Annotated in this window: 110 protein-coding genes, 2 tRNA genes and 20 pseudogenes (2 of these 132 only partly in view); 65 read left to right on the top strand and 67 right to left on the bottom strand. The window is 72.3% G+C overall.

Going from position 1 to position 111601, the window contains the following annotated elements:
* From QQK45_RS18925 to QQK45_RS18735, 40 genes are all read right to left on the bottom strand, one after another.
* Positions 1–132 carry the 5' portion of a terminase gene (locus QQK45_RS18925; protein WP_284294544.1) on the bottom strand. It extends 522 nt beyond the left edge of the window, so only the first 132 of its 654 coding nucleotides appear in the window; its start codon is at positions 130–132; its stop codon lies beyond the left edge, outside the window.
* Positions 119–1225: a terminase gene (locus QQK45_RS18920; RefSeq protein WP_284294543.1), complete on the bottom strand. Its 1107-nt coding sequence runs from the start codon at positions 1223–1225 to the stop codon at positions 119–121. Before QQK45_RS18920 ends, QQK45_RS18925 begins: the two co-directional genes overlap by 14 nt.
* A gap of 1 nt (position 1226) precedes the next feature.
* On the bottom strand, positions 1227–1601 hold the full coding sequence (locus QQK45_RS18915) for a hypothetical protein (protein WP_284294542.1): 375 nt from the start codon (positions 1599–1601) through the stop codon (positions 1227–1229).
* 328 nt (positions 1602–1929) lie between these two features.
* Positions 1930–2094, bottom strand: a complete 165-nt coding sequence (locus QQK45_RS18910; protein WP_284294541.1) for a hypothetical protein — start codon at positions 2092–2094, stop codon at positions 1930–1932.
* 160 nt (positions 2095–2254) lie between these two features.
* Entirely contained in the window at positions 2255–2884 is a 630-nt protein-coding gene (locus tag QQK45_RS18905; protein WP_284294540.1) for a hypothetical protein, read from the bottom strand.
* Positions 2881–3078, bottom strand: coding sequence for a hypothetical protein (locus QQK45_RS18900; protein WP_284294539.1), 198 nt, complete (start codon positions 3076–3078; stop codon positions 2881–2883). Before QQK45_RS18900 ends, QQK45_RS18905 begins: the two co-directional genes overlap by 4 nt.
* On the bottom strand, positions 3075–4940 hold the full coding sequence (locus QQK45_RS18895) for a glycosyltransferase (RefSeq protein WP_284294538.1): 1866 nt from the start codon (positions 4938–4940) through the stop codon (positions 3075–3077). Before QQK45_RS18895 ends, QQK45_RS18900 begins: the two co-directional genes overlap by 4 nt.
* Positions 4941–4961: 21 nt before the next feature.
* Positions 4962–5032 (bottom strand) — tRNA-Gln (locus QQK45_RS18890).
* Positions 5033–5206: 174 nt separating this feature from the next.
* Positions 5207–5845 (bottom strand): hypothetical protein, encoded by a 639-nt coding sequence (locus QQK45_RS18885; RefSeq protein ID WP_284294537.1) that lies wholly within the window; start codon positions 5843–5845, stop codon positions 5207–5209.
* A gap of 151 nt (positions 5846–5996) precedes the next feature.
* Positions 5997–6182 carry a hypothetical protein gene (locus QQK45_RS18880; RefSeq protein ID WP_284294536.1) on the bottom strand — a complete coding sequence of 62 codons (186 nt, stop codon included), beginning with the start codon at positions 6180–6182 and terminating at the stop codon, positions 5997–5999.
* Positions 6179–6478 carry a hypothetical protein gene (locus QQK45_RS18875; RefSeq protein WP_284294535.1) on the bottom strand — a complete coding sequence of 100 codons (300 nt, stop codon included), beginning with the start codon at positions 6476–6478 and terminating at the stop codon, positions 6179–6181. The genes QQK45_RS18880 and QQK45_RS18875 overlap by 4 nt, the downstream gene beginning before the upstream one ends.
* Complete coding sequence (locus tag QQK45_RS18870; RefSeq protein ID WP_284294534.1) at positions 6475–6789, bottom strand: hypothetical protein; 315 nt, start codon at positions 6787–6789, stop codon at positions 6475–6477. The genes QQK45_RS18875 and QQK45_RS18870 overlap by 4 nt, the downstream gene beginning before the upstream one ends.
* A 13-nt stretch (positions 6790–6802) precedes the next feature.
* Positions 6803–7537, bottom strand: a complete 735-nt coding sequence (locus tag QQK45_RS18865) for a hypothetical protein (protein WP_284294533.1) — start codon at positions 7535–7537, stop codon at positions 6803–6805.
* Positions 7534–7692, bottom strand: coding sequence for a hypothetical protein (locus QQK45_RS18860; protein ID WP_284294532.1), 159 nt, complete (start codon positions 7690–7692; stop codon positions 7534–7536). Before QQK45_RS18860 ends, QQK45_RS18865 begins: the two co-directional genes overlap by 4 nt.
* Positions 7689–7814 carry a helix-turn-helix domain-containing protein gene (locus tag QQK45_RS23460; RefSeq protein ID WP_431310352.1) on the bottom strand — a complete coding sequence of 42 codons (126 nt, stop codon included), beginning with the start codon at positions 7812–7814 and terminating at the stop codon, positions 7689–7691. The genes QQK45_RS18860 and QQK45_RS23460 overlap by 4 nt, the downstream gene beginning before the upstream one ends.
* 49 nt (positions 7815–7863) lie before the next feature.
* Positions 7864–8070, bottom strand: coding sequence for a hypothetical protein (locus QQK45_RS18855; RefSeq protein ID WP_284294531.1), 207 nt, complete (start codon positions 8068–8070; stop codon positions 7864–7866).
* Positions 8071–8478: 408 nt separating this feature from the next.
* A complete protein-coding gene (locus tag QQK45_RS18850; protein ID WP_284294530.1) occupies positions 8479–8637 on the bottom strand; it encodes a hypothetical protein in 159 nt (52 codons plus the stop codon).
* A 441-nt stretch (positions 8638–9078) separates the two neighbouring features.
* The gene (locus QQK45_RS18845) at positions 9079–9780 is read right to left on the bottom strand and encodes a DNA cytosine methyltransferase (protein WP_284294529.1); all 702 of its coding nucleotides are present in this window, start codon (positions 9778–9780) and stop codon (positions 9079–9081) included.
* Between the two features lie 124 nt (positions 9781–9904).
* Positions 9905–10222, bottom strand: a complete 318-nt coding sequence (locus tag QQK45_RS18840) for a hypothetical protein (protein ID WP_284294528.1) — start codon at positions 10220–10222, stop codon at positions 9905–9907.
* Positions 10219–10686 (bottom strand): hypothetical protein, encoded by a 468-nt coding sequence (locus QQK45_RS18835; RefSeq protein WP_284294527.1) that lies wholly within the window; start codon positions 10684–10686, stop codon positions 10219–10221. Before QQK45_RS18835 ends, QQK45_RS18840 begins: the two co-directional genes overlap by 4 nt.
* A gap of 181 nt (positions 10687–10867) precedes the next feature.
* A complete protein-coding gene (locus QQK45_RS18830) occupies positions 10868–11128 on the bottom strand; it encodes a hypothetical protein (protein ID WP_284294526.1) in 261 nt (86 codons plus the stop codon).
* Positions 11129–11219: 91 nt separating this feature from the next.
* Positions 11220–11618 carry a hypothetical protein gene (locus QQK45_RS18825; protein ID WP_284294525.1) on the bottom strand — a complete coding sequence of 133 codons (399 nt, stop codon included), beginning with the start codon at positions 11616–11618 and terminating at the stop codon, positions 11220–11222.
* Positions 11619–11628: 10 nt separating this feature from the next.
* Complete coding sequence (locus QQK45_RS18820; protein WP_284294524.1) at positions 11629–11844, bottom strand: hypothetical protein; 216 nt, start codon at positions 11842–11844, stop codon at positions 11629–11631.
* Positions 11841–12116: a WhiB family transcriptional regulator gene (locus QQK45_RS18815; RefSeq protein WP_284294523.1), complete on the bottom strand. Its 276-nt coding sequence runs from the start codon at positions 12114–12116 to the stop codon at positions 11841–11843. The genes QQK45_RS18820 and QQK45_RS18815 overlap by 4 nt, the downstream gene beginning before the upstream one ends.
* On the bottom strand, positions 12113–12622 hold the full coding sequence (locus QQK45_RS18810) for a hypothetical protein (protein WP_284294522.1): 510 nt from the start codon (positions 12620–12622) through the stop codon (positions 12113–12115). Before QQK45_RS18810 ends, QQK45_RS18815 begins: the two co-directional genes overlap by 4 nt.
* A gap of 60 nt (positions 12623–12682) precedes the next feature.
* Positions 12683–13027, bottom strand: a complete 345-nt coding sequence (locus QQK45_RS18805) for a hypothetical protein (protein ID WP_284294521.1) — start codon at positions 13025–13027, stop codon at positions 12683–12685.
* Positions 13024–13260: a hypothetical protein gene (locus QQK45_RS18800; protein ID WP_284294520.1), complete on the bottom strand. Its 237-nt coding sequence runs from the start codon at positions 13258–13260 to the stop codon at positions 13024–13026. Before QQK45_RS18800 ends, QQK45_RS18805 begins: the two co-directional genes overlap by 4 nt.
* 1 nt (position 13261) lies before the next feature.
* The gene (locus tag QQK45_RS18795; RefSeq protein ID WP_284294519.1) at positions 13262–13936 is read right to left on the bottom strand and encodes a lambda exonuclease family protein; all 675 of its coding nucleotides are present in this window, start codon (positions 13934–13936) and stop codon (positions 13262–13264) included.
* Positions 13933–14079 (bottom strand): hypothetical protein, encoded by a 147-nt coding sequence (locus tag QQK45_RS18790; protein WP_284294518.1) that lies wholly within the window; start codon positions 14077–14079, stop codon positions 13933–13935. Before QQK45_RS18790 ends, QQK45_RS18795 begins: the two co-directional genes overlap by 4 nt.
* A complete protein-coding gene (locus tag QQK45_RS18785) occupies positions 14076–14234 on the bottom strand; it encodes a hypothetical protein (protein ID WP_284294517.1) in 159 nt (52 codons plus the stop codon). Before QQK45_RS18785 ends, QQK45_RS18790 begins: the two co-directional genes overlap by 4 nt.
* A 55-nt stretch (positions 14235–14289) precedes the next feature.
* The gene (locus tag QQK45_RS18780; RefSeq protein ID WP_284294516.1) at positions 14290–14652 is read right to left on the bottom strand and encodes a hypothetical protein; all 363 of its coding nucleotides are present in this window, start codon (positions 14650–14652) and stop codon (positions 14290–14292) included.
* Complete coding sequence (locus QQK45_RS18775) at positions 14649–14828, bottom strand: hypothetical protein (RefSeq protein ID WP_284294515.1); 180 nt, start codon at positions 14826–14828, stop codon at positions 14649–14651. Before QQK45_RS18775 ends, QQK45_RS18780 begins: the two co-directional genes overlap by 4 nt.
* 195 nt (positions 14829–15023) lie before the next feature.
* Positions 15024–15173 (bottom strand): hypothetical protein, encoded by a 150-nt coding sequence (locus tag QQK45_RS18770; RefSeq protein ID WP_284294514.1) that lies wholly within the window; start codon positions 15171–15173, stop codon positions 15024–15026.
* Entirely contained in the window at positions 15170–15445 is a 276-nt protein-coding gene (locus QQK45_RS18765; RefSeq protein ID WP_284294513.1) for a hypothetical protein, read from the bottom strand. Before QQK45_RS18765 ends, QQK45_RS18770 begins: the two co-directional genes overlap by 4 nt.
* Positions 15442–15858: a hypothetical protein gene (locus tag QQK45_RS18760; RefSeq protein WP_284294512.1), complete on the bottom strand. Its 417-nt coding sequence runs from the start codon at positions 15856–15858 to the stop codon at positions 15442–15444. Before QQK45_RS18760 ends, QQK45_RS18765 begins: the two co-directional genes overlap by 4 nt.
* The gene (locus QQK45_RS18755) at positions 15858–16706 is read right to left on the bottom strand and encodes a DUF7666 domain-containing protein (RefSeq protein ID WP_284294511.1); all 849 of its coding nucleotides are present in this window, start codon (positions 16704–16706) and stop codon (positions 15858–15860) included. The genes QQK45_RS18760 and QQK45_RS18755 overlap by 1 nt, the downstream gene beginning before the upstream one ends.
* Position 16707: 1 nt before the next feature.
* Positions 16708–17100 carry a hypothetical protein gene (locus tag QQK45_RS18750; protein ID WP_284294510.1) on the bottom strand — a complete coding sequence of 131 codons (393 nt, stop codon included), beginning with the start codon at positions 17098–17100 and terminating at the stop codon, positions 16708–16710.
* Complete coding sequence (locus tag QQK45_RS18745) at positions 17097–17321, bottom strand: hypothetical protein (protein WP_284294508.1); 225 nt, start codon at positions 17319–17321, stop codon at positions 17097–17099. Before QQK45_RS18745 ends, QQK45_RS18750 begins: the two co-directional genes overlap by 4 nt.
* Positions 17318–18040, bottom strand: coding sequence for a phage antirepressor (locus QQK45_RS18740; RefSeq protein WP_284294507.1), 723 nt, complete (start codon positions 18038–18040; stop codon positions 17318–17320). The genes QQK45_RS18745 and QQK45_RS18740 overlap by 4 nt, the downstream gene beginning before the upstream one ends.
* A gap of 417 nt (positions 18041–18457) precedes the next feature.
* Positions 18458–18688 carry a helix-turn-helix domain-containing protein gene (locus QQK45_RS18735; protein WP_284294506.1) on the bottom strand — a complete coding sequence of 77 codons (231 nt, stop codon included), beginning with the start codon at positions 18686–18688 and terminating at the stop codon, positions 18458–18460.
* 140 nt (positions 18689–18828) lie between these two features.
* Between QQK45_RS18735 and QQK45_RS18730 the strand changes: the two genes are divergently transcribed.
* Positions 18829–19203: a helix-turn-helix domain-containing protein gene (locus QQK45_RS18730; RefSeq protein WP_284294505.1), complete on the top strand. Its 375-nt coding sequence runs from the start codon at positions 18829–18831 to the stop codon at positions 19201–19203.
* A gap of 81 nt (positions 19204–19284) precedes the next feature.
* On the opposite strand, the gene QQK45_RS18725 is transcribed toward QQK45_RS18730, so the two are convergent.
* Positions 19285–20502, bottom strand: coding sequence for a tyrosine-type recombinase/integrase (locus tag QQK45_RS18725; protein ID WP_284294504.1), 1218 nt, complete (start codon positions 20500–20502; stop codon positions 19285–19287).
* 406 nt (positions 20503–20908) lie between these two features.
* Here QQK45_RS18725 and QQK45_RS22635 point away from each other — a divergent pair, with 406 nt between their 5' ends.
* The 5 genes from QQK45_RS22635 to QQK45_RS18710 all read left to right on the top strand — a co-directional run bounded on the left by QQK45_RS22635 (position 20909) and on the right by QQK45_RS18710 (position 25657).
* Positions 20909–21223 (top strand): hypothetical protein, encoded by a 315-nt coding sequence (locus QQK45_RS22635; protein ID WP_348525295.1) that lies wholly within the window; start codon positions 20909–20911, stop codon positions 21221–21223.
* On the top strand, positions 21160–21759 hold the full coding sequence (locus tag QQK45_RS22630) for an AI-2E family transporter (protein ID WP_348525294.1): 600 nt from the start codon (positions 21160–21162) through the stop codon (positions 21757–21759). The genes QQK45_RS22635 and QQK45_RS22630 overlap by 64 nt, the downstream gene beginning before the upstream one ends.
* Positions 21699–21971: an AI-2E family transporter gene (locus tag QQK45_RS22625; RefSeq protein ID WP_348525293.1), complete on the top strand. Its 273-nt coding sequence runs from the start codon at positions 21699–21701 to the stop codon at positions 21969–21971. The genes QQK45_RS22630 and QQK45_RS22625 overlap by 61 nt, the downstream gene beginning before the upstream one ends.
* Before the next feature lie 132 nt (positions 21972–22103).
* Positions 22104–24221, top strand: coding sequence for a M3 family metallopeptidase (locus tag QQK45_RS18715; RefSeq protein ID WP_284294503.1), 2118 nt, complete (start codon positions 22104–22106; stop codon positions 24219–24221).
* 86 nt (positions 24222–24307) lie between these two features.
* Entirely contained in the window at positions 24308–25657 is a 1350-nt protein-coding gene (locus tag QQK45_RS18710) for a M20/M25/M40 family metallo-hydrolase (protein WP_284294502.1), read from the top strand.
* Between the two features lie 39 nt (positions 25658–25696).
* On the opposite strand, the gene QQK45_RS18705 is transcribed toward QQK45_RS18710, so the two are convergent.
* Together QQK45_RS18705 and QQK45_RS18700 are read right to left on the bottom strand one after the other, a co-directional pair.
* Positions 25697–26512, bottom strand: coding sequence for a fructosamine kinase family protein (locus QQK45_RS18705; RefSeq protein WP_284294501.1), 816 nt, complete (start codon positions 26510–26512; stop codon positions 25697–25699).
* A gap of 11 nt (positions 26513–26523) precedes the next feature.
* Complete coding sequence (locus QQK45_RS18700; RefSeq protein ID WP_036950390.1) at positions 26524–26736, bottom strand: DUF5703 family protein; 213 nt, start codon at positions 26734–26736, stop codon at positions 26524–26526.
* Positions 26737–26802: 66 nt separating this feature from the next.
* On the opposite strand from QQK45_RS18700, the gene QQK45_RS18695 reads away from it, so the two are divergent.
* A complete protein-coding gene (locus QQK45_RS18695; protein ID WP_284294500.1) occupies positions 26803–27108 on the top strand; it encodes a primosomal protein in 306 nt (101 codons plus the stop codon).
* 50 nt (positions 27109–27158) lie between these two features.
* On the opposite strand, the pseudogene QQK45_RS18690 reads toward QQK45_RS18695, so the two are convergent.
* Positions 27159–28141: pseudogene (locus tag QQK45_RS18690) on the bottom strand (aldo/keto reductase).
* 25 nt (positions 28142–28166) lie between these two features.
* Here QQK45_RS18690 and QQK45_RS18685 point away from each other — a divergent pair.
* The 3 genes and pseudogenes from QQK45_RS18685 (at position 28167) to QQK45_RS18675 (ending at position 30937) form a co-directional block, all read left to right on the top strand.
* Entirely contained in the window at positions 28167–29045 is an 879-nt protein-coding gene (locus QQK45_RS18685; protein ID WP_284294499.1) for an undecaprenyl-diphosphate phosphatase, read from the top strand.
* Between the two features lie 74 nt (positions 29046–29119).
* Positions 29120–30482: pseudogene (mshC, locus tag QQK45_RS18680) on the top strand (cysteine--1-D-myo-inosityl 2-amino-2-deoxy-alpha-D-glucopyranoside ligase).
* Positions 30479–30937, top strand: coding sequence for a GNAT family N-acetyltransferase (locus QQK45_RS18675; protein WP_284294498.1), 459 nt, complete (start codon positions 30479–30481; stop codon positions 30935–30937). The pseudogene mshC and the gene QQK45_RS18675 overlap by 4 nt, the downstream one beginning before the upstream one ends.
* A 129-nt stretch (positions 30938–31066) precedes the next feature.
* On the opposite strand, the gene QQK45_RS18670 is transcribed toward QQK45_RS18675, so the two are convergent.
* The 4 genes from QQK45_RS18670 to QQK45_RS18655 all read right to left on the bottom strand — a co-directional run bounded on the left by QQK45_RS18670 (position 31067) and on the right by QQK45_RS18655 (position 34911).
* Positions 31067–32587: an HNH endonuclease signature motif containing protein gene (locus QQK45_RS18670; protein ID WP_284294497.1), complete on the bottom strand. Its 1521-nt coding sequence runs from the start codon at positions 32585–32587 to the stop codon at positions 31067–31069.
* A 63-nt stretch (positions 32588–32650) separates the two neighbouring features.
* Positions 32651–33256 carry a class I SAM-dependent methyltransferase gene (locus QQK45_RS18665; protein ID WP_284294496.1) on the bottom strand — a complete coding sequence of 202 codons (606 nt, stop codon included), beginning with the start codon at positions 33254–33256 and terminating at the stop codon, positions 32651–32653.
* 232 nt (positions 33257–33488) lie between these two features.
* Positions 33489–33983 carry a GNAT family N-acetyltransferase gene (locus QQK45_RS18660; protein ID WP_284294495.1) on the bottom strand — a complete coding sequence of 165 codons (495 nt, stop codon included), beginning with the start codon at positions 33981–33983 and terminating at the stop codon, positions 33489–33491.
* A 64-nt stretch (positions 33984–34047) separates the two neighbouring features.
* The gene (locus tag QQK45_RS18655) at positions 34048–34911 is read right to left on the bottom strand and encodes a PAC2 family protein (RefSeq protein WP_284294494.1); all 864 of its coding nucleotides are present in this window, start codon (positions 34909–34911) and stop codon (positions 34048–34050) included.
* Between the two features lie 104 nt (positions 34912–35015).
* Here QQK45_RS18655 and QQK45_RS18650 point away from each other — a divergent pair, with 104 nt between their 5' ends.
* Positions 35016–35735, top strand: a complete 720-nt coding sequence (locus QQK45_RS18650; protein WP_284294493.1) for an HAD family hydrolase — start codon at positions 35016–35018, stop codon at positions 35733–35735.
* Positions 35736–35882: 147 nt separating this feature from the next.
* Here QQK45_RS18650 and QQK45_RS18645 read toward each other — a convergent pair.
* Positions 35883–36530, bottom strand: a pseudogene (locus tag QQK45_RS18645) (RecB family exonuclease); the annotation flags it as partial.
* A gap of 303 nt (positions 36531–36833) precedes the next feature.
* Between QQK45_RS18645 and QQK45_RS18640 the strand changes: the two are divergent.
* From QQK45_RS18640 to hisF, 12 genes and pseudogenes are all read left to right on the top strand, one after another.
* Positions 36834–37538 (top strand): site-2 protease family protein, encoded by a 705-nt coding sequence (locus tag QQK45_RS18640; protein ID WP_284294492.1) that lies wholly within the window; start codon positions 36834–36836, stop codon positions 37536–37538.
* Complete coding sequence (locus tag QQK45_RS18635) at positions 37484–37906, top strand: hypothetical protein (protein ID WP_284294491.1); 423 nt, start codon at positions 37484–37486, stop codon at positions 37904–37906. The genes QQK45_RS18640 and QQK45_RS18635 overlap by 55 nt, the downstream gene beginning before the upstream one ends.
* 24 nt (positions 37907–37930) lie before the next feature.
* Positions 37931–39015: pseudogene (locus tag QQK45_RS18630) on the top strand (tRNA (adenine-N1)-methyltransferase).
* Between the two features lie 132 nt (positions 39016–39147).
* Positions 39148–40797 (top strand): proteasome ATPase, encoded by a 1650-nt coding sequence (gene arc, locus QQK45_RS18625; RefSeq protein ID WP_284294490.1) that lies wholly within the window; start codon positions 39148–39150, stop codon positions 40795–40797.
* A gap of 74 nt (positions 40798–40871) precedes the next feature.
* A pseudogene (gene dop / locus QQK45_RS18620) lies at positions 40872–42483 on the top strand (depupylase/deamidase Dop).
* A 111-nt stretch (positions 42484–42594) separates the two neighbouring features.
* A complete protein-coding gene (locus tag QQK45_RS18615) occupies positions 42595–42792 on the top strand; it encodes a ubiquitin-like protein Pup (RefSeq protein ID WP_284294489.1) in 198 nt (65 codons plus the stop codon).
* Positions 42793–42799: 7 nt separating this feature from the next.
* Positions 42800–43735 (top strand): proteasome subunit beta, encoded by a 936-nt coding sequence (gene prcB / locus QQK45_RS18610; protein WP_284294488.1) that lies wholly within the window; start codon positions 42800–42802, stop codon positions 43733–43735.
* Complete coding sequence (prcA, locus tag QQK45_RS18605) at positions 43732–44442, top strand: proteasome subunit alpha (RefSeq protein ID WP_284294487.1); 711 nt, start codon at positions 43732–43734, stop codon at positions 44440–44442. Before prcB ends, prcA begins: the two co-directional genes overlap by 4 nt.
* Before the next feature lie 36 nt (positions 44443–44478).
* Complete coding sequence (pafA, locus tag QQK45_RS18600; RefSeq protein WP_284294486.1) at positions 44479–45840, top strand: Pup--protein ligase; 1362 nt, start codon at positions 44479–44481, stop codon at positions 45838–45840.
* 79 nt (positions 45841–45919) lie between these two features.
* Positions 45920–46432 carry a hypothetical protein gene (locus tag QQK45_RS18595; RefSeq protein WP_284294485.1) on the top strand — a complete coding sequence of 171 codons (513 nt, stop codon included), beginning with the start codon at positions 45920–45922 and terminating at the stop codon, positions 46430–46432.
* Positions 46369–46962: an FKBP-type peptidyl-prolyl cis-trans isomerase gene (locus tag QQK45_RS18590; RefSeq protein ID WP_284294484.1), complete on the top strand. Its 594-nt coding sequence runs from the start codon at positions 46369–46371 to the stop codon at positions 46960–46962. The genes QQK45_RS18595 and QQK45_RS18590 overlap by 64 nt, the downstream gene beginning before the upstream one ends.
* 58 nt (positions 46963–47020) lie before the next feature.
* Positions 47021–47791: an imidazole glycerol phosphate synthase subunit HisF gene (gene hisF / locus QQK45_RS18585; RefSeq protein WP_284294483.1), complete on the top strand. Its 771-nt coding sequence runs from the start codon at positions 47021–47023 to the stop codon at positions 47789–47791.
* A gap of 11 nt (positions 47792–47802) precedes the next feature.
* Here hisF and QQK45_RS18580 read toward each other — a convergent pair whose 3' ends face one another.
* Positions 47803–48438, bottom strand: coding sequence for a TIGR03085 family metal-binding protein (locus QQK45_RS18580; RefSeq protein ID WP_284294482.1), 636 nt, complete (start codon positions 48436–48438; stop codon positions 47803–47805).
* 81 nt (positions 48439–48519) lie between these two features.
* Here QQK45_RS18580 and QQK45_RS18575 point away from each other — a divergent pair, with 81 nt between their 5' ends.
* From QQK45_RS18575 to pyk, 15 genes and pseudogenes are all read left to right on the top strand, one after another.
* The gene (locus QQK45_RS18575) at positions 48520–49143 is read left to right on the top strand and encodes a site-specific integrase (protein WP_284294481.1); all 624 of its coding nucleotides are present in this window, start codon (positions 48520–48522) and stop codon (positions 49141–49143) included.
* Between the two features lie 30 nt (positions 49144–49173).
* Positions 49174–50063: pseudogene (locus tag QQK45_RS23455) on the top strand (alpha/beta fold hydrolase).
* On the top strand, positions 50060–51619 hold the full coding sequence (locus QQK45_RS18560; RefSeq protein WP_284294478.1) for a carboxylesterase/lipase family protein: 1560 nt from the start codon (positions 50060–50062) through the stop codon (positions 51617–51619). The pseudogene QQK45_RS23455 and the gene QQK45_RS18560 overlap by 4 nt, the downstream one beginning before the upstream one ends.
* A 77-nt stretch (positions 51620–51696) precedes the next feature.
* Positions 51697–52098, top strand: a complete 402-nt coding sequence (hisI, locus tag QQK45_RS18555) for a phosphoribosyl-AMP cyclohydrolase (RefSeq protein ID WP_284295110.1) — start codon at positions 51697–51699, stop codon at positions 52096–52098.
* A gap of 5 nt (positions 52099–52103) precedes the next feature.
* Entirely contained in the window at positions 52104–53687 is a 1584-nt protein-coding gene (locus QQK45_RS18550; protein WP_284294477.1) for an anthranilate synthase component I, read from the top strand.
* Positions 53684–54337: a Trp biosynthesis-associated membrane protein gene (locus tag QQK45_RS18545; protein WP_284294476.1), complete on the top strand. Its 654-nt coding sequence runs from the start codon at positions 53684–53686 to the stop codon at positions 54335–54337. The genes QQK45_RS18550 and QQK45_RS18545 overlap by 4 nt, the downstream gene beginning before the upstream one ends.
* An 82-nt stretch (positions 54338–54419) precedes the next feature.
* Positions 54420–54677 carry an HGxxPAAW family protein gene (locus QQK45_RS18540; protein ID WP_284294475.1) on the top strand — a complete coding sequence of 86 codons (258 nt, stop codon included), beginning with the start codon at positions 54420–54422 and terminating at the stop codon, positions 54675–54677.
* A gap of 109 nt (positions 54678–54786) precedes the next feature.
* Positions 54787–55137 (top strand): DUF2752 domain-containing protein, encoded by a 351-nt coding sequence (locus QQK45_RS18535; RefSeq protein WP_284294474.1) that lies wholly within the window; start codon positions 54787–54789, stop codon positions 55135–55137.
* A 115-nt stretch (positions 55138–55252) separates the two neighbouring features.
* A pseudogene (gene trpC / locus QQK45_RS18530) lies at positions 55253–56067 on the top strand (indole-3-glycerol phosphate synthase TrpC).
* Between the two features lie 68 nt (positions 56068–56135).
* Positions 56136–57416, top strand: coding sequence for a tryptophan synthase subunit beta (gene trpB, locus QQK45_RS18525; protein WP_284295109.1), 1281 nt, complete (start codon positions 56136–56138; stop codon positions 57414–57416).
* Between the two features lie 58 nt (positions 57417–57474).
* Positions 57475–58287: pseudogene (trpA, locus tag QQK45_RS18520) on the top strand (tryptophan synthase subunit alpha); the annotation flags it as partial.
* On the top strand, positions 58284–59174 hold the full coding sequence (gene lgt / locus QQK45_RS18515) for a prolipoprotein diacylglyceryl transferase (RefSeq protein WP_284294472.1): 891 nt from the start codon (positions 58284–58286) through the stop codon (positions 59172–59174). The pseudogene trpA and the gene lgt, both read left to right, overlap by 4 nt.
* A 129-nt stretch (positions 59175–59303) precedes the next feature.
* Positions 59304–63899, top strand: coding sequence for a glutamate synthase large subunit (gltB, locus tag QQK45_RS18510; protein ID WP_284295108.1), 4596 nt, complete (start codon positions 59304–59306; stop codon positions 63897–63899).
* A pseudogene (locus QQK45_RS18505) lies at positions 63892–65357 on the top strand (glutamate synthase subunit beta). Before gltB ends, QQK45_RS18505 begins: the two are co-directional and overlap by 8 nt.
* 118 nt (positions 65358–65475) lie before the next feature.
* Positions 65476–66912 carry a pyruvate kinase gene (gene pyk / locus QQK45_RS18500; protein WP_284294471.1) on the top strand — a complete coding sequence of 479 codons (1437 nt, stop codon included), beginning with the start codon at positions 65476–65478 and terminating at the stop codon, positions 66910–66912.
* 82 nt (positions 66913–66994) lie between these two features.
* Here the strand turns inward: pyk and QQK45_RS18495 are convergent, their stop codons facing one another.
* From QQK45_RS18495 to QQK45_RS18485, 3 genes are all read right to left on the bottom strand, one after another.
* The gene (locus QQK45_RS18495) at positions 66995–67201 is read right to left on the bottom strand and encodes a DUF6186 family protein (RefSeq protein WP_284294470.1); all 207 of its coding nucleotides are present in this window, start codon (positions 67199–67201) and stop codon (positions 66995–66997) included.
* Positions 67201–67602, bottom strand: a complete 402-nt coding sequence (locus QQK45_RS18490; protein ID WP_284294469.1) for a hypothetical protein — start codon at positions 67600–67602, stop codon at positions 67201–67203. The genes QQK45_RS18495 and QQK45_RS18490 overlap by 1 nt, the downstream gene beginning before the upstream one ends.
* A gap of 83 nt (positions 67603–67685) precedes the next feature.
* Positions 67686–67759: transfer RNA gene (locus QQK45_RS18485), tRNA-Leu, on the bottom strand.
* 104 nt (positions 67760–67863) lie between these two features.
* On the opposite strand from QQK45_RS18485, the gene QQK45_RS18480 reads away from it, so the two are divergent.
* Complete coding sequence (locus QQK45_RS18480; RefSeq protein ID WP_431310299.1) at positions 67864–68538, top strand: ANTAR domain-containing response regulator; 675 nt, start codon at positions 67864–67866, stop codon at positions 68536–68538.
* Between the two features lie 186 nt (positions 68539–68724).
* Entirely contained in the window at positions 68725–69375 is a 651-nt protein-coding gene (locus QQK45_RS18475; protein WP_284294468.1) for a GNAT family N-acetyltransferase, read from the top strand.
* Here the strand turns inward: QQK45_RS18475 and QQK45_RS18470 are convergent, their stop codons facing one another.
* On the bottom strand, positions 69376–69786 hold the full coding sequence (locus QQK45_RS18470) for a hotdog fold thioesterase (protein WP_284294467.1): 411 nt from the start codon (positions 69784–69786) through the stop codon (positions 69376–69378). It lies immediately after the preceding gene.
* On the opposite strand from QQK45_RS18470, the pseudogene polA reads away from it, so the two are divergent.
* A pseudogene (gene polA / locus QQK45_RS18465) lies at positions 69785–72518 on the top strand (DNA polymerase I). The gene QQK45_RS18470 and the pseudogene polA overlap by 2 nt on opposite strands.
* Positions 72519–72545: 27 nt before the next feature.
* On the opposite strand, the gene QQK45_RS18460 reads toward polA, so the two are convergent.
* A complete protein-coding gene (locus QQK45_RS18460) occupies positions 72546–73349 on the bottom strand; it encodes a class I SAM-dependent methyltransferase (protein WP_284294466.1) in 804 nt (267 codons plus the stop codon).
* A 142-nt stretch (positions 73350–73491) separates the two neighbouring features.
* Here QQK45_RS18460 and QQK45_RS18455 point away from each other — a divergent pair, with 142 nt between their 5' ends.
* Both QQK45_RS18455 and rpsA read left to right on the top strand, forming a co-directional pair.
* A complete protein-coding gene (locus tag QQK45_RS18455; protein WP_284294465.1) occupies positions 73492–74517 on the top strand; it encodes a 6-phosphofructokinase in 1026 nt (341 codons plus the stop codon).
* A 196-nt stretch (positions 74518–74713) separates the two neighbouring features.
* Positions 74714–76192: a 30S ribosomal protein S1 gene (rpsA, locus tag QQK45_RS18450; protein WP_284294464.1), complete on the top strand. Its 1479-nt coding sequence runs from the start codon at positions 74714–74716 to the stop codon at positions 76190–76192.
* A gap of 246 nt (positions 76193–76438) precedes the next feature.
* Here rpsA and QQK45_RS18445 read toward each other — a convergent pair whose 3' ends face one another.
* The gene (locus QQK45_RS18445) at positions 76439–78358 is read right to left on the bottom strand and encodes an ABC transporter ATP-binding protein (RefSeq protein ID WP_284294463.1); all 1920 of its coding nucleotides are present in this window, start codon (positions 78356–78358) and stop codon (positions 76439–76441) included.
* Positions 78359–78446: 88 nt separating this feature from the next.
* Between QQK45_RS18445 and QQK45_RS18440 the strand changes: the two genes are divergently transcribed.
* Genes QQK45_RS18440 through pcp form a run of 5 tightly spaced genes read left to right on the top strand, consistent with a single transcriptional unit; the run spans position 78447 to position 80230 of the window.
* Positions 78447–78692 (top strand): hypothetical protein, encoded by a 246-nt coding sequence (locus QQK45_RS18440; protein WP_284294462.1) that lies wholly within the window; start codon positions 78447–78449, stop codon positions 78690–78692.
* Positions 78689–78937 carry a MarR family winged helix-turn-helix transcriptional regulator gene (locus QQK45_RS18435; RefSeq protein ID WP_284294461.1) on the top strand — a complete coding sequence of 83 codons (249 nt, stop codon included), beginning with the start codon at positions 78689–78691 and terminating at the stop codon, positions 78935–78937. The genes QQK45_RS18440 and QQK45_RS18435 overlap by 4 nt, the downstream gene beginning before the upstream one ends.
* Before the next feature lie 23 nt (positions 78938–78960).
* The gene (coaE, locus tag QQK45_RS18430; protein ID WP_348525292.1) at positions 78961–79410 is read left to right on the top strand and encodes a dephospho-CoA kinase; all 450 of its coding nucleotides are present in this window, start codon (positions 78961–78963) and stop codon (positions 79408–79410) included.
* Positions 79407–79586, top strand: a complete 180-nt coding sequence (locus QQK45_RS22620; protein ID WP_348525291.1) for a dephospho-CoA kinase — start codon at positions 79407–79409, stop codon at positions 79584–79586. Before coaE ends, QQK45_RS22620 begins: the two co-directional genes overlap by 4 nt.
* Complete coding sequence (gene pcp / locus QQK45_RS18425) at positions 79583–80230, top strand: pyroglutamyl-peptidase I (RefSeq protein WP_284294460.1); 648 nt, start codon at positions 79583–79585, stop codon at positions 80228–80230. The genes QQK45_RS22620 and pcp overlap by 4 nt, the downstream gene beginning before the upstream one ends.
* A gap of 47 nt (positions 80231–80277) precedes the next feature.
* Here pcp and QQK45_RS18420 read toward each other — a convergent pair whose 3' ends face one another.
* The gene (locus tag QQK45_RS18420) at positions 80278–81846 is read right to left on the bottom strand and encodes a DUF5979 domain-containing protein (RefSeq protein ID WP_284294459.1); all 1569 of its coding nucleotides are present in this window, start codon (positions 81844–81846) and stop codon (positions 80278–80280) included.
* On the bottom strand, positions 81780–83687 hold the full coding sequence (locus tag QQK45_RS18415) for a DUF5979 domain-containing protein (RefSeq protein WP_284294458.1): 1908 nt from the start codon (positions 83685–83687) through the stop codon (positions 81780–81782). The genes QQK45_RS18420 and QQK45_RS18415 overlap by 67 nt, the downstream gene beginning before the upstream one ends.
* Before the next feature lie 168 nt (positions 83688–83855).
* Between QQK45_RS18415 and uvrB the strand changes: the two genes are divergently transcribed.
* The 6 genes and pseudogenes from uvrB (at position 83856) to QQK45_RS18380 (ending at position 90194) form a co-directional block, all read left to right on the top strand.
* The gene (uvrB, locus tag QQK45_RS18410; protein WP_284294457.1) at positions 83856–85961 is read left to right on the top strand and encodes an excinuclease ABC subunit UvrB; all 2106 of its coding nucleotides are present in this window, start codon (positions 83856–83858) and stop codon (positions 85959–85961) included.
* Between the two features lie 33 nt (positions 85962–85994).
* Complete coding sequence (locus QQK45_RS18405) at positions 85995–86429, top strand: VOC family protein (protein WP_284294456.1); 435 nt, start codon at positions 85995–85997, stop codon at positions 86427–86429.
* A gap of 16 nt (positions 86430–86445) precedes the next feature.
* Positions 86446–86667, top strand: a pseudogene (locus QQK45_RS18400) (PfkB family carbohydrate kinase); the annotation flags it as partial.
* 209 nt (positions 86668–86876) lie between these two features.
* On the top strand, positions 86877–88034 hold the full coding sequence (locus QQK45_RS22615) for a nucleoside/nucleotide kinase family protein (protein ID WP_348525290.1): 1158 nt from the start codon (positions 86877–86879) through the stop codon (positions 88032–88034).
* 155 nt (positions 88035–88189) lie between these two features.
* Positions 88190–89189, top strand: a pseudogene (locus QQK45_RS18385) (TerC family protein).
* A gap of 3 nt (positions 89190–89192) precedes the next feature.
* Positions 89193–90194: a TerC family protein gene (locus QQK45_RS18380; protein ID WP_284294455.1), complete on the top strand. Its 1002-nt coding sequence runs from the start codon at positions 89193–89195 to the stop codon at positions 90192–90194.
* Here QQK45_RS18380 and QQK45_RS18375 read toward each other — a convergent pair.
* A pseudogene (locus QQK45_RS18375) lies at positions 90166–90488 on the bottom strand (YciI family protein). The gene QQK45_RS18380 and the pseudogene QQK45_RS18375 overlap by 29 nt on opposite strands.
* Positions 90489–90505: 17 nt before the next feature.
* Positions 90506–91171 (bottom strand): MBL fold metallo-hydrolase, encoded by a 666-nt coding sequence (locus QQK45_RS18370; protein WP_431310298.1) that lies wholly within the window; start codon positions 91169–91171, stop codon positions 90506–90508.
* Between the two features lie 47 nt (positions 91172–91218).
* Between QQK45_RS18370 and uvrA the strand changes: the two genes are divergently transcribed.
* Positions 91219–94128 (top strand): excinuclease ABC subunit UvrA, encoded by a 2910-nt coding sequence (uvrA, locus tag QQK45_RS18365; protein WP_431310297.1) that lies wholly within the window; start codon positions 91219–91221, stop codon positions 94126–94128.
* Between the two features lie 10 nt (positions 94129–94138).
* Here the strand turns inward: uvrA and QQK45_RS18360 are convergent, their stop codons facing one another.
* Positions 94139–94624 carry an OsmC family protein gene (locus QQK45_RS18360; RefSeq protein ID WP_284294453.1) on the bottom strand — a complete coding sequence of 162 codons (486 nt, stop codon included), beginning with the start codon at positions 94622–94624 and terminating at the stop codon, positions 94139–94141.
* A gap of 100 nt (positions 94625–94724) precedes the next feature.
* Between QQK45_RS18360 and uvrC the strand changes: the two are divergent.
* The 9 genes and pseudogenes from uvrC to QQK45_RS18315 all read left to right on the top strand — a co-directional run bounded on the left by uvrC (position 94725) and on the right by QQK45_RS18315 (position 104007).
* A pseudogene (gene uvrC, locus QQK45_RS18355) lies at positions 94725–96831 on the top strand (excinuclease ABC subunit UvrC).
* Positions 96828–97765 (top strand): annotated as a pseudogene (gene rapZ / locus QQK45_RS18350) (RNase adapter RapZ). The pseudogenes uvrC and rapZ overlap by 4 nt, the downstream one beginning before the upstream one ends.
* 1 nt (position 97766) lies before the next feature.
* Positions 97767–98733, top strand: a pseudogene (locus tag QQK45_RS18345) (gluconeogenesis factor YvcK family protein).
* Positions 98734–98757: 24 nt separating this feature from the next.
* A pseudogene (gene whiA, locus QQK45_RS18340) lies at positions 98758–99737 on the top strand (DNA-binding protein WhiA).
* Between the two features lie 249 nt (positions 99738–99986).
* The gene (gap, locus tag QQK45_RS18335; protein ID WP_284294452.1) at positions 99987–100994 is read left to right on the top strand and encodes a type I glyceraldehyde-3-phosphate dehydrogenase; all 1008 of its coding nucleotides are present in this window, start codon (positions 99987–99989) and stop codon (positions 100992–100994) included.
* 147 nt (positions 100995–101141) lie between these two features.
* Positions 101142–102347 carry a phosphoglycerate kinase gene (locus tag QQK45_RS18330; RefSeq protein WP_284294451.1) on the top strand — a complete coding sequence of 402 codons (1206 nt, stop codon included), beginning with the start codon at positions 101142–101144 and terminating at the stop codon, positions 102345–102347.
* Between the two features lie 51 nt (positions 102348–102398).
* The gene (gene tpiA / locus QQK45_RS18325) at positions 102399–103190 is read left to right on the top strand and encodes a triose-phosphate isomerase (protein WP_284294450.1); all 792 of its coding nucleotides are present in this window, start codon (positions 102399–102401) and stop codon (positions 103188–103190) included.
* 116 nt (positions 103191–103306) lie between these two features.
* Positions 103307–103549 carry a preprotein translocase subunit SecG gene (secG, locus tag QQK45_RS18320; RefSeq protein ID WP_036950301.1) on the top strand — a complete coding sequence of 81 codons (243 nt, stop codon included), beginning with the start codon at positions 103307–103309 and terminating at the stop codon, positions 103547–103549.
* Between the two features lie 159 nt (positions 103550–103708).
* Positions 103709–104007 (top strand): annotated as a pseudogene (locus tag QQK45_RS18315) (RNA polymerase-binding protein RbpA).
* A 93-nt stretch (positions 104008–104100) separates the two neighbouring features.
* On the opposite strand, the pseudogene pgl reads toward QQK45_RS18315, so the two are convergent.
* The 6 genes and pseudogenes from pgl to tkt form a co-directional block, all read right to left on the bottom strand.
* Positions 104101–104861, bottom strand: a pseudogene (gene pgl / locus QQK45_RS18310) (6-phosphogluconolactonase).
* Positions 104858–105541 carry a glucose-6-phosphate dehydrogenase assembly protein OpcA gene (locus tag QQK45_RS18305; RefSeq protein WP_348525374.1) on the bottom strand — a complete coding sequence of 228 codons (684 nt, stop codon included), beginning with the start codon at positions 105539–105541 and terminating at the stop codon, positions 104858–104860. Before QQK45_RS18305 ends, pgl begins: the two are co-directional and overlap by 4 nt.
* Positions 105454–105780: a hypothetical protein gene (locus QQK45_RS22610; RefSeq protein ID WP_348525289.1), complete on the bottom strand. Its 327-nt coding sequence runs from the start codon at positions 105778–105780 to the stop codon at positions 105454–105456. Before QQK45_RS22610 ends, QQK45_RS18305 begins: the two co-directional genes overlap by 88 nt.
* Positions 105777–107215 (bottom strand): annotated as a pseudogene (gene zwf / locus QQK45_RS18300) (glucose-6-phosphate dehydrogenase). Before zwf ends, QQK45_RS22610 begins: the two are co-directional and overlap by 4 nt.
* A gap of 156 nt (positions 107216–107371) precedes the next feature.
* The gene (tal, locus tag QQK45_RS18295; RefSeq protein ID WP_284294449.1) at positions 107372–108505 is read right to left on the bottom strand and encodes a transaldolase; all 1134 of its coding nucleotides are present in this window, start codon (positions 108503–108505) and stop codon (positions 107372–107374) included.
* 111 nt (positions 108506–108616) lie between these two features.
* Positions 108617–110731, bottom strand: coding sequence for a transketolase (gene tkt, locus QQK45_RS18290; RefSeq protein WP_284294448.1), 2115 nt, complete (start codon positions 110729–110731; stop codon positions 108617–108619).
* A gap of 382 nt (positions 110732–111113) precedes the next feature.
* On the opposite strand from tkt, the gene QQK45_RS18285 reads away from it, so the two are divergent.
* Positions 111114–111601 carry the 5' portion of a heme o synthase gene (locus QQK45_RS18285; protein WP_284295104.1) on the top strand. The gene runs 487 nt beyond the window's last position, so the window shows 488 of its 975 coding nt (coding positions 1–488); it begins with the start codon at positions 111114–111116; its stop codon lies beyond the right edge, outside the window.

The raw sequence follows: 111601 nt of genomic DNA, 5'->3' as shown, positions 1-111601 counted from the left end.
CGGGGTGAACAGCAGCCCGTCTACGGTCTCGAGGCGGATCGCCGTCCAGTCATCGTTCTCCGAGCCGTCGAAGCCGCCACAGACGAGGGTCCCGTCAGGCGGGTTCGGCAGCCAGATGTCATCGCCTGGCATATGCGTTCGCCCACAGTCCGTCGGTCAGCCAGGCGCCCATTCCCTGTACGAGGCGGTTGCCGAAGAAGCGCTCGGCCTGGGCGGGGTCGCGGTGCAACAGCTCGCTCGCCTCCGCCTCGATCGCGTCGAGGTCAACCCAGGGCGAGCCGGCGTAGGCGTAGGCGTGGATCTTGCGCCGGTGCTCCTTGCGCAGATAAGACAGGCGGTTGCCGTCTGCGTCTCGCATGGAGGGCTCGAGGTCGGGGTTGCGGTAGAAGCGGAAGATGTCGCGCGCAGGCGAATCCCACGTCTGCTGAGCGACGCTGTCCATCGTCGGGTCCCACGCGTTCGTCGTCTCGATCGCTCGCCCCGACATGCCCGCGAGACCGCGGCGCTGGTCGTTGGCCGGCTTCTCGAGCTTGTTCGACTTCGTGTAGGTGCCGGTCTCGTCCTGGACGGCGAACGTGATCGGCTGGCCGAGGCGCGACAGGCCGGATGACGTGACCGGCGTGATTCGGTTCATCCCGGCACCGTCAGGGGCGCCGGGGATCGGGTCGATCTTGATCGACGACTCGTGCACGTGCATGAGTTCGCCGATCGGCCCCATCGCGACCATGTTCTTGAGCGGCCCGTAGGTGTTCTCCACCTGGTCCTCAGACGCGGCCATGAGCTGGATCTTGGGTGTCGGCCAGCGCATGCCCATGGGCTCGCCGGGCAGGTACTCGTACTCCCAGCCGCACGGGCATCCGTGGTCGTCGCATCGGTAGGTGTCGCCCGAGGCGGCCCACCCGGCGAACAGTGCAGGGCCGGCGCCCTCGAAGGCGGTGATGGCGGCCGCGAGGGGCCCTTTGCCGGTCTTCTGTGGCGCGACCATCTGCGAGCGGCGGTACACGAACGCCTGCGAGCGCAGGATCCGCATCGGGTCGTCGATGAACTTGATCCCCTCGCGCACCCGGTAGTGGTTCGCGACGAAGAAGAACTGCCAGTCGGAGAGCTTGAACGGCGCCCCGAGGGCCATGCCGTCCGGGACCCGGCAGTGCTGAGAGATCCATCCGTCGGCCAGGTCGCCCAAGGTGGGGAAGTCGATCGACGCCACCTCGGTGGCGTGCGTCATGTCAGGCCCTCAGTCGACGCACCGGTGCCGGGCGCTCGGTCACCCCGTCCTCGACGGCCGTGACGGGCTCGATCTGCGCGGCGGCGATCGCCCAGCCGTTCTCCTTGAGGCCGGCCGGTGTGAGTCCAATTTGGTCGGCGAAGCGATGCACAGAGCCCTTGTCGGCAGCGGTCGCCTCGTCGCCTTCGCAGACGACGAAGGTCCGAACCCACATGGCCACCGTCTGCCAGCGCCACGGCTCGCGAGCCCACGCGGCAGCCTGGGGAGTGCGCCACGCCCATTCCCACAGCTCGGCCTCGCGATCAGCGACGATCATGCTCTGCTCGTCATCCACGACCTGGAATCGGCGCTTGTCCTCGAACTCCCAGCGGTGCACGACGCGCTTGGAGAGGGGAAGTTGGGGATCTCGCCCCGGTATCCCTCGTTCGGAAGGGCCGAGAAGTTGAGTCCACGCCTTGCCGAGCGGCCAGATGTCGGATCGGGCGCCGGGCCGGACCTGTTGCGAGCTCCACCCTTGGGCATGATTGGTCACCTCGTGTCGGCCGCCTTGCGCGGCATCATGTCGGCCCGCCTTGCGCGGGTCAACTCAAGGTCAAGTAGGCCAAGGTTTGGAGAGTGTGAACCCTCCGGACCAGGCGGAGCCCTCACCGGCGGTGCTGGCGCCGAGCCCCCAGAGGGGGTCCCCCGGCCCGGCCTGCCGAAAGTCAAGCCTTCGCAAAGCCGCCGGGCATCGTGCGCGCCGTCTTCTTGTCGTGACATGGCTTGCACAGCCCTCGTCCGCGAGCGGGGTCGTCCGGATCGAGGCCCATGTCGACGAGATCCCGGCGCTCGGTGGGGTAGTGGTCGGCGACCGTGGCCCTGGCGCTCATGCACAGCACGCAGATGGGATCGCGAGCGAGGACGGCCTCACGGAAGCGCCGATGGCCGCTCGTGCTGTACGGGTTTCCGTTCGGCCTGCGCGCCTTGTCTGCCTCGGCGGTGCACTTCGGACAGCGACCGCGACCTTCGTGCAACTCGCCGCATCCTGGTCTAGAGCAGACTCGCCACGTCATCAGCGAACCTCCATGCACGACGCGGCCCAACGGCTACGTCAGCCTGGTGTCCCACAGCAGCACGCTCGTCCCTGTGATCCACGAACGACGGATGCGCGTACGTGACGCTGACACCGTGCCGCTTGCACCACATGCTGACGGCCTGGTCGGTGGGTGCGTGGGTGCGCGTGATGCCCTGGTGCAGGCTGCGTGCATGGTGCAGCGGGACAGCGACAGCGACCGCGTGCCACAGCGCGTCGCTCGTGATGCGGTCGGCGTGTGCAGCATCAGCCTCGGCGACCAGGCGTGAGACCACTGGCTCGTGCAGGCGGGGCACGGTTGCAGCCCATCGCCCGGTGCCGAGGTACAGGCTCGCGATGCCATCCACGCCCTCGAGCCACGTACTCACCCGTGCCCGGAAGTCGATGCACGGGATGGCGTCGTCCTCGAGGAGCAGTAGCCAGTCGGCATCCGTGAAGAGCAGCCGATCCAGAGCGGCCTGGTGGTTAGCCTGCTCGCCTCGCAGGTCGTGGTCGAACTGAAGGAGTTCGGCGTCAACAGCCTTGGCGAGACCCCAGGCCATCTCAAGGCGGTCGGGGTGCGCCACGATGCCGATCGCGAGGCTCATGCGGCTCTCGTGGCGAGGTAGCGCTTGAACCGTGCGTCGTCGACGAACTTGGTGCGCTTGTACTTGGCGTTGAACTTCTCGACCATGCCCCACGTCATCGCGTCCCCGACGGCCGTGTCTTTGCCGGTGCGCGAGACGAGGTGCTTGACCTGGGATGCGGGCACGAGCATCGGCTTCACGCCCGCTGCGGTCACCTGCTCGATGACTGAGTCGTCGGCGCACCAATACGAGAAGTCCTCGTCGAGGCCGCCGATCTTGTCGAACAGCGGGCGGGCGAGCATGAAGCACCAGCCGGCGAAGTGCTTGCCGTTGGTGGTGCCGATCTCGTTGCGCGTGATGCCGGACTGCCGCGAGTCGCCGGGGTTGGCGGGGAGACCACCTGATGCTTCGCGTCGAGCAGCGGCTTGAGCCAGCCGTCCGTGAACTCCAGGTCGTTGTTCGCGACCATGACCCACGGCGCCGTCCCGCACCTGGCACCGCGGTTGGCGAAGGCGTTGTACGAGAACGGTTCGGTCGCGTAGATCGTGGTGGCGCTCTTGTAGCGCACGCCCTCGACCTGCTCGACGACGATCACGTTGACTGGGATCTCGCCGGCGCCGTCGATCGCGGAGTCGATCGCGTTCTGCGTCATGGCCCGCAGGTCATCGTCCGCGGCCTTGGACAGGAACACGATGTCGACGAGCGGCTTCTTCGTGCGCTGGACCGTCAGGTGCTGGTAGCGCGCGGCGAGCTGGGCCTCGGTCGTGGTGCGGTCCCAGTCGTAGTGGTACAGCACCTTGTCGATGGCGTGCTCGGTGTGCAGCAGCGGCAGGAGGTCCTCGGCGTACCGGGTGTCCTCGCCGTAGCGCTGAGGCTGAAACGGGGTCCGCAGCGCGATCGACCGCTTCACGCACATGATGTGGTTCGGCCAGCGCTGGTACTCGCTCGCCGTGTCCTTCTCGGCGGCGAACGTGCGCGAGTACCGGCACACCTTGGGAGCCGCGCCGTCCAGGCTCACGGAGAGCTTGAACGTCACGACGTCGGCACCGGAGGCGTCGATGCCGGCCAGGAGCGAGGCGAGGTAGTCGCTCTCGAGCCGGTCGTCATCGTCCACGAACGCGACGTACTCACCGCGAGCCATGGCGACCATGCGGTTGCGTTTGGCGCCGATCGTCATGGTCTTGGTGTCGGTGAGCATGAGGATCTCGACGCGCTCCTGGTCGCAGACGTCGAGGGCTTCGTACTGGTCGAAGATCGCCTTCGTGATCGCAGGGGCGAACGTGTCCCGGCGCGTGTGCACCGAGGGGATCAGCACCGACAGCGCGATGTCCCGGTCCGTCTCGGTCGGCGCCGTGGTCGCGTGGTAGTCGATGTACTCGTCACTGTCGCGCTTGGACCACAGCAGCTCGGGGTTCGCGGCGAGACGGACCCTCTCGGGCACTGAGGACTCCAGGCGCCCGTCACGGTCGCCGGCGTAGAACAGCTTCTCGGACCCGTCGACGTCGCCGTAGCGCACCGTGGTGAGCCCGGCGTTGTGGATCCGGTCTGAGAGGTTCACGTGCTCGTGGCCGTGGAGCCCGAAGCGCAGGTCCATGCCGCCGACACGTTCGACGGCGCGGCGGTCGAGGTAGAGCATGCAGCCCTTGGGCCACGTGTACCCGACCAGGTCGCCCTCGCGGAAGACGCGGTCGCCCCAGGTGAGCATGAGGTGCGGCTCGGGGGAGTCGACGTACGGCTTCCACCAGTCATCCGTGATCGGGTGCGTGTCGTCGTCAGCGAGGAACAGGTGCTGCACGCCGGCGTCCATGAGCGCCCGGATGCCGAGGTTCTTCGCTGCGGCCACCCCGACGTTGGTCCCGGTGCGGATGAGTGTGACACCGTCCGGGACGCTCACGGGCTCGTCTGAGGCGTCGTCCACCACGACGATCACGAGGTCGTCCGGGGAGTGCTCCATCCATGCGTCGAGGGCCTTGGGCAGGAGCGCTGGCCGGTTGTGCGCGGTGATCGCCACGCCGATCCGCGAGCCTGAGCCGGTCACCGGGACGTAGGTCACGCCGTCGATGACTACCTCTGGCACGGATCCTCCTCGATGGGTGCGCTCCAGGTGAAGGATTCGAACCTCCGTAGACGCGTCCAGAGCGCGCCGTCCTGCCGTTAGACGAACCTGGAAGGTGTCGGCCGCGACGCTGGCACGTCCGCCGACACTCGCCCGGAAGCATGGGGCGAGGTGGTCCGCATACACCAAAGGCCCCCGGAGAACCGAGGGCCTTGCGTTGCGGGCATGGTTCACCCGCTCATCTGTGACCGATGATAGCCGACGAATTACACGGCTGTCATTTGGTCCTAAGCGGCGTGTTCCTTGGCTTTGGAGTGCGCGACTGACTCGGATGCATACTCGACCTCGCGCCCCTTGCCGCGCCGTCGCCAGCGCTCTCTACTGGCCCGCTTTCGGACGGCGTCGTACTGGATCGACAACCGCCTCGCCGCCTCCCTCGGCGAGATCCACGGCTCGGACACGATGGGCCACTCTCGCCACGCCTGGTAGCTCACCGTGTGCCCGCACCCGTCGCACACGAGCGGCACGAGCAGGTCGCCGTCTTCGCTTGGCACCGTGTAGTGCCCGTCGCAGCCATAGTCCATGCACTCGCGGCCGGTGTGGATGACCCGGACGTACTTGCGAATGACGGCGCGCAGGGCATTGCGAACGTCGTCGATGTCCTGCCCGATGGCGTAGACGATCTGGCGGCCCTCGCTGTCGTAGGTCATGTCGACGAGCACCTGGGCGCCGGCGATCGAGGACGGTCGCAGGACCTCCCCGCACCTGCTCTCGATCACGCGCGCCACATACTCGCTGAGGTCGTAGGCCATCGTGAGCGCCCGGTCCGTGTCGACCTCGTGCAGTACCTCGGCTACACCGGGCGGTAGGCGAGACCCGGGCACGGATCTGCCCCCGCCGACTGTCTTGATGGCGTCGATCTTCACGGGGTTCTCAACCTGGTCGACGAGCTCGATGACGGCCTGGAACTCGGCGGCCAGGGCTTCGGCGGTCAGTCCTCGATCATGTGCCCTCCCTGGGCATGACAAAGGCCGCCCCGATCTGGGACGGCCTGGGTGTGCGGTGGTGTGTGTGGTGCTAGTCGACGTCGATGCGGACGATCTGCGACCGGGCGATGTAGGTGGTGGCGGTGTCGTCGAGTGAGAAGGCGAGCACCTGGTTGTCGCCGGCGGTCCACTGCTCGACGAGTTCCATCACACCGTCGCCGGACATGCTCTGAATGGCGACCGAGCCGCCGTCAGTGGTGACGATGGTGACCTTCACCCCTCGGCCTCGATCCGGTCGGCGCGGGCACGGAGTACATGCCATGGCCACTTGGACGGCGTGAGAGACAGGGCATCCGCCGCCTCGCGCAGCGCCACCACCGCGCCCTCACGCCGGTACAGGTCAACCGACGCGTCGAAGTCGGCTTGCATGTCCCGGCGCGCCTGCTCGTACGCCTCCGCCCGCACCTGGGCGAGGAAGCGGTCGAACTCAGCAGCGGCCTCGCGCTCGTTCAGACCCCAGCGCTCCACCCAGGTGTCGCGCACCTCGTCCTCGGTGGGGACATAGTCGTTCACGATGCCTCCTCGTCGGGCTTGACCGTCGCGCGACCATCCAGGGCGTTCTCGACAAACTCGCGCAGGCCGTACGCCCAGAGCGCCTGGGGAGAGTCGCCCCCGTAGAGGTTGCACGCCTCGACGTCGAACGCCTTGGCCTGGTCGCGAATCTCCGACAGTGCGGCAACCGCACGGTCGGTCGCGGGCAGCAGCGCGAGCACGGCGTCGGCAATGCTCAGCCACTCCTCGTAAGCGCCTTCCTCCCACAGAGGATCGTCGTCTCGCCAGCCCTCGTCGGACCCTTGGAGCATGGTGTAGATCGTCCGGGCCACGGTCTCTCGCAGGTCACTCATCGGCCTCTCCGTTCAGCAGCGCGAGCACACGCTCCACAGATTCGAGCGCGATCCACACCCGGCAGTCGCACGAGGTGTTGAACTCGCTGTCGGTCAGGCTGATGCAGCGCGGGTCGTGGCTGCGTGCGACCGTCGTCGCCGCACGGACTTCACCGTCCCCTCCACATGTCGAGCAGACGAACGGCGTCGCAGCCTGACCCACGCGAACCTGCTCGTAGATCGCGCCGTCGCCACCGCACGTGGAACACGTCTGCGTCGTCGCCACCGGCTCGTCGGGGGTGAGGGCGGCGTTCCGCGACTGCACTTCCACGAGTTCAGCGTTGAGCTGCGTCACCGAGTCCGCGAGCTCGTCCGTCGCCAGGTCGAGACGCGTGATGGTCTCGCGGAGCTGCTGGTTCTGCCGGATCAGGTCGGGGATCACGGTGACGGCGTCGACGAGCGCGTCCGTGGGCCACTCGCCCTTCCCGGGCTTCGAGTCGAGCGCGGCCGTGTAGAGCGCCTGCGCGCGCGTCACGACGTCGTCGGGCTCGACGGCCGGCGGGACGGGCGCGTCCTGGTTGCAGGCGTCCCGCTTCCCGTGACGCCCGTCGCAACCGTGCTGGTGGATGACGAAGCACGTGTGGCCCAGCCAGTCGTCAGCCTCGGCGATCTGCTCCGGGTGGTCACATCGGCAGCACTTGCACGGACTGTCGGCGGGCTGGGGCTTCCACTTCGCGGGCGTGGTCATGCGATCACGACCAGCCACGCGACGAGGCCGACGAGGACGAGCGAGACCGCAGCGGTCCCGGGAGTCGTGGGCTTCTTCTGCTTCCCGACGGTCGCGACGGTCATGAGCGCGCCGAGCGCGAACCAGGCGAGCAGGACGATCTTGGGCCAGGTCATGCGGGGACTCCTTCGAGGGTCGGGGTGTTGCGCTGGAGGACGCGGGACACGGTGGACTTCGAGACGCCGACCTCGTCGGCGATGAGACGGAACGGGACACCCTGGGCCGCGAGCTGTTCGATCCGCGCGTCCCGTTCCGCGTCGGTGTTGCGGCGGCGCGTTGCGGATCGCTCACGGCGGGTCGCGGGCCGGTCGGGGTCTGGCGGTCGGGCTGGGCCCAGACGTTCTCCCGCCGGCGGGCGTCGAGGTCGACGACGTTCTCGGTCGTCGCGCGCGCAGGTCCGCGAGGGTGGTGCCCGCCGGCGGCACCGGGGGCGGGTCGGGCTGGTGCCGCGCGCACAGCGGGCCGGCCGGGTAGGGCCGGGTGGGGGCGCTCATGCTGCTCGCCTGTTCCGCTTGACGGTGTACCTACACCGTGTATAGGGTGTAGGTACACCACGACGGAGGGAAGCACGATGAACACCACGACGGTCGACCTGACCCGCAGCCGCAAGACCATCGCCTCGCTCGTCGGTCGTACGGCCGTCGTTGAGACCGGCGAGGGCCGCATGGTCGGCACGCTCGAGCGCCACCCCGCGAGGGCGCGCAGATGGCCGTGCGCATGGCCGACGGCCGTTGGGCCGCGACCGGCCCGCGCGTCGAGATCGTGGAGGACTGACGTGCCGAAGGGGACCGCGCTCCGCAACGTCCGGATCCCGGACGAGGTGTGGGAGCCTGCCAAGGTTGCCGCCGCAGAGAACGGGGAGACGGTGTCCGACGTCGTGCGTCGCGCGCTCGTTGAGTACGTCACGCCGCCACCGCCTCGAGAGCGGCAGCCCGCACGCTGAGCAGGTGCCGCAGCGCAGCCTCGGCCTGCTGCGGCACGACCCCGTTCCCGAGCGCCTTCAACTGCTCGTTGCGGGTCGTGCCCGTGTCGGTGACCCACCCGTCGGGCAGGCCCATCATCCACTCGACGAAGCGGGGCGCGAGCCTCGGAGCGCCCCCTTCCAGTCGGTTCCGTCGGTGAGGGCGCAGGTCGTCCGAGGATCGCGTCCCAGCGTGCGACCGCCGCCCCGTACTGCCCGAACGTCTCGGCTCGCCGCACGGTCGCGTCGGTCAGGGTGGTTCCGGCGTGGTGGCTGCCCGTCGCGGCATACGTCGCCCCGGACGCTCGGGAGTCCATCGCGGTGGGCGTCGGGAGCAGGGCGACCGCGCTCGGCAGCATGAGGTCGCCAGACGAGCCCCGCTGGTTGGGGCCGCCCTTGGTGCCGTCCGTGGCACGCGGCGTCGGGAGGAGCTGGCCGTTCCCGTTGCCGTGTGCCGACTTCATACGTTCGGTCCAGGCGTCCCACGCCTCGAGCTCCTTGCCCGCGCCCATGTCGTTGACGGCGGGCGTCGGGAGCAAGGTCAGAGCGTCGCGACGACCGTCCGCAGGTCCAGTCCGCCCGTCCCGTGTGCCCCTGGGCCGTTCGTGTCCGAGGTCCTCGGGCTCGGCAGCAGCGCCACCTCGAGCCCGTCCTTCCCCCGCGCTTCCAGTCCCTCGCTCGAGGTGTCGGAAGCGTCCCAGGCGAGGACGAAGACCCGGAAGCGTCCGTGCGGGGCTCCCACGTCGGCAGCTCGTAGGCCACACCACGCAGCGTCATACCCGAGTTCGGCCAGGTCTCCGAGTACACGACCGAGTGCCCGCAGAGGTGGCTCTCCTGGGTCTCCCACGCAGAACTCGCAGGACTCCACGTCGCCAGCGGTTGCTTCGGCACTGAGTGCTCCTCTCACGTTCTCCCACACGACGAAGCGCGGGCGGATGATCTCGATCGCGTCGCACATCGACGCCCACAGGCCCGAGCGGGTCCCGTCCCTCATACCGGCGCGCTTCCCGGCGTGCGACAGGTCTTGGCACGGGGAGCCGCCGCCGATGACGTCGACGGGCTGCACGGCGAGCCAGTCGACCTTCGTCACGTCCCCGATGTTGGGGGCGAGCGGGAAGCGGCGGGCGAGGATCTTCGACGGCGCGGACTCGAACTCGGAGACCCAAGCCGTCGTCGCGTTGAAGACCTTCTCGATGGCGAGCGCTAGACCCCCGTACCCGGCGAAGAGCTCTCCGGACTTCATGGCGCCTCCTTCCTGGTGTCGTCGTTCTGAGCCCCGTTCCCACCCGCACCCCTCCCCGTAGACCCGGGCGGGGTTTGCGTCGCTCCTGGGGCCGGTTCTGTGGGTGTGGCGGGGGTGTTTGGGGTCACTCGGTGACCTCTGCGACGGCGTAGCTCTTCCACTCGCCAGCCGGGTAGTAGGCGGCAACCTCGCCGCGGTGCGTGATGACGAGATCGCCGCCATCGACGCTCGCCTCACCGCGGTGACTGTTCATGGGCAGCGATCCGCCACGGAAGTCAGTCGCCTCGCCGTAGACCACGACGACCTTGCGGTCCTTGACCTTCTTCTTCGGTCGGAGCGCGGCGATCTCGCGATTGCAGTCGTCGATCTGGCGGTTCAGCTCCTCGCGGGCGTTCGTGATCGCCTGGAGCAGCGCGGCGTTGTCGATCCGGTTGCGCTTCATCGTTCGTTCTCCTGTTCGGGTTGGTCTTCGCCCAGCGCCTCTCGCTGGCGGCGGATCTGCGACCGTGCAAGCTCGGCGCCGGCACGGTTGATCTCGGCCTGCTCCGGTCGGGCGGTGGTGGGCACGGGTTGGTCGTTCTCGAGCTGCTCGGCGCGGCAGGCTGAGCAGTTGTTGGCCGGGAAGGATGCGTGCCCGGGTTCAGGGCATCGGTCGAAGTGGAGTGGGCTGGGGCTGTCGCCCGCACCCGTCGCCGACCACCAGGGGCCGGCCTCGTTCATCCGCTTCGGGGTGACGGTCTTCTCGTCCAGCGCCACCCACACGAGTGCGATCGCCACGTCCCGGACGGCTCCGTTCGCGTGGTGACGCTCGAGGAAGGTGACGAGGCTCTTCTCAGGCCAGCCGGGACGCAGCGCGTGAGCGGCTGCGGCCAGGCGGTGGATCTGGGTTTCGTTGAGCATCTCCAAGTCCAATCGGCTCGGTCTCGCGCGTTACGTAAGTGACGTTCTTGGTCTTGGATGAGTTCTCCCAACAGACCAAGGTGAGACGAAAGATCTGTAGGTCGGGTCGGGTCGGGTAGGGAAGGGGTTGGGAAGGGTTGGGTTGGGGTGCCGTTACTAACGGCGTTAGTAACGCCGTTACGACGCGTTACGCGACAACGTCCAGACCCTTCTTCCGCGCCTCCCTGCGCTTCTCCCGGAACCGCTTCTGGCGCTCCCGATTCATCTCCCGATCGCGCTCGATCTCTTCCTTCGTCATCTGGTAGTGCTCCCAGTCGTGGAACTGCCAGCCGGGCTCGCTCTCACGGCTGGACTGCGACCACAAACCGGCCTTGACCAGCAAAGATGCGAGCCTCTTGCCGTTCGGCCATGCAACGACGAACCACTCCGGGACGAAGCCCTCGGTCACGTACTGCGAGCAGTAGGAGCCAGCGAGAGACCACAAGCCCATCGCGGCCAGGCCAGCCGAACGTGACTTCGGGTGGCTGTGGAGGGTGTCGTCAACCTTGAACCACGGGATCGGAATCACCCCTCTCCGGAGGTCGCTCGCCGGTCAGTAGAGCGACCAGATCTCGGACCGTCATGAGCACGTACTGAGCCCCCGGATCGGCGTTTCGCATGCGTTTGGCGACCACGATTCCGGCGATCGCGTCGTCGTTTCCGCGCTCGATCTCGGCCTCGCGGACCCACTGCGCAGCCACCAAGCTGCCTGCGTAGTCCTTGCACTCGACGACCACACGGCCGCCCATGTGCCTCAGCCCGGCGATGTCTCCGCGGTCCTTCGCGCCCGTCTTGACGCGCCGGTCGATGCGGTCGTCGACATGCTCGGCGAGGTAGTCCGCGATGACGCGCTCAAACCTCGATCCGGCGGCGCGCGCTGATGCTCTGGTGCGGCTCACGACGCCTCCTTCAACGACGAAGCCCCCGGGGTTGCCGGGGCTTGGTGAGTGCTCTGCGGATTCGTTCGGCTTCGAGGTAGCCGTCGATGATGTCGTCGGGTGGGCGTTGGGCGATGCCTGCACGCCCGGCGCCCTGGGCGTTGGTGATGGCGGTCCTCTGATGCCAGTCACGGATGGCCTCGCGCTGCCGGTTGATGGGCAGGTCGTAGATCTCGGCGATCGTCATGCCGCCTCCTTCCGGATGCTCCTGGCGTGCTTGTTGAGGGGGTTAGCTGTCCACTCCTGGCCCGCCCAGATCCCGACGTCGTTGCGCTTCCTGGCGGTGGCGCACCTGGCCCACACGGGGCAGGTGTCACAGATCTCCTTGGCGATCTTGACCAGGCGGGCGCGCTCGTCACCGCGAGCCTCGTCGGGGAAGAACGGGTCACCCCCGGCTGCTGCGTAGATCGCACCCCAGTCCTTGCAGGCGGCCTCGTCGCGCCAGTAGCCGTCGTTCACGAGATCCTCCTCTCGAACTCGCGACGCACGACACCGGCCTCGTGCTGCACCAGGCGCGCGATGTCGCCTCGGCCCCGGCGTTCGGCGACGCGCAGGATCGATCTCGGGTTGGAGCCGAGCCGCTTGGATGCCATATAGACGGACTCGCCCATGCGGACCAGGGAGACGAACTCGTCAAGATCCAGGACATGGCGCTCCTTCCTGCGCACGCCTCGAGGCTCGTCGTCGGCGTCGATGTCGTTCCATGCCAGCGGGGGTGCCCAGCCGCGACCGATTGCCACCTGCCGCGTGCGTTCGGACGGGCCGACACTCCCGGACAGGTGCTCGTAGGCGGCATTGATCCGCTCGTGCTTCTTGACGTCGATGTTGGCGTCGCGGTGGGCGATCATCGCCAGGTTTGTCGTGCTGTAGCCCGTCTCGGCCGCGATGTCGACCAGGCGCCATCCGAGTGCATGGAGTGCTCGGATGCGGCGGACCGCGCCACGTGATCTGATGGTCTGGCGCACCTGGCCGCGAGCCTTGCGCAGACGGTAGGGCCTTGGTGCGCTCGGTGGCGGGGGAGAGCGTCATGACGCCTGCCCCTTGATCTCGGCCACGCGCTCGTTGATGAGCGCCTTGGTCTCGTCGCTCGCCGTCCGGTACATGGACCGCAGCACGTCCAGGTCGTTGCACGCGGCGATCTCTTCGGGGGTGGGGTCGAAGGTGTCAGTGGGCTTGGTCACTGCATGTGCACTGACTTGTGCACTGACGTCTGCACTGAGCGGCTTCACGCGCCACAACTTCTTGCGACCGGCTCCGGATGATCGGATCGACACCGAACGCTCGGAGTCGATGTGAGACAGGTGGCTGATGCGGATGCCGCCGACCTTCTCTTTGCCGAACATGACGTCGGGGTCGTTGTAGAGGGTCACGCTGCGGCCGACCCACTGGGTTCCGTCGGTTCCCCAGCACTTGGCGAGCACGTCGAGCATTCCCTTGCTGGGGCGCCAGACGCGGGGAAGTCACGCAGCCGAATCTCGGCCACCGTCTTACCTTCGCGCGTGCCGAGCTTCGATCCGGTGTCGATGGTGAAGGTGCGCGGGTTGACCAGCTCGATCGCGTCGAGCTGGTCGGACGTTGGGGCGAGGGCATCGGTGATGTCCATGTCAGAACTCGATTCCTGCGTAGTCGGGGGTTCGTTCGGTGAGGGGCAGCCCGTCGGTGGCCACGGTGTACGCGGCGACGATCTCGGCGGACCGTTCCTCGAAGGTGGCGACGGCGGCGAGGATGGCGCCTTGCCATGCGGGGTCAGGCAGCACTCGGCGCACGTACATCGGCATCCCGCCCGCGTAGGAGCAGTAGTCGATCCACTTGCGCCCAGACACGAGCAGCCCGCACTGGAGCTGGGCCATGTTCGCGGCAGGCACCTCGTCGACCAGGAACGTGCTCACCTGGGTCTTCTGGCGCCGGGACTTGATCTCGATGAGCCCGTCAGTGCCCACCAGGCCGTCGGGGGAGTAGCCGATCGGGAAGCCGAAGTCGTCGTTCACCATGAAGCCGATCTCCTCGACCGGCGCATAGTGCTCGGCGTAGTGCTCCCGGGCGAGCGGCTCTTCCTCGCTGCCGCGCTCCATGTCAGCCGACACCCAGGTCGGGTCGACGTAGCCGGTGATGCGCTCGGCGGTCAGGGTGAGCGTCAGGCCGCGTGAGGTCTCGTTGTCCGCGACCTTGAGGCCGGCCGTCAGCAGCTTCCCGACGGCCGACGCGGTGACGATCCCGCAGCGCGCCGAGAGCCACTCGTCGCTGCCCTGTTCGAGCTCGGGGTAGAGGTGGATGCTCATCCGTCCTCCCCAAACTCCCAAGGCTCCGGCGGCAACTCCGACAGGCCGACGGGCGGCAGGGTCCAGTCGGCGTCGTACGCGGCGTCACGGGCTTCCTCGCGCTCGTCGTGCAGGGCGTCGTCGAGGGGGTAGTGGTGCTTCATGCGATCACCACCAGCCACACAACGACGCCCAGGATGACGATCGAGCCGGTGGCGACTCCCGGCGTTGTGGGCTTCCTCGGCTTGCCGATGGTCGCGATGGTGACGAGCGCGCTGAACGCGAACCAGGCGAGCAGGACGATCTTGGGCCAGGTCATGACTTCCCCTTCTGTGCAGCGTTCTGGTTGCAGTCGTCGAGGGGGCAGTGGTGCTTCACGACGCACTCCCCTCGGGCTTCGGGGTGATGTCGAATAGGTAGTAGTCGCCCTGCCAGTCCTCGCGAACGGGGATGGTGACGCTGCCGATGAGGTCTTCTTCGCTGTTCTCGTGCCAGTCCCGCAGGTTGCAGACGTCGGGGTCGAAATGGCCGCGATGCGCGAGGCTGTCGTCGACGGTGGTCGTGGGTGTGTCGTAGGCCGGATAGTGGATCGGCACGCCGTCCTCGACGCGAAAGTCGTAGAACTCCTCGCAGTCGCACTCGAAGATCGCGTGGCACGACGATTCGGCGGGCGCGTGACAGTTCAGGGTCGTTTGCACGTACCCGTCGAACTCGATGGTCAGGGTGTGGTGACTCATGACGCCTCCCCATCTACGTCCTCCGGCTTCGGCTCGACCTTGATCGAGAACGTCAGCCCGAGGTCGTCTGCGACGGCGGCGATCTGGCCTAGGGTCGCGTCCTTGGAGTTGGCGACGAGCGCAACGAACCGCTGGGCCTTGGTCCCGGCGGCGAGCATGTTGTCGAGGAAGTTCATGACGCCTCCGTCCCGCAGCAGGTGCAGCCGTCGCCCTCGCACTGCCAGCACTCCCCGCCGGCGCATGGCAGACACTCGCCGCCCAGCTCGACCTCGAACGGATCCCCGGTCGCGGCTCGGTAGACGGGCGCGAGGGGCACGTCCTGCCTTGGTGCCGACGACGGGGCGGGACGATGGGAGAACAGGTTGCGGATGTCAGCCACGACGCACCTTCTTCCCGCGCCCACGACGGGCACGCTTCTGGGGATCGAGGAGCAGCAGCGCCACGATCACGACGACGACAAACAGAACGGCGCCCCCTGCTGTCAGGGCGGCGCCGTGGGTGGTGATCCAGTCGGTGGTCATGGTCTGATCCCTCTCAAGGCCATGCCCGTCTTCATGAGCGCGACGGCGTCCGCGTTGCGTGCAGCCAGCGCGTACAAGATCGCCGCCTGCACGACCATGACGACAGCGTCCGAGCCGAGCTGCTGCGCTTCGTCGATGACGTCGAACACCTCGACGCTGTTCCTCCCGGACGCGACGTCGAAGAGGCGTTGCGCCAGGGCTGCGACCGTCGCGTCGTACTCGTCGGGCGTCGGGCCGGGGCGGCGGTCGAAGTTGCCGGGGATGACGGTCACGACGCCGCCTCCTCGCGCTTGGTCCAGCCTCGGGCGATGAGGTAGCGGGCGGCGTTCTTGAACGACGCCGCGGCCTCGGTTGCCTCGTAGCGGGAGAGGTCGTCGGCAAGCGCCTTCACCTGCGCCTCGTCCACGGGCGGGTGCTTACGGGCCTGGTGCTGCTCCATTGCGAGATGCGCTAGCGCGACCACGTGGTGCCCGTCTGCGGTTCGGGCCGCGTACCACGCACCGCCCGCCTGGAGGCTACTGTCGTCGTCGGGGTCATTCACCACCTCGGGCAGCTCACTCGCCTCGATCACGGTGGCGTCGAGGGGGACGACCTGAACCTCGGTCCAATCCTCGGGGTGCATGAATTCGTAGTCGTCGGCGAAGTCCGCGACCTGGCCGTCCTCCGCCTTCCAGTACCTCGTCATCACGCCACCTGCCCAGGGGTCTCGTCGATGATCGGCTCGCCCCAACGGTCAACTTCACGCAGCACGGTGACGCTGCGCGCCTTGACCTTCGACGAGTCGATGGCGCGAATGTCGGCGACGGGCACCGTCACCTCAAGGAACCTGGTGGCGTCCGTGTAGTGCGACCGCGCCTGCCCGACTGTCGGCGAGACGTGCAGCCCGTACCCACAGTCGTGGCTGTCGAACCAGTCGGGTGCGGTGACCGTGGTGCCGGGCTCGTAGCGGGTCAGCTTGTACGAGTGGCCGGCGTCGAGGTTGTCGTCCACGGCCTTGAACAGGTGCACGAGCCCGTCGACAACCTTGGCGCCCGTCAGGTCGAGCCAGGTGTCAGTGTCGGTGGCGTCGACCTTGGTCATGTCGATGACGACACCGCCAGACAGGTCGACGCGGGTGGAGCGGAGGTGGACGGCTGTAAACTTCCCCGCCACGACGTGCGACGAGTCCCGCGCCACGACGCGCGACGAGCCCCGCGCCTCGACGCACGACGAGTCCCACGCCTCGACGCGCGACGAGTCCCACGCCACGACGTGCGACGAGTCCCACGCCACGACGCGCGACGAGCCCAGCGCCACGACGTGCGACAAGTCCCACGCCACGACGCGCGACGAGCCCAGCGCCACGACGCGCGACGAGCCCAGCGCCACGACGCGCGACGAGTCCCGCGCCACGACGTGCGACGAGGGCGTCTCGTTGATGCGCAGCCAGACACCAGCGTCCGACTCGATGTAGATGCGAGCGGACGTGTCGCCCTTGTGCTTGGCAAGCGCGGCATCCAGCTCGGCCTGGGTGTGAACGGTGATCGCGGTCATGTCAGTCGGTCTCCTTCGAGCTCGTGTCGTCGGCCGCGCACTCACGCACGACACGGTTGCGGATCGCGGACAGGCCGGCCTGGGAGGAGAAGGCGCGGGTGTGGACGATCGCGCCGGACGGGTGGACCTCGACCTGGGCGCGCAGGCCGTCGTCGTGCAGGTCGCCGTCGGACAGCGCGGACGACAGGAGGCTCGTGTCCGCGATCGGGGAGGCGAGTGCTGCCAGGCGCGCAACCTCGGCTCGATGCTCGGCCGGCGTCAGGGAGGACGGGCGGACGGGCGGACCGAAGCGCGACGGGTGACGACCGACACCGTCCAGGCGGTCCAGGCGGGAGACGTCTGCCGGGCCGGGGCTGACGATGTGCTTGCGGATGAAGCGGCGGAGGGGGTTCATTGGTTGGCCTTTCGGGGTCCGGTCGTCTCCATGTAGCGGGGCGCGACCAAGGTGGATGCGAGGTAGTCGGCGACGTTCTGGCGCGTGAAGCGCGGAGTGCGACCGACCATGTGGTGGGGGATCTCGTCGAGGTGGCGCCCAACCCAGTCGGCTGACTTTCCGCCGACTCGCTGGCCGAACCACTCGGCATCGAAGGTCTCGATGTCTTCCTGGTTGCTCATGCGGCGTCCTCCTTGATGAGCAGCGCCCGCAGGTCCTCGATGCCCTTGGGTGTGACGCGGATGGTGGGTGCAGCGACTTCCATCTCGCCGGTCCTGGAGTTGAGGAACGCGGCGCCCATGCGCTCAACGAGGCGTCCGGTGTTGAGCGCCGTCTGGTAGGCGTGCCAGCGATTCCGGTTGCCCTGGCGGAAGATCCAGCCGGCCTCGGCCATGAAGGTGAACAGGCGGGTCCGGCCGATGTCAATGCCGGGGTCGCGGCTGAGGATCTTCGCGGCCTCGTCGACCGCGTAGTCACCGGCGGCGCTGACCATGACATCCCAGGCTTCGGCGCGCGGGGTCAGCTCGGCTACCTGTGCCTTGGACTGCTCGATGACCTTCTGGGCCTCGATCAGCGCCGTGGCGATCAGCTCGGGGCCGGTGAGCGCGGGTGCTGCGCCGTAGGAGCCGGTCTTGCGGATTGCGGGCAGCACTTCATGGGTGACCCAGCGCTGCACAGGCTCGGCCGCCGGGGAGTCGCTGCGAAGGATGACCTTCCACATTCCTGACTCGTTGACGACCGGACGTTCGCGAGTGACCTCGCGCGAACCCTCAGTCAGGCTGAGGGTTGCTCGTCGCACCTCATCCTCGGCGAGCCGACCGGCGACCATTGTTGAGTTGCCGATGTTGAGCACTGCGCAGAGGTCGGCGAGTACGAACCACGGCTCGCCGTCGATGGTCACGACTCGGACGGCGTGGCCGTCGAAGTCGAAGGGGTAACCTCGTTCACGGATGGACTCCTATCTGTCTGTCGGTGCCCCCGGTCGTCGTGGTTGGTGACGGGGGCGCTGTCATGTCTGCGTGCCCGCGGCCCGGCTCGAACGGGCTGCCTGCCATCAGGGCGGGGCGGAAGTCTTTGTGCCAGCTCCACGCGCGGGACCGACCGCGCGGCTTGGCTCCGGGAGCGCCTACGACTCCTGCCTGGGCCTGTCGTCTCCACGACTGCTCCCTCTAGGCGTTTGCTCCGTCCGCGCGTAGGAGAGTTGTCGCGGTCCGGTACTGCTCGGCGTTCCCTGTATCCAGTTGTCAAGGTGCGTTTTGGGTGTGCTCCACCCACCCGGCGACCCCTTGCGGGTTCGCGGGCTATGCCATATGGCATGTCATGCGGCGAGCGAAGGCGCCTTTCGCATGAGGCTCTGAGGTGAGGTTCCGAGGCTGGCGCAGATCAGCGCGATCTCCCCGGTTGTCCAGTCGGACGTTCCGGTCATCCGTCGACGCAGGGTGCGCTCGGCGATGCCAGTGGTGCGGGAGAGGTCCGTGATCGACCGGCCCTGACTGTCGAGCGCAAGGCCGACATTCTGCGCCACCGTGGCGTTCAGGTCGTTCGTCATGGCTAGAGCATATGCCATATGGCATGCCTGTCAAGCCCTGCCGAGCGGGTGAAGTGCAGCCGTGTAGTTCGGGTGATCCGTGGGTGACGTTTTCCATGCCGTATTGCATGCCTCATGCACCCATGGCATACCCTGGGCGCATGCCTACAGGAACCAAGCCGGGGCCCAACGATCTCGACCGAGCGATCGCCGAGGCTATCCGGTCTGCCATGGCGGGCCGAACTCCGCCGCTGCGTCAGGCCGACATCGAGCGCATGACGCAGATCCCGCAGTCGAGCCTGTCCAGACTCCTCAAGCCCGCCAAGACTATGACGATCCAGCAGCTCGACGAGATCTGCTCGGCAGTGGGCATAGACGCCGCGGTCGTCTTGGGTGACGCGATGCGCACGGTCGCGGCCCAGCAAGCGCTAGTCGCACGGAGCAGTAGGACGGTCCCGGCGCGCCAGGCGCACGAACCGTCCCGATCACGTGCTCCGCGTGGAAAGGGCACCAGTCGCGCCAGCAGTCGGCACTGATCGGGCAACCCCCGCGCGGCAGGTCCGCATCGACCATCGTGGGAACGCTGCCACTGGCAACGGGGGAGTGCATCTGGAGGGCTATGGCTCGATCTGCTCAAGGAGTGTCGGCCGCGACTGCGTGAGCGCTGCCGAGAGCGCCTGCGCGACAGCGATGCGCGCGGCCGGCATGACGTGCCCATAGCGATCGACCGTCGTCGTGATCGACTCGTGCCCGAGGTGCGCCTGGACGTAGTTGATCGGGATGCCCGCCGACAGCAGCCAGGATGCGCAGGTGTGGCGCGCATCGTGGACCCGGGGTCGCTTCCCGAGCGGCGGGTCAAGAGGCTCGATCGGCTTCCCTGCAGCATCCAGCCTGCGAGCGACGCGCTTGGCCTTCGGTCCGGGATCCTGCCCTGGCTCGCCGTTCGCCAGGCGCACTGCCGGCCTCCACACGTTGTCGTGGAACGTCTGAGGCTTCACCGCCTCGCCGTTCGCGTTCACGAAGACCAGCTCGTCGGCCGGGCGCTTGCCGATGATCGGTCGCAACACCTCCACGGTCTCCGGCGCGAGCGCGATCGTGCGACGAGACCGCTTCGACTTCGGAGCCCCGAGCTCCCGCCCGGTGTCCGTCTCCTTCCACGCCTGCACGACCGTGATCGTCGCGAGATCGAGGCTCACGTCGCCGACGCGCAGCGCGGTGATCTCGCCCCACCGGAGCCCGGTGGCGAACAGCACCTCGACGAATGGCTGCCATGTCGGCGTGAAGCACCCGAGGAACCGGGTGTACTCGTCGTGCGTGAGGAACACCATCGGCTCAACGACGGAGCGTGGCAGGCGCGTGCCTCGACACGGGTTGGAGGGGATGAGCCCGCGCTTCACCGCGGCCTGCATCGCGGACGACACGAAGCCGTGCTTGTTCTTGATCGTCTTGCCCGAGGCCTTCGACTTCTCGAGGTCCTTGACCCACCGCCCGATCGCGGACGGGTCGACGGCCGTCAGTGGCAGTTCGCCGAGCGCGCCGAGGTCGTTGGCGATGTACGCCCGGTAGCGGCCCGTCGTTCCGGAGGTGACGCCCGTCAGGGAGTCAACATGCTCGGTGCACCAGGAGGCGACAGTGTGGTCGGTGGCGAGGGAGCCGCGAGCCTCGTTCAACAGGCGCAGCGCCTCGTCCACGCCGTAGCTGGCGAGCCAACGGGTGAACCGCCGGGCGTCCGCCTGCTTCTTGAACGTCTCGGAGGACTGCTTGCCGACGCGCCGGAAGCGGACCTTCCACGTCTTCGTGCCGTCCTTGGCTACGTGCAGTGTGGGCTCTCGCATGCCGACCATTCTGCCTCCTGCGATGGGTACGCTGTACCCACTTTGGCCCGGCGACTCCCGGACTATCCCGTCAGGCCCGAGTAGAAACCGTTGAAATCTCGCCACTCTCAGCGTCGCTGCTGGTCAGATTCTATCAGCAAAGGGGTTCAAGTCCCCCTCCGGACACTCGTTGAGACAGCGACGACGAAGGCCCCGACCGGGAACGGTCGGGGCCTTCGTCGTACCCGTGTCTCTGACCGGCGGCTTCGTCCCTTTCCGGGGTGTTCGGCGCGTGTCGCTGCGTTCGTCCCCGCCGGGCGGCAGACTGGGGACCGCCGACGACGGAGGGTGGTCTGATGACGAACGGTGCCGCGGGGGACCAGGCGACGTCGGGCGCGCCGTCGTCCGGGTCCAAGCCTCCTCGGGGGTGAGCCCGGCGGCCCGGAAGGTCGCGGGCGCGCGGCGCAACCCGAGCGCCGTCGGGGTCACGCCGGACCCGGTGCCGCTGTGGCTACGCACCGTGGCCGGGTGGATCTGGCGTCTGCTCTTCATCATCGTCGCGGTCGCCCTCGTGTTCTGGGCCACGAGCCAGGTGCGGCTGCTGTTCATCGCCCTGTTCGTCGCGTTCGTGTTCACCTCGGTCCTGCGCCCCGTCGTGAAGCTGTTCGACCGGGTGATGTGGCGCTGGCTCGCGGTGCTGCTCTCGCTCCTGCTCGCGATCGCGGTCTTCGGGGGCTCCTGACGTACGTCGTCGCGTCCGTCGCGGGTCAGTGGGCCGACCTCGCCAAGCAGTTCAACGCGGGGCTCCAGCAGATCCTGGACTTCCTCAACGGCAGCCCGTTCCACCTGAACCTGCAGCTCAGCGACCTCAACGACTGGGTCGACAAGGGACGCGAGTGGCTCACCCAGCACTCGGGCGACATCGCCAGCACCGCATTCTCGCAGGCGGGCTCGGTGGTCGAGGTGTTCACCGGGCTCGCGCTCGCGATCTTCTGCACGGTCTTCTTCCTGGCGCGCGGCACCGAGATGTGGACCTGGTTCCTCAACCAGATGCCGGCTGCGAGCCGCGAGCCCCTCATGGCTGCGGGCGGTGCCGGCTGGTACACGTTCTCCGGGTACGCGCGGGGCACCGTGATCATCGCGCTCACCGACGGCATCCTCGCGGGCATCTGGCTCGTGATCCTGGGAGTCCCGCTCGCCGCCCCCTCGCCGTGCTCGTGTTCATCGGCGCGTTCATCCCCCTCATCGGCGCGCCGCTCGCGATGGTCGTCGCGATGATCGTGGCGCTCGCGACGCACGGCGTGTGGTCCGCGGTGCTCGTCGGGGTGGGGATCGCGATGATCGGCCAGCTTGAGGGACACGTCCTCCAGCCGCTCGTCATGGGCCGGCAGGTCTCGCTCCATCCGGTCGTGGTGGCGTGCAGCGTCACCGCGGGCACCCTCATCGGGGGCTCCTGGGCGCGATCATCGCCGTCCCGCTGGTCGCCGTGACCTGGTCCGTCTACTCGCGGCTGCACACCCCCGACCCGCCCATGGAGCCCCACGAGCCCGCCGAGGCCGTCGAGCCCCCGCCCGACGCGAAAGCAGCCGACTGAGCCGGGACGTGCGTGTGACGATGGGCCCATGCCTCTCGACCCCGCGAACCCGTTCGCCCAGCCGTCCTCGCTGCCCTACGAGCTTCCTGACTTCCGCGCCGTCCGTGCCGAGCACTACCTGCCCGCCGCCCGCGCGGGCATGGCCGAGCAGCTCGCCGACGTGCGCGCGATCGCCGCGGCCACCGAGCCGCCGACGCCGGAGGACGTCCTCGACGCCTTCGAGCGGACGGGCCAGCTCCTGCGCCGCTCCGCCACGGTCTTCTTCAGCACCCTGAGCGCCGACGCCACCCCCGAGCTCGAGGCGATCGAGGCCGAGCTCGCGCCCGAGCTCGCCGCCCACGAGGACGCCGTCTTCATGGACCGCGACCTGTATGCGCGCTTGGAGGCGCTCGCGGACCGTGCGGCGGCGGGCGAGGTCGCCCTGGACGACGAGCAGGCGTGGCTGCTGCGCAAGACGCTCGACCGGTTCACCCGGGCCGGGGTCGCGCTCGACGACGACGCCCAGGCCCGGCTGCGCGAGCTCAACACCCGCCTCACGTCCCTCGAGGCGAGCTTCGGGCGCACGCTGCTCGCGGCGTCCAACGCGGCCGCCGTCCTCGTCACGGACCGGTCCGACCTCGCGGGGCTGCCCGACGACGCCGTGGCCTCCGCCGCGCAGGCCGCGCGCGACGCCGCCCACCCGGGCGACGACGAGCACGGGCCGTGGCTGCTCGAGCTCCAGCTCCCCACCCAGCAGGCCGTCGTCGCGAGCCTCGACGACCCCGGCGTGCGCGCCCGCGTCCAGGCGGCCGCCGAGGCCCGGGGCGCGGGCGGCGAGCACGACACGCGTGCCCTCCTCGTCGAGATCGCGCGACTGCGTGCCGAGAAGGCCCGGCTCCTCGGGTACGCGCACTACGCCGACTACGTGGCCGCGGACGGCACCGCGGGGACGGGCGACGCCGTCGCCGACGTCCTCGACCGGCTCGCCCCGGCCGCCGTCGCGAACGCGCGCCGCGAGGGCGACGACCTGGCCGCGTACGCGGCCGAAGCCGGCCTCCCCACGGCCGGGGCGCCCGTTGCGGCGGGCGACTGGGCGTACCTGTCCGACCGGCTCCGCACGGCCCGCCACGACCTGGACGCGTCGGCCCTGCGGCCCTACCTCGAGCTCGAGCGCGTCCTGCAGGACGGCGTCTTCGAGGCCGCCCACCGGCTCTACGGGCTGACGTTCGCCGAGCGCGACGACCTGGTCGGCTACCACCCGGACGTGCGCGTCTTCGAGGTCTTCGACGAGGCGACCGCCGGTCCCGACGGCGGGCCCGGCACCCCGGGTGAGGGGATCGGCCTGTTCCTCGCCGACTACTGGACGCGCGCGTCCAAGCGCGGCGGCGCGTGGATGAACAACCTGGTCGACCAGAACCACCTGCTGGACCAGCGCCCGGTCGTCGTCAACAACCTCAACCTCCCCAAGCCGCCCGCCGGGAGCCCGACCCTGCTCGAGTGGGACAACGTCATCACCCTGTTCCACGAGTTCGGGCACGCGCTGCACGGCCTCTTCTCGGACGTGCGCTACCCGTCCCGATCGGGCACGGAGGTCCCGCGCGACTTCGTCGAGTACCCGTCCCAGGTGAACGAGATGTGGGCGTGGGAGCCCGCGATCCTGCGCTCCTACGCCGTGCACCACGTCACCGGCGAGCCCATGCCGTCCGCATGGGTCGACACACTGCTCGCGACCCGGCAGTGGGGTGAGGGCTTCGCGACGACCGAGTACCTCGCGGCCACGCTCCTCGACCAGGCCTGGCACCGGCTCGCGCCCGACGACGTCCCGACCGACCCCGCCGACGTGGCCGCTTTCGAGGCGAAGGCTCTCGCCGCGGCCGGCGTCGACTACGCGCCCGTGCCGCCCCGCTACCGCTCCACCTACTTCAACCACGTGTTCGGCGGCGGGTACGCGGCCGGCTACTACTCGTACATCTGGTCGGAGGTCCTCGACGCCGACACCGTCGAGTGGTTCCGGGAGAACGGCGGGCTGGAGCGCGCGAACGGCGACCGGTTCCGCCGCACCCTCCTCGCGCGCGGCGGCGGCACCGACCCCATGGACGCGTTCCGCGAGCTGCGCGGCCGCGACCCCGAGATCGCCCCGCTCCTCGCGCGCCGCGGCCTCGCCTGAGCCCTGCCCGCGTCACGTCCTCCCGCCCCGTGGACGCCCGGCCCGAGGTGGCCGGGCGCCGCGGGGCGCCCGGGTAGCGTGACCCCATGACCGCCACGCCGAGCCACGCACCCCAGCCCGCCGCAGCCGTCCCGTCGGCCGAGGACGAGGTCGTCGAGATCTGCCGCGACCTGCTGCGCATCGACACGTCGAACTACGGCGACGACTCGGGTCCCGGTGAGCGCGCCGCCGCGGAGCACGTCGCGGCGCTGCTGTCCGAGGTGGGGCTCGACGTCGACGTGTTCGAGTCCGCGCCGGGCCGGACGAGCGTCGTGACGCGCGTCGAGGGCGCCGACCGGTCCCGGCCCGCGCTCGTCGTGCACGGGCACCTCGACGTCGTGCCCGCGCGCGCCGACGACTGGAGCGTCGACCCGTTCGCCGGCGAGGAGCGCGACGGCATGCTGTGGGGGCGCGGCGCCGTCGACATGAAGGACATGGACGCGATGATCCTCGCCGTCCTGCGCCGCATGATCCAGGACGGCCGCAAGCCCGCGCGCGACCTCGTCGTCGCGTTCTTCGCCGACGAGGAGGCCGGCGGCGTCCAGGGCGCCCAGTGGGCCGTCGACCGCCGCCCGGAGCTCTTCGAGGGCGCGACCGAGGCCGTGAGCGAGGTCGGCGGGTACAGCGTCGACGTCGAGGGGCACCGTGCCTACCTCCTGCAGACCGCCGAGAAGGGCCTGTGGTGGCTGCGGCTCGTCGCCGACGGCAAGGCCGGGCACGGCTCCCAGGTCAACACCGACAACGCCGTCACCCGCCTCGCCGGCGCCGTCGCCCGCATCGGTGCGCACCGCTGGCCGCTGCGCCTCACCCCGACCGTCGACGCGCTCCTGCGCGGCGTCGCGGACCTCACCGGTCTCCCGTACGACCCCCACGACCCCGACGGCGTCGACCGGCTCGTCGCGGCCCTCGGCCCGGCCGCCGCGTTCGTCGGCGCGACCGTCCGGCACACGGCCAACCCCACCCAGCTCGACGCCGGGTACAAGGCGAACGTCGTGCCCGGGAGCGCGTCCGCGACGATCGACGCGCGGTTCCTGCCCGGCCACGAGGCCGAGGCCGAGACGCAGCTCCGGGCGCTCGCGGGCGACGGCGTCCGGTTCGAGACGATCCACCGCGACGTCGCGCTCGAGGTCCCGTTCTCGGGCGGGCTCGTGGACGCGATGTCGGCGGCGCTGCTCGCGGAGGACCCGGGCGCCTCCGTCCTGCCGTACACGCTGTCGGGTGGCACGGACAACAAGTCGCTGTCGCGGCTCGGGATCACGGGCTACGGGTTCGCGCCCCTGCGCCTGCCCGCGGACCTCGACTTCGCGGGCATGTTCCACGGCGTCGACGAGCGGGTGCCGCTCGACGCGCTGCGGTTCGGCGTGCGCGTGCTGGACCGGTTCCTCGCGACCTGCTGAGCGGAGGTAGCCGGGCCGGGCCGGGGCGGTGGGCCGCGGTCAGGCGAGGAGCGCGTCGAGCATCTGCCGCAGCTGCCCGACGTAGCCGCCGCCGAACAGCACCGCGTGCACCGCGACCGGGTACACCTGGTGCACGGCGACGCGGTGCCGCCAGCCGCGCGCCAGCGGGCGCGTGGTGTCGTACGCGGCGAGCACGACGTCGAGGTGAGGTGCGCCGAACAGCGCCAGCATCGCGAGGTCGGCCTCGCGGTGCCCGCCGTGCGCGGCGGGGTCGATCAGCACGGCCTCGACGTCGTCGACCCGGCCGCTCGCGGTCCACATCACGTTGCCCGACCACAGGTCGCCGTGGACCCGCGCGGGCGGTTCGCCGGTCTCCCAGCGGCCGGCCCGGTCGGCGAGCCGGTGCAGGGCGTCCGTGTCGGCCCGGGTGAGGGCTCCGCGCTCCGCCCCCTGACCGGCGACGGGGCGCAGCCGCGCCTCGCCCCAGAAGTCCGCCCACGTGTCCCAGACGCCCGTGGCCAGGGGGAGCGGATCGTCGAGCGGCCCGAAGAACGCGTCGCCCCACCAGCCGGGCGGCGGGCTGCCCCAGGCGGTCGCGCCCGCGTCGTGCAGGGTGGCGAGGTCGCGCCCGAACCGGGCCGCGGCCTCGCGGGTCGGCGCGGCAGGGACGACGCGCTCGAGGTCCAGGTGATCCTCGCCCACGCCCCGGACGCCGACGACGCGCGGACCGGTCGGCCCGCCCGGTGCGGCCGGGCGGCGAGCCTCGCCGAGCCAGCGCAGGCCCGCCGCCTCGCAACCGAAGAACCCGGCCGGGGCGCCGGGCCGCGCCTTGCGGAAGGTGGCGCCGTCGGGCACGGGGACGGGCGTCAGAGGGTGGACTGGACGCGGATGATCCGGCGACGGAGCTGGACGCGGCGCTCGCCGCCCACGTACAGCACGGTGCGGTGCAGCTCCCACCGGCCGTACTCCGCCTGCTCGGTCAGGGCACGCCGCGCGTCGGCGCGACTGGTGCCCCGGTCGAAGCGCACCGTCCGGTACTCGTACTGGGCCTCGGACGTGCGGTGCGACCGGTGGGACATGGGGCCTCCTCGGGTGCGGGACCAGTTGACTGTCCATTGTGCCCCGCCCGGCGCTACGGTTCGGATATGACCGCTGACCCGCGCGCCGCCCTGGACCGTCTCGTCGCCGCGCTCGAGGCGCACTACAACGCGATCGCGGCCCGCCGCAGCGACGACGACCCCGCCGTCGACGACGCGTACGACGTCCTCGCGGACGCGTTCGAGGTGTACGACGAGGCGGTCCTGCAGTCGTACGGCGAGGTCCTGCCGTTCGCGCTCGTGGAGGACGACGACGAGGACGACGACGAGCACCCGGGCGACGAGGACGAGCACGACTTCGACGACGAGGACGAGGACCACGACTTCGACGAGCCAGCGTTCCGCGCGGACTGATCCCGCGCACCCGACGCCACGTCGGGGGCGGCCGAGCCGGAGCGCCTGAGTCAGAGCGGTGGGGCGCCGTCCCAGCGCTCGGGGTAGCCGGCCTCGGGCGCGGACACGTCGTCGAGGGCGTCGTAGAGCTCGGCGGGCAGCACGAGGTCGAGCGCCGCGAGCGAGGCCTGGAGCTGGCCGGGCGTGCGCGCACCCACGATCGCCGACGCGACCCCGGCACGGGCCAGGAGCCACGCGAGCGCGACCTCGAGCGGCTCGCGCCCGAGCCCGGCCGCTGCCGTCGCGACCGCCTCCACCACGCTCGTGGCCCGCGCGTCGAGGTACTGGGACACGAACGCGCCCAGGTGCGGCGACGCGGCCCGCGAGTCGGACGGGACGGCGCCCCGGTACTTGCCCGTGAGGACCCCGCGGCCGAGCGGGGACCAGGCGAGCACGCCCTGTCCGAGCGCGCGGGCGGCGGGCAGGGCCTCGTGCTCGACCCCCGCTGCACGAGCGAGTACTCGAGCTGCAGCGTGGTCACCGGGGCCTGCGTCCGGGCGAGCGCCCCCGCGAGGTACGACGACGCCCAGGCCGGGTGGTTCGACAGGCCCACGTAGCGCGCGCGTCCCGAGGCGACGACCTGCTGGAGCGCGTCCGCGACCTCGGCGGGCGGCGTGGACGCGTCGGGCGTGTGGACGAGGAACAGGTCGACGTGGTCGGTGCCGAGGCGGGCGAGCGACGCGTCCAGACCGTCCAGCAGGGAGCGACGCGAGGTGTCGGCGCGGGCACCGTCGCGCGTGCGGACCAGCCCCGCCTTGGTGCACAGCACGAGCTCGGAGCGGTCGACCTGGCCCTCGAGCAGCGACCCCAGCACACGCTCGGCGTCGCCGCCCCCGTACGACGCGGCGGTGTCGACGAGCGTGCCGCCGGCGTCCACGAAGTCCCGGAGCTGGTCGGCGGCGTCGAGGGCGTCCGTGTCGCGCCCCCAGGTCATCGTCCCGAGACCCAGCTCGGAGACCCGCAGACCGCTGTGACCGACGACGCGTTGCTCCATGCGCGGCAGGGTATCGTGGCGCCCCGTGTCGATGTGGCAAGCCATCCTGATGGGCCTCGTGCAAGGCCTCACCGAGTACCTGCCCGTGTCGTCGTCGGCGCACCTGCGCATCGTCGGCGAGCTGATCGGCGCGGGTGACCCCGGCGCCGCCTTCACGGCGATGATCCAGATCGGCACCGAGGCCGCGGTGCTGCTCTACTTCCGCCGCGACATCAAGCGGATCTGCATCGCGTGGTGGCACGCCGTCACCGGCGCGCAGGGTCGCGACCGTGCGGCGCGCTTCGGCGCCCACGACCCCGACGCGCGCATGGCCTGGTACATCGCGCTCGGGTCGCTGCCCATCATCGTCCTGGGGCTCGCGTTCCAGGACGCGATCGAGACCCACTTCCGGAACCTGTGGCTCATCGCCTTCACGCTCGCCGCGTTCGGCCTGATCCTCGGCTGGGCCGACAAGCGGGGTCAGCACGTGCGCACGCTCGACGAGCTCAACCCTCGCCGGGCGACGGCCTTCGGATTCGCCCAGGCCCTCGCGCTGATCCCCGGCGTGTCCCGGTCGGGCGGCACCATCACGGCTGGTCTGGTCATGGGCTTCACGCGCGAGGCGGCTGCGCGGTACTCGTTCCTGCTGGCCGTGCCCGCCGTGCTCGGGTCGGGGCTCTTCGAGCTCGCCAAGTCCGTCGGTGGGGACCATGTGGCGAACGCCCCCGGCTTCGGGCCGACGCTGGTCGCGACGATCGTGTCGTTCCTCGTCGGCTACGTCGTCATCATCGGCTTCCTCAAGATCGTCGAGACGTACTCCTACAAGCCGTTCGTCGTGTACCGGATCGGCCTGGCCGTCCTCGTGGTCCTGCTGCTGCTGACGGGGGCGCTCGAGCCCGTCGGGAACCTCGCCGGCGCCGTCTGACGTCGACGGACGGGCGCCCGAGCCGTCGTCGGACGGGCTCCGGGGCGGGGCACGAACCCACCTAGACTGGGCGCGTGCACTCCTGGCCCGCGCCGCAGATCCCCGCCCTCCCGTCACCCCCGGACGCCGGCCCCGACGGCCCGGCCGAGATCAGGGTCCGCGACTCCAGCACCGGCGGGCTCGTCGTCGCCGCTCCCGGGCCGCACGCCCGCATGTACGTGTGCGGCATCACGCCCTACGACGCGACCCACCTCGGTCATGCCGCCACCTACGTGGCGTTCGACCTCCTCCAGCGGGCCTGGCGCGACGCCGGCAAGAAGGTCACCTACGCGTCCAACGTCACCGACGTGGACGACCCGCTCCTCGAGCGCGCCGACGCGACCGGCGTCGACTGGCGCGAGCTGGCCGCCGCCCAGACGGCGCTGTTCGCAGAGGACATGGCCGCCCTCGGCGTCATCCCGCCCGACGTGTACGTCGGTGCCGTGGAGACCGTGCCCGACGTCGTCCGTGCGGTGAGCGAGCTCGTCGCCTCGGGCGCGGCCTACCGGGTGCCGCTCGAGGACGGGGCCGGGGAGACCGGCCCGACCTGGGCGACGTGTACGCCGACCTGTCCGTCGACGCCGATTTCGGAGCGGTCGCCCGCTTGGACCGCGACGCGATGCTCGGTCTCTTCGCAGAGCGGGGCGGGGACCCCGACCGTCCAGGTAAGCGCGACGCCCTCGACCCGCTCCTCTGGCGGCGCGAACGGCCGGGTGAGCCCGCGTGGGACGGCGGTGACCTCGGCACCGGGCGCCCCGGCTGGCACATCGAGTGCGCCCTCATCGGCGCCCACGGCCTCGGCCCTGGGTTCGACGTCCAGGGCGGCGGCGTCGACCTGCTGTTCCCGCACCACGAGATGTCCAGCTCGCACCTGCGCGTCCTGCCCGACGACGTCTTCGACGCCACCGGCCCGGACGCGGCCGAGGCTCCGGCCGTGGAGTCCGTGCCCGCCGGGGGCCGCGCGGCCCGGGTCAACCTCCACGCCGCCCTGCTCGCCTACGAGGGCGAGAAGATGAGCAAGTCACGCGGCAACCTCGTCTTCGTCTCCACCCTGCGCCGCGCCGGCGTCGACCCGATGGCCATCCGGCTCGCGATCCTCGCGCACCACTACCGCACCCCCTGGGAGTGGACCGACCACGACCTCGCGAGCGCTCAGGCCCGTCTCGACCGGTGGCGCGCGGCGCTCGCGGGCAACGGGGGCCGTCCGCCGACGCGACGCTCGCCGGCCTCCGGGCCGCCGTCGCCGACGACCTCGACGCCCCGCGCGCGCTCGGCGTCGTGGACGCATGGGCCGACCGGGCGCTCGCCCCCGGCGCCGACACCGAGGACGGCTGGGACGAGGGTGCCCCCGGTGTCGTCGCACGCGCGGTCGACGCGCTGCTCGGCGTGCGGTTGTGAGCGGGACCGAGCCCGCGCCGCACAGCGGCGGGTACGAGCTGAGCGACGACCCGGCCCGCCTCGACCTCGACGCCGTGTGGGGGTTCCTGTCCACGGAGGCGTGCTGGGGTCGCTGGCGGACCCGCGTCGACGTCGAGGCGCAGGTCGCCGGGGCGTGGCGCGTCGTCGGCGCGTACGCCGCCGACGGCGCCCAGGTCGGCTTCACGCGGGCCGTGTCCGACGGCGCCGGCTTCGCCTACCTCGCCGACGTGTTCGTCGCGCCCGAGCACCGTGGGCACCGGCTGGGGCACCGGCTCGTCGAGACCATGGTCGACCACGGGCCCGGCGCCGACTTCCGCTGGGTCCTGGTCACGCGCGACGCCCACGGGCTGTACGCCGCGCACGGGTTCGGTGAGCCCGGCGAGTGGGCGATGGTCCGGCAGGCGCGCGGCGCCCTGGGCGCGCCTCCCGCCTGAGCCACCGCTCGTCCGAACCGCCCGACGGCCCAACCTCGTGGCGGCAGGCGTCGCGCTCGAGTCGGTTACTCACGGCGACGCGCGCGACGACGGGCTGGTGCTGCCTTCCCGCGGCCGTCTGTCGCGCAGTCATCGGGCCGAACGGCGCCGTCCGTCAGAACGGGGCGGCCCGAGATCGTCGTCGGGACGCCCGCCCGGCGCTCGCGGACGTGCGTTCGCGCCACCCGCCGGGTTCACCCCCGTCCGGTCCAAGCTCGGCCGCCCCGCCGGCGTCGCAGGCGTGCTGGTGTGCGTCCTGCCGGTCGGGGAGGTCCAAGTCACCGAGCCCGGCGGAGCAGCCGGGTCGCGGCTCGACGCCGGGCGCCACGCCGTCTCGTGCTTGAGCCGGTGGTGGTGCCGGCACAGGTGGATCAGGTTGTCTGCACTGGTCGCGCCGCCGTCGGTGTAGGCGACGAGATGGTCCACGTCGCACGCGGCAGCCGGCCGCCCGCAGCCCGGGAACCGGCAGGTCGCGTCGCGCACGACCAGGTGGCGGCGCAGGTCCGCGGGGACGGCGTACGACTCGCGCCCCACGTCGAGGACCGCACCGGTGTGCGGATGGGTGAGGAGCCGCGTGAACGACGGGGCGCCGGCCGCAAGCTCGCGGGCGGTGCCCGCGTCGATCGGCCCGTAGCCGTCGAGGTCGGCGGGCTCGTCGCCCTGGCCGAGCAGCGTCAGCACGGGGACCGTGACGTGGACGCGCGGCACCACGGACCGCGCGACGCCGGCGACCGCCGCACGATCGTCGACGGTGCGCTCGGTGCTGGTGGGAGCCGGCGCGACGCGCGCGAACGCGCCGGCTGCCGTGCCGCCGGCGTCGTCGAGGAGGAGGGCCGCGAGCACGTCGGCGCGAAGCTGGTCGCGTGTGCGCTTCTCGTCGCGGCCCGCGAGGGCGGTGGTCGCGTGGTCGAGCCGGTCCATCACGGCGTGGCCGGTCGCGGCCGGGAGGAACGCGGTGAGCCAGCTCATGCCGTCGGCGGCCGGCTCGAGGCGAACGTGCCGGTCCGTGGCGGCACGCTGGTGCCGTACCGCCTGCCGCTCGGGCTGGACTCGTTCGCGGGCGCGACGCAGGTGGCGGGCCAGACCCGTCGGCGTGACGCAGCCGGCGCGGGCGAGAGCAGCCGCCTCGACGGCGCGCGTCGCCTCGGGCTCCAGGTCCGCGGTGTGCTCGATCATCCGTTGGGCGTGCCGGTAGGAGATGGAGCCGTCGGCGAGCGCGTCGAGCGTCGCGGGCAGGTCGTGGACCAGCGAGCGGGCGTCCTCGACCAGCGCGCGCGTCGTGGGCTCGGGGAGCAGGAGCGCGGTCGCGAGGTCGGCGACGAACGCACGCTCGGCGAGCTCGGCCCGCTCGGACAGCTCCGGACCCTTGGCCGCGGGCGACGCGGGTGAGAGGAGCGCGACCTCAGCGGCGGGGACCCGGCGACGTGCGGCGTCGACCATCATGGTGCGGAACGCCGTCAGCTTCCGGATCGCCGTCTCGAGCGAGACGATCGCGTCGATCGCCTCGCCGAGGGCCTCGACCTCGCGCGGGCCCTGGTCCGTGACGATGCCCGCGCCGCCACGGAGCGTGAGCTCACTGTGCTCACCTTGCTCGCCGGCCGTCGTCGTCATGGCACCAGTCAACACCGAGCCACCGACATTCATTCGAACAGGTGTTCGATTCGATGGGTGGCGCTACCGACCGGGGATCGGCCTCAGCGTGAAGATCAGGATGCCGAGGTGCTTGTCCATCCACGCCTGCTTGTGCGGGTAGCGGCGTCGTGCGTCCTCGGAGAGCTGAGGCTCGCTCGCGTGCTCGACCCTGAGTCCGGCCACGCTGAACGTGTTGAGGAGGTCGGAGACGGTGTAGGCGCGCTTCGTGAGCGCGACCTGGTCGTTCCAGCCCTGGTGGTAGTAGGTGAAGCGGTCCGTGGAGAAGTATTCCTCTCCGAGGCTGGTCCCGTTCTGCTCGGACCGCTCGACGGCGTACCGGATCGGGTGCGTCCGGGTCACCAGGATGAACCCGTCGTCGGCCAGCATCGCCCGTGCCGCACGCAGGGTGCGCACCGGGTCGTTCGCGTAGCCGATGGACTGCAGGAACGTGATGCGGTCGAACGTCCTGCCGCTGAGTTCCGGTACGCGCTCCAGCTCGGAGAGGTCGCCCTGGACGAGCTCCAGGCCGGCCGGCGGGGCGGGCGGGAAGTTGCCGCTGATGTCGAGTCCGACGCAGGCCGTCGCGCCGGTCGCGACGAGCTCGGCGAGCTTGGCCCCGTTGCCGCACCCCACGTCGAGGACCGACAACCCGGTGACGTCGCCCAGGACCTCGCGCTGCGCCGGCCACTCGACCAGCGTGTCGAGCGAGTCCTCCTTGCCCGGGCCCGTTCGTAGTCCCGGGCGAGCGCGAGCCAGGGCCGGCTCGCGTCGCCGCCTTCGGGCTGGTGGACGTGCGTCGTCGTGCCAAGGCCGTCGGGGGTCGCCACGGAGAAGACGGTAGCCCTCTCGTCGCCGTTCGGTGGCCGCGGCTCGCGCGAGGTCAGAGGGCGCGGTAGTAGTGCACGACCGGCAGCGGTGTGAAGCCCTCCGACTCGTACAGCGCCCGGGCGGGGGCGTGCCCCTCGTCGCCCCCGGTCCAGACGTTCGCGTAGCGGCAGCCGGCCTCGCGCATGATCGCGACGGACGCATCCACGAGCCGACGCCCGATGCCCTGGCGTTGCGCCGCAGGGTCCACGGCGATCATCTCGAGGTCGGCCGCCCGCGTGCCGACGTCGTCCGGCTCTCCGAGCACGACGACGGCGAAGCCGACGACGGCGCCGTCCAGCTCGGCGACCACGCTCGTGGTCGCGTTCGCCTCGCACGCCGACCGGACCGCAGCGGCCTGCGTCGGTCGCCAGTCGGGAAAGGCGAGCCGATAGATCCGTTCGCCGAGCGCCGCCCGCCACGCCGTGAAGACCGGTTCCCAGGAGCGGAGCGAGAGCTCGACGAGCGGGTCGAGGTCGGACGCTCGGAAGGCGCGTACGAGGAGAGTCATGGTGCGACCGTACGAAGCGGTGGCGCCGAGACCCAGCTGAATCCGCCGAGTGCGGCGGCCCGGCTCAGCCCTGCCGGCCGTCGTCGCGTCGCCGCAGGTACCGCTCGAACTCGCGCGCGATGGCCTCGCCCGACGCCTCGGGGAGCTCGGCGGTGTCCTTGGCCTCCTCGAGCTGGCGCACGTACTCGGCGATCTCGGGGTCCTCGGACGCGAGCTCGTCGACGCCCGTCTGCCAGGCCACGGCGTCCTCGGGGAGCTCGCCGAGCGGCACGGGCTCCGACAGCAGGTCCTCGACGCGCGACAGGATCGCGAGGGTCGCCTTCGGCGACGGTGGCTGCCCGACGTAGTGCGGCACCGCGGCCCACAGGGACACGGACGCGCACCCGTGCTCGGCGGCCGCGTGCTGCAGCACCCCGACGATCCCGGTCGGCCCCTCGTACGTGGTGGGCTCGACGTCGAGCACGGCCTGCAAGCCGACCGACTCGCTCGTCGCGGTGAGCGGGATGGGGCGGGTGTGCGGGACGTCGGCGAGCAGCGCCCCGAGCGTCACGACGGTCTCGACGTCGTGCTCGTCGGCGTGGCGGAGCAGCTCGCGGCAGTACGACCGCCACCGCATCGAGGGCTCGATCCCGCGCACGAGGACGACGGTGCGCCCGCTCGTCGGCAGGGTCGCGGTCCAGACCGTCGTCGTGGGCCACTCGATGGTCCGCTTCCCGTCGTCGCCGACGGCGACCTGGGGCCGGTTCACCTGGAAGTCGTGGTACTCCTCGGGGTCGAGGCGCGCGACCTCGACGGCGCCCCACACGTCCTGCAGGTGCTCGATCGCGGCCGTCGCGGCGCCGCCTGCGTCGTTCCAGCCCTCGAACGCGGCGAGCAGCACGGCGCGTCCGGGGCGCCGGCCGGAGGGTGCGGCCTGGGGGTCGGTCATCGCTCCAGCCTACGGGGCGCCCGGGGGCCCGCGGCGGCGTCGCGTTCCGCCCCCTGCGAACGTCGCGCGGGAACCGGGCCGAGCCGCCCACCTACGATGGTGCGGTGAGCGAACAGTCCCCACCGGCCGCCCGAACCACCGCCACGACGCCCGCCGCGGTGCTCTGGGACCTCGACGGGACCCTCGTCAACACCGAGCCCTACTGGATGACCGCGGAGACCGAGCTCGTCGCCGAGCACGGCCTGACGTGGACCTACCAGGACGGCCTCACCCTCGTCGGCCGGCCCCTGCTCGAGGCGGCCGGGATGATCGCCGCGCACGGGGTGCCGCTCGCCCCCGAGCAGATCGTCGAACGGCTCGTCGGGCGCTTGGTCGAGCACCTGCACGACGCCGTCCCGTGGCAGCCCGGCGCCCGCGAGCTCCTCGCGGCCCTGCGCGAGGCCGGGATCCCGTGCGCGCTCGTCACCATGTCGTATCGCGTGCTCGCCGAGGCGATCGTCGAGGCGTCGCCGGCCGGCACGTTCGAGGTCGTCGTGTGCGGCGACGAGGTCACGCACGGCAAGCCCCACCCCGAGCCCTACCTGCGGGCCGCCGAGCAGCTCGGCGTCGACCCGGCCGCGTGCGTCGCCGTCGAGGACTCCCGCCCCGGCATCGCGTCCGCGCTCGCGTCCGGCGCGCGCACCGTCGGCGTGCAGGTCGTGGTCCCCGTCGAGCCGGCGCCGGGGCTCACCCGCATCGCGTCGCTCGAGCAGCTCGACGTCGACACCCTCGCGCGGATCGCGTCCGGCGAGACCCTCGACCTGCTCGACGGCGCAGCGGGCTGACCGCGGACCGTCACACCACCTCGGGCGCCACTCCGAGCGACCGCAGCGACGCCTCGGCCGGGTACGCCGGGGAGTGCCCCCGAACTCCGGGCACGACGCCTGGTGCGCGCACCAGCCGCACAGGGCCGACCGCCGCGGCGGGAAGTGCCCGGCCCGGGCCATCGACTCGATCCCCGACCACACCGCCCGCACCCGCTGCTCGGTGTGCTCGAGCTCGGCCACCGTCGGCGCCGAGCGCAGCACCTGTCCGTCGCCCAGGTACACGAGCTGCAGCATCCGCGGCACCGTGCCGGTCGAGCGCCACAGCACCAGCGCGTAGAAGCGCATCTGGAACTCCGCCGACCCGCCGTAGCCGGGCCGCGGGGACCGGCCGGACTTGTAGTCCACCACCCGCACCTCGCCCGACGGCGCCACGTCGAGCCGGTCCACGATGCCCCGGAGCTGCGGCCCGTCGTCGAGCTGGTGGCGCACCGTCAGCTCGCGCGACCGCGGCTCCAGCCGGTTCGGGTCCTCGAGCCGGAAGTACGTCCCCACGAGCTCGCCGGCCCGGCCGAGCCACGACTCGAGCCCCGCCGCGTCCTGGACGAGCCCTGCGTACTCCGGACGCGCCTCCTGCAGCGCCTCCCACTGCGGCCCCAGCAGCGAGAGCGCGCGCTCCGGCGTGCGCGCCCCCGCAGGGGCGTCATACAGCCGCTCCAGCACCGCGTGCACCAGCGTGCCCCGCGCCGCCGCCTCGCTCGGCGGCTCCGGCAGCCGGTCCACGACGCGGAACCGGAACAGCAGGGGGCACTGCATGAAGTCGTTCGCGCGCGACGGCGACAGCCCGGGCACCCGCACCCCGTCCTGGTCCGGCGCACCGGGTGTCCCCGTCGCGGTCGGCGTCTCGTCCGTCACAGCCACGCCCCGGACCCTAGCCGCAGGCACCCACCGTGCCGTCCTCCCTCCACAGGCACGGGCCACGGCCTCAGCCCCGCCCCAGCGTCCGCCCAGCCGCGACCACTAGGCTGACCAGGTGAGTCAGACCCCCGCCCCCGCGGGCGCCGCCCGCGCCGCACCTCGTCCGGCTGGGTCATCGGTCGGCTCGCCGGCGCCCCTGTCGTGGTGACCCCCTCCTGGTTCGTGGCCGCCGCCGTGCTCACGGTGCTCTTCGCCCCGACCGTGCGCTACGTCTCGCCCGACCTCGGGGTTGGCACCTACGTCGTCGCGCTCGCGTTCGTCCTCCTGCTCTTCCTGTCCGTGTTCCTCCACGAGGCGGCGCACGCCCTCGTCGCCCGCGCCCGCGGCCACGAGGTCCACGAGCTCGCGCTCACCCTGTGGGGCGGGCACACCGCCTACGGGGGCGGCGGCGGACCCCTCGACGCGTTCCTCGTCGCCGTCGTCGGCCCCGTCACCAACCTCGTGCTCGCGGGGGCCTTCTGGGCCGCGTTCCAGCCCGTCCGCGGCGACGCCTCGATCGCCGGCCTGCTCCTGTACGCCGGGGCGTTCTCCAACGCGTTCGTCGGGATCTTCAACCTCCTGCCCGGGCTCCCGCTCGACGGCGGCCAGATGCTCGAGTCCGCCGTCTGGGGCGGGACGGGCAACCGCGAGAAGGGCACCGTCGCCGCCGGCTGGGTCGGCCGGGCCGTGGCGGTCGCGGTCATCGTGTGGGCCGTCGGCGTGCCGCTCGCGCGCGGTGGGCAGCCGTCGCTCACGACGGTGATCTGGGGCGTGCTGATCGGGGGCTTCCTGTGGCAGGGGCCTCGTCGGCCGTGGCGTCGGGCAAGGCGCGCGCCGCCGTCGCCCACCTGCGTGCGGCCGACCTGATGCTGCCGGTCCGGCTGGTCTACGACACGGGCACCGTGGCCGACGCGCGGGCCGTGAGCCTGCCGCACCACGCGCTCGTCGTCGTCGACCGTGCGGGCATCGCGGTGGCCGCCGTCGACCCGCAGGCCCTCGCGTCCGTACCGGAGCCGGTGGCGGCCACGACCCCGGTGTCCGCCGTCGCCCAGGCGCTCGGACCCGACGCCGTGGTCGACGTCGCGACGACCGGCAGCGAGCTCGTGGGCACCGTCGCGGAGGCGGCGCCGACCGGGCCGGTGCTCGCCGTCACGCAGCAGGGTTCCGTCGTCGGCCTGCTGCCCGTGCAGACCGTCGTCGAGGCCGTGCGGGCCGCGAACGCGAAGCCCGCCTGACCCGCCCACCTACACTGGTCGGTCGTGACTCCTGACGAGGTTCCCGCGACCCCCACCGCGCCCGCGACGCCCGCATCGACCGGCGCCGACCTGCGGCGCGGGCCGTTCCGGCCGGGCGACAAGGTCCAGCTCACCGACCCCAAGGGCCGGCTCCACACCATCACGCTCGAGCCCGGCGCGACGTTCCACACGCACCGCGGGTACTTCGCGCACGACGCGCTCATCGGCGCCCCGGAGGGCCAGGTCGTGACGAATACGGGCGGCACCGCGTACGTCGCGCTGCGGCCGCTGCTGTCCGACTACGTCCTGTCGATGCCCCGCGGGGCCGCGGTCGTCTACCCCAAGGACGCCGGCCAGATCGTGACGATGGCCGACATCTACCCGGGCGCACGCGTCGTCGAGGCCGGCGTGGGGTCCGGAGCCCTGACGCTCTCGCTGCTGCGCGCCGTCGGCGACGGCGGGTCGCTGCACTCGATCGAGCGGCGCGAGGACTTCGCGGCGATCGCGCGCGGCAACGTCGAGGCGTTCTTCGGGGCCCGCACCCCGCCTGGGACCTGAGCGTCGGCGACCTCGCCGACGTCCTGCCCACCGTGGCCGGGCCGGGGACGGTCGACCGCGTCGTCCTCGACATGCTCGCGCCCTGGGAGAACCTCGCCGCCGTGGCCGAGGCCCTCGCGCCGGGCGGCGTGCTGTGCTGCTACGTCGCGACCACCACCCAGCTCTCCCGCCTCGCGGAGGACGTGCGCGACGACGGCCGCTACACCGAACCGACCGCATGGGAGTCGTTCGTGCGCGGCTGGCACCTCGAAGGCCTCGCGGTGCGGCCCGAGCACCGGATGATGGGCCACACCGGTTTCCTCCTGACCACCCGGCGCCTCGCCGACGGTGTCCAGGCGCCCGAGCGCAGGCGCCGCCCCGCGAAGGGCGCCTACCCCGTGACGGAGGGTTCCGCCGCCGACGGCGTGGCGGGCGACGAGCGCGCGGACGGGTCCGCGGGCACCGAGTGGACCGAGGAGGCGCTCGGCGAGCGGCCCGTGTCGCCCAAGAAGATCCGGCGGGTGCGGCGCAGCGTCGGGCAGGCGCCCGACCAGGGCGCCGACCAGGGCTGACGCGCCGTGCGGGGGTCGACGGGGGTCGGTGTGAGACCCGTCACGTGAAGGTCGCGTGTCGCTGCGTGGAACGTCCGGCGCGGTGTCGGTGTTGCCGACTAAGGTCGTAGTCCCACGACAGGGGAGGACGAGATGACCGACGCCCCCATCCGCGACCCGCGCGACCAGCAGCTCGGACTGCTGGCGGCCAAGAACGAACGGCTCGCCGACGCCCTCGTCGCGGCCCGCGACCAGATCGTCGAGCTCAAGCGCCAGATCGACGAGCTCGCCAAGCCTCCGGGCACCTACGCCGTCTTCGTCGGCGCGCGCCCCGACGGCACTGTCGACATCATGTCGGCGGGCCGCAAGATGCATGTCGGCACGAGCCCCTCGCTCGAGGTCGCCTCGCTGCGGCCCGGCCAGGAGGTCAAGCTCAACGAGGCCATGACCGTCGTCGAGGCCGGCGGGTTCGAGCGGATCGGCGAGCTCGTGACCGTCAAGGAGCTCCTGCCCGAGGGCCGGGTCCTCGTCGTCGGGCGCGCCGACGAGGAGCGCGTCGCGCGCATCGCCGGGTCCGTCACCGACCAGGTGCGCGTCGGCGACGCCGTCACCATCGACACCCGCTCGGGCTTCGTCTTCGAGCGCATCCCCAAGTCCGACGTCGAGGAGCTCGTCCTCGAAGAGGTCCCCGACATCCACTACGCGGACATCGGTGGCCTCGGCCCGCAGATCGACCAGATCCGCGACGCCGTCGAGCTGCCGTTCGCCCACCCCGACCTCTACCGCGAGCACGGGCTGCGCCCGCCCAAGGGCGTGCTGCTCTACGGCCCGCCCGGGTGCGGCAAGACGCTCATCGCGAAGGCGGTCGCCAACTCGCTCGCGCAGATGGTCGGGCAGCGCCGCGCCGCCGAGTCCCGCGACGCCGCCGCGGGGGAGAGCGTGCAGAGCTACTTCCTCAACATCAAGGGCCCCGAGCTCCTCAACAAGTACGTCGGCGAGACCGAGCGCCACATCCGCCTGATCTTCGCCCGCGCGCGCGAGAAGGCCAGCGAGGGCATGCCCGTCGTCGTGTTCTTCGACGAGATGGAGTCCCTGTTCCGCACCCGCGGCACGGGCCTGTCGTCCGACGTCGAGACCACGATCGTCCCGCAGCTGCTGTCCGAGATCGACGGCGTCGAGCGCCTCGACAACGTCATCGTCATCGGCGCGTCCAACCGCGAGGACATGATCGACCCCGCGATCCTGCGCCCCGGCCGCCTCGACGTGAAGATCCGCATCGAACGGCCCGACGCCGAGGGCGCCAAGGAGATCTTCGGCAAGTACCTCACGACCGACCTGCCGATCCACCCCGACGACCTCGCCGAGCACCACGGCGACGCCGCCGAGGCCATCGATGCGATGGTCCGCGCCGTCGTCGAGCGCATCTACTCCGAGGACGACGAGAACCGGTTCCTCGAGGTCACCTACGCGTCCGGCGACAAGGAGGTCCTGTACTTCAAGGACTTCAACTCGGGCGCGATGATCCAGAACATCGTCGACCGCGCCAAGAAGACCGCGATCAAGGACTTCCTGACCACGGGCCAGCGCGGCCTGCGCGTCGACCACCTGCTGTCGGCGTGCGTCGACGAGTTCAAGGAGAACGAGGACCTGCCCAACACGACCAACCCGGACGACTGGGCCCGGATCAGCGGCAAGAAGGGCGAGCGCATCGTCTTCATCCGCACGATCGTCGAGAAGAAGGGCAAGGCGGCCGCCGCGGCCCGCACCATCGACACCGTCACGAACACCGGGCAGTACCTGTGACGGCTGGGCCCGACGACGCCGTCCGTGAGACGGCGGGGCCGAGCGGCACCGCTCCACTCTCGGTCCGCCGCGTCATGGGCATCGAGACCGAGTACGGCGTCCTCCAGCCCGGCCGCCCGTACGCGAACCCGATGCTCCTGTCGTCCCAGGTCGTCACGACGTACCGGGCGCTCGCGGCCGTCGGCGGCGGCCGCGGCGCCCGCTGGGACTACGACGACGAGGACCCCTGCACGACGCGCGGGGGTTCCACCTGCGCCGGGCGTCGGCCCACCCGTCGCTGCTCACGGACGACCCGGACCGGCCGGTCGCGCCCGGCCCGGTGTCGTCAAACGGCGGCGAGAGCTCGACGGAGGCCCTCGACCGGCCCGAGGCCGAGGAGTACGACGACCCGAGCGCCGCGAACGTCATCCTCACCAACGGCGCGCGGCTGTACGTCGACCACGCGCACCCGGAGTACTCGTCGCCCGAGGTCACGGGGCCGCGCGAGGCGGTCCGGTTCGACGTCGCGGGGAGCGCGTCATGCTCGCCGCCGCGCGCGAGCTGGCGCCGTTCCCGGGCGGCCCGGTCGCGCTGTACAAGAACAACGTCGACGGCAAGGGCGCGAGCTACGGCTGCCACGAAAACTTCCTTGTGCGCCGCGACGTGCCGTTCGCCGAGCTCGCACAGCTCCTGATGCCGTTCCTCGTCACGCGCCAGGTCTTCGCGGGCGCGGGGCGGGTGGGCCTCGGCCAGACGGGCGCGGACGCAGGCTTCCAGCTCGCGCAGCGCTCCGACTACATCGAGGCCGAGATCGGACTCGAGACGACGCTGCGCCGTCCCATCGTCAACACGCGCGACGAGCCCCACGCGGACCGGCAGCGGTGGCGCCGGCTCCACCTCATCATCGGCGACGCGAACCTGCTCGAGGTCGCGACGTACCTCAAGCTCGGGACGACGTCGCTCGTCCTGGGCCTGATCGAGCGCCGCGACGAGCTGCCCGCGGCGTACGCCCGGCTGGCCGCGCTGCGCCTCGCCGACCCGGTCGGGGACGTCCAGCGCGTCAGCCACGACCCGACGCTCACGACCACCCTCCGGCTCGCCGACGGCCGCGAGCTCACGGCGCTGGAGATCCAGCGGACGTACCTCGACGCCGCGCGGGAGGCGGTGGACGCCCTCGCCGCCGGGGCCGGGCCGGACGACGAGACCCGGGCCGTCGTCGACCGGTGGGCCCGCGTGCTGCACGGCCTGGAGCACGACCGCGCGAGCGTCGCCGGCCAGGTCGAGTGGGTCGCGAAGCTCCGCATCCTCGACGGGCTGCGGCGCCGCGACGGGCTCGACTGGGACCACCCGCGCCTCGCGGCGACGGACCTGCAGTGGTCCGACGTGCGGCCCGAGCGCGGGATCTACCACCGCCTCCTCGCCAAGGACGCGGTCGAGCGGGTCGTGACGGAGCAGGAGGTGGCGCGCGCCGTCCACCACCCGCCCGACGACACGCGCGCCTACTTCCGGGGCGAGGTCATGGCCCGGTACGGGGAGCACGTGTCCGCGGCGAGCTGGGACTCGATCATCTTCGACGTGCCCGGGGCGCCGTCGCTGCAGCGCGTGCCCATGCCGGACCCCGAGCGCGGGACCCGGGGGCATCTCGGTGACCTGCTCGACCGCAGCGCGGACGCGTCTGCGCTGCTCGCGGGCCTGTCCGGGACGTGAGGGACGGCGTGGACGGTCCGGCCGGGCGGCCCCGCACGGCCTAGGCTGGACACGGAACGGATCAGCGGGGCACGCACGGCCCGAGGACCGACGAGCACGAAGGAGACGACGATGGCAGATCGCGAGCAGCAGCAGCACGTCCGCCGCGAGGACGACGTGCCGGACGACGACGCCACCCCCACCCCGCCGCCCGCGGCGCCGCAGGGCCAGGACGCCGACGTCGACGCGCTCCTCGACGACATCGACGACGTCCTCGAGGCGAACGCCGAGCAGTTCGTGCGCGGGTTCGTCCAGAAGGGCGGGCAGTAGGACGCCCATGACACCCGAGGCTGACGCGAGGCTCCCTCGCGCGTACACGACACCCGGCTCGGCGTCGTTCGTCGAGTTCCTCGCCGCGCACGACCCCGGCCTGCTCCCCGAGGGCCGGGTGCTCCCGGCCGGCGACGCCCCCGTGGCGCCGCACGGCACGACGATCATCGCCGTCACCTACGACGGCGGCGTCGTGATGGCGGGCGACCGCCGCGCGACGGCCGGCGCCATGATCGCGAGCCGCGAGATCGAGAAGGTCTTCCCGGCCGACGAATACTCGGCCGTCGGGATCGCGGGCAGCGCCGGTCTGGCGCTCGAGCTCGTGCGGCTCTACCAGCTCGAGCTCGAGCACTACGAGAAGATCGAGGGCTCGCTGCTCTCGCTCGACGGCAAGGCCAACCGGCTGTCCACGATGATCCGGTCCAACCTCGGGCTCGCGATGCAGGGCCTCGCGGTGGTCCCCCTGTTCGCGGGCTACGACCTCGACCGGGGCGCGGGGCGGATCTTCTCCTACGACGTCACGGGCGGGCGCTACGAGGAGCACGACCACCACAGCGTCGGCTCGGGCTCGGTGTTCGCGCGCGGCGCCCTGAAGAAGCTGTGGCGCCCGGGCCTGGACGCGACGGGGGCCGTGCACGTCGCGGTCGAGGCGCTGTACGACGCCGCCGACGACGACTCCGCGACCGGCGGCCCGGACCCCGTGCGCCGGATCTGGCCCGTCGTCGCGACGGTCGACGCCGAGGGCTACCGGCGGGTCGGCGACGACGAGCTCGCGGCGCTCGCCGCCGAGATCGTGGCCGAGCGGACCGCCGCCAACGACGCGCGACGCGGCGTCCGTCGCACGAGCGCGTCCAACCCGTCCGACGAGCCGCGCCCCGTGCCGCCCGAGGACCTGGGCGACGGCGGCGCGCGCCGCACCGACAGCGAGGGAGACGCCCCGTGAGCATGCCCTTCTACGTCTCGCCCGAGCAGCTCATGAAGGACCGGGCGGACTACGCGCGCAAGGGCATCGCCCGAGGCCGCTCCGTCGTCGTGCTGCAGTACGACGACGGCATCGCGTTCGCGACCCAGAACCCGTCGCGCGCGCTGCACAAGATCTCGGAGATCTACGACCGGATCGCGTTCGCGGCGGTCGGCAAGTACAACGAGTTCGAGAACCTGCGGGTCGCGGGCGTGCGCTACGCGGACCTGCGCGGGTACTCCTACGACCGCTCCGACGTCACGGCCCGCGGACTCGCCAACGCGTACGCGCAGACGCTGGGGACGGTGTTCACGACGGAGTCGAAGCCGCTCGAGGTCGAGCTCGTGGTCGCCGAGGTCGCCGACGAGCCTGCGGGCGACCAGATCTACCGGCTGTCGTACGACGGGTCGGTGGCCGACGAGCACAGCGTCGTCGCGATGGGCGGGCAGGCCGAGGAGCTCGGCGCGCGCCTGCGCGAGGAGTGGCACGAGGGCATGGCGCTGCCCGAGGTCCTCACGCTCGCGACCCGGGCGCTCGCCGCGAGCGGCGAGGGCACGGGCGACGGCGCCGAGCCGCAGGAGGTGCCTGCCGCCCAGCTCGAGGCCGCGGTGCTCGAGCGGACGGCGAGACGGCGCGCGTTCCGACGCCTCACGACGCCCGCCCTCGACCAGCTCCTCGCGCAGCGCTAGGTCGCGAGCAGGCCTCGGGAAGACAGGAGACCACCCATGGACCGACGCATCTTCGGGCTCGAGACCGAGTACGGCGTGATGTGCGCCGCCGAGGACGGGCGCGGCCTGTCCGCGGACGAGATCGCGCGCTACCTGTTCCGCAAGGTGGTGGCGTGGGGGCGGTCGTCGAACGTCTTCCTGCGCAACGGCTCGCGGCTGTACCTCGACGTTGGGTCGCACCCGGAGTACGCGACGGCGGAGTGCGACGACGTGCGCCAGCTCGTCGCGTACGACCGGGGCGGTGAGCGGATCCTCGAGGGGCTCGTCGCGGACGCGCAGCAGCGGCTCGAGCACGAGGGCCTCGCTGGCCGGATCCACCTGTTCAAGAACAACACCGACTCGGCCGGGAACTCGTACGGCTGCCACGAGAACTACCTGGTGCGGCGGCAGGGCGACTTCGCGCGCCTGTCCGACGTGCTGGTCCCGTTCCTCATCACGCGCCAGATCCTGACGGGCGCCGGGAAGGTGCTGGCCACGCCCCGCGGCGCCACGTACACGCTGTCGCAGCGTGCCGACCACATCTGGGAGGCCGTCTCGAGCGCGACCACCCGGTCCCGCCCGATCATCAACACGCGTGACGAGCCGCACGCCGACGCCGAGAGCTACCGGCGCCTGCACGTCATCGTGGGCGACTCGTCGATGGCCGAGCCGACGACGGTGCTCAAGGTCGGCGCCACCGACCTCGTGCTGCGGCTCGTCGAGGCGGGCGTGCCGATGCGCGACCTGGGGCTCGAGAACCCGATCCGCGCGATCCGGGACATCTCGCACGACATCACGGCCAAGGTGCCCGTCCAGCTCGCGAACGGCCGGACCGCGACCGCGATCGAGCTGCAGTCCGAGTACCTCCAGCGCGTCAAGGACCACGTCGACGCGCACGTCGAGCCGACGCCCATGATCAAGCAGGTCCTCGACCTGTGGGAGCGTGGCCTGCGCGCGCTCGAGTCGGGTGACCTGTCCCTGGTGGACCGCGAGCTCGACTGGGTGATCAAGCTCAAGCTGATCCAGCGGTACCAGGCCAAGCACGACCTGCCGCTCACCGACCCCCGCATCGCCCGGCTCGACCTCGCCTACCACGACATCTCGCGGACCGAGGGGCTCTACAACCTCATGGCCCAGCGGGGGCTCGTCGAGCGCGTGGTCACGGACCTGGAGGTCTTCGAGTCGACCGCGGTCCCGCCGCAGACGACGCGCGCGAAGCTGCGCGGCGACTTCGTGCGCGCCGCGCAGGAGGCCCGCCGGGACTACACGGTCGACTGGGTGCACCTCAAGCTCAACGACCAGGCGCAGCGCACGGTGCTCTGCAAGGACCCGTTCCGCAACGTCGACGACCGCGTGGAGCGCCTCATCGAGTCGATGTGAGGGCCGCGCGCTCCTTCCGGCGCCCGCCGGGCAGCGGGGTCTCAGGTCTCACGTGGGTGGCCCGGCTACCCTGTGGCCCGTGACCCCACCGCTCCACCGTCGATCCGCCGCGCCCCGAACCAGTCTCCGACGACGGCCCCGGCCGCTCCGGCGGGCCGGCCGTGCCCGGTCGGTGGCGGTGCTCGTCGTGGCCCTCGGGCTCGTGGCGACCGTCGCCGCGTGCGGCGAGGAGGACCCGCAGGACCAGGCCACCGTGACGGGCTCCACGCAGGCGGACGTCCAGGTCACGGGGAGCGCCTGGTCGCCGCCCAGCTTCGCCTACGACACCCCGCTGACCGTCACCGCGCAGCGCATGGAGACGGTCTGGGAGGGCGTCGGCCCGAAGGTGAAGGACGGTGACGTCGTCGTGCTCGACACGTACGCCGAGGACGGACGCACCCGCAAGGTCGTCGCGAACTCGTTCGCGGGGAGCCGCGGGCGGTCCGGATCGACGAGAAGACGCTCGGCACGGCGCTGTACCGCATGGTCGTGGGCCGGACGTCGGGCAGCCGGGTGCTCGACGTCGCCGAGTCGAAGGGTGTGCCGCTGGTGACGACCGTCGACGTCCTGCCGGGCCGGGCGGTCGGCGAGACCGTGGCGCAGAGCAAGGGTGAGCCCGTCGTGACGCGGGCCGACGACGGCGCCCCGACCGTGAAGATCCCGAAGGGCGCGACGGCTCCGAGCGAGCTCGCCGTGCTCCCGCTCGTGCGCGGGACGGGGCCGCAGGTCCAGGCGGGTCAGCTCGTCACCGTCCAGTACACGGGCGTCACGTGGAAGGACGGCAAGGTCTTCGACACGACGTGGGGGAGCAAGAAGCTGCCCCTGACGTTCCGGCTGGGCGTCGGGGACGTCATCGAGGGCTGGGACCAGGGGCTGCTCGAGCTGCCGGTCGGGTCCCAGGTGATGCTCGTGGTGCCGCCCGACCTCGGCTACCAGGGCACCTCCTCGAAGCTCGCGGACCAGACCCTGGTGTTCGTGGTCGATATCCTGGACGCGCACACGCCGGGCACCGGGCCGCAGGTCGGGAAGAAGGCGAAGCCGGCCGACGTGTCGCCGCCCGCGACCTCGACGTCCGGCAAGTGATCCCGCCTTCCGCCACGTCCCGCTCCCGGCTCGCCGGGACGACCCCGAAGGAGTCCCCGTGCCCGTCGCCGTCCGCGTGATCCCGTGCCTCGACGTCGATGCGGGGAGGGTCGTCAAGGGCGTGAACTTCGAGAACCTGCGTGACGCCGGAGACCCGGTCGAGCTGGCCGCGCGGTACGACGCGCAGGGCGCCGACGAGGTCACGTTCCTCGACGTGTCGGCGTCGTCGAGCGGCCGCGAGACCACGTACGAGGTGGTCCGCAGGACGGCGGACCAGGTGTTCGTCCCGCTGACGGTCGGCGGTGGGGTGCGGACGGTCGACGACGTCGACACGCTGCTGCGTGCGGGTGCCGACAAGGTCGGGGTGAACACCGCGGCGATCGCCCGGCCCGAGCTGATCGCGGAGATCGCGGGCCGGTTCGGCAACCAGGTGCTCGTGCTGTCGGTCGACGCGCGCCGCGTCCAGGGCGACGTGAGCACGCCGAGCGGCTTCGAGGTGACGACGCACGGCGGGCGCCGCGGCACCGGCATCGACGCGGTCGAGTGGGCCGCGCGGGCCGCCGAGCTCGGCGCGGGCGAGGTGCTGCTCAACTCGATGGACGCCGACGGCACCTACGAGGGCTTCGACCTCGAGATGCTGCGCGCGGTGCGCGCGGCCGTGGGGGTCCCGCTGATCGCGAGCGGCGGCGCGTCCACGCCGCAGGACTTCGTCGCGGCGGCCCGGGCGGGCGCGGACGCCCTGCTCGCGGCGAGCGTGTTCCACTTCGGGCGCCTCACGGTCGCGGACGTGAAGGACGCGCTGCGCGAGGCGGGCGTCGAGGTGCGCTGAGCCCCGAGGCGCTACACGGGCGGGCCCGGCTGGACGGCGTCCAGCGCGGCGACGTCGGCGTCCGTCCCCTCGACGGCCACGTGGGCGTGCCGGCCGCGTCCGGAGGCGTGGAGGACGAGCTCGCCCACCTCCCCGGTGACGACGACGGTCCCCGCACCGTGGTGCGGACGCGAGACCCGGCGGCGCCCGACCCCGGGGGCGACGAGCAGCACGCCGGGTGCCGCGCCGCGGTAGGAGAGCCGGCCGGCGAGGCCGAGCTGGCGCCACAGGCTCGCCACGACGTCGTCGTCGAGCGCGCGGGACGGGACGTCGCGCGGGCCGCGGCGGACGTCCTCCGCGTGGACGAAGAACTCGGTGACGTTCATGAGGTTCCCGGCCCAGGCGCTGGGGGACAGGCGCGGCGGCGGGGCGGCGACCCGCGCGACGAGGTCGGCGTAGACCGCGGGGTCCTGCGCACGGTCGGCGAGGGCCCAGAAGGCGGGGGAGTGGATCCGCGGGCTTCGTTGGCGGGTGAGGACGTGCGCGGCGAGGTGGCGTGCCTCCCAGCCCTCGCAGAGCGTCGGATCGTCGGGGGCGGCCGCGGCGAGCGCGGCCGCGAGGCCCGCGCGCAGACGAGCGTGGCGTGACGGGCCACCGGAATCGGGCATGTCGCTCATCCTGGCACGCCCGGGGCTCGGCCGCCCCGGTGGAACCAGACAAAATACTGTGCCAAGCGGTACGCTCCTCCCGTGACCACCCACGACGCCGACGTCACCCCCACCCCGGCCCTGGAGGGCGGGGCCGCCGGCCGCTACCCGCGCCCGACGGTCGACCTCGAGGAGGCCGAGTGGGTCTGGCGCGACCTCGCATCCCGCGCGTCCCGCGTCCCGGTGCGCGACGAGGAGGTCCGCCTCGCGGTGATCGCCGGGCTGGCGCGCTGCACGGGAGCGCGCTACGGGGACCTCCTGCGGGTCACGGTCGACGACCTCGAGCTCGACCCTCCCGGCGACGGTCGGGGCGGCGTCGTCCGGGTGCGGCACGGCAAGCACCGGACGGTGCGCGACCAGGTCCTCGACACCGGTGCGGCCACCGTCCTCGCCCGGTGGCTCGAGGTCCGCGAGGAGCTGTGCACGGACCTCGAGGGGTCGGTGCCCCGTGCGCTGCTGCTCACCGTGCACCACACGCACGACAACGGGGTGACCGTCTCCAAGGGGCTGCCCATCACGGCCCAGGGGCTCGTGCTGTCGTGGCGCCGCTACGTGCACCGCACCGCCGCCGAGCAGGGCGGGCGACGACGCCCGCTCCCGACCCGGTTCGAGCAGGTCCGGCGTGCGTGGGTCGTGGCGCGCGACGAGGCCGACGACGGCCACTAGCCTGGGTGCCAGCCGAGGGAGAGGTGGCGGATGACTGCGGAGTCGGCGGGGGCCGGACCCATGACGGGGCCGCGCGAGGCGATCGTGACGGACCCGCAGGGCGTCGACGGGCACGTCTACGTGTGGGACCACGCCGAGCCGCGCGCCGTCGTCCACGTGTCGCACGGCGTCGGCGAGCACGCCGGCCGGTACGCGCACGTCGCGCGGAGGCTGCACGACGCGGGCTACGCCGTCGTCGCGGACGACCACCGGGGGCACGGCGCCACGGGCGTCGGGCACCTCGGCCTGGGCGAGCTCGGGAAGGGCTCGCACCACGCGGTGTTCGACGCGGTCGAGGCCGTCGCGCGCGAGGCGCGCACCTGGTACGCGCCGGCGCCGTTCGTGATGCTCGGCCACTCCTGGGGCTCCTCGTGGCCCAGAAGCTCCTCGCGCGCGGGCCGGAGCTGTTCGACGGGCTCGTGCTGTCCGGGACGTCGTACGCGCTGCCCGGCGTGATCAACGGCGGCGACCTCGGCAAGCGGTTCCGGGTCGAGGGCGGCACGGGCTTCGAGTGGCTGAGCCGCGACCCGGCGGTGGGCGCGGCGTTCGCCGCGGACCCTCTCACCTTCGACGTCAACACCCACAGCCCGTACACGTGGTGGCAGGCGCTGCAGCTCCTCGGACGGCCGCCGCGTCACCTGCGGCGCGACGTCCCGGTCCTCATCCAGGGTGGCGCCGAGGACACGCTCGGTGGGACCCGTGGCATGACAATGCTCGCCGACGCGTACCGCCGACGCAGCGGCCTGACCGACGTGTCGCTCATGATCTACCCGGGCGCCCGGCACGAGATCTACAACGAGACCAACAAGGACGAGGTCCTCGGGGACCTCGTCGCGTGGCTCGACGCGCGGTTCGGGGCAGAGCGAGGGCCGCAGGCGTGACGTTCCGGGTCGCGACCGAGTCGGGCGTCGTCGTGGGGGAGACCGACGGCGGCGCGCGGGTCTGGCGCGGCCTGCCGTACGCGGCGTCGCCCGTCGGCGCGGGCCGGTGGCGCCGCCCCCGGCCCGTCCAGCCGTGGACGGGCACGCGGGACGCGACCAGGTTCGGCGCGGCGTGCCCCCAGCGCCGGCTCCGCGCGGGCGGCGGCGTCCCGCCCACGTGGCCGCGGACCGAGGACTGCCTCACCCTCAACGTGTGGGCCCCGCCGGTCGACGCCGACGACCTGCGCCCCGTCGTCGTGTGGGTGCACGGGGGCGCGTTCGTCGCCGGCTCGGGCATGCTCGCCGACTTCAACGGGGCGCGGCTCGCCGTGGAGGGCGACGTCGTCGTCGTGACCCTCAACTACCGGCTCGGCGCGCTCGGTTTCCTCGACCTGTCGTCGCTGGCCACACCCGACGAGCCGTTCGACGCGAACACGGGCCTCTGGGACGTCGTCGAGGCGCTGCGCTGGCTGCGCGAGAACGTCGCCTCGTTCGGCGGCGACCCCGGGCGCATGACGCTCGCGGGGGAGTCGGCCGGGGCGAGCGTCGTGACGGCGCTGCTCGCCGCGCCTGCCGCACGCGGCCTGTTCCACCGGGCCGTGGCACTGAGCCCGGCGCCCGCCGCCGCATACTCCGCGGACCGGATGGCGTCGTACGCGCGCCGGCTGCTCGACCTGGTCGGCGCCGACCCCGACGACGCGGCGTCGTGGCGCCGGATCCCGGCCGACGACCTGGTCGCGGCCGGCACGCGGCTGCTCGCCGAGGTCGACGAGCGCTACACCGGCACGATCGCGTTCGCGCCGAGCGTCGACGGCGTCCTGCTCCCCGAGTCGCCCGTCGACGCCGCGCTGGGCGGCCGGACCGCCCCGGTGCCGCTGCTCACGGGGACGATGCGGAACGAGGCGCTGCTGTTCCTCCGGGCGAGGCCGCGGATCCTCCCGGTCGCGGAGCCGCGCGTCGACCGGGTCTTCGAGCTGCTCGCCGAGCAACGCGCCGGCGAGACCGCCGACCGGGACCTCGACGACCGGGGAGAGGACGACGACGCCGCGCTCCAGGACGGCGTCCTGGCCGCGTACCCGGGCTACCCGGAGCGTGAGGCGCTCCTCGACTTCGCGGGCGACTCCACGTTCCGGATCCCCACGATCCGGTTCGCCGAGGGGCACGGGCAGGTCGCACCCGTGTGGATGTACCGGTGCGACTTCGCGACGCCGTCGGAGCGCATGGCCCGGCTCGACGCCACGCACGGCACCGAGATCCCGCTCGTGTTCGACACGCTCGACGCCCCGGTCGGGCGCCTGATCGTCCTGCTGGGCGGCAGGTCGGCGGCCCAGCGCGTCGGTGCACGCATCCGCCAGCACCTCGTCGGGCTCGCGCGGGACGGGACGCCGGGCTTCGGCTGGCCGCGCTACACGCCCCCGGACCGCACGACGCTGATCCTCGACCGGGACGTGCGGATCGCGCGCGACCCGGGAGGCCCGACGCGCGAGGCCTGGGACGCCGTCGAGTTCCTGCGCTGAGGAGCGCCCCGTGGCCCGTGTCACGCCGGACGGGTTCGGGCCCGTCGGGCGCGGCGTGGCAAGATCGCTCCGTGCCCATCGGACAGCCCACCGGACCTGATCCCGAGCCCACGCTCGCGCCCGACGTCGCCTCGCGCCTCAAGCGCGACGAAGCAGGTCTCGTCGCCGCGATCGTCCAGCAGCACGACACCGGCGAGGTGCTCATGCTCGGCTGGATGGACGACGAGGCGCTGCACCGCACGCTCACCAGCGGGCGGGTCACGTTCTGGAGCCGGTCCCGGCGCGAGTACTGGCGCAAGGGCGACACGTCGGGCCACGCCCAGTTCGTGAAGTCGGTCGCGATCGACTGCGACGGCGACGCGCTGCTCGTGCGCGTCGACCAGGTCGGCGCGGCGTGCCACACGGGCGCTCGCACGTGCTTCGAGGCCGGCGGCGAGCTGCCCGCCGTCGTCGGCGACCGCCCCGAGGGCGACCGGTGACCGCCGTGGGAGCACCGGAGGCACCCGCGACGGCCGACGTGCCGCCCGTGTCGGTGACGTGGGGCGAGACCTGGCCGACGGCGGAGGGTTTCCGGACGCTCGCGGCCGACCGGCGCGTCGTGCCCGTGGTCCGCAAGCTCCTCGCCGACGACGTGACGCCCGTCGGGCTGTACCGGACCCTCGCGCAGTCGCGGCCGGGCACCTTCGTGCTCGAGTCGGCCGAGGTCGACGGCTCGTGGGCGCGCTACTCGTTCGTCGGGGTGCGGTCGTGCGCGACGCTCACGGTCGCGGACGGCCACGCGCGGTGGACCGGTGACGTCCCGGTGGGTGTGCCGACCGACGGCGACGTCCTCGAGGTGCTCGACGCGACCCTCGAGGCGCTCCGCACCCCCGCGGTCCCCGGCCTGCCGCCGTTCACGGGCGGGCTCGCGGGCTCGCTCGGGTGGGACGTCGTCCGGCACTGGGAGCCCACGCTGCCCGCGCTCGCGCCCGAGGAGCTGAACGTCCCCGAGCTCACGCTGCTCCTCGCGAGCGACCTGGCCGTCGTGGACCACGTCGAGGGCTCGGTGTGGCTGGTCGCGAACGCGATCAACTTCGACGACACCGACGAGCGGGTCGACTGGGCGTACGCGGACGCGGTCGCGCGGCTCGACGCGATGCAGGAGCGGCTGGGCCACCCGGACGCCGGCGCGGGCCCGCTAGTTCTCGCGGACGTGCCCGAGCCCGAGCTACGGTTCCGCTCGACCCGCGAGGAGTTCGAGTCGTCGGTCCTGGCGGGCAAGGAGGCGATCCGCGAGGGCGAGGTGTTCCAGGTCGTCCTGTCGCAGCGCCTGGACCTCGACTGCCCGGCGCCGCCGCTCGACGTCTACCGCGCCCTGCGGACCATCAACCCGAGTCCGTACATGTACTACTTCGAGCTCACGGACTCCGGCGGCGCCCGGTTCGCGGTGGTCGGCTCGAGCCCCGAGACGCTGGTCAAGGTCACCGACGGCAAGGTCCTCACCTACCCGATCGCGGGCTCGCGCCCACGCGGCGCGACGCCCGAGGAGGACCTCGCGCTGGGCGAGGAGCTGCTGGAGGACCCCAAGGAGCTCGCCGAGCACATCATGCTCGTCGACCTGTCGCGCAACGACCTGGTCAAGGTGTGCGAGCCGACGTCGGTCGAGGTCGTGGAGTTCATGGCGACCAAGCGGTTCAGCCACATCATGCACCTGTGCTCGACGGTCACGGGCCGGCTGCGGGCGGGCGCGACGGCCCTCCAGACGCTGGTCGCGACGTTCCCCGCGGGCACGCTGTCGGGTGCCCCGAAGCCGCGGGCGATCGCGCTGATCGACGAGCTCGAGCCCGCCCGCCGCGGCATCTACGGCGGGACGGTCGGCTACTTCGACTTCGCCGGGAACATGGACATGGCGATCGCGATCCGCACCGCCCTGATCCGCGACGGGGTCGCGAGCGTGCAGGCCGGCGGCGGCATCGTCGCGGACTCGGTGCCCGCGCTCGAGTACGCCGAGTCGCGCAACAAGGCGGCCGCGGCCGTGCGGGCCGTCCAGGTCGCGGCCCGGCTACGTCCCGCGGGGGAGCGGGCATGACGATCGCGCGGCGCTCCGCCGTCCTGCTGCTCCTCGTCCTCGGGCTCCTGGCGCTCCTCACGGCCGTCCCGACGTGGCTCACGACCGCCGGCTCGACCGTGCTCGAGCCGCACGTGGTCGTGAAGGTCGCGGGCACCAAGGCCGCGCCGGGCGTCGGCGCGGGGGCCCTGGTCGTCGCGGCCGCGGCGCTGGCGCTCGGGATCGTCGGCCGCGTGGGCCGGTTCGTCGTGCTCGCGGTCGCCGCGCTCGCGGGGGTCGTCGTCGCGTTCTCGGCGCTCGGCGTCGTGCGGGACCCCACGCCCGTCGCGACCCGCGAGGCCGCCGACGCCACGGGCGTCACCGAGCTCACCGAGGGCGTGCACGTCGCCCTCTGGCCGTACGCGACGGTCGTCGTCGGCGCGCTCGTCGTCGTCCTGGCCGTCCTCGTGGCCCTCGGGTCGCGGTCGTGGCGCACGTCGACCCGGCACGAGCGCACCGCCGCGCCCGCGTCGGCCGCGCCCGACGGCGCGACGCCCGCGGCGTCCGACGAACCGGCTGCCGCGCCGCGGCCCGCGTCCGACGACGATGCCGCCTTCGAGGACGAGCACGCGGCCTGGGACTCGCTGACCCGCGGCGAGGACCCCACCGACGACGGCGTGGACGGGCGCTGACGCGCGCCTCACCCCCGTGTTCACCGGCTCCCGCGCGCCCGCGCGTACTACCCTGCTGTCATCACCCCGGAAAGGCACCCACATGGCTGACAACACCCCCGCGACGGCACAGACGTCCGCGAGCAACGACCTGCCGCCGGCGTCCCCGCCCGCCAACGAGGGCAACACCCGCGCCGCCTGGACGGCGATGATCATCGTCATGGTCGGCTCCGTGGTGGGCGGCGTGGGCTTCGTGATCCCGTCGATCCCGGTCGTGATCGCGGGTGTCGTGGTCATCGTCGCCGGGCTCGTCGCCGGTGCGATGCTCCGGAAGGCCGGTCACGGTCAGCCCGTCGGCTGAGCCCGCGTCGTCGACCGCACCGGCACCGGCCGGGGCGCCGTCGGCGAGGCCGTCCGAGCCCTCAGGTGCCCTGCGGCGCCTGAGGGCTCCGTTCGTGGTGGCGGGGGCCGTGGGGGTCGCGACGGCGTGGGTGGGCGTCGTCGACCCGAACCACCCGGGCCGCTACCCGGTCTGCCCGCTGTACGCGCTGACGGGCCTGTACTGCCCCCTGTGCGGTGGGCTGCGCGCGACGCACGGGCTCGCACGCCTGGACCTGGCCGACGCCTGGGCGCACAACCCGGTGTGGACGGTCGCCGCACCGCTCCTCGTGCTCGCGTGGGCGGACTGGGTCTGGCGCCGCTGGCGAGGCCGGCCCGCGCGCCGGGTGCCCCGCGCCGCGGTCGTGGCGCTCGTCGTCGTCCTGCTGGCCTTCACGGTGGCCCGCAACGTGCCCGCCTGGAGCCCCTGGCTGGCGCCCTGAGCGTCTCGCACCGTGACGCGGTGGCTCGGGCGCCCGTCCGGCGGCCCTACGATGGCTCGTATCGCGCCGGTCGTGTCACGAGGGACCGGAGCGCGCCGACGAGGGGAGTGGGACGGTGGCCACGGTTCTGGACGACATCATCGCGGGCGTGCGGGTGGACCTCGCCGCGCGCGAGGAGGCGACGCCTCTGGCGGAGGTCAAGGAGCGTGCCGCCCGGGTGCCGAGCGCGCTGGAGTGCGTGGGCCGCCTCAAGCTCGAGGACGCGGTCGCCGTGATCGCGGAGGTCAAGCGCTCGAGCCCCTCGAAGGGTGCGCTCGCCAACATCGCGGACCCGGCCGCGCTCGCGCTCGAGTACGAGCACGGCGGCGCCGCCGCGATCTCGGTGCTCACCGAGCAGCGCCGCTTCCACGGGTCGCTGGCCGACCTGGACGCGGTGCGCGCCAAGGTCGACGTGCCGGTGCTCCGCAAGGACTTCGTCGTGACGCCCTACCAGGTGTGGGAGGCGCGCGCGCACGGCGCCGACCTCGTCCTGCTGATCGTCGCGGCGCTCGAGCAGACCGTCCTGGAGTCCCTGGTCGAGCGGGTGCACTCGCTCGGCATGACCGCGCTCGTCGAGGTCCACTCGACCGAGGAAGTCTCGCGCGCGCTGGACGCCGGCGCCCGCGTGGTGGGCGTCAACGCCCGCGACCTCAAGACCCTCGAGGTCGACCGGTCGACCTTCGCGCGCGTCGCGCCCGCGATCCCGGACGACGTCGTGCGGGTCGCCGAGTCGGGCGTGCGGGGGCCCCACGACGTCGTCGACTACGCCCGCTCGGGCGCGGACGTCGTGCTGGTCGGCGAGGCCCTGGTGACCGACGACGCGCCGCGCGACTCGGTCGCCGACCTGGTCGCCGCGGGCGCGCACCCTCGCTGCGGGCGGTCCGTCACTGACCGGGCGCCGTCCCCTGAGCCATTCCTGTAGTCCCCGCGAGCCGTTGGAGGTCTTCCTCGTGCCGGAGCTGTCGCACGTGCCGGGCGAACCGCTGCACAACCCGTTGCTGGCCACCCAGCCGGGCCCGTACTTCGGCGTCTTCGGGGGCCGGTACGTCCCCGAGGCGCTCATCGCCGCCCTCGACGAGCTCGACGCGGAGTACCGCAAGGCCGTCGAGGACCCCGAGTTCGTCGACGAGCTGAAGCGTCTCCTGCGCGACTACGTCGGCCGGCCCAGCCCGCTGACGGAGGCGCCGCGGTTCGCCGCGCAGGCTGGGGGCCAGGGGTCGGGCGTGCGCGTGTTCCTCAAGCGCGAGGACCTCAACCACACGGGCTCGCACAAGATCAACAACGTCCTGGGCCAGGCGCTCCTGGTCAAGCGGATGGGCAAGACGCGGGTCATCGCCGAGACGGGCGCGGGCCAGCACGGTGTCGCGACCGCGACCGCGGCGGCCCTGATGGACCTCGAGTGCACCATCTACATGGGCGAGGAGGACACGCAGCGTCAGGCGCTCAACGTCGCCCGCATGGAGCTCCTCGGCGCCAAGGTGGTCCCCGTGACCCTCGGGACGCGCACCCTCAAGGACGCGATCAACGAGGCGCTGCGCGACTGGGTGACGAACGTCGAGACGACCCACTACCTGCTGGGCACCGTCACCGGACCGCACCCCTTCCCCGAGATGGTGCGCGAGTTCCACAAGGTCATCGGCGAGGAGGCGCGCGAGCAGATCCTCGAGCGGACCGGCGCGCTGCCCGACGTGGTGGCGGCGTGCGTGGGCGGCGGGTCCAACGCGATGGGCATCTTCAACGCGTTCCTCGACGACCCGTCGGTGCAGCTGTACGGGTTCGAGGCCGGGGGCGAGGGCATCGAGTCCGGGCGCCACGCGGCGCGCTTCTCGGGCGGGCACCCGGGCGTCCTGCACGGCGCCCGCACCTACGTGCTCCAGGACGAGGACGGCCAGACCCGGCCCAGCCACTCCGTCTCCGCAGGCCTCGACTACCCCAGCGTCGGCCCCGCCCACGCGTGGCTGCACGACCTGGGGCGCGCCACCTACGAGCCCGTGACCGACGACGAGGCGATGGACGCGTTCGCGCTGCTGTGCCGCACCGAGGGCATCATCCCGGCGATCGAGTCCGCGCACGCCCTCGCAGGCGCGCTGCGGGTCGGCCGTGCGGCGGCCGAGCGCGGCGAGAGCCCCACGATCCTCGTCAACCTGTCGGGGCGTGGAGACAAGGACGTGGCGACCGCCGCCCGCTGGTTCGGCCTGCTCGGGGGCGACACCGACGACGTGAACGAGGGAGACCAGTGACCAGCCCCGCCGCACCCGCCACCGAGCCCGCCGCCGCCCGGAGGGGCGAGGGGCTGCGTCGCCGACCGCGGCGCTCCTCCGCCGCGTCCGCGACGAGGGACGCCCGGCCCTGATCGCCTACCTCCCGACGGGCTTCCCGACGGTCGACCAGTCGGTCGAGGCCGTGCGCACGCTCGTGGAGCACGGCGCGGACGTCGTCGAGATCGGCATCCCGTACACCGACCCGGTGATGGACGGGACGACCGTGCAGCGCGCCGTCGAGCAGGCGCTCGAGGCCGGCACCCGCGTCCGGGACGCGTTCCGGCTCGTGCGGGCCGTCGCCGACGCGGGCGCCGTGCCGCTCGTCATGACCTACTGGAACCCCGTGCTGGCCTACGGCGTCGACGCCTTCGCGCGCGACCTCGCGGAGGCGGGCGGGGCCGGCCTCATCACCCCGGACCTCATCCCCGACGAGGCCGCGGAGTGGATCGAGGCCTCCGACCGGCACGGTCTGGACCGCGTGTTCCTCGTGGCGCCGAGCTCGACGCCCGAGCGGCTGCAGCTCACCGCGCGCGCGAGCCGCGGGTTCGTCTACGCGGCGTCCACCATGGGCGTCACGGGGGAGCGGGCCACGGTCGGCGACCGTGCCGAGGAGCTCGTGGCGCGGACGCGCGAGCGGGGCGCCGAGCTCGTCTGCGTCGGCCTGGGGGTCTCCACGGGGGACCAGGCCGCGGAGGTCGGTCGCTTCGCCGACGGCGTCATCGTGGGCTCGGCGTTCGTGCGGCCCCTCCTCGGGGACGGCCCCTGGTCCGAGCGCCTCGCCGCGCTGGGCGCCGTCGTCGACGACCTCGCGGCCGGGGTGCGTCGCGCGCGTCAAGGCGCGTCCGCATGAGCGTCGCGCACGTCGTGGCGGCCGCGCACGGCAGCCTCGTCGCGTCGATCCCGAGCCCGTCCCAGGGCGTCTGGCACCTCGGCTTCGTGCCGATCCGCGCGTACGCGTTCGCGATCCTCGCCGGGATCGTGGTCGCCGTGCTCGTCTGCCGGGCCCGCTGGGTCGAGCGTGGCGGGAACGCCGACGACGTCCTCGAGATCGCGCTGTGGGCGGTGCCGTTCGGCATCGTCGGCGGCCGCCTGTACCACGTGATCACCACGCCCGAGCCCTACTGGGGCAAGGACGGGAACCCCGCCAAGGCGCTGTACATCTGGGACGGCGGCCTCGGCATCTGGGGCGCGATCGCGCTCGGAGCCGTCGGTGCCTGGATCGGGTGCCGACGCCTGAAGGTCAGCTACCCGGCGTTCGCGGACGCGCTCGCGCCCGGCCTCCTGTTCGCCCAGGCGATCGGCCGGCTCGGGAACTACTTCAACCAGGAGCTGTTCGGCCGTCCCACCGACGTGCCCTGGGGCCTCGAGATCGACCCCGCGCACCGGCCGCTGGGCTACGAGCAGTACGCGACGTTCCAACCGACGTTCCTCTACGAGCTGCTGTGGAACACCGCCGGAGGCCTGTTCCTGATCTGGCTCGACCGGAGGTTCAAGCTCGGTCATGGTCGGGTATTCTGGCTGTACGTGATGATCTACACCACGGGACGTGTGTGGATCGAGGCTCTCCGGATCGACGACGCCGAACACATCCTCGGGCTCCGGTTGAACATCTGGACCTCGATCCTCGTGTGGGTCGGAGCGCTAGTTGCGTTTATCGTTGTCGGGCGCCGCCACCAAGGGCGCGAGAAGACAGTGGAGCTCGCCGCGAAGGAGCCCGAGCACACGGACGCGGCCTGATCCCACCGGATCGGCGTGCTCCGATCCCACCCCACCCCACCCCACGGGCCGACGCCGTCCCGTCCCCCCCAGCAGAACGAGGGCACCCGGCGTCCGCGCCGGGTGCGTGTGAGGACCGACCAGATGACGATGCCGCCGAACGCCGGGCAGCCCCGCCCCGGCCGCGCTGCCGCCCCCACGGCCCGCGGCCTGTACGACCCCGCCGCCGAGCACGACGCCTGCGGCGTCGCGTTCGTCGCGACGCTGCGCGGCACGCCCGGACGCGACATCGTCGACGCCGGCCTGACCGCGCTGCTCAACCTCGACCACCGCGGTGCCGTGGGCGCCGAGGAGAACTCGGGTGACGGCGCGGGCATCCTGACCCAGATCCCGGACGCGTTCGTGCGCGACGTGGTCGCGGTCGAGCTGCCGCCCGCCGGATACTACGCGATCGGCACCGCCTTCCTCCCGGTCGGGGACGAGGACGCCACCGTCCGGCGCTTCGAGGAGATCGCCGCCGAGGAGAAGCTCGACGTCCTCGCGTGGCGCGACGTGCCGGTGACCGCCGACCTGGTCGGCCCGACGGCCCGCGCCTCCATGCCCACCTTCCGCCAGGTCGTGCTCGCCGACCCGTCGCGCGAGCTCGCCGGCGTCGAGCTCGACCGCCGTGCGTTCCGCGCTCGCAAGCGCGCCGAGAACGAGCTGGGCCTGTACTTCGCGTCCCTGTCGGCGCGCACCATCACCTACAAGGGCATGCTCACGACGGCGCAGCTCGAGCCGTTCTTCCCCGACCTGTCCGACCCGCGCTACGCGAGCGAGATCGCGCTCGTGCACTCGCGCTTCTCGACGAACACGTTCCCGTCGTGGCCGCTGGCCCAGCCGTTCCGCCAGATCGCCCACAACGGCGAGATCAACACCGTGCGCGGCAACCGGAACTGGATGGCGGCGCGCGAGGGCACGCTCGCGAGCGAGGCGCTCGGCGACCTCGCGCCGCTCCTCCCGGTCTGTTCGGAGGGGTCCAGCGACTCCGCGAGCTTCGACGAAGTGCTCGAGCTCCTGCACCTGTCGGGCCGCACGCTCCCGCACGCCGTACTGATGATGATCCCCGAGGCGTGGGAGAACAACGCCGACCTCGACCCCGACCTGCGGTCGTTCTACGAGTACCACGCGACTCTCATGGAGCCGTGGGACGGGCCTGCCTGCCTGACGTTCACCGACGGCACGCTGATCGGTGCCGTGCTCGACCGCAACGGCCTGCGTCCGGGGCGGTACTGGGTCACCGAGGACGGCCTCGTCGTGCTCGCCTCGGAGGCCGGCGTCCTCGACCTCGACCCCGCGACGATCGTGCGCAAGGGTCGCCTCGAGCCGGGCCGCATGTTCCTCGTCGACACCCGTCAGGGCCGCATCGTCGAGGACGAGGAGGTCAAGGCGCAGCTCTCCGCGCAGCGTCCGTACCAGCAGTGGGTCGCCGAGAACTCGGTCTACCTCGAGGACCTGCCGGAGCGTGAGCACGTCGCGCACAGCCCGGCGTCGGTGCAGCGCCGCCAGCGGACCTTCGGGTACACGCAGGAGGAGCTCAGGGTCATCCTGACCCCGATGAGCGAGAACGGCGCCGAGCCGCTCGGCGCGATGGGGTCCGACACGCCGATCGCGGTGCTGTCCCAGCGCCCTCGCCTGATCTTCGACTACTTCACGCAGATGTTCGCGCAGGTGACGAACCCGCCGCTCGACGCGATCCGCGAGGAGCTCGTCACCTCGATCGCGGGTGCGATCGGCCCCGAGCCGAACCTGCTGGTCGACACGCCGCTGCACGCGCGCAAGCTCGTGCTCCCGTTCCCGGTGCTCGACAACGACCAGCTCGCCAAGATCATCCGCGTCGACCGCGACCCCGCGCTCGAGGGGATCTTCCGGGCCGTCACCGTGCGGGGCCTGTACAGGGTCGCCGACGGCGGCGCCGGGCTGCTCACGCGCCTCGAGGAGATCTTCGCCGAGGTGGACGCGCACGTGGCCGCCGGTGCGAGCTTCATCGTGCTGTCCGACCGCGACTCGACCCAGGAGCTCGCGCCGATCCCGTCGCTGCTGCTGTCGAGCGCGGTGCACCACCACCTGCTGCGCCGCCACACGCGGACCCAGGTCTCGCTCGTCGTCGAGGCCGGCGACGTGCGCGAGGTGCATCACGTCGCGCTGCTCATCGGCTTCGGCGCGGCCGCGGTGAACCCGTACCTCGCGATGGAGACGGTCGAGGACCTCGGCCGCCGTGGCTACCTGAACGTCCCGCCCGAGAAGGCCGTCGCGAACCTCATCAAGGCGCTCGGCAAGGGCGTGCTCAAGGTCATGAGCAAGATGGGCATCTCGACGATCTCGTCCTACCGCGGGGCGCAGGTCTTCGAGGCGCTCGGGCTCTCGCACGAGCTCGTCGACGACTACTTCACCGGGACGACCACCCGGCTCGGCGGCGTCGGCCTCGACGTGCTCGCTGCGGAGGTCGCGGCCCGGCACGCCGAGGCCTACCCGGCGTCGGGCAACCATCAGCCCCACCAGAGCCTGGTCACGGGCGGCGAGTACCAGTGGCGCCGCGACGGTGAGGAGCACCTGTTCGACCCCGAGACGGTCTTCCGCCTCCAGCACGCCACGCGCACCCGCCGGTTCGACATCTTCCGCCAGTACACAGGCCGGGTGAACGAGCAGTCGCAGCGCCTGATGACGCTGCGCGGCCTGCTCGAGTTCGCCCCGACGCGGCCGGCCGTGCCGATCGACGAGGTCGAGCCGGTCAGCGAGATCGTCAAGCGGTTCAACACCGGCGCCATGTCGTACGGGTCGATCTCGGCCGAGGCCCACGAGACGCTCGCGATCGCGATGAACCGCCTCGGCGGCCGCTCGAACACGGGCGAGGGCGGCGAGGACCCGGAGCGCCTGTACGACCCAGAGCGCCGCTCGCGCGTCAAGCAGATCGCGTCGGGCCGGTTCGGCGTCACCTCCGAGTACCTCACCCACGCCGACGACATCCAGATCAAGCTCGCCCAGGGCGCCAAGCCCGGCGAGGGCGGTCAGCTGCCCGGCCACAAGGTGTACCCGTGGGTCGCGAAGACCCGGCACTCGACACCCGGCGTCGGCCTGATCTCGCCGCCGCCGCACCACGACATCTACTCGATCGAGGATCTCGCCCAGCTCATCCACGACGCCAAGAACGCGAACCCGTCGGCGCGCATCCACGTCAAGCTCGTCTCCGAGTTCGGCGTCGGGACTGTCGCGGCGGGCGTCTCCAAGGCGCACGCGGACGTCGTCCTGATCTCCGGGCACGACGGCGGCACGGGCGCGAGCCCGCTGACCTCGCTCAAGCACGCGGGCACCCCGTGGGAGATCGGCCTCGCCGAGACCCAGCAGACCCTCGTGCTCAACGACCTGCGCGACCGGATCGTCGTCCAGGTCGACGGGCAGATGAAGACCGGGCGCGACGTCGTCGTGGCGGCGCTGCTCGGCGCCGAGGAGTTCGGCTTCGCGACCGCCCCGATGGTCGTGTCGGGCTGCGTCATGATGCGCGTCTGCCACCTCGACACCTGTCCCGTCGGCGTCGCGACCCAGAACCCGGAGCTGCGCGCCCGGTTCACGGGCAAGCCCGAGTTCGTCGTGAACTTCTTCGAGTTCATCGCGGAGGAGGTCCGCGAGCTCCTCGCCGAGCTCGGCTACCGGACGATCGAGGAGGCCGTCGGCGACGTCGCGGCCCTCGACACCCGCAAGGCCGTCGACCACTGGAAGGCCGCGGGCCTCGACCTCGCGCCCGTCCTCGAGGTGCCCGAGCCGCTGCCGGGCTCGGCGCTGCACCAGGTCAAGACGCAGGACCACGGCCTCGCCAAGGCCCTCGACAACGAGCTCATCGCCCTCGCCGGGCCGGCGCTCGAGCGGCAGGAGCCCGTGCGCGTGGCGCTGCCGGTCCGCAACGTCAACCGGACCGTCGGGACGATGCTCGGCCACGAGGTCACCAAGCGCTACGGCGGCGCCGGCCTGCCCGACGACACCATCGACGTGACCCTCACGGGCTCGGCCGGCCAGTCGTTCGGCGCCTTCCTGCCCCGCGGCATCACGCTGCGGCTGTTCGGCGACGCGAACGACTACGTCGGCAAGGGCCTGTCGGGCGGCCGCATCGTCGTGCGCCAGGACCGTTCGGCGGTGCTCACGGGCCAGGCGAACGTCGTGGCCGGGAACGTCATCGGCTACGGCGCGACGTCGGGCGAGATCTTCCTGCGCGGCGTCGTCGGCGAACGGTTCGGCGTCCGGAACTCGGGCGCGACGCTCGTCGTCGAAGGCGTCGGGGACCACGGCTGCGAGTACATGACCGGGGGCACCGTCCTGGTGCTCGGCCGGACGGGCCGCAACTTCGGTGCCGGCATGTCCGGCGGCTCGGCGTACGTCCTGGACCTGCGCGAGCCCACCCTCAACCAGGCGTCGCTGGCGGCCGGCGAGCTCACGCTCGAGGCGCTGGCCGACGACAGCCCGGACACCGCCGAGGACGCCGAGCTCGTCGTCGGTCTGATCCGCCGGCACCACGAGGAGACGGGCTCGCCCGTCGCGGCCGAGCTCCTCGAGGAGCTGGCCGCCGACCGGGCGGCGACGCTCGCGCGGATCACCCGCATCGTTCCGACCGACTACGCCCGCATGCGCCGTGCGCTCGCCGAGGCCGAGGCCCAGGGCCTCGACCTGGCCGCGCCGGGCGAGTGGGAGCACATCCTGGAGGTGGCTCGTGGCTGATATCCGAGGGTTCCTGAAGGTCCGCGAGCGCGAGCTCCCCCGAACCGCCCGGTCGAGGTCCGCCTCCGCGACTGGAAGGACGTGCACGCGCACCTCGAGCAGGGCCAGCCCTTCCTCAAGGAGCAGGCGGGCCGCTGCATGGACTGCGGCGTGCCGTTCTGCCACCAGGGCTGCCCGCTCGGAAACCTCATCCCCGAGTGGAACGACCTGGTGTGGCGCGGCCAGTGGAAGGACGCGATCGACCGCCTCCACGCGACCAACAACTTCCCCGAGTTCACCGGGCGGGTCTGCCCCGCGCCGTGCGAGTCGTCGTGCGTGCTGGGCATCAACCAGCCCGCCGTGACGATCAAGAACGTCGAGGTCTCGATCGTCGACGAGGCGTTCGCACGCGGCTACGTCACCCCGCAGGTGCCGCAGCGCCTCACGGGCTCGACGGTCGCCGTCGTCGGCTCGGGCCCGGCCGGCCTCGCCGCGGCGCAGCAGCTCACGCGCGCCGGGCACACCGTCGCGGTCTACGAGCGGGACGACGCCGTCGGCGGGCTCCTGCGGTACGGGATCCCGGACTTCAAGCTCGAGAAGAAGCACGTGGACCGCCGGATCGCGCAGATGGAGGCCGAGGGGACGCGCTTCCGCACGAACCGCGAGATCGGCCGCGACATCACGTGGGACGCGCTGCGGCGCCGCTTCGACGCCGTCGTGGTCGCGACCGGGGCGACCGTCCCGCGCGACCTGCCCCTGCCGGGCCGCGAGCTCGACGGGATCCACTTCGCGATGGACTTCCTGCACCCGGCGAACGCCGTGGCCGCGGGCAAGGACGTGGTCGGCCAGATCACCGCCGAGGGCAAGCACGTCGTCGTCATCGGCGGCGGCGACACTGGTTCGGACTGCGTGGGGACGGCGCTGCGCCAGGGTGCGGCGTCCGTCACGACGCTCGCCATCGGAAAGAAGCCGCCGCTCGAGCGTCCCGCGAGCCAGCCGTGGCCGACCGACCCGATCCTCTTCGAGGTGTCGAGCTCGCACGAGGAGGGCGGCGAGCGCGCTTACCTCGCGTCGACGGTCGAGTTCGTCGGTGACGAGCAGGGCCGGGTGCGCGCGCTCAAGGTCGCGACGACCGAGTACCTCCCCGACGGCCGCCGCGTCCCCACGGAGGGCACCGAGCGCGAGATCCCCGCGGACCTCGTCCTCGTGGCGATGGGCTTCACCGGCCCCGAGACCGAGACCGTCACCGAGCAGGGCGGGGTCGAGCTGACGAAGCGCGGGCTCGTGGGCCGCACCGCCAAGTACGCGACCAACGTCCCGGGCGTGTTCGTCGCGGGTGACGCGGGGCGCGGCCAGTCCCTCATCGTATGGGCGATCGCGGAGGGCCGGGCCGCGGCGGCCGCGGTCGACGCGTACCTGCAGGGGGACACCGAGCTGCCCGCTCCGGTCACCGCGAACACCGGGGCGTTGCGGGCCTGACGGGCCCGGGCGAGGAACCACGGCGCGGTCGTCCGCCGCTCGGCGGACGACCGCTCCATTCCGGGCAGGGCGTCGCTGGGCGCCGTGCCGACGAAGTATCGACAAGTAGGCTGGAGCCATGCGCAGAGCAAAGATCGTTGCCACCATCGGACCCGCGACCGAGTCCCCCGAGATGCTCCGGCAGCTCGTCGACGCGGGCCTGGACGTCGCCCGGATCAACCGGAGCCACGGCAGCCAGGAGGCGCACGAGGCCGTCTACCACGGGGTGCGTGAGGCGGCGAAGGCGTCCGGGCGCAACGTCGCCGTGCTCGTCGACCTGCAGGGCCCGAAGATCCGCCTCGGCGCGTTCAAGGACGACGTCAAGCCTTACCTCAATGAGGGCGACACGTTCGTCATCACGACCGACGACGTCGAGGGCACCGCCGAGCGCGTCTCGACGACCTTCAAGGGCCTCACGGGTGACGCGCGCGTGGGCGACCCGCTGCTCATCGACGACGGCAAGGTCCAGGTCCGCGTGACCGCCGTCGAGGGCAACGACGTCGTGACCCGCGTCGAGGTCGCCGGCCAGGTCTCGAACCACAAGGGCATCAACCTCCCGGGCGTCGCCGTCTCCGTGCCGGCGCTGTCCGAGAAGGACCGCGAGGACCTGCGCTGGGCGCTCCGCATGGGTGCCGACCTCATCGCGCTGTCGTTCGTCCGCAACGCGAAGGACTACGACGACGTCCGCGCGATCATGGACGAGGAGGGGCGCGTCGTCCCCGTCATCGCCAAGATCGAGAAGCCCCAGGCCATCGAGAACCTCACCGAGATCGTCGACGCGTTCGACGGCATCATGGTGGCCCGTGGCGACCTGGCCGTCGAGGTCCCCCTCGAGCAGGTCCCGATCATGCAGAAGCGTGCCGTCGAGCTCGCACGCCGCAACGCCAAGCCCGTCATCGTCGCGACCCAGGTCCTGGAGTCGATGACCAACAACCCGCGCCCGACGCGCGCCGAGGCCTCGGACTGCGCCAATGCGGTGCTCGACGGCGCCGACGCGGTCATGCTCTCGGGCGAGACGAGCGTGGGCGAGTACCCGATCGAGACGGTCCGCACGATGGGCAGGATCATCGAGGCGACCGAGGAGCTCGGCCGCGAGCGCATCGCGCCGCTCGGCTCGACCCCCGGCACGCGCGGTGGCGCCATCACGCGCGCGGCGGCCGAGATCGGCGAGACGCTGAGCGTGAAGTACCTCGTGACGTTCACGCAGTCGGGCGACTCGGCGCGGCGCATGTCGCGCCTGCGCTCGCAGATCCCGCTGCTCGCGTTCACGCCGGACGAGCACGTGCGCGCGGTCCTCGCGCTCACGTGGGGCGTCCAGGCGTACCAGGTGCCGCCGGTCGCCTCGACCGACGCGATGGTCTCGCAGGTCGACCAGACGCTGCAGGCCAACGGCCTGGCAGAGAAGAACGACCTCGTGGTCATGGTCTCGGGTGCGCCGATCGGCGTCTCCGGCACCACCAACTCGATCCTCGTGCACAAGATCGGCGACGAGACGGACAACGCCCGCAAGGCCTGATCCGCGCTCGACCCGGCCCGACGCACGGCGGCGGGGAACCCTCCCGGTTCCCCGCCGCCGTGCGTCGTACGGGGCTCGCGGATCAGGTCGTGGGACCCACGAGGAAGTGCCAGCCGAGCCACCACCAGAAGACGACGAGGAGAACTCGCGCGGCTCGCCGTCGTGCGAGCGCGTCGAGGACGTCCCGGAGCGGCGCCAGGCGCTCGGGACGACGCGCGGCCACCAGGCCCAGCGCGGCGGCCGCCAGCACGCACGCGCCGTACGCGGCGAGCGTGAGTGTGGTCCCCATCAGCGGCGTCCTCGCCTCAGGAGGTAGCCGAGCCCTACCAGCCACGCGAGGACGAACAGCCCCCGTGGCCCCGGGTGGTCGAGCCAGGGGTCGAGGACGTCGCTGACCGCGGGCGGCGTCGTCCCGAGCGGACGGCCGAGCCCGAGCACCCCGACGACGCCCCAGGTGCGCGGTGCGACGACGGGTCGGCGAGGTCGCGGGTCGGGTGGCGCGGCGTCGGCCGGCGCCGGCGCGCGGGCGAGGTCGACCGAGAGCGTGAGAGCGACCAGCCCGAACAGCACGGCGTCGCGCGGGGAGGGGCGGAGCGCCTGCGTCACCGTCACGAGGGATGCGATCGCGATGCTCGCGAGGTCGACGGCCCTGTCGGCGAGCCCGGACCGGCTCGGCGCGTCCGTTGCCACGAGTCCGTCGTAGCACGTCCCACGCCGGCGCGCACGGACGGTGGTGCCGTCGCCCGCCGGCATCCCGGCGGTGATGTCGAGGGTGCCCCGGGTGGGATTCGAACCCACACTGGATCGGGTTTGAGCCGAACGCCTCTGCCGGTTGGGCTACCGGGGCATGGCGCCATCGAACCACACGTCCTCGTGCGACCGGGAATCCGTCTGCCCTCGGCGGACGTCACAGTCCGTCGAGGGACGTGCGCCCACCGTGCGCACTACGATGTGACGGTGACCCAGAACGACGCCCCAGACAACGACGCCACCCCGCTCGAGCTCCCGCCGCTCGTGGACCCCGAGCCCGCCCCCGCCAAGCCGTCCGGCCCGGCCCGACGCGCCGTCGTCGCCGAGGACGAGGCCCTCATCCGCATGGACGTCGTCGAGACGCTCCGTGAGGGCGGCTTCGACGTGGTCGGCGAGGCCGGTGACGGCGAGACCGCGGTGCGACTGGCGGACGAGCTCCGACCCGACGTCGTCGTGATGGACGTGAAGATGCCCGAGCTCGACGGCATCTCCGCGGCCGAGCGGATCGGCAAGGCGCGCAGCGCGCCGGTCGTGCTCCTGACGGCGTTCTCGCAGCGCGAGCTCGTCGAGCGCGCGCGCGACGCGGGCGCCATGGCGTACGTCGTCAAGCCGTTCACCCCGGCGGACCTGCTGCCCGCCGTCGAGATCGCGATCTCGCGGTACACGCAGATCAGCGCGCTCGAGTCGGAGGTCGCCGACCTCGCGGAGCGGTTCGAGACGCGCAAGCGCGTGGACCGTGCGAAGGGCCTGCTCATGACGAAGATGGGCCTGACGGAGCCGGAGTCGTTCCGCTGGATCCAGAAGACCTCGATGGACCGCCGCCTCACCATGCGCGAGGTCGCGGACGCCGTCATCGAGCAGGTGGGCGGCGCCTGACCCGGCCGGGCCCCGTCCCGGAGCGTCGCGCACCTCGGTGCGCACTCCCTCTTGGACGAGTGTTCAGACAGGACTAGGGTGTCGAGCTGTCGCGCGCCGCGGGGGGACCGCGGCAGGGGGCCATGCGACGGAGCAGCATCCTGAGCCCAGGCTCCTGCCCTGTTCCACCGACGAAGGAGGTCCCACGTGCGCGTCGCGGTCGAGGTGACGGCAGCCCAGCCTGCCGACCTGGCGGAGCTCGCCGGCGTGTGTGCGCTGGCCCGTGAGGAGTCGTCGGCGGGTGTGCAGCTGTGCGCCGCGGAGCCGGGCAAGATCGTCGAGCAGCTCGGCGTCCTGCTCAGCGTGCCGGGTGGCCGGGCTCTCATCGCCCGGGTGGACGGCCGCGTGGCCGGCTTCGTGATCGGGCGCACGCTCGGCAGCAACGACTTCCTGCCGAAGACGGTCCTCTACCTCGAGGGGCTCTACGTGCGGCCCGAAGTCCGACGTCGCGGCGTGGGCCACGCCCTCCTGGCCGCCACGGCCGAGCTCGCGACCGCGGAGGGCGCGACCGACGTGTACGCGGTGCCGATCCCCGGCTCGCGCGGCGTCCAGCGCTTCCTCGCCCGGGTGGGCTTCGCGCCCGCCGCGACGCACCGCTACGTCTCGACGAGCGTCCTGCAGCGGCGCCTCGTCGCCGAGGCCCACGGCCACCGGCACCACGGCCGCGGCGGGAGCCTCGAGGAGCTCATCGCGCGACGACGACGCAGCCGTGGCGGCGCGCCGACCGGGTCCGTCGACCTCGGCGCGGTGCGCGGCCGCCTCGGTGACGGCGCGGGCACAGAGCGGCTGGTCGGCTGATCAGCGCGGGTCGAGGATCAGGCACGTCAGCCGGACGGTGCTGAGCCGGCGCTCGCGCTCGTCGCTCACGACGATCTCGTAGCTCGCGGTCGTCCGGCCCAGGTGGATCGCGGTCGCGACCCCCGTGACGACGCCCTCGCGCGCCGACCGGTGGTGGGTGGCGCCCAGCTCGAGCCCCACGACGTGCCGGTCGAGCCCGCCGTGCACCCATGCGGCGATCGAGCCGAGCGTCTCGCCGAGGGCCGCGGTGGCGCCCCCGTGCAGGAGGCCCGCGGGCTGGGTGTTGCCCTCGACGGGCATGGTGCCGACGGCGCGCTCGGGGCCGACCTCGAGGAGCTCGATGCCGAGCCGGTCGATGAGCGTGCCCTGGGAGTGTTCGCTCCACCACTGCAGGTCCGGGATGTGGGTCATGACCGATAGGTTGGCACCCGTGAGCACCCTTGCGCGAACCGATGACAGCGAAGCCGGCGCCGACCGCTCGACTCTCCTCCTGATCGACGGGCACTCGATGGCGTTCCGGGCGTTCTTCGCCCTGCCCGACACCATGGTGACCACCACGGGCGAGGTCACGAACGCCGTCTACGGCTTCACGTCGATGCTCACGAACCTGCTGCGCGACGAGCAGCCCACGCACGTGGCCATCGCGTTCGACGCGGGCCGTCAGACGTTCCGGACCGAGCGCTACCCCGAGTACAAGGGCACCCGGTCGGCGACGCCCGAGGCGTTCCGGGGCCAGGTCCCGCTCATCAAGGAGGTGCTGGGGGCGCTGCAGATCCCCACGCTCGAGCGCGAGGGCATCGAGGCGGACGACATCCTGGCGACCCTGTCCGGGCAGGCCGAGGCCGCGGGCATGGACGTGCTCATCTGCTCGGGCGACCGTGACTCCTCCAGCTCGTCACGGAGCACGTGACGGTCCTGTATCCCGTGCGGGGCGTGTCGGAGCTCGCGCGCATGACGCCCGAGGCGGTGCTCGACAAGTACGGGGTCCCGCCGGAGCGCTACCCCGACCTCGCGGCGCTCGTCGGCGAGACGAGCGACAACCTGCCGGGTGTGCCCGGCGTCGGACCCGGCGTCGCCGCGAAGTGGATCGGCCAGTACGGCGACCTGGACGCGCTCCTGGACCAGCAGGACTCGGTCACGGGCAAGCGCGGCGAGGCGCTGCGCGAGCACGCGGCCCAGGTCCGGCTCAACCGCGAGCTGAACGCGCTCCTGCGCGACGTCGAGCTCCCGTACCGGCCGGACGACCTCGCGCTGCGGGGCTTCGACCGGGACGCGCTGTTCCGCGTCGCGGACGCGCTGCAGTTCGGCCCGCTGCGCGAGCGGGTGCTCGCGGTCGACCCGGCCGCCGACGACGCCGAGGTGGTCGCCGCGCAGGCCGCGGTCGCGGTGACCGTCGACGAGCTCGGAGAGAACGGGCCCGGCGCGTGGCTCGCGGACCGGGCCGGGCAGCGCCTGGGCCTCGTCGTCGACGGCAAGCCGTCGCCGTCGGGCGCCGACGCGTGGGCCGTGGCCGTGGCCGACGACGCCGGTGCCGCGTTCGCGCTCGACCTCGCCGACCTCGGGCCGCGTGCCGAGGAGGCGCTGACGGCCTGGCTGGCCGACCCGGAGGCGCCCAAGGTGCTGCACGGCGCGAAGGAGGCGTGGCACGAGCTCGCCTCGCGCGGCTACGAGCTGCGCGGCGTCGTGCTCGACACCGAGCTCGCGGCGTACCTGTGCTACCCGGACCAGCGCGGCTACGACCTCGGCGAGCTCGTCGAGCGGCTGCTGCACCGGACGCTCGTCGCGGCCGAGCCCGACGCGCAGGGCACGCTCGACCTGGCGCTCGACGACGCGAGCGAGGGGTCGCGCTCCGCGACCCGCGCGGCGGCCGTCGTCGAGCTCGCGCAGGTCCTCGAGGGGAGGTCGCGGACCGGGGCGCCGCGGCGCTGCTGACCGACGTCGAGATCCCGCTGTCCGACGTGCTGGCCCACATGGAGCAGCGCGGCATCGCCGCCGACGTGCCGTACCTGACCGAGCTCGAGGAGCAGTTCGGCACGCAGGTCGCGCGCGAGGCGCAGGAGGCGTACGACGCGATCGGCCGCGAGGTGAACCTCGGTTCGCCCAAGCAGCTCCAGGAGGTGCTGTTCGACCAGCTCGCGATGCCGAAGACCAAGAAGATCAAGACGGGCTACACGACGGATGCGGCCGCTCTCGCGGACCTGTACGAGCGGACCGGTCACCCGTTCCTCGAGCACCTGCTGGCGCACCGCGACGTGACGCGCCTGCGCCAGACGGTCGAGGGACTGCTCAAGTCCGTGGCGCCGGACGGGCGCATCCACACGACGTTCCAGCAGACCATCGCGGCGACCGGCCGACTCAGCTCGACCGACCCGAACCTGCAGAACATCCCGATCCGCACGGAGGAGGGGCGCCGGATCCGCCGCGCGTTCGTCGTGGGCGCGGGCTACGAGCAGCTCCTGACGGCCGACTACAGCCAGATCGAGATGCGGATCATGGCGCACCTGTCGGGCGACGAGGGGCTGATCGACGCCTTCCGCTCGGGCGAGGACCTGCACCGGTACGTCGGGTCGCGCGTGTTCGAGGTGGCCCCCGCGGACGTCACGCCGGCCATGCGGTCGAAGATCAAGGCGATGAGCTACGGGCTCGCGTACGGGCTGTCGTCGTACGGGCTGTCGAAGCAGCTGAACATCGAGGTCGGCGAGGCGCAGGGCCTCATGGACGACTACTTCTCGCGGTTCGGCGGGGTGCGCGAGTACCTGTCGGGCGTCGTCGACGAGGCGCGCGCGACCGGGTACACGGCGACGATCTTCGGCCGCCGCCGCTACCTGCCGGACCTCACGAGCGACAACCGGCAGCGTCGCGACATGGCCGAGCGCATGGCCCTCAACGCGCCGATCCAGGGCAGCGCCGCCGACCTGATCAAGATCGCGATGCTCGGCGTCGAGCGGGAGCTCACCGGGCGCGGGCTGCGCTCGCGCCTCCTCCTGCAGGTCCACGACGAGCTCGTGCTCGAGGTGGCCGCGGGGGAGCGGGACGAGGTCGAGGCCGTCGTCCGGGCGCAGATGGGCGGCGCCGCCGACCTGTCGGTCCCGCTCGACGTGTCCGTCGGCGTCGGGCGCAGCTGGCACGACGCCGGGCACTGACGCAGCCTGGGCCTGCGCCCGCCGGGCTCAGGGGCGGTGCGTGACGAACACCGCCGTCCCCGGCAGGTACGCGCCGCGCACCGGGCCCCAGCCGCCCCACACGTTCGTGTTGCCCGCGGGCCACTCGGGCTCGACGACGTCGTCCACCACCAGTCCGGCGGCGACCACGTCGCGCACGTGGTCGCCCACCGTCCGGTGGTACTCGGCGTACAGGACGCGTCCGTCGTCGGTGGTCTCCACGTAGGGCCGGTGGTCGAAGTAGGACCTCGTGGCGGTCAGGCCGTGCTCGGTCGGGTCGTCGGGGAACGCCCAGCGCAGCGGGTGCGTGACCGAGAACACCCAGCGTCCGCCCGGCCGCAGGACGCGCGCGGCCTCACGGTGGACGCGCGCGGCGTCGGGCAGGAAGGGGATCGCGCCGAAGGCCGTGAACACCGCGTCGAAGGACACGTCGGGGAACGGCAGCGCCCGCGCGTCGGCCTGGACGAGGGGCACGCGCACGCCCGTCGCCCGGTCGAGGCGAGCGCCCTGCGCGAGCATGCCGTGCGAGACGTCCGTGGCGAGCGCCCGCGCCCCCGCGGCGACCAGCCAGCGGGAGCACTGCGCGGAACCGGCGCCGACCTCGAGGACGTCGCGCCCGACGACGTCGCCGAGCAGGTGCGCGTCCTCCTCGCGCAGGCCCTCGGGCCCCCAGACGAAGTCCGCGTCACCGAGGAACGCGCCGTGCTCCGCGAGGTAGTCGGGCGCCTCGGCGTCCCACCAGGCGCGTGCGGCGCCGCCGCCCGCCTCGTCGGGGACGTCGCGGTAGCCGGCGAAGGAGAAGTGGTCGGGCATGGCACCCAGTCTCGGCCGTCGCGCGACGAGGTCGCGACCGCGCCGGGTTCGCTAGGGTTCGCGGAGGTGACGGGGCCGTGCGCCAGGCCGCCCCCGCGGCCGTCCGGCGCACGGTCGCACCAGACGGACGACGGGAGCTGGGATGCGCATCGGACTTCTCACGGGCGGCGGCGACTGCCCCGGTCTCAACGCGGCGATCCGCGGCGTGGTGAAGCACGCGCTGGGGGAGTACGGGCACTCGGTCATCGGCTTCCGCAACGGCTGGAAGGGCGTCGCCCAGGGCGACGTCCAGCCGCTCGGACGCTCCGACATCCGCAACGTGCTCCCCGTCGGCGGGACGCTGCTCGGGACGGCACGGTTCCACCCGCACTCCGAGGACGGCGGGATGGACGCGGTGCTGACGACCCTCGAGGCGGAGCGGATCGACGCGCTCGTCTGCATCGGCGGCGACGGGACCGTGCACGCCGCGAGCAAGGTGGCCGAGGCCGGGGTCCCGATGATCGCCATCCCGAAGACGATCGACAACGACGTCGAGGGCACCGACCTGTCGATCGGGTTCCACACGGCGGTCAACATCGCGACCGACGCGATCGACCGGCTCCACACGACCGCCGAGTCCCACAACCGCGTCATGGTGGTCGAGGTCATGGGCCGGCACGCCGGCTGGATCGCCGTGAACGCCGGGATCGCGGGCGGCGCGGAGGTCGTCCTCGCACCCGAGCGGCCGTTCGACATCGACAAGGTCGTGCGGTTCCTGCGGCACCGCCACCGGGCGCACGCGAGCTTCTCGATCGTCGTGGTCGCCGAGGGCGCGGTCCCGGCCGAGGGGAGCGCGATGGACTTCACCCAGCGGCTCGGCCGGTTCGGCGAGATCGTCGCGGGCTCGGTCGGGGAGGCCGTGGCCGCCGAGATCGCGGAGCGCACCGGGTTCGACACGCGGCTCACGGTGCTGGGGCACGTGCAGCGGGGCGGGACGCCGACGCCGACGGACCGCATCCTCGGGTCCCGGTTCGGCGTCGCCGCCGTGGACGCCGCGGCATCGGGGCGGACGAGCGTCATGACGGCGGTGCGCGGCGACGAGGTGCACCTCGTCCCGTTCGACGAGGTCGCCGGAAAGGTCAAGCACGTCCCCGAGGAGCTGCTGCGGGTCGCGGACACGCTCGCGTAGCGGGGCGGCCGGCGCCTTTGACCCGCCCATGACGTTCCGACTAGCATGGCTCGCGGTGTATTGCGTTCTCGGCGGGTCGGCCAGCACGGGTTGATCAGCATTGCTCGTCAGTGCCACTGACCGGTCGGCCGCCGACGCCACCTCACCACCATCCCTGTCCGCACTACGTCCTGTCCGCATCGGAGCATCGAACTCAATGACCATCTCCACCCCCGCGAAGTCCGTCCCTCAGGTTGCCGTCAACGACATCGGCACCGAAGAGGACTTCCTCGCTGCCGTCGACGCCACCATTCGTTACTTCAACGACGGTGACATCGTCGAGGGCACCATCGTCAAGGTCGACCGCGACGAGGTCCTCCTCGACATCGGCTACAAGACCGAGGGCGTCATCCCCTCGCGCGAGCTGTCCATCAAGCACGACGTCGACCCGTCCGAGGTCGTCGGCGTCGGCGACCAGGTCGAGGCCCTGGTCCTCCAGAAGGAGGACAAGGAAGGCCGTCTGATCCTGTCGAAGAAGCGCGCCCAGTACGAGCGCGCCTGGGGCACGATCGAGAAGATCAAGGAAGAGGACGGCGTCGTCACCGGCACCGTCATCGAGGTCGTCAAGGGTGGCCTCATCCTCGACATCGGTCTGCGCGGCTTCCTCCCCGCGTCGCTCGTGGAGATGCGTCGTGTCCGCGACCTCGCGCCGTACGTCGGCAAGGAGATCGAGGCCAAGATCATCGAGCTCGACAAGAACCGCAACAACGTCGTCCTCTCGCGCCGTGCCTGGCTCGAGCAGACGCAGTCCGAGGTGCGCTCGACCTTCCTGCAGACCCTGCAGAAGGGCCAGGTCCGCCCCGGTGTGGTCTCGTCGATCGTCAACTTCGGTGCGTTCGTGGACCTCGGCGGCGTCGACGGTCTCGTCCATGTCTCGGAGCTGTCCTGGAAGCACATCGACCACCCGTCCGAGGTCGTCGAGGTCGGCCAGGAGGTCACGGTCGAGGTGCTCGACGTCGACTTCGACCGCGAGCGCGTCTCGCTGTCGCTGAAGGCGACGCAGGAGGACCCGTGGCAGACGTTCGCCCGGACCCACGCGATCGGTCAGGTCGTGCCGGGCAAGGTCACCAAGCTCGTCCCGTTCGGTGCGTTCGTGCGCGTCGAGGACGGCATCGAGGGCCTCGTGCACATCTCCGAGCTCGCCCAGCGTCACGTCGACCTGCCCGAGCAGGTCGTCAACGTCGGTGACGACGTCTTCGTCAAGGTCATCGACATCGACCTGGAGCGCCGCCGCATCTCGCTGTCGCTCAAGCAGGCCAACGACGGCGTCGACCTCGAGTCCGAGGACTTCGACCCGGCGCTGTACGGCATGGCCGCCGAGTACGACGACCAGGGGAACTACAAGTACCCCGAGGGCTTCGACCCGGAGACCAACGAGTGGCTCGAGGGCTTCGAGGCGCAGCGCGAGACGTGGGAGACGCAGTACGCCAAGGCGCACGAGCTCTGGGAGGCGCACCGCCGCCAGGTCTCCGAGGCCGCCAAGGCGGACGCCGAGGCCGGCTCGGGCGAGTCGGGTTCCTCCGCCTCCTCGTCGTCGTCCTCGTACTCGTCGTCGGCTCCGAGCGAGCCCGCCGCGGGCACGCTCGCGTCGGACGAGGCGCTCGCCGCGCTCCGCGAGAAGCTGACCGGCAACTGATCACGGCGGGCCGCCGGCGCACTGCGCCGGCGGCTCCCCGCGACACCACGAAGGGCCCGGTCCTCGATCGAACGATCGAGGACCGGGCCCTTCGCCGTGCCTGCCCGTCCGAGCGCCGGCGCGGCTTGTCAGAACGAGGTGCGCGTATTCGGGCACCAGGTTCTGACGATACGAGCACCGACGCGGCGTGTCAGAACGACGTTCCCCTCGACGGGCACCTCGTTCTGACAGCCACGTGGGGTGCCGTCAGGCGACGGGCGCGAGCGCGTCGGGGCCGTCCGCGAACTGGGTGTGGTACAGCTCGGCGTAGAGACCGCCTGCGGCGAGGAGCTCGGCGTGCGTGCCCTGCTGGACGACCTGACCGCCGTCGAGCACGACGATGAGGTCGGCGTCCCGGATCGTCGAGAGCCGGTGCGCGATGATGAGCGCGGTGCTCGACGCGAGGGCCTCGTCGAGGGCGGCCTGCACGGCGACCTCGGACTCGGAGTCGAGGTGGGCGGTGGCCTCGTCGAGCACGACGAACGCCGGCTCCTTGAGGAGCATGCGCGCGATCGCGAGCCGCTGCCGCTCGCCGCCCGAGAGCCGGTAGCCCCGGTCCCCGACGACGGTCTCGAGGCCGGACGGCAGCGACCGGACGAGCTCGGCGACGTGCGCGCGCTCGAGCGCCCGCCACAGGTCGGCGTCGGTCGCGTCGGGCCGCGCGTACCGCAGGTTCGCGGCGATCGAGTCGTGGAAGAGGTGGGCCTCCTGCGTGACGACGCCGACGGCGTCGTGCAGGGACTGCTGCGTGACGTCACGCAGGTCGGTCCCGGCGATCCGGACGGAGCCGCCCGTGGGGTCGTACATGCGGGTCGCGAGCTGGGAGATCGTCGTCTTGCCGGCTCCGGACGGCCCGACGAGCGCCACGGTGGCCCCCGCAGGGACCGTGAAGCTCACGTCGGTGAGGGTGTCGTGCGTCGGGTCGTTGGTCAGGGCGGCGACGGACTCGAGCGACGCGAGCGACACCTCGGACGCCGTGGGGTAGCGGAACGAGACGTGGTCGAGCTCGAGGGTCGCGCCGCGCCGGGCGACGTCGTCCCCGAGGTCGTGGGCGGCGGGTGCGTCGTCGACCATCGGCTCGAGGTCGAGGACCTCGAGCACGCGCTCGAACGAGACGAGCGCCGTCATGACGTCGACCTGGACGTTCGACATCGCGGTGATGGGGCCGTAGAGCCGGCCGAGGTAGGCGGTGAGCGCGACCACCATGCCGACCGTGAGCGAGCCGCCGATCGCCATGAGGCCGCCGGCCCCGTAGACGATCGCGACGCCGACCGCGGCCACGGCCGTGAGCCCGGCGCGGAAGTAGACGCCGAGGACGGCGGTGCGCACGCCGATGTCGCGGACCTGCCCGGCCTTGTCGGCGAAGTCGGCGGACTCCCGCTCGGGGCGGCCGAAGACCTTGACGAGGTGGGCGCCGGCGACGTTGAAGCGCTCCTGCATCATCTGGGCGGCGTCGGCGTTCAGCCCGTAGCTCTCGCGGGTGAGCGCGGCCAGACGGCGCCCGACCCAGCGGGCGGGCAGCACGAAGACCGGCAGCAGGACGAGCGAGACGAGCGTGAGCTGCCACGACATGGAGAGCATCGCCGCGAGCACGAAGGTGATCGTCAGGGCGTTGCTGACGACGTTGGACAGCGTGGAGGTGAAGGCCTGCTGCGCGCCGAGCACGTCGCCGTTGAGGCGCTGGACGAGGGCCCCGGTGCGGGCGCGGGAGAAGAACGCCAGCGGCATGCGCTGGACGTGGTCGAAGACCCGCGTGCGCAGGTCGAGGATGAGGCCCTCGCCGATGCGGGACGAGAGCCAGCGCTCCGCGACGGTCAGGCCGGCGGAGACGAGGGCCAGGCCGGCGAGGAGGGCCGCGAGCTCGATCACGAGCTGCCGGTCTCCGCCGGCGATGCCGCCGTCGATGAGGTGGCTCACGACGAGCGGGCTCGCCGCGCCGGCTGCCGCGTCGACGGCGAGCAGGGCCACGAAGCCGGCGAGCGCGCGGCGGTGGGGGCGGGCGAAGGTGAGGATGCGGCGCAGGGTGCCGCGCTGGAGTCGCTGCTGGGCGACCGAGGAGTCCTGGACGTAGGAGCGCATGCCGCGGCCTCCGCCGCGCACGCCTCCACCTTGGGATCCGAATGCCATAGGTGACCTCCGGTGGCGAGGGGATGGGGTTGATAGTGAGTATAGCTCACTATCTGTTACGACACAAGAGTGCCGGTAGGCTGGGGCCATGACCACGACGCCGTCCGCCCCGACGACGCAGCCGGCCACCGCGCACGACGCGCCCTCCGGGGGCGAGTTCGTCGCCGTCCTGCACGCGGCCATGCGGGCGGTGCGCCGCGAGGCCGACGCCCAGCTCGGCGCCGACGCGGTCGCACCCGGGCAGCTCCGCCTCCTGCGCGTGCTGGACAGAGCCGGGGAGTGCAGCGCCCGAGCGCCCTCGCCGAGACGCTCGACGTCAGCCCGCGCTCGGTGACCTCGAAGGTCGACGCCGCGGAGCGCGACGGCTACGTCGTCCGGCACCCCGACCCGAGCGACCGTCGCGCGACGCTCGTCGAGCTGACCGGCCGCGGTCGCGCCGTGCTGGCGCGCGTGGGCGACCTCCGCGCCAGCGGCGCGGGCGGACTGCTCGAGCGGCTCGACCCGGCCGAGCAGCACGAGCTCGTCCGGCTCCTGCGCCGCGTCGCCGGGCCCGCGGACGGGTCCGTCACGCACCCCTGAGCCTGCGCTGGCAGGATGGAGGGATGTTCCGCGTCGGCCTCACCGGTGGCATCGCATCCGGCAAGTCCGTGGCGCTCGCCCGCTTCGCCGAGCTCGGTGCCGTGACCATCGACCACGACCGCCTCGCGCGCGACGTGGTCGGACCCGGCACGGTCGGCCTCGAACGGGTCGTCGAGGCTTTCGGCGACGGCGTCCTCGCGGCCGACGGCAGCCTCGATCGCCCCGCCCTCGCGGCCGTCGTCTTCGCGGAGCCCGCGCGGCGCGAGCAGCTCAACGGGATCGTCCATCCCGAGATCCGACGCCGTGCCGCCGAGCAGGAGGCGCGCGCCGCCGTCGCCGACCCCGACGTCGTCGTCGTGCACGACATCCCCCTGCTGGTCGAGACCGGCCAGGCCGACGCGTTCGGGCTGCTCGTGGTCGTGGACGCGCCGCGCGACCTCCGCCTCGCCCGCATGGTCGAGGAGCGGGGATGAGCGTGGCCGACGCCGAGGCGCGGCTGGCCGCACAGGCCTCCGACGAGGACCGCCTGGCCGCGTCCGACGTCGTGCTCGACGGCTCGCGGACGCCCGACGACCTGCGCGCCCAGGTCGACGAGCTCTGGCCGCGCCTGGTCCGGGAGGCGCTCGACGAGGAGGAGACCGTCGGATGACCGGTTCCCCGGTCGTCCTGCTCACCGGCTTCGAGCCCTTCGGTGGCGCCGCCACCAACCCGTCGTGGGCCGTCGCCTCGCGTGTAGCGGACACCTGGGCCGGTCCCGGCGTCGTCCACGCGCGACGCGTCCCCGTGACGTTCGCGGACGCGCCCCGCGCGGTCCTCGACGCGGTCGCGCAGACCAGGCCGGACGCCGTCGTGATGCTCGGACTGCACGGCGGTGCGCGCGAGCTGCGCCTCGAGCGCGTGGCCGTCAACGTCGCCGACGCCCGCATCCCCGACAACGCCGGGGCCCAGCCCGTCGACGAGCCCGTCGTGCCCGGGGGCCCTGTCGGGTACTGGTCGACCCTCCCGCTGCGCGCCGCGCTGGACGCCGTGCGCGACACCGGCGTGCCCGTGGCGCTGTCACCGTCCGCGGGGACGTACGTGTGCAACGCGACGTTCTACGCCGTGCAGGACGCCCTCGGGCGCGGCGAGGCCCCGCGGGTCTCGGGCTTCGTGCACGTCCCGCCCGTCGCCGGCGAGCGCGTCACCGACGACGACGGCGTGGCCGCGGACGGGACGCCCGGCGTCCCGCTGGACGACCTCGTGCGCGGGGTCGCGGCCGTCGTCGGCGCCGTGGTCGACGAGCTGCGCAGCTGACGGCGCGGACCGCCCCGACCCGGAGCCGGGTCAGGGCGCGTCCCGCGTCAGCTCCGACGGCGGCGGGCGATCAGGACCGCGGCGACGCCCAGGGCCAGGAGGAAGGCGCCGACCGCCGCGATCGTCAGGCCGTCGAACCCGGTGACCGCGAGACCGCCGCCGCCCGCGCCGGGCGTCGTGGGCCCCGACGTCGGTGCCGGTGCGGGCGTCGTCGTGCTCGGCGCGGGGCTCGTCGGGGCCGGTGTGGTCTCGGACGGAGTGGGGGTCGGCGTCGGGGTCTCGAAGGTGTTCGTGACGGTCACCACCTGGGCGGTGCCGTCGTCCTCGGCGATCGTGACCTCGCCGGGGTCGATCGTCGGCGTGCGCCAGGTGCCGTTGTCGTCGGTCGGGGTGTCCTCGGAGACGGTGCACGTCGTGCCGACCGGGAAGCCCGTGAGCGTCGCCGTGTCGCCGTCGCTCAGGTTGACCGTGCCCGAGGCGTCACCGTCGGTGTTCGCCGCGGAGCACTGCCAGTCGACGGCGAAGGTAGTCGTCGAGGCGCCGGTGTCGCCCGTGACCTCCTTCTGGATCGTGAACCCGCCGCGAGCGGCGGTGAAGGTGTTCGTCACCGTGACGGCAGCGATCTCGGAGGGGTCCTCGCTGCCGATCGTGACGGTGGCCGGGGTCACGGACGACGCCCACGTGCCGGACGTGTCGTCGACGGTCGGCTCGGAGACCGTGCACTGCGTGCCGACAGGGAAGCCGGTGATCGGGTCGGACTCGTCGCCCGCGTGCAGCGTGACGCTGCCCGAGGACTGGTCGTCCGCGTTCGGCTGGTCGCACGACCAGTCGATCGTGAACTCGTCGACGGTCGCGCCGTCGTCGCCCTCGACGACCTTGGAGACCTGGAACCCGCCCACCGTGCTGGTGAACGTGTTGGTCACGGTGACGACCTGTGCCGCCGAGGTGCCCTCGATGATGGTGAAGGTGCCCTCCGGGACGACGGCGGAGGACCAGGTGCCGTTGTCGTCGGCGGGCTGGTCCTCCGTGACCGAGCAGGTCGTGCCCGTCGGGAAGCCGTCGAACGCCACCGTGCCGCCGGCCTCGAGCGACCAGGTGCCCGACGAGTCGCCCTGGGCGTCCGGGGCGTCGCACGTCCACGTGCCCGTGAAGGTCGTGGTCGAGGCGCCGGCGTCGCCCGTCACGGCCTTGACGACGCTGAACCCGCCGACGGCGTGCGTGAACGTGTTGGTCACGGTCACGACCCGGGCGGTGGCATCACCCTCGGTGATCGTGAAGTCGCCGGCCGGGGCGATCGAGGACGCCCACGAGCCGTTGGCGTCGGTGGGCTGGTCCTCCGTGACCGAGCAGGTCGTGCCGGTGGGGAAGCCGTCCAGGGCCAGGGTCTCGCCGGCCTCGAGCGACCACGTGCCGTTGCTGGCTCCGTCGCCGTTCGCCGCGTCGCACGTCCAGGTGCCCGCGAACGTCGTGGTGGACGCACCCGGGTCCCCCGTCACGCGCTTCTCGATCGTGAAGCCGCCGACCGCGTGGGTGAACGTGTTGGTGACCGTCACGACCTGCGCGGTGCCGTCGTCCTCCGCGATCGTGAGGAGTCCGGGTCGACGTCCGACGCCCACGTGCCGTTGTCGTCGTCCGGCGCGGGCTCGGTGAACGTGCAGGTCGTGCCCACCGGGAAGCCGGTGATCGTCTCGGACCCGCCGCCCGCGAGGTGCACGGTGCCCGAGTCGTCGCCGTCCAGGTTCTCTGCCGAACACTGCCAGCTGATGTCGAAGCCCGTGGTCGACGCCCCGTCGTCGCCCGTCACCGCCTTACGGATCGTGAATCCGCCGCGCTGGAGCGTGGCGGTGTTGGTGACGGTGACCGCCGTGACGGAGTTCTCCCCGCCGATCGTGACCGGATTGGGGGAGATGGTCGGGGTGCCCCAGTCGATGCCGTCGACGTCGGGGAACGAGGGCTCGGAGAGCGTCACCTGGTCGCCCTGGGCAAGCTCCGGGCCGTCGACCGGCGTGCCGTCGGCGAGGACGGTGAGGTCGCCGTCGTCGCCGAGGTTGGGGCTGTCGGCCGGACCGGTGACGGCCCAGTGAACGGTGAACGCGGTGTCGTCCGGCACGGAGCCTGCACCGTCGCCGGTGAGGTCCTTGGCGACCGAGAAGGTCCCCGGGACGATCGCGGCGCAGCCGAGCCGCCCCGTGAACGCGTACGCGTGGTTCTCCGTCCCGGTGCCCACACCGGCGCCGGCACCGCCGTCGTTGACCATGTTGCCGGGTGTGTAGACGCGGCCGTTCGTGCCGGCGACGCCGACCGTGAGCGTCGAGCCGGGCTGCCCCATGAGGATCGAGCCAGGGAGCTGAACGGGTCCGCCGAGCCGGACGGACGTCGCGTTCGGGTAGTTGAAGAGGACCTGGTCGCGCCAGGTCGGTGCCTGGTTGGGGCCGTCGTCGACCGTGATGTCGGAGACGAACTGCGCCACCGCTCCTCCCGCAGCGGTGTTGAGGAGGATGGTCGCCGCCGTCGGAATGCCGGAGACGTCCACGGTCGCGGGGGTGCCGGCCGATCCGATGGTCGCTGGTAGATCGAAGACGACGAGGTCGCCGCTCCCCGGCCCTGTCAGCGTCAGGGTGCTCCCCGTGAGCGTCACCGTGCCGTGGGTCACGGAGAGCGTGCCGCCCAGGTTCTCGGCCGTCGTGACGTCCGGGTCGCTCAGCGGGGCGTAGCACTGCTGCGAGTACGTCGCCATGGTGCCGTCGTCGCCGAACAGGTCGTCGTAGTGGTCGTCGGCGAGGACCGTCTCTGCGTCGTCGTAGACCGCGTTCTGGAACTGGGTGGGTGTCGTCTGGTTCGCGGTGTCGACTGCCCCGCCGAGCTGCCCCCACTGCGTGGATGAGGGCACGGCGGCGTCGCGGAAGTTGTGCGCGCCGCCGACCCGGATGTCGCCCGTCCGGATGGGCGAGACGTTCGTCCCGACCTGGACGGCTGACGTGGACGGGGTGACGGTCGCGTCGCCACCGACGATGAGCCAGTCCGAGCGATTGGCCGGAATCACGCCGCTGCCGATAGCCCAGCCCACGTTGTAGGACTTGTCGAACGATGCGTCTCCGTTGACTACGAGGAGCCCTTCGGTCTCCGCGGCGGTCCCGGTGACTGAGAAGTCCCCGCCCACGATCACGTTCGGCGCGTCGTCGGTGCCGTTGATGTTTCCGGTCTTGTCGTCCGACCAGCCCTGGCAGTTGCCCGCCTCATCGGGGTTCGGGGTCGGCACGCACGGACCCCAGCCGTCGTTCGCACCGTCCCCGGAGGGCGAGGGGCCGGGCAGGATCCCCGACGACGGCGGCAGCAGGCCGGAGACGGTGGCGGCGTCGGCGGTGGGCAGGACCGTCACGACCGCGAGGGCCCCGCTGAGGACCAGTGCCAGCGCGGCGCCCGCCGCAACTCTCCGCCGAAGTGTCGCGTGAATCATCGAGCTCCTGTCGGTCAGCCCCTGCCCGAGGCATCCACTGTGACCCAGGACCGTCGAGCCTGCATCAGGCAGCGCCGGACGGGCGGGGTGAAGTCCCGCGGCGCCGGGGCTCGAGGGTCGGCCGACCGTGCGCCGCGCGATGTCGGAGGGTCGACCTACGCTGGCTGCATGCGTCCCGTCACCGATCTCCAGCGCGCCGCCGCTCCGTTCGAGGTGGTGTCCGAGTACACGCCGTCCGGCGACCAGCCGACCGCGATCGCGGACCTCACGCAGCGCCTGCAGGCAGGGGAGAAGGACGTCGTCCTCCTGGGCGCGACGGGTACCGGCAAGTCGGCGACCACGGCGTGGCTGATCGAGCAGGTGCAACGCCCGACGCTGGTGATGGCCCCCAACAAGACGCTCGCGGCGCAGCTCGCCACCGAGTTCCGCGAGCTGCTGCCCAACAACGCGGTCGAGTACTTCGTGTCGTACTACGACTACTACCAGCCCGAGGCGTACATCGCGCAGACGGACACCTACATCGAGAAGGACAGCTCGATCAACGACGAGGTCGAGCGCCTGCGCCACTCGGCGACGAGCTCGCTCCTGACCCGGCGTGACGTCGTGGTGGTCGCGTCGGTGTCCTGCATCTACGGCCTGGGCACGCCGCAGGAGTACGTCGACCGGATGGTCCGCCTCGACGTCGGGGACCAGGTCGAGCGCGACCAGCTCCTGCGCCAGTTCGTCACCATGCAGTACACGCGCAACGACATGGCGTTCACGCGCGGGACGTTCCGGGTGCGGGGCGACACCGTCGAGATCATCCCGGTGTACGAGGAGCTCGCGATCCGGATCGAGTTCTTCGGGGACGAGATCGAGTCGATCCAGCTCCTCCACCCCGTCACGGGGGACGTCATCCGCGCCGAGCAGAGCACGTACATCTTCCCCGCCACCCACTACGTCGCGGGCCCCGAGCGCATGGAGCGGGCGATCGGCTCGATCGAGGCCGAGCTCGCCGACCGCCTCGAGGAGCTCGAGCGGCAGAACAAGCTCCTCGAGGCCCAGCGCCTGCGCATGCGCACCACGTACGACATCGAGATGATGCGGCAGATCGGGACGTGCTCGGGCATCGAGAACTACTCGCGGCACATCGACGGGCGCACCCCGGGCTCGCCGCCGAACACGCTCCTCGACTACTTCCCCGAGGACTTCCTGCTCGTCATCGACGAGTCCCACGTGACCGTGCCCCAGATCGGCGCGATGTACGAGGGCGACATGTCCCGCAAGCGCAACCTCGTCGATTTCGGGTTCCGGCTCCCGTCCGCGATGGACAACCGGCCGTTGCGCTGGGAGGAGTTCGTCGACCGGATCGGCCAGACGGTCTACCTGTCGGCGACCCCGGGCGCGTACGAGCTGTCGATGTCCGACGGCGTGGTCGAGCAGATCATCCGGCCGACGGGGCTCGTCGACCCCGAGGTCGTCGTCAAGCCGACGAAGGGCCAGATCGACGACCTGCTGGGCGAGATCCGGGACCGTGTCGAGAAGGACGAGCGCGTGCTGGTCACGACGCTCACCAAGAAGATGGCCGAGGACCTGACGGACTACCTGCTCGACAAGGACGTGCGGGTCCGTTATCTGCACTCCGAGGTCGACACCCTGCGCCGGGTCGAGCTCCTGCGCGAGCTGCGGCTGGGCCAGTTCGACGTGCTCGTCGGCATCAACCTGCTGCGTGAGGGCCTCGACCTGCCTGAGGTGTCCCTGGTCGCGATCCTGGACGCCGACAAGGAGGGCTTCCTCCGCTCGGGCACGTCCCTCATCCAGACCATCGGCCGTGCGGCCCGCAACGTGTCGGGCCAGGTCCACATGTACGCGGACCGGATCACCGACGCGATGGCCCTGGCCATCGACGAGACCAACCGCCGCCGCGCCAAGCAGGTCGCGTACAACGAGGAGCGCGGCATCGACCCGACACCGCTGCGCAAGAAGATCGCCGACGTCACCGACATGCTCGCGCGCGAGGACATCGACACCGACGAGCTCCTCGCGACGGGTTACCGATCCCCGGGCAAGGGGCGGAAGAACGGCGGAAAGGACGCGGCGCCGGTCAAGGAGGGCGTCGGCGGGAACCGGCTCGCCGCCGCCGCGGCGGGCGACCTCGCCGGCCTGATCCAGGAGCTCACCGACCAGATGCACGGTGCGGCCGGCGAGCTGCAGTTCGAGCTCGCGGCCCGCCTGCGCGACGAGATCTCCGACCTGAAGAAGGAGCTCCGGCAGCTCCACGCCGCGACGGCATAGCCGGACCACCACACCGAGAGGCAGGGGCAGACGATGACGTACAGCGTGCAGGTCACCTTCGACGCGCACGATCCCGAGGGGTTGGCGCGGTTCTGGATCGAGGCGCTCGGGTACGTGGTGCCGCCGCCACCGGGAGACTTCGCGACCTGGGACGAGGCGCTCGACGCCTGGGGCGTCCCCGCGGAAGAGCGGGACCGCGCGTTCGCCCTCGTCGACCCCGACGGCGTCGGCCCGCGCCTGTTCTTCCAGAAGGTCCCCGAGCCGAAGACCGCGAAGAACCGGGTGCACCTCGACGTCAACGTGGGCGGCGGCCACGACGACGCGGCGCGCGACGCCGTGCGCGCGCACGCCGCCAAGCTCGAGGGCCTCGGCGCGTCGCGCGTGCGTGAGTTCGGGCCCGACGAGACGACCGGCGAGTACTGGATCGTGATGCACGACCCCGAGGGCAACGAGTTCTGCGTGCAGTGACGCCTACGCTGAGGCGGTGCCGACCACCTCGCAACCACCCGCCGGGAGCGACCGCCCGTCCGGACTGTTCGTCGGGCTGACGACGCTCGACGTCGTCCATCGCGTCAGCGCGCCGCCGGAGCCGAACACCAAGGTCACGGCCCACCGCCAGGACGTCGCGGCGGGCGGTCCGGCCGCCAACGCCGCGGTCGTGTTCGCGGCGCTCGGCGGGTCCGCCACGCTCGTGGCCGCGCTCGGCACGGGCGCGGCCGCGTCAGCGGCGCGGGACGACCTCGAGGCGCACGGGGTGCGTGTCGTCGACGTCGCGCCGCACGGGTTCGCCCTGGCTGTCTCCGCGGTCGCGGTCGACGAGCGTACCGGGAGCGGACCGTCGTCTCGCCCGACGGCGGCCGGGTCGAGGTCGCGGCGCCCGGTCACGTCCACGAGCTCGTCGGGGGACAGGACGTCGTGCTCCTCGACGGGCACCACCCCGCGCTCCAGACCGTCGCAGCCCGGGCCGCGCGATCGGCCGGGGTCCCGGTGCTCCTCGACGCGGGCCGGTGGAAGCCGCACCTCGCCGAGCTGGTCCGGTGCTGCGACGTCGTCGCGGCGTCCGGAGACTTCCGGCTCGGCGCGGACCCGACGGCGAGGGCCGACGGCGTCGGGCCGGGCCTGCGGGCCGTGGGCGTCGCGCGGGTCGCGGTCACGCACGGCGCCGGACCCGTCGAGTGGTGGGAGGACGACCGCTCCGGCACCGTCCCGGTACCGGCCGTCGACGCCGTCGACACGCTGGGCGCGGGGGACGCCTTCCACGGCGCGCTCGCGTGGGCGCTGGCGTCCGGCGCCGGGTTCGTGGGGGCGCTCGCGGAGGCCGCACGGGTCGCGTCGCTCCGCGTCTCCGTCGCCGGTCCGCGGGCGTGGCTCGCGACCCTCGGGACCGACGAGGTCGCCGCCGGCCGGGGGCAGGGGCCCGGCCCCGTCGAGGTGACCGCGCGCGACGACCTCGTCGCGCGGGCCCGCGCGCTCGTCGAGCTCTCCCGGGCGGACGGTCGCCGCCGCGTGCTGGGGATCGCGGGGCCTCCCGGTGCCGGCAAGTCGACGCTCGCCGCGCAGGTCGCGGAGGCGCTCAGGGGCGAGGCCGTCGTCGTCGGGCAGGACGGCTTCCACCTCGCCCAGCGGGAGCTCGACCGGCTCGGTCGCGCGGACCGCAAGGGCGCCCCCGACACCTTCGACGGCGCGGGCTTCGTCGCGCTCCTGGAGCGGCTCGTGCGCCAGGCGCCCGGCGACGCACCCGTCCTCGCCCCCGAGTTCCGGCGGGAGATCGAGGAACCGGTCGCGGGCGCCGTCGCCGTGGCCGCGACCGTGCCCCTGGTGGTCACCGAGGGGAACTACCTCCTGCTCGACGACGGCCCATGGGCGCGGGTGCGCGCGCTGCTCGACGAGGCGTGGTTCCTCGCGCCCGACGACGCCGCGCGGGTCGAGGGGCTCGTCGCGCGGCACGTGCGGCACGGGCGGTCGCCCGAGGCGGCCCGCGCCTGGGTCGAGCGGTCGGACGAGGCGAACGCCGTCGTCGTGCGGCCGGGTGCCGCGCGCGCCGACGTCGTGGTGCGGCTCGCCGACTGGTAGCGTCGTCCCGTCAGAAGGGGAGTATTCCTCTCGCGGCGACCTCGTCATCACGAGCGCGCCTGCCCGGCTCCCCGGGTCGGTGGTGCTCGGGGCGTCGGCCCGGTTCCCGGGTGGAAGAGACCTTCGGTACTCGTCGTCGTACCGGAGGTCTTCGCATGGATGTTCCCGTCTGGGTCTGGCTCGTCACCGTCGCGGTGATCCTCGCCATGCTGGCGGTCGACTTCGTCGGCCACGCCCGCGTCCCCCACGCCCCGTCGATGCGCGAGTCGGCCTGGTGGTCCGCGGGCTACGTGGCGGTCGCGCTCGTGTTCGGACTCGTCGTGTGGGGGCTGGGGCGGCGGCTTCGCGGGCGAGTACTACGCCGGGTACATCACCGAGAAGAGCCTGTCGGTCGACAACCTCTTCGTGTTCGTGCTGATCATGGCGACGTTCCGGGTGCCGCGGCTGCTCCAGCAGAAGGTCCTGCTGCTCGGCATCACCGTGGCGCTGGTCCTGCGGACGATCTTCATCCTGCTCGGCGCGGCGCTCGTCGAGAACTTCGCCTGGGTCTTCTACCTGTTCGGCGCGTTCCTGCTGTGGACGGCGTGGTCGCAGCTGAGGCACGCGCGCAGCGGCGACGACGAGGAGTACCACGAGAACGGGTTCCTGCGGCTCGTGCGCCGGACGCTGCCGGTGACCGAGGACTACGTCGAGGGCCGGATGGTCGTGCGCCGGGCGGGGCGCTGGCTCGTCACCCCGCTGCTCGTCGTGATGCTGGCGATCGGCAGCGCGGACCTCCTGTTCGCCGTCGACTCGATCCCCGCGATCTTCGGCCTCACCCAGGAGACGTACCTCGTGTTCGCCGCGAACGCGTTCTCGCTCCTGGGCCTGCGCCAGCTCTACTTCCTCATCGACGGGCTGCTCGACCGGCTCGTCTTCCTCGCCTACGGGCTCGCCGCGATCCTCGCGTTCATCGGCGTCAAGCTCGTGCTGCACGCGCTGCACACCAACGAGCTGCCGTTCGTGAACGGCGGCGAGCACGTCGACGTCCCCGAGATCTCGACGGCGGTCTCGCTCGGCTACATCGTCGTCGTGCTCGCGGTCACGACCCTGCTGAGCCTGTGGGCGGACCGCCGCCGCCGCGAGCTGGCCGCGCCGACCCGGAAGGACCGCTGACCCGTGCACGACATCCCCACCTGGTTCCGCGCGGTCAGTCTCGCGGCGCTCGCGGTCCTCCTGCTGGGTGACCTGTACCTCGTGCGGCGGCGCCCGCACGTGCCCACGGTCAAGGAGTGCCTCGCATGGATCGGGTTCTACGTCGGGCTCGCGCTCGTGTTCGGCGGGCTCCTGTACCTGGTGGGTGGGGGCACCCCCGCGACCGAGTTCTACGCGGGGTGGCTCACCGAGTACAGCCTGTCGGTCGACAACCTCTTCGTGTTCGTGCTGATCATGGCGTCGTTCGCGGTGCCCCGGGAGCAGCAGCAGCGGGTCCTCATGGTGGGCATCGTCATCGCGCTCGTGCTCCGCGGGATCTTCATCCTCGCGGGCGCGGCGCTGATCGAGCACTTCACCTGGATCTTCTACTTCTTCGGCGCGTTCCTCGTCTACACCGCGATCACGCTGGTCCGGGGCGGCGGGGAGGACGAGGAGTACCACGAGAACCGGTTCGTCGGCCTGGTGCGACGGGTCCTGCCCGTGACCGACCACTACGACGGCGGGCGCCTCACCACACGGGTCGACGGGCGACGCTTCCTCACGCCCCTGCTGATCGTCTTCGTCGCCATCGGGACGACCGATCTGCTGTTCGCGTTCGACTCGATCCCCGCGATCTTCGGGCTGACGCAGGACCCGTTCATCGTCTTCACCGCGAACGTCTTCGCCCTCATGGGCCTGCGCCAGCTCTACTTCCTCCTGGGCGGGCTCCTCGACCGGCTCGTCTACCTGCCGATCGGCCTCGCCGTCGTGCTCGCGTTCATCGGCGTCAAGCTCGTGCTCGAGGCGCTGCACGAGAACACCCTGCCGTTCGTCAACGGCGGCGACCCGGTGCCGGTGCCCGAGGTGCCCACGTGGCTCTCGCTCGTCGTGATCGTCGTCGTGCTCGCCGCCGCGACCCTCGCGAGCCTGTGGCGCTCGCGGCGCGAGGACGGGGAGGTCAGGCCGACGGCGCCCAGGGGCCCATGACCTGGACCCACTCGCGGATCTCGCGCCGCGCGACGACGCCGACCTCGCGGAAGGGGTCCTCGTCGAGGAGCGCCGTCGCCACGTCGAGGTCGTCGGCGGTCACGACGATCAGCGCCCCGTCCCCTGACCCTCCGCCGGAGCCCAGGGACCCGACGCCAGCAGGATCCCGCGCCCGAGCAGCTCCGCGAGGTAGGCGCGGTGCGCGGGGCGCACCTCGTCACGCGTCGTGGGGTCGTCCGTGTAGGTGTACAGGACGGCGAAGACGGGCCGGGCGGGGGCTGCGGGGGAGCTCATGCGGCCATTGAAGCGCACTACCAGCCGCGCTCGCGCCACTCCCCGAGGTGCGGACGTTCGTCACCGAGCGTCGTCGGGCGGCCGTGCCCGGGCAGGACGACGGTGTCGTCGCGGTAGACGTCGAAGACCCGTGCCACGACGTCGCCGTAGAGCTGCGCGAACCGCTCCGGGTCGCGCTGCGTGTTCCCGACGCCGCCCGGGAAGAGCGAGTCGCCCGTGAACAGGTGGGTGCGGCCCGGGACCGCGTCCGGCGCGGCCGCCGTGCCCGGCTCGGTGTACGCGAGCGCGACCGAGCCGGGGGTGTGCCCACGCAGCCCGACGACGGCGAGCTCGATCTCCCCGACGCGGACCGTGTCGCCGTGGCGGAGGAGGCGCCCGACCTCGACCCCCGTCGCGGCCGTGACCGCCGCGGCGTCGTCCGCCCCGGCCGCCGCGACCGCGCCCGTCGCGCCGACCACCTGCGCGAGCGCGCCGACGTGGTCGCGGTGCGCGTGTGTCGTCACGACGGCGTCGAGCCGGCCCTCGGGGGACCCGGCGCGGACGAGCGCGAGCAACCGGTCGGGCTCCGCGGCCGCGTCGACGAGGAGCTGCGCGCCCGTGGCGCGGCAGGTGAGCAGGTAGACGTCGTTGTCCATCGGCCCGACGGCGAGCTGCCGCAGGACGAGGCGATCGAGGGTGAGCACGAGGCCATCGTCCCCCGGAAGACGCCCGCAGCGAACACGGGTCGAACATGTGTGCGACTGTCGGTGGCTCGACCTACCATGGTGCGGTGACCAATCGCCTCGTGATCCAGGGTGCGCGCGAGCACAACCTCCGTAACGTCGACCTCGACCTCCCGCGCGACGCGATGATCGTCTTCACGGGCCTGTCGGGGTCCGGCAAGTCGTCCCTCGCGTTCGACACGATCTTCGCGGAGGGCCAGCGCCGGTACGTCGAGTCGCTGTCCGCGTACGCGCGCCAGTTCCTCGGGCAGATGGACAAGCCCGACGTCGACTTCATCGAAGGACTCTCGCCCGCCGTCTCGATCGACCAGAAGACCACCAACCGCAACCCGCGGTCGACCGTCGGCACCATCACCGAGATCTACGACTACCTGCGCCTGCTGTTCGCGCGCGCGGGCACGCAGCACTGCCCCGTCTGCGGCGAGAAGGTCCAGGCCCAGACGCCCCAGCAGATCGTCGACCGCCTCCTCGAGCTGCCGGAGGGCACCCGCTACCAGGTCCTCGCGCCCGTAGTGCGGGGCCGCAAGGGCGAGTACGCCGACCTCTTCAAGGAGCTCCAGGCCAAGGGCTTCGCGCGCGCCCGCGTCGACGGCCAGGTCGTCCAGCTCACCGAGCCGCCCGCGCTCGAGAAGAAGCTCAAGCACGACATCGAGGTCGTCGTCGACCGCCTCGTGTCCCGCGAGGGCGTCCAGCGCCGGCTCACCGACTCCGTCGAGACCGCGCTCGGCCTCGCCGGCGGACTCCTGCTCGTCGAGCTCGTCGACGCCGAGGCGGGCGACCCCGAGCGGCTGCGCCGGTTCTCCGAGCGCCGCGCGTGCCCCAACGACCACGAGCTGACGCTCGACGAGATCGAGCCGCGGACCTTCTCCTTCAACGCGCCCTACGGCGCCTGCCCCGAGTGCACCGGCATCGGGTTCCGGCTCGAGGTCGACCCCGACCTCGTCGTCCCCGACGAGGACAAGACCCTCGCCGACGGGGCCGTCGCACCCTGGGCGCAGATCTCGAGCGAGTACTTCGTGCGCGTCATGTCGGCGCTCGCGGACGAGCAGAACTTCTCGATGGACGTGCCGTGGCGGGCCCTGCCCGAGCGGGCCAAGAAGGCGATCCTGTACGGCCAGGACCACAAGGTCCACGTCCGGTACAAGAACCGCTGGGGCCGCGAGCGGCAGTACTCGACGGGGTTCGAGGGCGTCGTGACGTTCCTCGAGCGCCGTCACCACGAGACCGAGTCGGAGTGGTCGAAGGAGAAGTACGAGGCCTACATGCGCGAGGTCCCGTGCCCGGTGTGCCAGGGCACGCGCCTCAAGCCCGAGGTGCTCGCGGTCAAGGTCGGCGGCCGGTCCATCGCGGACGTGTGCCGCCTGTCGTTGCGCGACGCCCACGGCTTCCTCGGCGCCCTCGAGCTGGGGGAGCGGGAGCGGCGGATCGCGCAGGAGGTCCTCAAGGAGATCGCGGCGCGCCTCGGCTTCCTGCTCGACGTCGGGCTGGACTACCTGTCGCTCGAACGCCCCGCGGGCACGCTGTCGGGCGGCGAGGCGCAGCGCATCCGCCTGGCGACGCAGATCGGGTCCGGCCTGGTCGGTGTGCTGTACGTGCTCGACGAGCCGTCCATCGGGCTGCACCAGCGCGACAACCGCCGCCTCATCGACACCCTGACCCGGCTGCGGAACCTCGGGAACACGCTGATCGTCGTCGAGCACGACGAGGACACCATCCGCACGGCCGACTGGATCGTCGACATCGGCCCGGGCGCGGGCGAGCACGGCGGCCACGTCGTGCACTCGGGCGACCTCAAGGGCCTGCTGAAGTCCCGCGAGTCGATCACGGGCGCGTACCTGGCCGGCCGACGCTCGATCCCGATGCCGGCCGAGCGTCGCCCGGTCTCGAAGGACCGCCAGGTCACCGTCGTCGGGGCGCGCGAGCACAACCTCCAGGGCATCGACGTGTCGTTCCCGCTCGGGACGTTCACCGCGGTCACGGGCGTGTCGGGCTCGGGCAAGTCGACCCTCGTCAACTCGATCCTCTACACGGTCATGGCGAACGAGCTCAACGGCGCACGCCAGGTCGCCGGCCGCCACACGCGGGTCACGGGTCTCGACCAGCTCGACAAGGTCGTGCACGTCGACCAGGGGCCGATCGGCCGCACGCCGCGGTCCAACCCCGCCACCTACACGGGCGTCTGGGACCACGTGCGCAAGCTGTTCGCCGAGACCACCGAGGCGAAGGTCCGCGGCTACACGCCGGGCCGGTTCTCGTTCAACGTCAAGGGCGGGCGCTGCGAGGCGTGCTCGGGCGACGGCACCCTGAAGATCGAGATGAACTTCCTGCCCGACGTGTACGTCCCCTGCGAGGTCTGCCACGGCGCCCGGTACAACCGGGAGACCCTCGAGGTGCACTTCAAGGGCAAGACGGTCGCCGACGTGCTGGACATGCCGATCGAGGAGGGCGCCGAGTTCTTCGCGGCGGTCCCCGCGATCAGCCGGCACCTGCGCACGCTCGTCGACGTCGGGCTCGGGTACGTGCGGCTCGGCCAGCCCGCCCCGACGCTCTCGGGCGGGGAGGCGCAGCGCGTCAAGCTCGCGAGCGAGCTGCAGAAGCGCTCGACCGGCCGGACGGTGTACGTGCTCGACGAGCCCACCACGGGCCTGCACTTCGAGGACGTCCGCAAGCTCCTCGCAGTGCTGCAGTCGCTCGCCGACAAGGGCAACACCGTCATCGTGATCGAGCACAACCTCGACGTCATCAAGAACGCCGACTGGGTCATCGACATGGGCCCCGAGGGCGGGTCCGGTGGCGGCCGTGTCATCGCGGAGGGCACGCCCGAGCACGTCGCGACCGTGGCGGCCAGCCACACCGGCCGCTTCCTGGCCGAGGCCCTGCCTGACGTCGTCGAGGCCGAGGAGCGCCGCAGCGCCTGACCCGGGCGTGTCAGGGCTGCGGCTGCGCCACCTGCGAGGGTGCCGGCTCGATCGTGACCGGGAAGTTCACGGACCGCGCGAGGAAGCAGTGCTCGTGCGCGAGCTCGTGCACCCGGGCGAGGGCCTCGTCGTCGGTGCCCGGGTTCACGGTCACGCGCGGGTGCAGGGTCACGTCGACGAACTGGCCGGCGCCGCTCGACTCGACGCGCATGCGCCCGGTCGCCTCGTCCGTGTACTCGCGCACGACGATCCCGTGGCTCGACGCGAGGTGGAGGAACCAGAGCATGTGGCAGTCGCTCAGCGACGCCACGAAGAGCTGCTCGGGGGAGTATCGCGAGGGGTCGCCGCGGAACGCCGGGTCGGCGGACGCGGGCAGCGCCGGGAGCCCCGGGAACGTAACGGTGTGGTCGCGCGAGTAGGACGTGTACGAGGTCGTGCCGGCGTCGCCGGCGCCGGTCCAGGTGATGGTGGCGCGGTAGTCGTGGAAGGCTCCCATGGCCACACCCTAGTGGCGTGCGTCACACGACGCGCCACGCACACCGGGGACCGCGGGGCGCCCGCCCGGAGCGTGGGTGGGCGCTACTAGGCTCGGTGCCATGGCCGATCCCGCGACGTACCGCCCTGCCCCGGGAGAGGTGCCGACGGACCCGGGGTCTACCGGTTCCGCGACCCGCACGGGCGCGTCATCTACGTCGGCAAGGCGAAGAACCTGCGCGCACGCCTGTCGAACTACTTCCAGGACGTCGCGAACCTCCACCCCCGCACCCAGACCATGGTCACGACGGCCGCCTCGGTCGAGTGGACCGTCGTCGGGACCGAGGTCGAGGCGCTCGCGCTCGAGTACTCCTGGATCCAGGAGTTCGACCCGCGGTTCAACGTGAAGTACCGCGACGACAAGTCGTACCCGTACCTCGCGGTGACCATGGGCGAGGAGTTCCCGCGCGCCCAGGTGATGCGCGGCGCGAAGCGCCCGGGGACCCGCTACTTCGGCCCGTACGGGCACGCCTGGGCGATCCGCGAGACCCTCGACCTCCTCCTGCGGGTGTTCCCGATCCGGACGTGCTCGTCGGGCGTGTTCCGCCGCGCCCACCAGACGGGCCGGCCGTGCCTGCTCGGGTACATCGACAAGTGCTCCGCGCCGTGCGTCGAGCGCATTAGCCCCGAGGACCACCGCGCGCTCGCGGAGGACTTCTGCGACTTCATGGCGGGCGACACGGCGCGCTTCGTCAAGCGGCTCACGGTCCGGATGCAGGAGGCCGCGGCGTCGATGGAGTACGAGCAGGCCGCCCGCCTGCGCGACGACATCCAGGCCCTCGAGCGCGCGACCGAGAAGAACGCCGTCGTGCTCGGCGACGGCACCGACGCCGACGTGTTCGCGCTCGTCGGGGACGACCTCGAGGCCGCGGTCCAGGTCTTCCACGTGCGCGGCGGCCGCATCCGCGGCCAGCGCGGGTGGGTCGTCGAGAAGGTCGAGGACGTCACCGACGCCGAGCTCGTCGAGCACCTGCTCCAGCAGGTGTACGGCGCCGACGACGAGCGAGCCGCCGAGCCCGCCGACCGGGCGGCGGTCCGCCGGAGCGGGCGGACCGCCGACCGCGCCGGCGAGTCACGACGGACCCGCACGAACGACGCGGTCCCGCGCGAGGTGCTCGTCCCGGTGCTGCCCTCGAACCTCGAGGAGGTCACGGCCTGGCTGACGGGGCTGCGCGGCGCCCGGGTCGACGTGCGGGTGCCTCAGCGCGGCGACAAGGCCGAGCTCGCGCGGACCGTCCGGACCAACGCCGAGCACGCGCTCGCGCTGCACCGCACCCGCCGCTCGGGGGACCTGACGACTCGCTCGCAGGCGCTGCGCGAGATCCAGGAGGCCCTCGGGCTCGACACGGCGCCGCTGCGGATCGAGTGCTACGACGTCTCGCACAACCAGGGCACCTACCAGTCGGCCTCGATGGTGGTGTTCGAGGACGGGCTGCCCCGCAAGAGCGAGTACCGGCGGTTCGCCGTGCGCGGGCCCGAGGAGACGGCGCACGCGACGACACCGCGGCGATGCACGAGGTGCTGACGCGACGCTTCCGCCGCTACCTCGAGGCGCGCGACGGCGTCTCCGACGTCGAGCTCGACTCGGTCGAGGAAGACGCACCCGCGTCCCGCGCGAGCGACGTCACGGGATCCTCGGGCCCCGTCTCCGGGCCCGCGACGCCCCTGGACGAGGAAGGCAGGCCGCGCCGGTTCGCGTACCCGCCGAACCTCGTCGTCGTGGACGGCGGCCCGCCCCAGGTGGCGGCTGCCGCGCGGGCCCTCGAGGAGCTCGGCGTGACCGACGTCGCGCTGTGCGGGCTCGCGAAGCGCCTCGAGGAGGTCTGGCTGCCCGGCGAGGAGTACCCGGTCATCCTCGAGCGGTCGTCCGAGGGGCTCTACCTGCTCCAGCGCGTCCGCGACGAGGCCCACCGGTTCGCGATCACCTACCACCGCAGCCGCCGCAGCAAGGGCATGACGGTGTCGGCGCTCGACGACGTCCCCGGCCTCGGTCCCGCGCGCAGGAAGGCGCTGCTCGCGACGTTCGGTTCGGTGAAGAAGCTGCGGGCCGCGACCGCGGAGGAGATCGCGACGGTGCCGGGCATCGGGGACGCGACCGCGCGCGCCGTCGTCGCCGCCCTCGCGCCGCGCGACATGCCCGCCCCGTCCGCTGGCATGCTGGACGGATGAGCCACGAGCCCGACCCCTCGACCGTCCCCGTCGGCATCCCCGCGGTCGAGGCGGCCACCTCCGCCCCGGAGGCGACCGAGCGCGAGGTCGTCATCGTCACCGGCATGTCCGGGGCCGGCCGGACCCGCGCCGCGGCCGCGCTCGAGGACCTGGGCTGGTACGTCGTCGACAACCTCCCGCCGCGCATGATCGTGCCGCTCGTCGACCTCATGACCCGGTCCGCGTCGTCCGTGGACCGGATCGCGGCGGTCGTCGACGCGCGCGGGCGCGAGTTCTTCTCCGACCTGGAGGAGGTGCTGGGCCACCTGCGCCAGGCCGGGGTGTTCTACCGGATCCTGTACCTCGACGCGTCCGACGAGGTGCTGGTGCGGCGCTACGAGCAGGTGCGGCGCCCGCACCCGCTGCAGGGGAGGGGCGCGTGCTCGACGGGCTCGCCGCCGAGCGGCGCCTGCTCGCGCGCGTCCAGGAGCGCGCGGACGTCGCGATCGACACCTCCGAGCTTACGGTCCACGACCTCGCGCGCGAGGTGCGGGCCGCCGTCGCCGACGGCGCCCCCGACACGCTGCGCATCAACGTGGTCGCGTTCGGCTTCAAGTACGGGCTCCCGCTCGACGCCGACCACGTCGTCGACGTGCGGTTCCTCGCCAACCCGTACTGGATCACCGAGCTGCGGCACCTGACGGGGCGCGACGCACCCGTGCGCGACTACGTCCTGGCCCGCCCGGGCGCGATGGAGTTCGTCGACCGGTACGTGTGGGCCCTCGAGCCCGTGCTCGAGGGCTACCTGCACGAGGAGAAGCGGTACGTCACGATCGCCGTCGGTTGCACAGGCGGCAAGCACCGGTCGGTGGCGATCGCGGAGGAGCTCGCCGTGCGGCTGCGGCGACGTGGGGAGCGCGTGCTCGTGACCGCGCGCGACCTCGGGAAGGAGTGAGGTGGGTCCACGCAGTGCGTCCCCGTCCGTCGTCGCGCTCGGAGGGGGCACGGGCTGTCGGCGTCGCTCGCGGCGCTCCGGCTGCTGTCGGAGCGGCTCACCGCGGTCGTCACCGTCGCCGACGACGGCGGCTCGTCCGGCCGGCTGCGCGCCGAGCTCGGCGTGCTGCCGCCCGGCGACCTGCGCATGGCGCTGTCGGCCCTGTGCGACGACTCCGAGTGGGGCCGGACCTGGAGCGACCTGCTCCAGCACCGCTTCAGCTCCGACGGCGAGCTGGACCACCACGCCGTCGGGAACCTCATCATCGTCGCGCTGTGGCAGATCCTCGGGGACACCGTCGAGGGCCTGGACTGGGTCGGGCGTCTGCTCGGCGTGCACGGCCGCGTCCTGCCGATGTCGTCGGTGCCGCTCGCGATCGAGGCGGACTGCCGGGTCGACGGCGAGCTCGTGACCGTGCGCGGGCAGAGCAAGGTCGCGAAGGCCCCCGGCCCCATCGAGGAGCTCCGCATGGAGCCGCCCGACGCGGCCGCCTGCGAGGAGACGATCGACGCGATCCGCGACGCCGACTGGGTGGTGCTCGGGCCGGGCTCCTGGTACACGTCGGTCATCACGCACCTGCTGGTCCCGGACCTCGCCGCCGCCCTGCACGAGACGACCGCGCGCCGGTGCGTGACGCTGAACCTCGAGCCCGAGGTCGGGGAGACTGACGGGCTCGGCCCCACCGAGCACCTCGAGCTCCTGCACCGCTACGCCCCCGAGTTGCGGGTCGACGCGGTGGTCGCCGACCCGACCGCGGTCGACGACACCGACCGGCTCGCGCGCGCCGCGGACCGCATGGGTGCGCGGCTCCTGCTGCGGCAGGTGAGTCGCGGCGACGGCACCGCACGGCACGACCCCTGCGTCTCGCGACCGCGTACCAGGACGCGTTCGACGGCTTCTGGGGGGACGTCGGCACCCGCGTCGGATGAGCGCCGGGATGGCAGGATGCTCCCATGGCGCTGACCGCACAGGTGAAGGACGAGCTCGCACGACTGGCCGTGGACCGCACGTCCTACCGCAAGGCCGAGGTCTCGGCGACGCTGCGCTTCGCGGGCGGGCTGCACATCATCTCGGGCCGGATCGTGATCGAGGCCGAGCTCGACACCGCCGCCGCGGCACGGCGCCTGCGCCAGGCGATCCTCGAGGTCTTCGGGCACACGAGCGACGTCATCGTCGTCTCGCCGAGCGGGCTGCGCCGCCAGACCCGGTACGTGGTGCGCGTGGTGCGCGACGGCGAGTCCCTCGCCCGGCAGACGGGCCTGCTCGACGCGCGGGGCCGCCCGGTGCGGGGGCTGTCGCCGCAGATCGTGTCGGCGGGTGTGGGGAGGCCGAGGCCGCGTGGCGCGGCGCGTTCCTCGCGCACGGCTCGCTCACCGAGCCGGGCCGCTCGGCCGCGCTCGAGGTCACGTGCCCGGGGCCCGAGGCCGCGCTCGCGCTCGTGGGCGCCGCGCGCCGGCTCGGGATCCAGGCCAAGGCCCGCGAGGTGCGCGGGATCGACCGGGTCGTGATCCGGGACGGGGACGCGATCAGCGCGATGCTCGCGCGCCTCGGCGCGCACGACGCGGTGCTCGTGTGGGAGGAGCGCCGGACCCGGCGCGAGGTCCGCGGCACCGCGAACCGGCTCGCGAACTTCGACGACGCGAACCTGCGCCGGTCCGCGCGCGCCGCGGTCGCGGCGGGGGCCCGGGTCGAGCGGGCGTTCGAGATCCTGGGCGACGAGATGCCCGAGCACCTGCGCGAGGCCGGCGAGCTCCGCCTCGCCCACAAGCAGGCGTCGCTCGAGGAGCTGGGGCAGCTCGCGGACCCGCCGCTGACCAAGGACGCCGTGGCGGGGCGGATCCGGCGCCTGCTGGCGACCGCCGACAAGCGGGCGGCCGAGCTCGGCGTGCCGGACACCGAGGCGGGGCTGAGCCCGGACATGCTCGAGCTCTGAGCTGGCCGCGCTTTGTCGGCGGGCACCAACCGGGGGCGTCTCACCTGCAGGACACCACGAGGCGACCTAGGTCACATCGGGTATAGGCTCAGTACGTCGGGAGACCTGCGAACACCCACCATCGAACCTCTGCTCGGGGCTCGAGGTGCGTTCTCAGTCAGGATCACCCCCGCGTACGCCGATGTACGACAACGTTCGACAACAACCGTGTGCGTCGGAGCAGAACCGGCGCGCCCTGAGGAGGGCATAGTGACCATCCGCGTCGGTATCAACGGCTTCGGTCGTATCGGCCGCAACTTCTACCGCGCGCTCGTCGCGTCGGGTGCGGACATCGAGGTCGTTGCGGTCAACGACCTCACGGACAACAAGACGCTCGCGCACCTGCTCAAGTACGACACGGTGCTCGGTCGCTTCCCGAAGTCGGTCGACTTCGACGAGAACAACATCATCGTCGACGGCAAGAACATCCGCGTCTTCGAAGAGCGCGACCCCGCGAACCTCCCGTGGGGCGAGGTCGGTGCCGACATCGTCATCGAGTCCACCGGCTTCTTCACCGACGCCACCAAGGCCAAGGCGCACATCGCCGGCGGTGCCAAGAAGGTCATCATCTCGGCCCCGGCCTCGAACGAGGACGCGACCTTCGTCGTCGGCGTGAACCACACGCAGTACGACCCGGCCGCGCACCACGTCATCTCGAACGCGTCCTGCACGACGAACTGCCTCGCGCCGCTCGCCAAGGCCCTCAACGACTCGATCGGGATCGAGCGTGGGCTCATGACCACGATCCACGCGTACACGGGTGACCAGAACCTCCAGGACGGCCCGCACAAGGACCTGCGCCGGGCCCGCGCCGCTGCGCAGAACATCGTACCGACGTCGACCGGTGCCGCCAAGGCCGTGAGCCTCGTGCTCCCGGAGCTCAAGGGCAAGCTCGACGGCTACGCGCTCCGCGTGCCGGTCATCACGGGCTCGGCCACCGACCTCACGTTCACCGCGTCCAAGGACGTCACCGTCGAGTCGGTCAACGCCGCGGTCAAGGCCGCCGCCGAAGGCCCGCTCAAGGGCATCCTCGAGTACGTGGACGACGAGATCGTCTCGAGCGACATCGTCACCAACCCGCACCAGAGCATCTTCGACTCGAAGCTCACCAAGGTGATCGGCGACCAGGTCAAGGTCGTGTCCTGGTACGACAACGAGTGGGGCTACTCGAACAGCCTCGTCGCGCTCACGGTGTACGTGGGCGAGCGTCTCTCCTGACGTCCGACGTGCACGCCGCGCGACCGCTCGCACGGCACCCGTAGCACCCCGATGCCCGCGCCGGGCCGTGGCTCCCACGCCTCGGTCCGGGGCGGGCATCGTCGTGCGGCGACACCTCACCACCCCCGGCCCCCTCTAGGAGCAGCCATGGCAGTCAAGACCATCGCGGACCTCGGTGACCTGCGCGGCAAGCGCGTGCTCGTCCGGTCCGACTTCAACGTGCCGCTCGACGGCGAGACCATCACCGACGACGGCCGCATCCGGGCGTCGCTCCCGACCCTGAGCCGGCTCGTCGGCGCCGGGGCGCGGGTCGTCGTCACCGCGCACCTGGGACGGCCGAAGGGCGCCCCGGACCCCCAGTACTCGCTCGCGCCGGTCGCGAAGCGTCTCGGCGAGCTGCTCGGCCAGGACGTCGCGCTCGCGTCCGACGTCGTCGGGCCGTCCGCGCAGGAGACCGTGGCCGCGCTCGGCGACGGCCAGGTCGCGCTCCTCGAGAACGTCCGCTTCGACGCCCGCGAGACCAGCAAGGTCGACGCGGAGCGCGAGGAGCTGGCTGGCGAGCTCGCCGCCCTCGCCGACGTGTTCGTGTCCGACGGCTTCGGCGTCGTGCACCGCAAGCAGGCATCCGTCTACGACGTCGCGAAGCTGCTGCCGGCCGCCGCGGGCGAGCTGGTGCTCAAGGAGGTCCAGGCGCTGTCGAAGGCGACCGAGTCGCCCGAGCGCCCGTACGTCGTCGTGCTGGGCGGGTCGAAGGTCTCCGACAAGCTCGGCGTGATCGCGAACCTGCTCACCAAGGCGGATCGCCTCGTCATCGGCGGCGGCATGCTCTTCACGTTCCTCGCCGCGCAGGGTCACTCGGTGGGCTCCTCGCTGCTCGAGGAGGACCAGATCGAGACCGTCAAGGGCTACCTCGCGACGGCCGCCGAGCGCGGCGTCGAGATCGTCCTGCCGACCGACATCGAGGCGGCGGACTCGTTCTCCGCCGACGCCCCGCACCGCACGGTCCCCGCCGACGCGATCCCCGACGGCACTATGGGCCTCGACATCGGCCCCGAGTCGGCCGCGCTGTTCGCGTCCAAGGTCGCCGACGGGAAGACCGTCGTCTGGAACGGCCCGATGGGCGTGTTCGAGTTCCCCGAGTTCGCCGCGGGCACCCGCGCGGTCGCCCAGGCGCTCGTCGACGCGACCGCGAACGGCGGCTTCACCATCGTGGGCGGTGGCGACTCCGCCGCGGCCGTGCGCCTCCTCGGCTTCGACGAGGACGGCTTCAGCCACATCTCCACCGGCGGCGGCGCGAGCCTCGAGTTCCTCGAGGGCAAGGAGCTGCCGGGTCTCGCCGTCCTCGGCGCCTGACCCCTTCGCACCGCCGGCCCGACCCGCACGTCACCCAGAGAGAAGGACCCTGTGACCACCACCCGCACGCCCCTCATGGCGGGCAACTGGAAGATGAACCTGGACCACCTCCAGGCCACCCACACCGTGCAGAAGCTCGCGTGGACCCTCAAGGACGGCAAGCACGACTACGCGGCCGTCGAGGTCGTCGTCGTGCCGCCGTTCACCGACCTGCGCAGCGTGCAGACGCTGGTCGACGCCGACAAGCTGCAGGTCAAGTACGGCGCGCAGGACGTCTCCGCGCACACCGAGGGCGCCTACACGGGCGAGATCTCGCCCGTGATGCTGGCCAAGCTCGGCGTCTCGTACGTCGTCGTCGGGCACTCGGAGCGCCGCCAGTACCACGGCGAGGACGACGCGACGGTCTCCGCGAAGGCGAAGTCGGCCTTCGGCCAGGGCCTCGTGCCGATCATCTGCGTCGGCGAGGGCCTCGACGTGCGCAAGGCCGGCGAGCAGGTGCCGTTCACGCTCGCGCAGGTCGACGGTGCGTTCGAGGGCCTGTCCGCCGAGCAGGCGGCCCAGGCCGTCGTCGCGTACGAGCCCGTGTGGGCGATCGGCACGGGCGAGGTCGCGACCCCGGACGACGCGCAGGAGGTCTGCGGCGCGATCCGCGGACGCCTCGCCGAGCTGTACTCGGCCGAGGTCGCGGACGCCGTGCGCGTCCTCTACGGCGGCTCGGTCAAGTCCGGGAACGTCGCGTCGATCATGGCGCAGCCCGACGTCGACGGCGCCCTCGTGGGCGGGGCGAGCCTCGACCCCGAGGAGTTCGCCCGCATCGCCCGGTACCAGTCGCACGCCGTCTGAGCACCCGCTCCGGCGAGCACGCCGCCCCCGTCCGGATGGTGGCGTGTTCGCCGGAACCCCTTCGGCTCGCCTACTCTTGTCCTGTTCGACACACCGCAACGCGAGGAAGCCTTCACGTGGACGTACTGCGCATCACCCTCCAGGTCCTCCTGGTCCTCACGAGCATGCTGCTCGTGCTCCTCGTGCTGCTCCACAAGGGCAAGGGCGGCGGCCTCTCCGACATGTTCGGCGGGGGCATCAGCTCGAGCGCCGGCAGCTCGGGCGTCGCCGAGCGCAACCTGAACCGCATCACGGTCATCATCGCGCTCGTCTGGACCGCGGCGATCGTGCTCCTCGGCCTGATCGAGAAGACCAGCTGACCCTCGTCGGCTGACGAGCGGCGCGGTCGCGCCGCCACTGGCATCGCGTCGCGTCGCGCCGGGCACCGTCGCCCGGTCGCCGCGCCGCCCGCACGGAGAAGAGAAGGCCGACGTGGCTGGGGAAGCGCCATCCGTGGCTCGCGCGTGGGCGCGGGGCCGCTGGGGGAGAACGAGCGGGGCGACGTCGCCCCCGACTGACGGTGTCGTACTGGTGCGCCAACGGGCACGAGACGAGGCCGGCCTTCGCGGTGGACGGCGAGGTCGAGATCCCCGCCACGTGGGACTGCCAGCGCTGCGGCCTCCCCGCAGGCCCCGACCGTGAGGCGCCGCCCGAGGCGCCGCGCAACGAGCCGTACAAGACGCACCTCGCATACGTGAAGGAGCGGCGGAGCGAGGAGGACGGCGCCGCGCTCCTCGACGAGGCGCTCGCCGCGCTCCGCGCCCGCCGCGGGAGCTGACGACACCCGCCCGCGCCACCGAGACGACGGACGCCCGCCGCGGCCACCCGAGGGTGGATGCGACGGGCGTCTCGCGCGTTCGCGGAGTCGGGGCTAGGCCGCGGTCTCGCCTGCCGCCGCGGCGTCGACGAGCCACAGCGTCAGCGCGGTGCCCGTGGCGCCAGCGGCCGGCGTGCCGTGCACGTCGTCGCCGCCGAGGGCGCGTGCGACCGCGTCGGCCTTCTCGGCGCCCGCCGCCACGACCCACACCTCGCGCGCGCCGTGGATCGTGTCGAACGTGAACGACACGCGCTCGGGCGGCGGCTTGGGGAGCCGTGCACCCCGACCGTCGCGACACCGGCCACGTCGAGCGCGGGGTGACCGGGGAAGAGCGACGCGACGTGCCCGTCCGGTCCCATGCCGAAGAGCAGGACGTCGAACGCGGGCGCACGGGCGCCGTCGGGCGCGAACCGGGCGAGCTCGGCCGCGTACGCCTCGGCCGACTCCTCGGGGGTCGCCGCCGCCCCGAGCGGCGGCATCGCGTGCACGTGGTCGGCCGGCAGCGCGCCGGCCGACACGAGCTCGTCGACGAGCGCCTCGCGCGCCTGCGTCTCGTTGCGGTCGGCGTCCTCGTCGGGCAGGAACCGCTCGTCGCCCCACCACAGGTGGACGCCCGACCAGTCGACGGCGTCGATCAGCGGGCTCGCGGCGACGGCCGCGAGCGTCTTGATCCCGACGGTGCCGCCGGTGAGCACGACGTGCGTCTCCGGCTGCGTCGACTGCAGGTCCGTCAGCCGGACGAGCAGGCGCGCCGCCGCCGCCTCCGCGAGGGTGTCGGCGTCCGGGTGGACGACGACGCGGCGCTCCGCCGTCACGCCGCGTCCAGCTTCGCGAGGCCCTTGGTGAGGACCTCCCCGAACATCTCGTCGGGGTCGAGCCGCCGCAGCTCCTCGGCGAGCGCCTCGTTGAGGAGGCGGATCGGGAGGGCGACGTGCCGGTCGGGCTGACCCGGCTGGGAGATCGTCACGACGCGACCGTCGGGCCGGTCGAAGACGATCGGTCCGCTCTTGCGCTCGAGCGTGACCCGGGTGATCGCGTCGGCGTCACGGTGGCGTCGGACGGTCACGGGGCAGCGCAGCCGGAGCCGGAGCCACGCCGCGAGGAGGTCGATCGACGTGTGCCCGATCTCGCCCTCGATCGTGACGGACGCGACCGACTCGTACGGGGGCTGGTCGAGCGCGGCGGCGATGAGGCCGCGCCACAGGGTGACGCGCGCCCAGGCGAGGTCGGTGTCGCCGGGCTCGTGCTCGGCGGCGAGCCGGCGCAGCATCGCCTCGCCCGAGGCCTCCTTGGTGGAGTCGGTGACGCGCCGGTGCGCCATGGCGCCCAGCGGGTCCGCCGACGGGTCCTCGGGCGCGTCCTCGGGCCACCACACGACGATCGGGACGTCGGGCAGCAGCAGCGGCGTCACGAGGGTGTCGAGGTGGTCGACGATGGGTCCGGCCGGACGCAGCAGGATGACCTCGCTCGCGCCTGCGTCCCCGCCGACGCGGATCTCCGCGTCCAGGCGTGCCGCGGCGTTCCGGCGACCGGCGGGGAGACGACGATCACGCGGCAGGGGTGCTCACGCGACGCGTCGTTCGCGGCCTCGACGGCCTCCTCGAGGTCGTCCTCGCCGACCCGGATGATGAGGGTGAGGACGCGGCCGAGCGTCACGGCGCCGCCCTCGTCGCGGAGCTTGACGAGGCGCTTGCCGACGTCGTTCGCGGTGGTCTCGGGCAGGTGGACGATCATGGTCTCCTCCAGGCACGGCCGTCGCGGGCCATCATCTCGTCGGCGGAAGCGGGACCCCAGGTGCCCGAGCGGTACGGTTCGGGCTTGCCCTTGGACGCCCAGAAGTGCTCGACGGGGTCGAGGATCTTCCAGGAGAGCTCGACCTCCTCCTCGCTCGGGAACAGCGGCGGGTCGCCGAGCAGGACGTCGAGGATGAGGCGCTCGTACGCCTCGGGGAGGACTCGGTGAAGGCGTGCCCGTAACCGAAGTCCATGGTGACGTCGCGGATCTCCATCGCCGTGCCGGGCACCTTCTCGCCGAAGCGGATGGTGACGCCCTCGTCCGGCTGAACGCGGATGACGAGCGCGTTGTGGCCGAGCTCCGCCGTCTGCGACGACTCGAAGGGGAGGTGCGGTGCGCGCTTGAAGACGACGGCGACCTCGGTCACGCGGCGCCCGAGACGCTTGCCGGTGCGCAGGTAGAACGGGACGCCCGCCCAGCGCCGGTTGTCGATGTCGACGCGGATCGCAGCGAACGTCTCGGTCGCGGAGTCGGGGTTGAAGCCCTCCTCCTCGAGGTAGCCGACGACCTCCTCGCCGCCCTGCCAGCCGTGCGTGTACTGGCCGCGCGCGGTGTGCTTGCCGAGCTCGCGCGGCAGCCGGACGGCGGACAGGACCTTGATCTTCTCGGCGCGCAGGTCCGCGGCGTCGAAGCTCAGGGGCTCCTCCATCGCGGTGAGCGCGAGAAGCTGCAGCAGGTGGTTCTGGATGACGTCGCGCGCGGCGCCGATCCCGTCGTAGTAGCCGGCGCGGCCGCCGATGCCGATGTCCTCGGCCATCGTGATCTGGACGTGGTCGACGTAGTTCGAGTTCCAGATGGGCTCGTAGAGCTGGTTCGCGAAGCGCAGCGCGAGCAGGTTCTGGACGGTCTCCTTGCCGAGGTAGTGGTCGATGCGGAAGACCGAGTCGGGCAAGAAGACCTTCGACACGACGCCCGACAGCTCCTGGGCCGACTCGAGGTCGTGCCCGAACGGCTTCTCGATCACCACGCGGCGCCACGCGTCGGGCCCGGAGTGCGACAGCCCGGACCGCGAGAGCTGCTCGCAGACCTCCGGGAACGCGCTCGGGGGGATCGACAGGTAGAAGGCGTGGTTGCCGTTGGTGCCGCGGTCGCGGTCGAGCTCCTCGACGGTCGTCCGGAGGCGCTCGAAGGCCTCCTCGTCGCCGAACTCGCCCTGGACGAAGCGGATGCCCTCGGCGAGCTGCTTCCAGGTCTCCTCGCGGAACGGGGTGCGCGCGTGCTCCTTGACGGCGTCGTGCACGACCTTCGCGAAGTCCTGGTTGTCCCACTCGCGCCGGGCGAACCCGGTGAGCGCGAAGCCCGGCGGGAGGAGGCCGCGGTTGGCGAGGTCGTAGACGGCCGGCAGGAGCTTCTTGCGGGCGAGGTCGCCGGTCACGCCGAAGATGACGAGGCCGCAGGGTCCCGCGATGCGCGGCAGGCGCAGGTCGCGGGGGTCGCGCAGCGGGTTGTTCCCGGCGCTGATCTTGACGGGGCTCACGGGGTCTGGTGGTCCTCTCGTGCGGTGGTCGCGGGGGTCGGGTCCGGGGTCACCTCAGGCCCCGCGCCCGGCCTCGCGCTCGAGCCCGGCGGTGATGGTGTCGAGGAGCTGCTCCCAGCTCGTGACGAACGAGTCCACGCCGTCGGCCTCGAGCTTGGCGGTGACCTCGGCCATCGACACGCCGAACGACTCGATCGCGCGCAGGTGCTCGCGCGAGGAGTCGAACGTCCCGGCGATGGTGTCCCCGGTGACGACGCCGTGGTCCGCGACCGCGTCGAGCGTCTTCTCCGGCATGGTGTTGACCTCGTCGGCCGCGACGAGCTCGGTCACGTACATGGTGTCGGGGTAGTCGGGGTTCTTGGTGCCGGTCGACGCCCACAGCGGGCGCTGCACGTGCGCGCCGGCGTCGGCGAGCGCCTGCCAGCGGTCCGACGCGAAGCGCTGCCGGAACAGCTCGTACGCCAGCCGCGCGTTGGCGAGCGCGGCCGTGCCGCGCGCCTCGAGGGCCTCGGGCGAGCCGACGGCGGTCAGGGCCTTGTCGACCGCGGTGTCCACGCGCGACAGGAAGAAGGAGGCGACCGAGCCGAGCCTCGACACGTCGAGCCCGGCGGCCCTCGCGCCCTCGACCCCGGCGAGGAACGCGTCGATGACCTGCGCGTACCGCTCGAGGGAGAAGATCAGCGTGACGTTGACGGAGATGCCTTCGGCGAGGGTCCGCGTGATCGCGGGCAGGCCCTCGACCGTCGCGGGGATCTTGATCATGACGTTCGGGCGGTCGACGGTCTTCCAGAGCTGCTGGGCGAGCGCGACGGTCCCGTCGGTGTCGCGGGCGAGACGCGGGTCGACCTCGATCGAGACCCGGCCGTCGACGCCGTCCGTCGCGTCGAACACGGGCCGCAGGACGTCCGCGGCGGCGCGGACGTCGTCGGTCACGATCGTCCAGACGGCCTCCTCCGCGGGGGTCCCGGCCGCGGCGAGCGCCGCGAGCTGCTCGTCGTAGGCGTCGCCCTTCGAGACGGCGGCGGCGAAGATCGTGGGGTTCGTGGTGACGCCGACGACGTCGCGCGACGCGACGAGCTCGGCGAGGTTGCCGGTGCGCAGACGTTCGCGGGACAGGTCGTCGAGCCAGATGGAGACGCCCTGCTCGCTCAGAGCACGCGTGGGGCTGGGGGTGGTGCTGTCGGACACGCTGATCGCTTCCTCTCCGGATGGTTCCGGCCCGCCCGTGTTCCGTTCCTCCCGGGGGACCGGGCCCGGGCACCGCGGTCGCGGTGCCCGGGCAGGTCACGCTCTTCGGGTTCAGCCCCGGACGGCCGCCAGGGATTCCCGGGCGGCGGCGGCCACGGCGTCGGCCGTGATGCCGAACTCGCGGTACAGCGTCTTGAAGTCGGCCGACGCCCCGAAGTGCTCGAGGCTCACGATCCGGCCGGCGTCGCCGACGAGCTCGCGCCAGCCCTGCGCGACGCCCGCCTCGACGGACACGCGCGCCTTGACGGCCGCAGGCAGGACGGACTCGCGGTAGTCGGCGTCCTGCTCGTCGAACCACTCGCGCGAGGGGACCGACACGACGCGGGCCTTGATGCCGTCGGCGGCGAGCTGCTCGCGCGCCTGCACGGCGAGCTGCACCTCGGAGCCGGTGCCCAGCAGGATCACGTCCGGCTGCGAGCCGTCTTCCGCGCCGTCGACCAGGACGTACGCGCCCTTCGCCACGCCGGACGCGTCCGCGAAGCCGTCCCTGCCGCGCGGGAACGTCGGGACGTTCTGACGCGTGAGGACGATGCCGGCGGGGCGGTCGGTGTGCCCGAGGATCGTGCGCCAGGCCGCGGCGACCTCGTTCGCGTCCGCGGGGCGGACCACGTCGAGGCCGGGGATGGCGCGCAGCGCGGCCAGGTGCTCGACCGGCTGGTGCGTCGGGCCGTCCTCGCCCAGGCCGATCGAGTCGTGCGTCCACACGAACGTCGTCGGGATCTGCATGAGCGCGGCGAGCCGCACGGCCGGGCGCATGTAGTCGGAGAACACGAGGAACGTGCCGCCGTACGCGCGGGTGCCGCCGTGCAGGACGATCCCGTTGAGGATCGCGCCCATGGCGTGCTCGCGGATGCCGAAGTGCAGCGTGCGCCCGTACTCGTTGCCGGTCCACGCCTTGGTCGAGTGCTCGCCCGGGATGAAGGACGGCTCGCCCTCCATGGTGGTGTTGTTCGACTCGGCCAGGTCGGCCGACCCGCCCCACAGCTCGGGCAGGACCGGCGCGAGGGCACCGAGGACCTTGCCGGACGCGGCGCGCGTCGAGCTGTCCTTGCCGGGCTCGAACGTCGGCAGCGCGTCCGTCCAGCCCTCGGGCAGGGTCCGGGTCGACAGACGCTCGAGCAGCGCGGCGCCGCTCGGGTTCGCGTCCTGCCACGCCTCGAAGGCCGTGTTCCAGCGGGAGCGGAGCTCCGCGCCGCGGTCGCCGACCTTGCGGGCGTGCGCGAGGACCTCGTCCGAGATCGCGAAGCTCGCCTCGGGGTCGAGACCCAGCTCGACCTTGAGGCCCCTGATCTCGTCGGCGCCCATCGCGGAACCGTGGATCTTGCCCGTGTTCTGCTTGGTGGGCGACGGCCAGCCGATCACCGTGCGCAGCGCGATGATCGACGGCTTGCCCGTCTCGGCCCGCGCCGCCTCGAGCGCCCCGGCGAGCGCGTGCACGTCCTCGCCGTAGCCCGTGCCGCCGTTCGTCCAGTCGACCCGCTGGACGTGCCAGCCGTACGCCTCGTAGCGGGCGAGGACGTCCTCGCTGAACGACACGTTGGTGTCGTCCTCGATGGAGATGTGGTTCTGGTCGTAGATCACCACGAGGTTGCCGAGCTTCTGGTGCCCCGCGAGCGACGACGCCTCGGACGTCACGCCCTCCTGCAGGTCGCCGTCGCCCGCGATGGTCCAGATGGTGTGGTCGAACGGGCTCTCGCCCGCGGCCGCGTTGGGGTCGTACAGGCCCCGCTCGCGACGCGACGCGAACGCCATGCCCACTGCGGACGCGAGGCCCTGACCGAGCGGGCCCGTCGTGATCTCGACGCCGTTCGTGTGCCCGTACTCCGGGTGCCCCGGCGTGAGCGAGCCCCACGTGCGCAGCGACTCGATGTCCTTCAGCTCCAGCCCGTAGCCGGACAGGAAGAGCTGCAGGTACAGCGTGAGCGAGGAGTGGCCCGCGGACAGGACGAACCGGTCGCGACCCACCCAGAGGGCGTCGGACGGGTCGTGGCGCAGGAACTTCTGGAACAGCAGGTACGCGGCGGGCGCGAGGGAGATCGCGGTCCCGGGGTGCCCGTTGCCCGTCTTCTCGACCGCGTCGGCGGCGAGCGCCTTGATGGTCTTGACCGCCTGGTCGTCGAGCTCGGACCACTCGAGCGGCAGCCCTGCTGGTGTGAACGCGTTCACCGAACCTCTTTCCTGCGCGAGGAGCGCAGCCCTCGCAGCACTGTGCGTGTCGTCGTGCGCGTGACTCGGCGCGGTGTGCGCTTCGTCACCCGGCGGCCGAGGGGTCCCATCGCGGAGGAATCGGTCTCCACAGGGCACGGCTCCGCCGGTGCGGGCGCGCGAGCGGGTCTGAGGGCTGTCCGCGCGCCGCCTTCCACCCTACCGAGTCGCGCGCACGAACGCCCGGCCCGGTCCGTCACCTGGACGGTCGCCGGGCGGTCCGCACCGACGCGGCCCCCGGTCACGGCCCTCGTGGGCGTGCCGGACGACGTACCATGGAGCCGCGACGCGCCCCGGCGCGGAACCCCCACTCGACGAAGGAAACACGGCCCGCGTGACCACCATGAGCCAGGCAGCGACGAACGACGCGCCCCATCTCGGCACCGTCGGGGGTGCGGGCGTCGCTCCGAGCGACCCGGGCACGCGGTGGGGCCGCGCCCGCCACCGCGTCGGCTCCTACGTCGCGCTGACCAAGCCGCGCATCATCGAGCTGCTCCTCGTCACGACCGTCCCCACGATGATCCTCGCCGAGCGCGGGTTCCCGTCCGTGTGGCTGCTGGTCGCGACCCTCGTCGGCGGGGCGCTCGCGGCCGGCAGCGCGAACGTCCTCAACTGCTACGTGGACCGCGACATCGACCGGCTCATGAACCGGACGCGCAAGCGCGCGACGGCAACGGGCGAGATCAGCGGACCGGCCGCCCTCACGTTCGGGCTCGCGCTCGGCGCGGTCTCGACCGTGTGGCTGCTCGCGTTCGTCAACGCGATGTCGGCGCTGCTCGCGGTCGGGGCGATCGTCCTGTACGTCGTCTTCTACACGATCATCCTCAAGCG

It is taken from the genome of Luteimicrobium album, from assembly GCF_030161555.1.
GTDB lineage: Bacteria > Actinomycetota > Actinomycetes > Actinomycetales > Cellulomonadaceae > Luteimicrobium > Luteimicrobium album.
The sequence above is the reverse complement of the archived record's forward strand: the minus strand, read 5'-3'. Positions and strand labels throughout refer to the sequence as shown.

Excerpts from the sequence above, each read along its gene's own strand:
- QQK45_RS18545 (WP_284294476.1), top strand. The coding sequence starts at position 53,684 with ATGACGATCGCGCGGCGCTCCGCCGTCCTGCTGCTCCTCGTCCTCGGG.
- QQK45_RS18730 (WP_284294505.1), top strand. The coding sequence starts at position 18,829 with ATGCCTACAGGAACCAAGCCGGGGCCCAACGATCTCGACCGAGCGATC.
- QQK45_RS18405 (WP_284294456.1), top strand. The coding sequence starts at position 85,995 with ATGACGTACAGCGTGCAGGTCACCTTCGACGCGCACGATCCCGAGGGG.
- QQK45_RS18460 (WP_284294466.1), bottom strand. The coding sequence starts at position 73,349 with ATGCCCGACCACTTCTCCTTCGCCGGCTACCGCGACGTCCCCGACGAG.
- QQK45_RS18360 (WP_284294453.1), bottom strand. The coding sequence starts at position 94,624 with ATGGGAGCCTTCCACGACTACCGCGCCACCATCACCTGGACCGGCGCC.
- lgt (WP_284294472.1), top strand. The coding sequence starts at position 58,284 with ATGAGCGTCGCGCACGTCGTGGCGGCCGCGCACGGCAGCCTCGTCGCG.
- uvrB (WP_284294457.1), top strand. The coding sequence starts at position 83,856 with ATGCGTCCCGTCACCGATCTCCAGCGCGCCGCCGCTCCGTTCGAGGTG.
- QQK45_RS18455 (WP_284294465.1), top strand. The coding sequence starts at position 73,492 with ATGCGCATCGGACTTCTCACGGGCGGCGGCGACTGCCCCGGTCTCAAC.
- QQK45_RS18715 (WP_284294503.1), top strand. The coding sequence starts at position 22,104 with ATGCCTCTCGACCCCGCGAACCCGTTCGCCCAGCCGTCCTCGCTGCCC.
- QQK45_RS18845 (WP_284294529.1), bottom strand. The coding sequence starts at position 9,780 with ATGAAGTCCGGAGAGCTCTTCGCCGGGTACGGGGGTCTAGCGCTCGCC.
- QQK45_RS18710 (WP_284294502.1), top strand. The coding sequence starts at position 24,308 with ATGACCGCCACGCCGAGCCACGCACCCCAGCCCGCCGCAGCCGTCCCG.
- pyk (WP_284294471.1), top strand. The coding sequence starts at position 65,476 with ATGCGCAGAGCAAAGATCGTTGCCACCATCGGACCCGCGACCGAGTCC.
- QQK45_RS18770 (WP_284294514.1), bottom strand. The coding sequence starts at position 15,173 with ATGACCACCGACTGGATCACCACCCACGGCGCCGCCCTGACAGCAGGG.
- arc (WP_284294490.1), top strand. The coding sequence starts at position 39,148 with ATGACCGACGCCCCCATCCGCGACCCGCGCGACCAGCAGCTCGGACTG.
- prcB (WP_284294488.1), top strand. The coding sequence starts at position 42,800 with ATGACACCCGAGGCTGACGCGAGGCTCCCTCGCGCGTACACGACACCC.
- QQK45_RS18860 (WP_284294532.1), bottom strand. The coding sequence starts at position 7,692 with ATGACCTGGCCCAAGATCGTCCTGCTCGCCTGGTTCGCGCTCGGCGCG.
- QQK45_RS18750 (WP_284294510.1), bottom strand. The coding sequence starts at position 17,100 with ATGAACCCCCTCCGCCGCTTCATCCGCAAGCACATCGTCAGCCCCGGC.
- QQK45_RS18745 (WP_284294508.1), bottom strand. The coding sequence starts at position 17,321 with ATGAGCAACCAGGAAGACATCGAGACCTTCGATGCCGAGTGGTTCGGC.
- QQK45_RS18865 (WP_284294533.1), bottom strand. The coding sequence starts at position 7,537 with ATGACCACGCCCGCGAAGTGGAAGCCCCAGCCCGCCGACAGTCCGTGC.
- QQK45_RS18615 (WP_284294489.1), top strand. The coding sequence starts at position 42,595 with ATGGCAGATCGCGAGCAGCAGCAGCACGTCCGCCGCGAGGACGACGTG.
- QQK45_RS18760 (WP_284294512.1), bottom strand. The coding sequence starts at position 15,858 with ATGACGAGGTACTGGAAGGCGGAGGACGGCCAGGTCGCGGACTTCGCC.
- QQK45_RS18470 (WP_284294467.1), bottom strand. The coding sequence starts at position 69,786 with ATGACCCACATCCCGGACCTGCAGTGGTGGAGCGAACACTCCCAGGGC.
- QQK45_RS22620 (WP_348525291.1), top strand. The coding sequence starts at position 79,407 with ATGAGCGTGGCCGACGCCGAGGCGCGGCTGGCCGCACAGGCCTCCGAC.
- QQK45_RS18780 (WP_284294516.1), bottom strand. The coding sequence starts at position 14,652 with ATGAGTCACCACACCCTGACCATCGAGTTCGACGGGTACGTGCAAACG.
- QQK45_RS18440 (WP_284294462.1), top strand. The coding sequence starts at position 78,447 with ATGACCACGACGCCGTCCGCCCCGACGACGCAGCCGGCCACCGCGCAC.
- QQK45_RS18540 (WP_284294475.1), top strand. The coding sequence starts at position 54,420 with ATGGCTGACAACACCCCCGCGACGGCACAGACGTCCGCGAGCAACGAC.
- QQK45_RS18495 (WP_284294470.1), bottom strand. The coding sequence starts at position 67,201 with ATGGGGACCACACTCACGCTCGCCGCGTACGGCGCGTGCGTGCTGGCG.
- rpsA (WP_284294464.1), top strand. The coding sequence starts at position 74,714 with ATGACCATCTCCACCCCCGCGAAGTCCGTCCCTCAGGTTGCCGTCAAC.
- QQK45_RS18735 (WP_284294506.1), bottom strand. The coding sequence starts at position 18,688 with ATGACGAACGACCTGAACGCCACGGTGGCGCAGAATGTCGGCCTTGCG.
- QQK45_RS18580 (WP_284294482.1), bottom strand. The coding sequence starts at position 48,438 with ATGCCCGATTCCGGTGGCCCGTCACGCCACGCTCGTCTGCGCGCGGGC.
- QQK45_RS18785 (WP_284294517.1), bottom strand. The coding sequence starts at position 14,234 with ATGACCTGGCCCAAGATCGTCCTGCTCGCCTGGTTCGCGTTCAGCGCG.
- QQK45_RS18920 (WP_284294543.1), bottom strand. The coding sequence starts at position 1,225 with ATGACGCACGCCACCGAGGTGGCGTCGATCGACTTCCCCACCTTGGGC.
- QQK45_RS18910 (WP_284294541.1), bottom strand. The coding sequence starts at position 2,094 with ATGAGCGCCAGGGCCACGGTCGCCGACCACTACCCCACCGAGCGCCGG.
- QQK45_RS18660 (WP_284294495.1), bottom strand. The coding sequence starts at position 33,983 with ATGACTCTCCTCGTACGCGCCTTCCGAGCGTCCGACCTCGACCCGCTC.
- QQK45_RS18820 (WP_284294524.1), bottom strand. The coding sequence starts at position 11,844 with ATGACGATCGCCGAGATCTACGACCTGCCCATCAACCGGCAGCGCGAG.
- QQK45_RS18655 (WP_284294494.1), bottom strand. The coding sequence starts at position 34,911 with ATGACCGACCCCCAGGCCGCACCCTCCGGCCGGCGCCCCGGACGCGCC.
- uvrA (WP_431310297.1), top strand. The coding sequence starts at position 91,219 with ATGTGTGCGACTGTCGGTGGCTCGACCTACCATGGTGCGGTGACCAAT.
- QQK45_RS18855 (WP_284294531.1), bottom strand. The coding sequence starts at position 8,070 with ATGAGCGCCCCCACCCGGCCCTACCCGGCCGGCCCGCTGTGCGCGCGG.
- QQK45_RS18330 (WP_284294451.1), top strand. The coding sequence starts at position 101,142 with ATGGCAGTCAAGACCATCGCGGACCTCGGTGACCTGCGCGGCAAGCGC.
- QQK45_RS18850 (WP_284294530.1), bottom strand. The coding sequence starts at position 8,637 with ATGATGGGCCTGCCCGACGGGTGGGTCACCGACACGGGCACGACCCGC.
- QQK45_RS18445 (WP_284294463.1), bottom strand. The coding sequence starts at position 78,358 with ATGGCATTCGGATCCCAAGGTGGAGGCGTGCGCGGCGGAGGCCGCGGC.
- QQK45_RS18755 (WP_284294511.1), bottom strand. The coding sequence starts at position 16,706 with ATGACCGCGATCACCGTTCACACCCAGGCCGAGCTGGATGCCGCGCTT.
- QQK45_RS18775 (WP_284294515.1), bottom strand. The coding sequence starts at position 14,828 with ATGAACTTCCTCGACAACATGCTCGCCGCCGGGACCAAGGCCCAGCGG.
- QQK45_RS18725 (WP_284294504.1), bottom strand. The coding sequence starts at position 20,502 with ATGCGAGAGCCCACACTGCACGTAGCCAAGGACGGCACGAAGACGTGG.
- QQK45_RS22610 (WP_348525289.1), bottom strand. The coding sequence starts at position 105,780 with ATGATCGTCCACCTGCCCGAGACCACCGCGAACGACGTCGGCAAGCGC.
- QQK45_RS18905 (WP_284294540.1), bottom strand. The coding sequence starts at position 2,884 with ATGAGCCTCGCGATCGGCATCGTGGCGCACCCCGACCGCCTTGAGATG.
- QQK45_RS18695 (WP_284294500.1), top strand. The coding sequence starts at position 26,803 with ATGACCGCTGACCCGCGCGCCGCCCTGGACCGTCTCGTCGCCGCGCTC.
- QQK45_RS18800 (WP_284294520.1), bottom strand. The coding sequence starts at position 13,260 with ATGGACATCACCGATGCCCTCGCCCCAACGTCCGACCAGCTCGACGCG.
- coaE (WP_348525292.1), top strand. The coding sequence starts at position 78,961 with ATGTTCCGCGTCGGCCTCACCGGTGGCATCGCATCCGGCAAGTCCGTG.
- QQK45_RS18700 (WP_036950390.1), bottom strand. The coding sequence starts at position 26,736 with ATGTCCCACCGGTCGCACCGCACGTCCGAGGCCCAGTACGAGTACCGG.
- QQK45_RS18415 (WP_284294458.1), bottom strand. The coding sequence starts at position 83,687 with ATGATTCACGCGACACTTCGGCGGAGAGTTGCGGCGGGCGCCGCGCTG.
- QQK45_RS18790 (WP_284294518.1), bottom strand. The coding sequence starts at position 14,079 with ATGAAGCACCACTACCCCCTCGACGACGCCCTGCACGACGAGCGCGAG.
- QQK45_RS18670 (WP_284294497.1), bottom strand. The coding sequence starts at position 32,587 with ATGACGACGACGGCCGGCGAGCAAGGTGAGCACAGTGAGCTCACGCTC.
- pafA (WP_284294486.1), top strand. The coding sequence starts at position 44,479 with ATGGACCGACGCATCTTCGGGCTCGAGACCGAGTACGGCGTGATGTGC.
- pcp (WP_284294460.1), top strand. The coding sequence starts at position 79,583 with ATGACCGGTTCCCCGGTCGTCCTGCTCACCGGCTTCGAGCCCTTCGGT.
- QQK45_RS18840 (WP_284294528.1), bottom strand. The coding sequence starts at position 10,222 with ATGAAGCGCAACCGGATCGACAACGCCGCGCTGCTCCAGGCGATCACG.
- gltB (WP_284295108.1), top strand. The coding sequence starts at position 59,304 with ATGCCGCCGAACGCCGGGCAGCCCCGCCCCGGCCGCGCTGCCGCCCCC.
- QQK45_RS18795 (WP_284294519.1), bottom strand. The coding sequence starts at position 13,936 with ATGAGCATCCACCTCTACCCCGAGCTCGAACAGGGCAGCGACGAGTGG.